Source organism: Deinococcus betulae (genome assembly GCF_020166395.1).
In the GTDB taxonomy this organism is placed as follows: Bacteria; Deinococcota; Deinococci; order Deinococcales; family Deinococcaceae; genus Deinococcus; species Deinococcus betulae.
This window is the reverse complement of record NZ_JAIQXU010000007.1, coordinates 1-111535: the sequence shown is the minus strand read 5'-3', so window position 1 is coordinate 111535 and position 111535 is coordinate 1. Positions and strand designations below refer to the sequence as shown.

The following is a 111535-nucleotide window of genomic DNA, read 5'->3' as shown; positions in this document are numbered from 1 at the left end:
GTCAGCTGGGGGCGTGGTACAGGCGCTCAACTCAGCCCAGCGGGGCTCAGTGCTCGCTCACTACAAAGACACTCTGCTTTATGGAGGCATGATCGCCGCAGAGGTGCACCGAATCGAGCCGCGCCCCGTGCCTGCGTTCTGCGTGGTTAGCGTGTGGGCGGCAGAGTTCAGGCGTGAAGTTCTGCAGGCCACTACCGCTGAGGTTCTCGACGCTCTCGACGGTGACCCTCAGGCTGCCGTGCATATCTTGCAGCAACTCGACGCCCGCGAGCGCGGGGCTGTCATAGGGGCTTGCACTGGCCTACAGGGGGCAAGCTGGGCCGTCAGTGACGCTGCCGCCACCTTTGAGGGCCTGACTCTGCACTTCATGAGCCGCCCAGATGCTCGCACATCTCGACACCTCCGGCCCCCCCAGCGCAGCCCAGGCGTAAAGACAATGAACAGCGGTGCGCTTTGAATATAGGCGCACCGCTGTTCATTTGATAGGATGCGTGTGTCAAAATTCAATAATGATCAAACTCTCTATTAAACTCTCAGGGATACACCATGTTTAACTTTGATATCAGCAAATTTCGCGGCAGGCGCACCAAGCGAAATAGCTTTACGAGCATTGACTGCTTTCGCTCCATTAATCTCGTCTTTCATAAGTGAGATCATGATCAAATTTAAACTATGAATGGTCAAACGCTCTCTTGTGCTCCATCGCCCCAAATCCGCGACGTCAGGTTTCCAGAATTGAGGTATTGCTGCCGCACCAGTCATACGAAATGAAATAGCAGATCCATGAACTGCTTTAGATAAAGTTGCGTATTCCGATTTTATAGTCGGAATACCAACGAGAGAATCATCAATCCCCCGAATTAAAGGATGTGCTTCAAAATACACCATCATCTCAGAAAAACCAATTTTATGTTTATCAATATGTGACAGCTCGAGTTCTACTGGATGATCTTTATAATATAAGCACTTCAGCGTATTCTCCATCAAACTGCGTAATGACTTTAAAGCAAGACGCCAGGATCCAACTCGAGCCAGCACATGAGACATCAAGGCATCATTATGGGCTTCGACGAAATACGCGAAGCTGCCTGAAGAGATTTTACTCTCAAGGACAGTTTGCCATCCCTGTAACGATGTTATTCTTTTATAGCTCTCTAAATAAATTGGAGATTGCGCCGAAAGTGCGCCAAATGAAATAGGCAAATCATTAAACCAAGTAGCATCAAAAGCAAGAAAATTTGCTTCCACCTCTGCTGCAAAGATCGTCATCTATTCTTCTCAGGCAACAGTAGCCGTAACGCTCTATCAAGTGCTTCGGAAGTCCGTGACCCTTTTTGGTCAATGTTCACTCTTAGCTTTTCTATTGCATCCGGGTTTTCATCCAAATATCGTAACAGTTTACCGAGTATATCTCTTGAGGCGTCACGTGGACGGACCTCTATGGGATATTTGTTTTCACTTATTAGCTGAATCCACTGTTTCTTGTCAACTTTAGATAGCATAGCCAGAGAATGAAGATTGATAGACAAATCAGGAGCAACATATTGTTCCTGACGAGTCAATTCAATTGGCATAGTGTCAGAAACCTCAACGCTAGGTGAGGACTTAAGAATCCGAGCCAAAATCATCAACGAATCTGCTAACTCGTGAGTTTTCATATTCCCAGCTTTCCTCTTAATTCAAGAGAAACAGCTTCGAATTCAGCTATGGCAGTTGCATCACTCGAATCATAGATTGATCTACTTTTAGATGCCGACTCACTAACCGCAACTCTTTCGGATATTTGATTAGTTAATATATCACCACCAAAAGTAGCCCTCAGAGAAGCCACGGTTTCTTCACGATGTTGAGCAGGGCGACCAACCCTAGATATGACTATTCCTGCTAAATCTATATTTAACTGAGCATCGTCTTTGAACTCTGCTATACGACCCAGAAGCAATCCCACTCCAAGTCCTGACAGGTAGTCAGGCGACACTGGAACCACATACTTGGAACACAGAACTAGAGCATTTTGAGTAGGTATAGTAAGGTTTGGTGGACAATCACAAACAATTACATCGTAATTATCCTCTATTTCTCTTACGGCTTTCTGTATTTTAAATTCCCTTGCCGTAGCGCCAGACATTTCTAAATCCATTGTAAACAGGTCAAGGTGCGATGGGATCAAATCAACAAGTGGAAACACGGACTTCATAACTACTTCAGAAGCAATCTTGCTTCTACCCTGTGCCGAGGCGAGCTTTCGAAGTCCAAATAGGTCAGCTACCGTTCCTTTGTTGGTGGCATGATTCTGCCAAGTCGCTACATCTATGCACGAAAGAGTGGCATTAGTTTGAGGATCAAGATCTATTAGCAGAGTCCGCAAACCATTTATTCCGCAATATGCAGCAAAATTCACAGAAATCGCCGTCTTTCCTACCCCACCCTTTAAGTTGACTACCGCTACAGCTACCGCCATTCTTACCTCCTAAAACAAGCTCAACAATAAAACGTAACAACATTCCCAGCAAGCCAATTCTTCGATACTCTTAAAATTTCTTGTAACTCTCGATTGATATTAGCCGCCATACAGGCTGCCGCGGTTGAGAGGGCTATCAGGCTTGCTATCTCGTCAAACTCGCCAGAGGCTGTTCAGCGGCGTGTGAGACGCCGAAAAGTGAAAACATGCTAAACAGCAAAATCCAACAATGGACCCTCGTACTCAGCACGATCTTACACGCAGACAGGATCCCCGCGGTCATGTACCAGTCGAACCTAGGACGTTCTCAATAGATTGCTTTCATGCCGAACACCACTGGGCCGAGTTTCTCAAAGAACCCCGGCAGTGCCCGCGTACAGCTGGCCCTCTGTTCAGCGGCTCGAGAGAAGGGCACGCGTCACCCAGTTACCGCGCGTGCCCAGCAACTCGCCTAGTGTCACCCCGCCATGGGGCTGTCCGTAAGCGTCCAACAGGTGCCGCCGTGAGCGCAGACACCACACCTTGAACCCGCCCAGGTCAGCCCCCAGGCAGCACACCACCCCCTCAGCGTGCAGCACCCTCAAGGCTCGCCGCACGCTCGACAGGTGCGCGGCAGTGCCGCCATGCGGAAAGACGGCCCCGCAGATTTCCGGGGTACTCAGCTTCACCGGGCCGCCCAGCGCCCCCAGTACACCCCGCATGACTCGCCCGCGTCCTCTGCTCATCCCTCTAAGTGTGCCGCTAAACGTTCTGCATGGTGGCGAGCTGCACAACACTTAGCCCCCCAGCGCGGCCTACGCTTCACCGCTGGGACTTCTCAAAAAACCCTGGCAGGGCCCGTGCACAGCTCGCCCGGAATACGTAGGCTGCCCGCGCCACGGTGTAGGGGGAGCGGGGCCGGTACCACCCCAGTCGGTCGGGGGCGTACTTGCGCGAGCCGTCCACCGCGCCCGCCCAGTCGAGGCACTTATGCCTCTGCTGTGACTCATCCGTGAGGCCTAGGCACGCCCGGCAACCGGTCACATGCTGCTCCGCATCTAGGCGGCCCGCTGCCCCCCAGGTGCTCGCGTACACCGCCCCGCATGGCCGCGAGCACCTGGGGCACACCACCCAGAACCGCACCCCCACCCCGCCGCGCCCGGTGCGCGAGGTGCTCAGGGTCAGGCGCACCGTACCCGGCCTCGGCAGGGCGGTACTCGATGGCAGCACCCGCACACGGGCCGCGCTGGGAGTCCAGTCGAATACCAGCACCCCCGCGAGTTGCTCAGGGTTCACCGGCTGGGGGTGCAGCTCGCCCGCGCGGGCCGTGTGCTCACGCACCGCCTGGGCCAGCATCTCGACGCGCACCACACTGCAACGGTGAACCGGCACGCGCGTAAAGTACACCCGCCCAGTGCCCTGCCGCTCCCAGCGCTGCACACACGGAGGCCCCTCGCCCCGCTGCACCTTGAGAGTGAACGGGTCGCCTTTTCTCTGGTAGTTTCTGCCCGCTGCCATGCCTCAGGGTACGGCCCCGCAGAACGCCTGGACGATGCTACTCACACCCAGCGCAACACCCGCGCCCCGTTTGGGATCTATCACCGCCCCCAAGTCGCGCGGGGCCTGCAGGGGTGCCGGGTCAAACATACCCAGCGAGGCCTAGGCTCAGACCAGAGCGAGACCCCCACCACCTGCCGCACGCGGGGCAGCAAACGAGGAACGTTTGCCCCCGTTCTGGGGGAAACCTGGGCACCCTGCAGGCCAGCACCGCCCCACCTGCCCTCCAGCGCAGCCCCAAACTGCAGGAAACGCCCCCCAGAACGGCGGCAAACGTTCCCGGTCCCGCATGAAACACGCCCCCGTGAATCACGCCCGCCCTGCACCCGCTGGGCACCGGCCAGCACGGCAGAAACCTGCCGCGAGGGTGGGGCCCACCTGTTGACACTGGCGGATTCTCCCGGCCCTCAGTGTTCACCGCCGCGCCGGTCGCGTTTCAAACGCGCTCGCGGTTTCCCAGGTTTGAAACCCAGAAAATACCCCCCAGCAGTGACGCCAGGGGGCTGCATGGGCCGCGCTGGGCGTCAGAGCTCGCCCTGGGCGTCGAGCACACCCCGCAGCGGGCCGGGTGAATCCTTCCCCTCTGCCTCGCGCCGCAGCGCTTCCAGGTCATGCAGGGCCCGGTAGAGCACGCGCTCGAGGTGTGCCTCATACCGCGTGACCTTCTCGAGCACCTGGGTGGGCGGCACCTCTGCGAGTGCGAGCGCGTCACCTGCAGCCGCCAGGGCTTCACGCTGGGCGGCCCTGATCGCCTCTGCTTTCATCCGCTCGCGCTGGGCGAGACTGCCCAGAATGCGCGGGGCCATATCCCTCCACCGCTCACAGGCAAACTGTAAGAGGCCCGGCACCTCATCCGGTTCATACACCCACTCGCCCCCCTCGACACTGAGGGCCTCGCCGCGTTTGGGTGGGCGGCCCATCATGGCCCGCACCATGTCCCCCGCGCGGGCCCCGCTGCTCTGCAACAGTTCCGCGAGTGCCGCGCCCAGATGGTCGGCAGTGTTCACGTCGAGCCCCTCAGCGCGGCCCCCTGCCCCCCAGCCGTCGAGCGTCAGGGCGTAGGCGTCATGCCGGGCCGCGCCGCGTTCCGCGAGGTCTGGGGCCGCCCGGTGGGCCGCTGGGGTTTCGTGGGTCAGCCTTGAGAGAGCGTCATACGCCCGCGTGACCTGGGCGGCTGGGCCGTACTCATCCCCCGTGTGAATGTCCTGCAGGGCTTTGCGCCGCTGAGCGCTTACCTGGGCCGCCTCATACCGCGCCACCCGCTCGAGCCGCCACAGTGCCAGCGCGGCCCTATCCGATAGGCATTCCTGTAGGTACCCCCGCGCCCCGCTCGATGAGCGCACCGCCTGAACGTGCCCCAGGTAAGCGGCCCGCTCATGGGGCGGCACCTGCTCAGAGGTCATGCCGTGCGTCTGGGCGTTCAGGGCCCGCGCGTCCCCCTCTGGAGGCAGCACCTCGCCCACCTGGGCCGGGGTTTGTTCTGTACTTTCACCCTTCATGCTCGCCCCCTGACGCGGGCCCTTCCAGAATGGCGAGGGCACGCCGTAACTGCTGTTCTGAGTGACTGAGGGCTGCCCGCTGTAGGGCCTCACGCCGCGCTGAGGTGCGGGCGTAGTGGGGGGCAAGGGCGAGCCGCGCCCCGCGCGGCAGGCGTTTCCAGATCAACGGGTCTACTGCTGCAGGCTGCCGCACCCTCACGGCTGCCCCCAGTGCGGCCCCGCCCTCAGGCGATTTACAGCGGCCCGCGCTGCCGTGAGCCCCTGGGGCGTCAGGGTGCCGCGTTCGTCGAGTGCGCCCAGGCCCGCCGCCGTCACCCGCGCCGTGTTCTGCTGGCGTTTCAATGGGGCGGCCCGCCTGAGGTGCTTGCGCAGGCCCTCAACACTCTGCCCTTCTAAGGTCTGGGCGTACACGTCGAGCACAGCCCAGGTGACGCCGTTCATTCGTCCGGTCATTTGGTAGACTCCCTGTGATTTTGGGGAAACCCACTGAGCCCCCCGCCCTCAACGGCGGGGGGTGACGATTTCAGAATTGCCAGAACGCCCGCAGGGAGGCCCGCACCGCGTTTACCTGGGCCGCGCTCAGCGTCACCATGCGGTTACTGAGCCGCGTAGCGCTCACGAAACGCATTTGATTCAGCATCACCCACCGCGGCCCCTGTCCCCAGTTGAGCGGGTGAAACCAGTCCCCTTCACGGGGCCGCGTGGTGAGGGGTGCCACGATGCACCCGGCGGGGCCCAGCTTGCGGAGCACGATGACGGGCCGCCTGAACTGTGCGCCTTTGCCGGTGATCTCGACGCCCACTCCCACGCCCAGCGAGCACCACCAGACTTCACCGGCCCGGAATAGGGGCAGGCCCTCACGTTCACTGAGCCGTTTCTTTTCTGCGTTCCAGGCGTCGAGGTCAGGGCCCGTCATGCGCCTCCCCCGCGCGGCATGTCCGTATCAGGGTGAGCCGTGACCCCGGAGCGCAGCGCCCAGCGCGGAAACGGCTCTGTCATGCACCGGGCCGCCTCATGTATTACCACTGGCGGCCCCGAGTGCCGCGCCCAGGCGTCAAACGCGCCGCGTCCGTGCGAGCACACGCCCATAAAGCGGCCCTCACTTGGGGCGAGGGTGAACGCCCTGCAGGTGCCGCAGTGCCCCGCCATGTGAGCCCTCGCCTCGATGCTGGGCCGCCCAGGGGGGCGGGGCGTGGGGGCCTGAGGCGGTGCCGGGGGGCAAGAGGTAGGGCGGTGCCGCACTGGGGGCACACTGGGCAGCGGCGCAGCCGTGAGCGGCGCAGGCGGCACCGCTGGGGCCGCGCCGGGGGTGGGCTGGGGTGCCGCTGGGGCCTGAGCCTCCTGCAGGGCCCGCAGCCGGTCGAGGGCCGGTGAACTGAAGGTCACGCCTCACCCCCCGCCCCGCTCACGTCGAGGGCCTGCAGCGCGTCCGGGTGTATCCGCAGGGTTTCCAGGGGCCGCCCACCTTTGGGCCCCGGCTCGCCCCGCTCGACACGCACCGCGCCGCAGGCCTGCAGCACCCCCAGCGCGGCCCGCAGCCGTTCACCAGTAAGGGCAGCGCGACTGTCGGCCAGCACGCGCCGCACCTCGCCCAGCTTTTGACCGTCGAGCACCCGGCCCCGCTCGATGAGCTGCAGCACCTCGCGGGCGTCAAGCACGTCACGCCGCCGCCCTTCACCCCAGAGCTTTTCAATGTGGGCCGCGAGGTACTCACACCACGCCTGAGCCTGCAGCGCGGCCACCTCACCCACCTGGGCCGGGTGGGGGTGTGTCTGGGGCCCGCCTGCCGCTGCCACGCCCAGCGCATGAAACACCGCAGCGAGCTGGGCAAACGTGCGCGGCTGTTTCCCCAGGTGCGCACGGTACGCCTCGCCCCGGTTCAGGTCGCGGGCCTGGGCCGCGTTCTGCACTTCCCAGGCGTCGTACACCGCCTGGGCCTCTGGGGTGTAAGTCAGAGGTGCGCCCTCAGTGCCGAGCACGTCGAGGGTGAGCCCCGGCAGAGCGTCAAGTACCGCCGCCGCCTCATCCCGCACCGCTTGAGGAATAGTTTCCCGCTGGGCTGCCTGATTGAACGGGGGAAACGTATCCGGCCAGATGAACACCTGAAACCGCTGCAGCAAGCCGTCCCCCGCGCCCTGCAGCTCGCCCAGCATGACCGCGAGCGGGCCCGGTTGAATGGTGCCGATGACGCCCGCGCACGCCCTAGGGATGTACAGCGTCCCCCGGCTCATGCGGTCTACCGTCACTGACCCGGTGCCGTTCCAAAACTCAAGCCACGCGGCCCGGTCAGCCTCGCGGCCCGCCTTGTCAAACGTTCTGAGCCAGCCGGTGAGTTCATCCTTGACCAGCGTGACCCCGTCCGGGTTCTGGGCCATGATCTCGCCCAGCTTTTCAACCGTCGAGTCGTTCACCACGTACCGCGCTGGAATGAGGGCCACCTCTGCCGCCTGCACCGCTTCACGGGCCGCGCTGAGTTCCTCATCCGTGGGCATGGTGGGGGCGTTCTGCCCGCCTTTGCCCTGGGCGGCATGTTTCACCCTGAGGGCGAGGGCGTCACGGTGGGCCGTGACTTTCTCGCGGTGGGCGTCCAGTTCGCCCCGCTGGGCGTCGAGCGCCTCAAACGCGAAGCGCTGCAGACGGTTCAGGGCCGCCGCCCCCAGGTTCAGGGCGTGGCTTTTCTTGATGCTGGGCGGCCCACAGATCGCCCCCCAGAGGTTCGCGGGCACCGCTGGGGCGTTGCGGGCGTTCCTGAGGGTGAGCCGGTGCCCGATGAGCCCACCGGCCCCCACGATGACGGGGGCGGCCACCATCTCGAGCGGCAGACCTGCCGCCCGCGCTTCAGCCTGTATCCACCGGGCGAGCGGGGCGGGCAACAGTTCCGGGGGCAGGCAGGGCACCGGGGCCGCGAGGTCAGGCAGGGGCCCCACCTCGCCCCAGTCAAGCGCGGGCAGGTCCAGGGCTGGGGTGCCAGGTCTGACCCCGGCAGCGCGGCCCCGTTCCGGTTCCGGCAAGCCTAGGTGCCGCGCGGCAGCCTTCACCACCTCGCGCACCTGCTCAGGGGGGGCCGCGTACAGGTTCACGCCATGCTCTAAGAGCCCCCACACGCTAAAGGCGTCACGCGGCAGGCCGTCCCCCAACGGGTCAGCCGCGTGCCAGCTCATCACCACCTCAGCGCCGCGCGGGGTGCGTTCTGGGCGCAGCCTGACGCCTGCTTGCCCCGTCGAGCTGCCGGGGTATACCCAGGGGCCGCGCTGGGGGCCTGTATACCCTGCAGCGCCCAGAACCTCGGCAAGTGAGCGCGAGGCGTTGAACGTGTCTACCACCCCGCCGCCGTGCTCGCCCGCCGCGCTACCCAGGCGGGCGAGGTCACGCGCTGCCGGTTCTGAGGCCTGGGCAGGGGCCCAGGGGCAGGCGGCGCGCATGACGGGCTCAAGGGCCGCCCAGCGTTCCCAGAGGCTCAGCAGTACGTCCGGTAGGGCGGGCAGGTCATCGAGGGACGCAGGCACTGGGCCCACCCAGGCGTAAGGCTCGCCCGTTTCTGGGTGAATACTGGGCGGCATCACGTCCTGACACCCCGGCCCGCCCCTCAGTTCAAAGATGGTCACGGGCCGCACCCGACCCCCAGGGCCTTTCTTGCCGCTGGGGTCAGGCCAGCTCAGCGCCCGCCGTTTCAGGCTCAGGCCGTCCGGCACGCGGTACACGGGTTTCTCGCCTTTCTTACCCCGCACCCGGTACGGGTTGCCGTTCAGGAGCGCCTGCAGGTCAGCGCCCACCGCCGCGAGGGCGAGCACGGCCCCGTCATGGTCAATGTCGAGGGTTGCCGTCTGCGCCTCACTGTGCAGGAGTCCGACACCCGCCCCAGGGTGCCGCGTGAGGTACGCGCGGGCCTGTTCCGGGGTAGTAATCCACTGGGCGGGGTCCTTATCCCAGCCTTCCGCGCGGGGGCCTTTCGTGCCTGCAGGAACGGGCACGAGCACCGCCCAGCGGGCGAGCGCCTCACCCTGGGCAACGCGGGCCGCCGTGGGGGCCGCCATGACGTGAGCGCCGGTCATGAGCGCCCCCCGCTGGGGGTGGTGGTGTGCCGGGAGTAGAACACCCGCCCCCCGGAAACTCCCCGGCCTACTCCGCACGCACCCAGCGCGGCCCGCGTGAGGTTTTCACGACTGAGCGCGCCTTTCTGCGCGTGGAGCGCCTGGGTGGGCGAGTGGTGGCGAGTAGCGGGATAGGTTTCGGGGGGAAACTGGGGGGGTTTTGAAAATCCAAAACCTCTACTGTTTTTTGCCGTCCCAGCCGAATAGGAGAGTAGACGGTGGGGTTTCAGGGGTTTCTGAGGGTTGTTTTTAACGGGTGCACGTTGCGACGCACCCCCCGTCAACCGTTCCGTTATGCTACCGGTGTAGTGCCCGCCCGCCTGCAGCCCCGCCGCCCAGCGGGGCACTTTCATTTGCGCCCCTGAGTGTCGGGGGTCACGGTGCGCGAGTCGCGCCAGCGCTGCAGGGCCTCGCGGGGGATGCGGTACACGGGCCGGGTGCCGCTGCCGTAATTCTCTGCCTGCAGGCTTCCGGCCTTGATCTCGCGCCGCACGGTGTCCGGGGTAATCCTGAGAAGCTGGGCCACCTCTGCCACGTCAAGCACGGGCAGGGTGTCGAGTTCTTGCAGGGTGTAGGTCTGTTTCAGTTTCCGGGCAGTGCTGGGGGTGCGGGGGATGTGCCCGCTGGGGGTGTTGCTCAAGGTCATATGTGCGCCTCGCGGTGTACCGCAGGCGTGCCCGGTGTCATGGTGCGTGTTCGGGCCGCGCTGGGCGTGTTGCTGGGCAGGTGCGTGGCACGGCTGGGCGTGCGCGTCGAAACCCTGCCCCGGTGCTCAGCGCCTCACGGTGTACGCGAGGGCGAGCGCTGGGCAGCAACTACAGCGCGGGAGGTGCGAGGGGGGCGGCTGGGGGTTTTGGCCTTGCAAGTGAACGGCACGGGCGCGGGGCTCGACGGGGACGGTGACTGCGCCCCAGCTTGCATGCCTCGCGGTACGCAGCCCGTGCCATACAGAGGAACAGCGCCAGCGCGTGCCCGACGGTCTGCCCGCGTAGTTTCCTGAACGCCGCGAGTATCTGGGCGAGGGTTTCACGGTAGTACACCGCGAGCGAGCGAAGGCGTTTGTTCACATCCCGCCGCATGGCTGGGGCATTGCCGCTCGCGTCAAGCAATCGCACCATGTTCCCCGCCCAGACGCGCGGGCCCCCTGCCCGCATTACTTCACGGTGGTACTTATCTGCAAAGCCCTTGAGCTTGGGGTACTTCCAGCCGTGCTTATTACTCCAGTTCCAACCCTCGCCACGCAAGGCAAGCAAGGCAAGCATGCGAGTCTCGCGCTTGTGATTCGCCGTACCGCGCCACCTGGGGGAACTGGCCCGCACACGGCTCACGGTGTATGGCCCGAGCTGCTCGACGTAGCCGCCCATAGCGTTCAGGGCGGGGGGAAAGTCAACCGGTGCGGGCAACTTAGCCAAGTCTGCGGCAGAGCCCCATATGCCCCGTGCGTGCATCAGGCGGGAACGGAACGCCACAGGCTCAACAACCCATGTACTTAGACCCTGACGCGCCCAGGGGCTTGCCTTCCACATGCCCCATTTCAGCGGAACCGGGCGCGGCTTCCCTACCCGCCTGTATTCCCAGCCTTGAACGTATACCCGGTGGAACTTCTGTGATCTGCTCCCCCAGTCGTGAAAGGCGGGCGCTCTATTGACGCTCTCCCGCTGCACAAGTAGGGGCTTAGATGGGTGAGCCCGCTGAGCGCTGCCCAGGAACGCCCAGAGGCCTGCCTGATATACCCCAGCCCCCTTCATCACTGCGTTGGCGTGCGCGAGGGTGCGCCACTCGCTCACGCTGAGGGTCAGACCGCCTTCATGGACGGTGCCCTCGTCCAAGGTGCAGAACTTCATGGGCTCTATGGTGATGGTTCTAGGCACGCCGCCCCAGCCGCCCCGCTCTACACGGGTGGGAATGTCAGCAAAGCCGCGCACCTGTACCCAGTGGGGCTGGGGGCTCGTCCCAGGCTCAGGGGCCGTGAACTGCAGGCCCCGCCGTGCGGCCAGGAACGCCCAGAGGCCCAGGCGGTACACCCCAGCCCCGCACATGACAGCCCGCCTGTAATGACGGGCTCGCCACGCCTCGGGGTGCAGGGTCAGCGAGCCGTCAGGGGCCACTGTGCCGTCTAATGCGGGCGGCCATACACAAACCACTGCCAGAGTTTGCCTAAGGCGCAACGCCTCGGCCCTATGTACTTGTCCTAAATAATGCTCACCCCAAAAAGCTAGCCCACTACCGCGCACCGCCACCCGGTACCCGCCCACGTTCATACGTGAGGGGCTCGATAGGAGGCGGGGTGCGCTCATGCCCTAAATGGTACGCCATGCGCGGGCCGGGTGAGGTGAAGTAGGGTGGAGCTGTCAAACGCTTTGCAAACGCCCCCCACAGAATCACCCCTACCCCACCTGCCCCAGCCAGAATGCATAGAGGCCAGAAATCCGCGCTCAGCGCAGCCCCAGCTCCGCACTACTCAGAACCGCCTCCCCCGTCGAACACCCGCGCATTGTGCTTTTAATCAGCGGGTTGTAGGTTCAAGTCCTACACGTCCCACCAGGAAAGACCTCGCCCCAGGCGGGGTTTTCTTCTTTTTCCTTCACTGCTGATTGCTCCAGTCACACCCCTAGGACCACCCCAATAGCGTTTTTCCAGGCTGAGCTGACTTCTCTTCTGACAACGGACTGCTTTCCACTCTGGGCAACAAGATCAGGTAAGAGCAGACGGCCAAAGACTAGAAAGATGGACAGGCATTTCTCCCTGTCCAGATGCTTTGAACTGCTGATGGTGTCACGCCTATGGCGTTGGTCTTCCCCATTGCACTTGCAGAAGACTTTTCATCTCACCACTCAGGCCAGCGCCGCCTGATTGATGGGGGTGGCGGCTGCGGTCAGGGTCAGGTCCGCATCCTTTTCTTCCTGTTCGCTGGTGCGGAGTACCTCAGCGTGATGGGGAAGCTGCAGGACTTCCGCATACCGCACCACCGTGCCGTAGCCGGCGATTTCATAATGTTCAACCCGCTGCGCACAAGCAATCAGACCGGCATCCTTGACGGCAGGGATCGCGTCTTGTTTGATCATCTCATCGCCTTCAGCAATCAAACCCTGCATGGCCTTGCAGGTGTGGCCCCCAGGATCAAGGTTCAGCTCCTTGAAGAGCCCCTCCAGCCGCTGAGCCTGCACGCGCGTCTGGTCCAGGTGCCGTTCAAAGCCTGTTTGAAGCTGAATGTCCGTGGCTGCCGCCGCCATCTTGGGCAGCGCCGCCAGGAGCTGGGTCTCGGCAGAGTACAGGTCGCGGAGCTGCTCAACGTACAGGTCTTTCAGCGTCTTTAGCGTTGTCATGTCATGCACTGTGGGTGAGCGGCATCGCCCATGCCCGCCAGTCGAGTGAACCGGTCTTCATCTGGTCTGTGTATAGGGCAGAAAGACTCTCTAGCACCCATTCACCGTTTCGGTATGCCTCAGGATTTCTTCTTGCTGCCGTCCATAGCCGCGCCTATGCCAGCTCCTAGCGCCGTACCAAGCGCGACACCAATCCCAATATTGCCGAGTGCCGTCCCGACCGCCACGCCCAGAGCCACGCCGATGCCAAGACTCAACGGGAGCTTCGTTTTTGGTCTCATGCCACGAGATACGACAGCAGCTGAAGGACCGTTCCCCAGTGACCCACACAGCCGCGGGAGGCTCACCTGCCATGACCAAGTGTCGTCTCTGAATCTGCTGGGCGTCTACGGGGCCTGGACCCTCCCTTGCCTCGCACCACTCCCACCTCAACTCAGGGCCGAGCCATGCCCAGCCGTGCTGAACGTGGGAGCCGGAACCGGAGCGTATACTCCCGCGCATGACGGGTGCCCCTGCTCCACTAAACGCCCGCGCCCTGCTCCTGGCGCTGCTTATCACAGGCATCTGGGGCGTGAACTTCATCGTGATCAAGTGGAGCGTCGCCGATGCCCCGCCTCTATTGGTGGCGGCCCTGCGGTTTCTGGTGGCGGCGCTGCCTGCGGTGTTCTTTGTGCCGAGGCCGCGCCTGCCCGCCCGCCTGCTGTGGGGCTACGGGCTGGCCGTGGGTGTGGTGCAGTTCGGCCTGCTGTACCTGGCCATTCAGCTGGGCATGAGCGCTGGACTTGGTTCTCTGCTGATGCAGATGCAGGCCTTCTTCACTGCGCTTCTGGCCGCGCGCTTGCTGGGCGAACGCGTGCAGCCGTGGCAGGTGCTGGGCATCACCCTGGCGTTCAGCGGTATGGGCGTTATCGGGGCGCTGTCCGGCGGGGACCTCACAGCGCTCAGCCTGCTGCTCACCCTGCTGGCCGCGCTCGGGTGGGCGGTGAGCAACCTGCTGGTCCGGGCCTCGGGCGGCGCGAACATGTTCTCGCTTGTGGTCTGGAGCGCCCTGATTCCGCCGGTACCGCTGGCCCTGCTGGCCGGGCTCACGAACGGCTGGGACGCCGTGGCACGCACCCTCACCCACAGCAGCGCCGGGTTCTGGGCCGCTGTGCTGTTTATGGGCCTGGGCAACACCGTCCTGGGCTTTGGGGTGTGGGCCGCGCTCATCCAGCAGCACGGCGCGGCCCGCGTGGCTCCCCTGTCACTCCTGGTGCCAGTGTTTGGTCTTCTCGCCAGCGCCCTGGCGTACCACGAGGCCTTTCCGCCCGGCAAAGTCCTGGGGGCCGCGCTGGTCTTTGCGGGCCTGGTCCTGCATGTGTTTGGCGGACAATGGTGGCGGCGCGCATAGGCTCTCCAGGCCCATATCCAGCGTCAGCCGCAGCCACAGAGCGCCGGGCGCGCACAGGCGCTGCCCTGGAAGAGCCAGCAATCTGTGAGCAAAGGCAGATACGACTGACCGTTCCCTACCCATAGCCGAAATCTGAGGGCCTTCCTGCCTGCACGATTGGCTTACGCTGCCTGGCCGACGCCGAAGGCGAGGGTCCTCAGGCATTCTTCTGTCGGTGGCTGTAGTTCAGCCGGAAGAACGCTCGCTTGTAGAGCGAGAGGTCACGGGTTCAATCCCCGTCGGTCACCCCAATTCATAGCGCCTTAGCTCAATTGGGAGAGCACCAGATTTTGGATATGTTGGTTCCACGTTTGAATCGTGGAGGCGCTGCTTCTATCTCAGGATGTCGTACAGCCTGGAAGCAGGCTTGCCTTGAGAGCAAACGGTTGCATCCCTCAAATCCTGCCACAACCCTTTATGTCATGCCGCTGTGATAGGGCCTTCCCCATACTCAGACCATCCAAATCAGCAGTGCCCGCCCGAGTGAAGGCGGTTCCTTGCCCCGCCCCCGTGCGGGGCTTTTTGTGTCTAGTGCCGCTCATGTGTGCGGTGACTCGCATGGACACCATGGGCAGCGCTTGAGGAGGCGCCCGTGACACCCGCCCTGCCACCACTTCACGCAACACTGGTGTCACCCTCAAATCGGGTCCTGGAGACTTTACGCGGCTGTCATGTCCCCTCTGCACCCAGTCAGGAGACTCAATCATGATCCGTGGTTGGTGGTTGGCACCGCTCCTCTGGGGTGCGTTCAGAACGAAGATCCTCCGGTTTCCAACAGCCGGCTGGACCCCAACCGATGAGCGTGACGGTGTCGGCCCCCTAACGCGCCGGGAGTACTGGATTGATCTGGCTGCGCCGCAGCGCTCTGGCCCAGAGGTCCTTCAACTCATGCTCCAGCAGTTGCCGTCCCTGACACCGCCGGCGCTGGCGTGGTTCCGCCGGGTGCGCCGCACAGAGGGACCGACCGAAGTGGGCGACCAATTCAAGATTTTGATGCTGGGCAGCCGGCGCGCACGGGTGGAGGTGGCCTTTCTTGGGCCGGACCACTTTCGTCTGCGCACTCTTAAACAGCATTCGGAATCCGGCTGGACAGAGTTTCGCTGCTCGGCACTGTCCACGGAGGGCTACCGGCTGAGCATCCTGTCCCAGGTGAGGGCCAGCAGTTGGTTGGACCGGCTCGGTTACCTCTTGGGCATCGGCATCCTTCAGCGCCTGACATGGGAGGCGGCCCTGCGGCGTGCCGTACAACTGAGTGGAGGGCGCAAAGTGGGACATGGCACCACAACCTTAGAATGGGGCCGTAGGCGGCCACTGTCCTGCCCAGCCGGTCACTCCACCAATGGGTTGACGCCCTTTGAACACCCACCCTCTACGCTATAGGCACCCGAACAACACACCCCGCCCGAGTGAAGGCGGAGAGGGCCGCCCCATCGCTGTGTGGGGCTTTTTTATGGCCCTCTCCTAAAGCGGAGCCCAATGTGGCCAAAGATCGTCACTTTCAACAGCTCTGGGACGAAACAAACAAGACGGAGGCAGCATTGAGGGCTGCCGCTGTACAGCTCAACTTGCACACAGAGAAGAGCGCGGCGAAGTCATCATTTGCTCGCGCAGCACATTCAACTCGGGGGTAAAGAACGTGAGGTTATACCCCGTTGTGTCGAGCAGTTCAGCCAAGCGTTCGGTCACCGCGTCCCAGGCGGCGCCGGGCGTTTCGCCGTTTTGACACCGCATTCGGAAATCAAGTTCGGCCAGGTATTTGGCCATGGCCCAGAGGGTGCTTTCGTGCAGATACATGCCACGACACTATCCAGGGGTGGATGACGGCAGAATGACGCGCTCAGCGCTCACCCCAGGCAAGAAACACCTGCAGGACAGACGTTGCCGCCCCCCTTAAGCGTGGGGCGTCCTGCCCCTGTGCTGGACTTGCTCAACCCCCTGCTCGAAGGCCTCAGCCCAGGGGCCGGGATACGGCACAGGGTCGGAGTCTTCCCTTGCCTGGTCGTCCATCCTGCCCCAGTGGAAGACCAGCGTCATAGGCCGCTCGTGCGTGATGACCTCCAGCCAGACTTCCCAACCATCCTGCTTGAGCTGTTGCAGGGCCTGACGCTGCTCGGTGGTCAGTTCGTCTTCCCAGGTGTCCTGAAGGGCCAGCGCCTCGGACATGACTCTGAGTTCCTCAATCATTCCTCACCCTACCCCAGGCGGTGGATGCTGTCCCAGGTAATGCAGTTCCAGAGCGCCTGTTGCTCTCACAGCTTTGGTCTGCAAGGGTGACCCACGCTGCTACTCAGTTTCGCAAGTTCGCCCGCCTCAGGCGGCTTGCGGAGCCTTAAAACTCACTGCGATGACCTTTTGCGCTGTCAGAGAGACATGAGGGCTTCACAAATGCAGCATTGGCACCTCTAAAGAGCAATGAAAGCCCCCGCCTAATGTAAGACGGGGGGCTTTGTCTGGCTCGGCAGGTTGGGGTCGAACCAACGACCGTCCGATTAACAGTCGGATGCTCTGCCACTGAGCTACTGCCGAATATTTGGCCGTTTCTGGCGCGAGAGGGATAGTAGCACGCACCCTGCAGGGGTGCAAGCCCCGCCCTGCACGCACCCTCAGGCCTGCGCCCCGCCCGGCATGATGGTCTCGGGCGTGACCCCCAGCCGGGCCAGCGCGGCCGGCCAGCGGCCACTCGCTGGCACGTCCCACAGCAGGTCCGGCGAGTCCTGTTCCACCCAGACCCAGGCGCCTTCGCGCGCCTCCTGGGCAAGCTGGCCAGGTGACCAGCCGGCGTAGCCCAGCACCAGCATGTAGCGCTGCCCCGCCGCCATTACCGCCTGCAAGACCTCCAGGCTGCTCGACACGTTGAGGCCCGGCAACAGCCGCATCTCGCCGTCTATGCCCACGGCTTCCGGGTATAAACACCAACCCAGTGTCGGGTCCACCGGGCCGCCCAGCCAGGCGGGATCATCCTGGCCCGGCGTCTCTGTCAGCAGCTCAGACACACTCTGAGACATGGGCTGATTGACAATCAGGCCCATTGCGCCCTTCTGGTCGTGCTCTAGCAGCAGGATAACGGTGCCCTCGAACACCCCACCGCGCAGGTGGGGGCTGGCCACAAGAAACATAACGGGGCTGCTCATGGGCCTACAGGATAAGGCGCGCCGCCAGCGGGAACAGGGCAAGGGCTTACGGGAGACGGTTAGTAGGTGATGGTCCGGGTCGTGGTGACGGTTTTCCCAGCGGAACGAGTCACCCGCTTCACCCAGTTGCCTTTTGCATCGTAACTAAATTCTGCAACCCTAACCTCAGCGCCCGCCTCGCTGTCTAAGCGCACAACGTTGCCCCGGCTATCCAGAGAAACCTTCACTTCTGACTCAGGCGGCCCGCTCTCAATCAGCCGCCCAGCCGAGTCTCGCTGGATGGGGATGCCTACTCTGGCTGCTGTCAGCTGGCCCGAAGCCCTGTAAACAAACTGGGTAAGTTGAGTCTTCACGGTCTTGCCCAGAGCAGGCTGAAACGTCTCAAAGTCCACCGGCCCGTCGTACATCTGAACAGTAGACTCAATGGACCGAATTTCTTTCTTGTCGCCAAACTGCACCGTTGCCACCGTGCGGTGCGCGCCCGGCATGTTCATGGTTTCCACCACCCCACGCTGGGAATAGGCGCAAGTCACTGACAGCTGCCTAGCAGCCAGCAAGCCGTCCACAATCAGAAGCCCGGAATAGCTGCTCAGGCGACCCTGAGAATCAAAGGCAAGAGAAACGGCTGTCGGCCCTTTTTTTTCCTGGGCGTTAGCACGGGCCTGGGCCATCTCGCCGGCAAGAGGAAGAGAAACCGGTCCTGAATCCGCGAAACCGACCCAACCTCGACTTTGTGTTGCACTGACCGGGAAAAACGCCAAGAGGTTAAAGAAACGGTCTTTATCCGGATAAGCCGTCAAATAGACCAGTTCAGAGAGGCGCCCCTTTTGCAAGGCGGCCTGAACCACAGTGTTGTCTTTCGCGCCGCTAACCAGAAAGCGTTGATTGACCTGCTTAGGAGCGCCGCGTAGAAATTGAAAAAGGCTGTCTTGAGACAGAGGATTATCGTAACAATACGCCGCCTGTGCGCCCGAAAGCAGGCTCAAGAGTGTCACGGATAAGAGACGTTTCATCACGCTTACAGCATAGAGAAACCCACTACTCCAGAACACGAAAAACCCCCGCCAGCACGGGCGGGGGTCAGAACTTCATTGTGCTTAGGCGCGGGCTTCGGTGCGGCGGCTCTTGCGCTTGGGGGCCGCGTCGGGCACCGGCAGAGCCTGGCCATCACGCGGGGTCTCCAGGGCCTTCAGGCCGCCCACCAGGGCCACGTCCAGCACCTGATCCACGGTGTCGCAGGGGTGGAAGCTCATCGAACTGCGCAGGTGCAGCGGGATATCGCGCAGATCGCCTTCGTTCGCCTTGGGCAGGATGATGTGCTTGATGCCAGCGCGGCGGGCACCCAGCACCTTTTCCTTCAGGCCGCCGATGGGCAGGTAACGGCCGGTCAGGGTCATCTCGCCGGTCATGGCCACATCGTGGCGGGCGGAAATACCGGTAATGGCGCTGATCAGGCTGACGGCCATCGCGCCGCCTGCACTGGGGCCTTCCTTGGGAATGGCGCCGGCTGGCACGTGAACGTGAATCTCGCTGTCGTCAATGCGCGCCTTGTCAATGTGGAAGCGTTCGGCGTTCGCCTTGATGTAGGTCAGGGCCGCGCGGGCACTTTCCTTCATCACATCGCCCAGCTGGCCGGTCAGGACCAAGCCCTTGCCGGGGCTGGTGCTGGTTTCCACGAACAGGATGTCGCCGCCCACCGGGGTGTAGAACATGCCGGTGCTCACGCCCACCATGTCTTCCTTGCCTTCAGTTTCGGGGATGTGCCGGGCCTGGCCCAGGTAACGGTCCAGTTCCTTGTCGGTCACCTTGACGCGCTTGACCTCGCCAGTAGCGATGCGGCGAGCGACCTTGCGGGCCACCGTGCCAATCTCGCGTTCCAAGTTGCGCACGCCGGCCTCGCGGGTGTAATGCGAGATCAGCTTTTCCAGGGCGCTGTCGGTGAAGGCAATCTGGTTGGCTTTCAGGCCGTTGGCGATGAGCTGACGCGGCAGCAGGTAGCGCTTGGCGATTTCCAGCTTTTCCTGCTCGATGTAGCTGGAGAAGTCGATGACTTCCATGCGGTCCATCAGGGCCGGGGGAATCTGCTCGGGGTAGTTGGCCGTGGCAATGAACATGGCCTCGCTCAGATCAAACGGCACGCCCAGGTAGTGGTCGGTAAAGTGCTGGTTCTGCGCGGGGTCCAGCACTTCCAGTAGCGCCGCCGAGGGGTCGCCCTGATAGCTGCTGCCCAGCTTGTCCACCTCGTCCAGCAGAATCACGGGGTTCTTGGTGCCTGCGCTGCGGATGCCCTGAATCAGGCGGCCGGGCATGGCGCCGATATAGGTGCGGCGGTGACCGCGAATGTCCGACTCGTCGCGCGCGCCGCCCAGGGCAATGCGCACGTACTTACGGCCCAGCGCCTTGGCGATGCTCTGCGCAATACTGGTCTTCCCAACGCCGGGAGGGCCCGTAAAGACCAGAATCGGTCCCTTGTTCACGTCTTCGGCGCTCAGTTCACCGCGCTCGGCGCGTTCCTTGCGCAGGCGGCGCACGGCCAGGAACTCCAGCACGCGGTCCTTGACCTTTTCCAGGCCGTAGTGGTCGTCATCCAGAATCTGCGAGGCCTGGCCCACATCCAACTGGTCATCGCTGCGGGTGTTCCAAGGCAGCTCGGTCACCCAGGTCAGGTAGGTGCGGATAACGCTGGCTTCGGCGGCGTCGGGGTGCATGCGGGCCAGGCGGTTGACCTCGCGGTCCAGGTCCTTGCGCACCTCGGGCTTCAGCTCCAGGGCGTCCAGCTTGACGCGGAAGGCTTCAGCTTCGTCGCCTTCTTCGCCGTCCTCACCGCCCTGTAATTCCTTCTGAATAACCTTCATCTGCTCGCGCAGGTAGTATTCGCGCTGGTTCTTGTCGATCTCTTCTTTGACCTGCGCGCGAATCTTGGCCTGCACCGCCTGCACTTCCTGCTCGGTGTCCAGCAGCGTCAGCAGCTTGCGCACGCGGCCCGTCAGGCCGGCCTGTTCCAGCAGCGCCTGCTTGTCTTCCAGCTTGAAGTCGAGGTTGAAAGCGATGTGATCGGCCATCTCGCCGATGTCGTCCTTGGCCTGGATGGTCTGCACATTCTCGGCGCTGATCTTGCCGTTCTGGGCGATGGTGTCAAAGCGCTCGCGCAGTTCGCGGCTCAGGGCCTGCAACTCGACGGGGTTGTCGGTTTCGGCATTCAGGGGGGTGATGTCAGCCGTCAGGTAATCGCCGCGCCGGTAGTTGCTGGCCTGCACGCGGGCCACCGCCGACACCAGCATCTGCACCGTGCCATCGGGGTTCTTGCGCACGCGCAGCACGTTGCAGGCGGTGCCCACGTCGTAGAGGTCGGCGCCCTTGGGATCATCCACATCCTTGTCCTTCTGGGACACGATCAGGATCACCTTTTCGCCGGCCATGGCGGCCTCAATGGCGCCAATAGACAGCGAACGGCTGGCGTCAATGTGTTGCACCATGGTCGGGTAAATCACGCTGCCGCGAACCGGGCAGACGGGGACATTCTGGGGAAGGGGGGTGGGCATGGTCGGAACTCCTTTGGCCCGGGTGGGTCGTGACGAGAGCGGGTTCCTGAAAATTCAAGACCAGGAAACTTGAGTGCAAGTATATCAAGTTTAACGGGTGGGGACAAGTGCGGCGGCGCCTGGGCGCGGACCTAACAAAACTCGTTCTCCACGACAAAAGCCTATCGCTCAGCACCTGACATAACCCTCACGCGAAGCTGACGCAGCCTTGAACAATTGCTGGGCAGACCTGCCAGACTGGGCGGCATGCCCCGCATGGTGTTTCGTCTCCGCCTTCCCCATGGCTCGCCACCGGCCCAGACGCTGTTTCTGACTGGTGACCACCGGGGCTGGAGCAGTGACCCCGAAGGCTGGACATTTACTGCGGCGGGCGAGCTTGCCGCCGACCTGCCTATGGGGGCGCTGACCGGCGTAAAGGTGCGCGCCCGGCACTCTGACGGAACAGTGACAGAAGAGGGAGACGCCTGGGGAGGCCGCGCTCCGGCGCACAAGGTCGTGGTCAGCGGCGAGACCGTGATCCAGCTGGAGGTCGCGGGCTGGCAGGATGCGCGCGCTGGTCAGGGCCGCCCCGCCCGCAGTGCCCCACCGCGCGAGGCCATCACGCTGGCGGCCCCCTGGGGCGACCAGGCCGTGCGGCTGTGGTGGCCAGCCGGGCATGACACTGGCCCCTTACCGCTGCTGATTCTGCATGACGGTCAGAACGTCTTTGACGAGGGGCCGACTTTTGCAGGCGAGAGCTGGGACGCGGCGGGCGCGGCTCAGACCCTCGCCGACGCAGGTCTCCCCTGCCGCGTCGCTGCCTTACCTGTGGGGGATGACCGCAGCCGCCGCTACGTGCCTTCTCCTTTTGAACTGAACGGTTTCGTGTCGGGGGCCGACGAGTACGCCGACTGGCTCAAAGACTTCCTGCTGCCGCAGCTGCTGGTGCGCTTTGGCAGCGTGCCGGCCTCACAGGTGGCTCTGGCCGGCTCTTCTTTTGGGGGGCTGATCACCGCCTACTGCGGGCTGCGCGACCCCAGCACCTACGGCACGCTGGGGGTGTTCAGCCCGGCTGTGTGGCCCGCCGACTTTGCCTTTCTGCGCTGGCAGCAGGGCCACCGCGCCCCCCAGGCCCGCGTGTGGCTGGACATGGGCGACCATGAGGGCAGCAGTCTGGCCAGCGCCGCCGAGACCGTTGCCCTAGCCCAGACGCTGGCCGAGACCCTACGGCCCCAAGTGCAGGAGGTTCAGTTTGTAGTAGGCGGGGGCCACTGGCACGACGAAGCGGCGTGGCGCGCCCGCCTGCCGGGTTTTCTGCACTGGTGGCTGGGCGGCCTTACCCCCGTGAGCCCTTGAACGCCCGCAGCAACGCACCCCGTTCGGCCAGCGCCTGCTGAAACAGGGCCTGCTGAAAGGCTTTGGCGTCGTTCACGCTGCGTCCTCCGGCGACCTCGGGGCGGGCCGGTTTGACGGCCGGCGCCAGACCTCCAAACCGCCGCGCCCGGAACATGCCGGGATGTTCCTCGAACACGGCGGTTACGTTCGCTGGGAGCCGGGCCAGGTGGGCGGCAAACACCTGCTCCTGCGCAAGTTCGACGTGGGCGGCGGCTGGGCCCAGTTCACTCAGCAGCCGGTCCATCAGGGCAAACACAGCCGCGGCATAGGCATCGACCTCGGCGCGGGTAGGCAGGGCGCCCCGGTGAATCACGCGGTTACGAAAGTCGGTGCCCAGCCCGGCTGGCGTCAGGAAATCTGGCTCGCGGCCCTGACGCAGCAGGTAGGACAGGGCGAACATGCCCAGTTGCCGCTCGGACTGGCTGGCCACATGCCGCCAGGTGCCGTCCAGCGCCCCTTGAACGAGGCTGAAGTCGCGGTCGGTGTTCGCCGCCTGTTCCAGTGCGAAAGCCCGGACATAAAACTCGAAAAATCGTTCCAGCGCCGCCGCAAAACTGGCCACGGCCTCGCGGGCGTACCCGTCCATCAGGGCGCGGGTCCCCAGGTCAAACAGCACCTCAAAGCGCTGCTTGCGCAGAAACACACAGGACCGCGCCCCGCACTGCGCGCAGGTCACGTCATGGACGCCGCTTTCCGTAAAGGCCACGCGGTTGGCGTGTCCGCAGGCCGGGCAGGGGGTGGGAAAGTCCATGCGGGGGAGTTTAAGGCGAGAAGGGGGCAGAAAAGGTCAGAGACGAACGTAGACAGTCACGTCGAGGCCTGCTTGCCATCACGAAAACTATGGCCTGTGAAAGAACATCTGGCGGCGCGAATCTCTGGCTTGCCCGCTCTACTCATGCCGCCCAGAGGTGCCGACGCCAACCTGGACCAGTCTGCGTGATTGAGAATGACGACGCAGCCTGGTCACTTGAACGTCTCTGGCTCTTGGGTCCAGCCACCAGCTGTTGTCGCTGCCGATCCTCAGTCTGAAAGGCCAGGCACACAAAAAGACTGATCAGCCAGCGGCCCCATCCCCAGTGCGGACAGCTCGCTGGCATTGAACCATTTGAAGGTTGTGTCCTTGTCACGCGCCAAGACAGGGGCCGTTTAACAATCCAGTACCCCCGGCCCTACCCCGACACCAGCAGCAGTAAATCCATGCCGAGCGCAAAACCAAGCTCAGTCAATCCTCTACAACCCGTGCCCCCCGACAGCACTAGGGTTTCGGCGGCAGGGACAGGTTCAGACATAGGAATTAAGCAGTCAGGGAGGCCTGTCCTCTCCTGCGCGGAAAGACCCATTTTCTGTTCGCCGGGCTACGCTGCCCATCCCTACGGCAACGCCACACCCTTAGGCGTCACCACATACGCCAGGCCGCCACTGTGGGTCAGCCACAGTTTTTCAAAGGCAGCGCGGGGGTAGGTGCGGCGCACACCCGCATCGGTGGGGGCGGCGGGGTCATTCAGCACCGGGTTGCCCTGGGCGTCAAACCCCACGAGCACCATCAGGTGCCCGCTGCTGGTGGGCAGGGCGGCGCCGGGCAACTTGCCGGCGCCCCAGCCCAGGCTGACGGCCAGCGGCACCCCCATCGCCACGAAGCGCTCGGCCTGGGCCAGGTTGGGCAGACGTGTGACGAACGCGCGCAGGCCAAAGCTGCCGGCGTAGGCGGTGTTAAAGGGCCAGTTGCCGGTGCCGTCGTAGGCGCGGTCAAAGGTGGCCGCCGCCGCCTGGGGGACCGTGACCTGAATGCCGTGGTGCGCCAGAAGCATGCTGACGCTGGTAGGGCTGCACCAGACCTCGCCGCCATTTGGGTACAGCATCTGCGAGCGCGCCGGCACGTTCAGCACCTTGCCCCAGAGGGCGCGGTCGCCGGGCGTCCCCAGCCCCGAGGCCCGCCGCGCCCGGTCCGAGGTGTTGAAGGCCAGGAGGCTGACCCCAGTGCCCGCACCCCGCAGGGTCACCCGGTACTGAAAAGCGGCCGCCTTGCCCCTGAGCCGCAGAGTATCGGTCAGCATCTGGCCAGCGGCGTCCTGCTGGCCGCCTAGGCTACTGCGGTCGCCCGCGCTGCTCCAGGTGCCAAAGCTAAAGTAGCGCGTCCAGGTGTTCCCCATCCGCGCCCGCACCTCCAAGCTGACGCTGCCGCGCCCAGGGGTTACGGCGTTCCATGAGGGCACGAGTTCGTCAAAGGCAGGAGCAGGCAGCGGCGCCGACGTATACGTGCCACTGGTGGCCCCAGGGCTGACCTGAAGGCCGCCTGGACTGAGCGTGACCCCGCGCGCCTCACCGGCGGCCCAGTCGGCGGGGCGTTCGTGAATCAGGGTGGTGGACGCAGGATAGGTCATGGTCAGGGCCTCCGCGCTGCCCAGGCACAGCAGAGGCGCTGCCAGAAACAGGGTTAGAAATGGTCGCATGGTGCTGCGCGCATGATGCCGCGCCGGGTGAGGCGGGAGATGAGGGCGGACAGCCCGACCACAGCGTCTGGCCAACGGCGCTTGGGCCAGACTCCAGAGGCACCTGCGGTGATGGCGCAGCGTGACTCTGAACTGGGCGAAACAGGTCGTGGTGTCCAGAGCACAGTAAAGCTGATGTGGAAGGCACCCTGAACTCCTCCCAACGCCCTCACCGCAGAACCCAGAGCGGTTAAGGGAAGAAACCTCAACTACTCTGGGGCGAACGAAGTGGGTCTCTGCACAACAGCGGCAAAAATGGGGGTATTAAAAACGCCCCTCAAGGGAGCTGACCGCCCCAGTCACGCCAGAGACAGCGCCACGTCGTCCAGCCAGGCCAGGGTCTTTTGCATGCCCGTTTCCATGCCGGAATGCAGGTGGGCGTCGCGGTCCGCTTGCGCCGCGTGCTGCACGAGGATGGTCAGGCGGGTGCCGTTGCCATGCGGCGCAAAAGTCACGGTGTTCAGCGCCCCTTCACTGTCCGGCATCCCCTCGTAGATCTCGGTAGCCACCAACCGGGTTTCCGGCACAATTTCGCGGTAGACGCCATGAAAGCCAACCTCCTGGCCACCCGCCGTCACCATCACGTAGCGCCAGCGGCCACCCACCCGCAGGTCAATCTCGGCGTGGGTGGTCTGGCCCATGTCGGCACTCCACCAGCGGCGCACCAGGTCTGGCGTCGTCCAGGCGCGGTAGACCAGGGCCGGTGGGGCCGCAAAGTCGCGGGTGATGAGAATGTCAGTGGTTGAAGGCATGGTGACTTCGGCACGGGTCTCGGGGGCGCGGCGTTCAGGCAGGGTCGTCATGGTCTTCTTCCTCCGTCAGAGTGGCAAGAACGGCGTCCAGACGGTCCAGGCGCTCAGACCACAGCGCGGCGTAAGCCTGCACCCAGTCGTGCAGGGGGCGCAGCGCCGGGCCATGCACGCGGTAGAGCCGCCGCACGCCGTCGTCCCGGACGCGAACGGCGTCCACGTCCCGCAGCACCTTCAGGTGCTTGGAGACCAGCGGTTGCGACAGCCCCAGCGCCTGCGCCAGCTCACCCACAGAGCGCTCGCCGCTGGCCAGCAGGTCCAGCAGCTGCCGCCGCCGGGGTTCAGCCACGGCACTGAACACATCGCTGTCAGCAGTAGCTCGGGGCATAGGCCATTATATAACTATATAGTTATATAAGCAAGCACCCGAGAAGAGGGTGAGCTGGACCCTCCTTACCCGCTGCCCTGGAGAAACAGCAGCGCCTCGGGCAGCGCCTCGCGCCAGGTCACCCAGTTGTGACCGCTGGGGTATTCGCGGTACTGGTGGGCCACCCCGTCCTCGGCCAGCAGGGCGGCCATGCGGCGGTTGGGCCCGGTCAGCCACTCCAGCACCCCGGTGTCCAGGCTGACGCTGAGGTGGGTGGGCGGCGCCCCCCGCAGGATGTCCAGCAACCACTCGCCCGCGCCCACCGTGTCAATCACGCCTTCCCGCATGGCCCCTGGCCGGGCGATGAACGCCCCGCTGTGACTGGACACCCGCGAAAACAGCTCCGGGTGCTGCGCGCCCAGAAACAGGCTGGTCAGCCCGCCTAGGCTGGCGCCCCACAGCCCGCGCACCGAGGGGGTCAGCAGCTTTCCCTCTACGCGCGGCATGACCTCTTCGGTCAGGAAATCCAGGTAGCGGGCGTTGACGTAATACTCCTCGTTGCGGTCGCCCGGTTCTACGAACACGAAGGCAGCCGGCGCGGTCAGCCCTGCTTCCAGGGCGCGGTCGGCCACGTCGCCTAGCTTGCCGGTGCGGTAAAACGCCACCCCGTCCTGCACGTAATACACCGGCAGCGCGGTACCAGGCTGGTGCCCATGTGGGGTGTATACGATGGCCCGGCGGGTGCCGGGAAACACCTCCCCTTCCCAGGTCAGGCGGTGGGCGGTGCCCCTGAGGCGCGCTTCGGGGGCCAGCCACAGTGGATGCCGCGCGTAAGCGCCCACCACCGCCGCGCGCGGGTAGGGCCACCAGGGGTTCAGGGACTTTTGAGGGTTATCGGGGTCGGCAAAAGCCTCGCCCGCCGCATTGACCCAGGCATATTCCACCCAGGCCCCGCGCGGGAGCCGCAGCGTTACGGGCTGCCCGCCCACCACGGGCAGCGGGTCGCGCTTGCGCCAGTCGGTCATGTCACCAATCAGGCCCACCGCACCTTCTGGGGGCGTAAACGTTACATTCTGTCCCTGCACCGAAACCGCCATAGGGGCGATTGTAGGGGCCAGCGGGGCTGCCCGGCAGTCTCTACCAGAGTGCCGACTCAAAACTCCAGGGCCATCAGCCTGGCGCAGCGATGACCCACTCTGTTCCTCTGGTCTTCAACCTGTGCTCTGGCGGCGCCTCTCCAACTTGCCTTGAACGCCAAGGCGGCCCGGAGCACGAGATCTGGGGTTCACTATCATGACTGTCAGACACAAGGGCTTTCTTGCCCTCCTGCCTCCCCTCCACGCCTGGATTAAAGAGAGGTTCAGGGCCAGCCCTACGGGCGCAGGCGCACAATACCCGCTGGAGGCAAGACACCATGACCAAGAATCTGACCGCCGCTCACAGCGGCACTTTCAAGATTGGCGGCGACCTGAGCGTCAACCGACTGGGCTTTGGGGCGATGCGCGTCACGGGCGAAGGCATCTGGGGCGACCCCAGCGACCTGCAGGGCGCGCTGGAAACCCTGCGCCTGCTGCCCGAACTGGGCGTGAACTTTATTGACACCGCCGACAGTTACGGCCCAGCGGTCAGTGAGGAACTGCTGCGCCAGGCCCTGCACCCCTACGACGAAGTGGTCATTGCTACCAAGGGGGGCCTGACCCGCACTGGACCCAACGCCTGGCACGCGGTGGGCCGCCCCGAGTACCTCAAGCAGCAGGCGCACCTGAGCCGCCGCCGCCTGGGCGTGGAGCGCATTGACCTGTGGCAACTGCACCGCATAGACCCGAAAGTGCCGCGCGACGAGCAGTTTGGCGCCATTCGGGAGCTGATGGACGAGGGCGTCATTCGGCACGCAGGCCTGTCTGAGGTGAGTGTGGAAGAGATTCAGGCGGCGCAGCAGGTCTTTCCGGTGGCCACCGTGCAGAACCTCTACAACCTCGTCAACCGTAAGAGCGAGGACGTGGTGACCTACTGCGCCGCAGAAGGCATCGGCTTTATTCCCTGGTATCCGCTGGCGGCCGGCGGCCTGGCGCGGCCCGGTAGTGTGCTGGCCGAGGTGGCGACGCGCCTCAGCGCCTCCCCCTCGCAGGTGGCGCTGGCCTGGGTGCTGCGCCGCAGTCCCGTGATGCTGCCCATTCCCGGCACCGGCAAAGCCAAGCACCTGCGCGAGAACGTGTCCGCCGCCGAACTGACGCTCTCGGATGAGGATTTTCAGGCGCTGGACGAGGTGGGCCGCCAGGAGTGGGCGAAAGAGGCCTAAGCCAGCAATCACTGAAAGGGCCGCACATAGAGGTGCGGCCCTTTTTCTGGTGAGCGATGCAGTAGACGTAATCAGGGGAAGGAGGCGAGACGCAAGACCCCAGAGCCTCAGCCAGCAGGATTTCTGGCTCCCGTTAGGGCATCATTCTCCAAGTTCATCTTCCTCCTGGCTCCTCTGTGGCAGCAGATCGCTTGTTGAGGACAGCTGAAGCCAAGTGAATGACACGCACCAGGACGACAAATTCAGGCCAAGCCAGGACGACAGAATCAGCAACTTTGTCAGGCATGGCCTTTTTTACGTCTGCCGCCCCACTTGACTGTCGGAAAGAGCCAGAACAGAGCGGTCTGCCCCTTCTTGGCCGATTCTTCTGTCCTCTCGCCTGGACTCCCAGGATTTGCTGAAGGCCGGTAGGGACTTGCTGCACCATCGGCCATAGCCCAGAGGCGCCAGAATGCCCGGCATGATGGCTCCTGTTTTTCTGCGCGCGCTGACCACAGGCACGCCTCCGCATCAGGTGCCCCAGACCCAGGTACAAGCAGCGGCCCGCAGCCTCTTTCCTCGCATGGCGGCACGCCCCGGGCTGCTGGACGTATTCACCAACGCCCAGATCCAGACCCGCAGCCTGGCCCGGCCCCTGGACTGGTATCTGCAGCCCCGCAGTTTTCAGGAGCGCAACGCCGCGTTTGTACAGGAAGCCCGTGCCCTGAGCGTGCGGCTGGCCGGGCAGGCGCTCACAGAAGCCGGGCTGGCCCCAACCGATATAGACGCCGTGGTGTTTGTCAACACCAGCGGGATCAGTGCGCCCAGCCTGGACGCCCACCTGATCGAAGCGCTGGGCCTGAGCCGGCACACCGTTCGGTTACCGGTCTGGGGCCTGGGGTGCGCGGGCGGCGCGGCGGGGCTGGCGCGGGCGGCCGATCTCGTCAGAGCCGGCCACCGGCGTGTCCTGCTGGTCGCAGCCGAGCTGTGCAGCCTGACCCTCCTTCACGGCGATGAATCCAAGAGCAACTTTGTGGGCACGGCGCTATTCTCGGATGGCGCCGCTGCCGCCGTATTGACGGCTGCCGACGTTCCTGGTCCGGCCCCCCTGGCCGAGATATGCGGCGCCTATTCCACCTTGATCGAAGACAGCGAAGACATCATGGGCTGGGATGTGGTGGACGAGGGACTGAAAGTGCGTTTCAGCCGCGATATTCCCACGCTGGTGCGCGGCATGATGCGGGACAATGTTCAGGAGGCGCTCGCGGCCCACGGCTGGACACGGGATGAGGTCGGCACTTTTGTGGTTCACCCTGGCGGCGTCAAGGTCTTGACAGCCTTTGAGGAGGCTTTGGACCTGACCCCTGGCACTCTGGACGACAGCCGTACCGTCCTGCGCGACCACGGCAATATGAGCGGCGCCACCGTACTGTTCGTGCTGGCTGAAACGCTCAAGCGGCGCCCGTCCGGCTCGGCCCTCCTGACTGCGATGGGACCAGGCTTCAGCGCCGAGCATGTGCTGTTGCGCTTTTCAGAGACGTAAAAGGGGGACGACGCCGTTCAGGAGGGGCAAGCTATCTGACTGGCACGCCTCTCTACGGTTCTTGAGCATTGCTCTGAGCAGAAAGAGTCCATCCTCTGCCTCGAACTCTGCTTGCTGTCTCAGGACGGGTAGCTCAATTCGGAAACACCTGAAGCGACCCATGATTTCACTCCATCTGACAAAAAAGGGCCGCTGGCGTCATACCAGCGGCCCTCCTGCTGTCCCGTCTTACATCTGGTCGTCTGGCCTGGCCTTGTCCGGCGTGGTGCCGTCTGAGCTGAGGCCCTCTGTGGCGTCGTCAAACGCCTCCGGGGTGACATCAGTGCCGCCCTGAGCTTCTGGCCGTGGATCGGTGGTGTTGCTCAGCTGCTCGCCCTGCGACACGCCAGCATTCGAGTCTGCGCTGCTGCCTGGTCTGCCTTCGCCCATAGTCCCTTCCCCCTTAACGCCTGATGGTCTGAGGCTGCGCGCCATCCATCTCGCCCGTCACTTCTTTGGGCGTCTGGTCAACCTGCTGAGCGTGGTCTTTCATGCCCTGGTCCTGAATGCCCTTGATGTCGCTCAGGTCATTGGTGTCTTTACTGCCGCCCTCGGGATGGCTGGGGTGAGCCTTATCATCGTGCTGGGTCATAAACACCTCCGGTGAAAGGGTTGGATGTCGCTGGAGCCCCAGCCTAAGACGGGTCCATGAACCGCTGGCCTGGGTCAGCTTCATGCAGGGTTGGCGTTTGCAGGGGCGCTACCCCTTGACCTCTTCAACAAGCCCCAGCACCGCTTTCTTGAGGGTGGCCGCGCTCCGCCCCTCGGCCAGGACCTCGCCCGTTGCGCCGTCCATCACGCGGGCCTGGACGCGAGGGGCCTCTCCACCCGGCTCCAAGACCAGTTCCAGCCGCTGCCCTGGCCCCAGCACCTGCGCGGCATAGGTCAGGCACCACTCGGCCCAGTTGACGGCTTCTGGCTTGGGCGCGCTGGCTTTGGCCTCCTGCTTCTCGCGGTAAGCCTGGGTCTTTTGTTCGGCGTGGGTGCGGGCCACTTCAAAGCGCTGCGGCACACTCAGAGAGTCAAACGGTACCTCGTCGCCGCTGTCGGGGTGATGGACGGTGGTGTCCGGCGCCAGCTTTTTCACCACGCCTGCCATGATGCGCAGTTCGGCGGCAGGCGGGGCGTCCTCCCAGGGAGTCGTTTCGGCGGCGTCCTCGACCAACCGGGCCACCACACGCTGCTGCTCGGGCTCCAGTTCAGTGATGACCCGCGCGGCGGCCTTCATGGCGCGCGCCTGCCGCTCGGTTTGAGGTTGCACACCGATGGGCGCCAGGACGTTGGCGACTTCGGCCGCTTCGATCAGGCGGCCCGCCTGAGGGAGCGAGAAGCCCCAGCGCTCTTGCAGATAGGTTTCAAAGGAATCGTGCGTGGCGCGGTAAAAGGAATTGGCGCGGATGTCAGAAAGAGCCTGGCCCGTGCGCTGAAAGTCACGCAGGCCGTCCCGCACCGTCTGTTCTAGGGCCTTCAGACGGGCTGATTCGTGGGGTTCAAGGGAAAGCGTCATGGCCTCCTAGGGTAGGACACAAGGATATAGTGTTGTCTCTAGAGTAGTGACATGCGGAGGGTGACCGTGCCTGGCCGGGTAACGCCCGCCCACACGCGCGGGACGTATGATGGAGACACCGCCCCGCAGTGGGCAAGGAGGAAACACACTCATGGCGATGAATCTCTTTGGAACGCGCGACGTTCTGACCACGCAAAGCGGCCGGACGCTGTACTTTTACAACCTCAACAAGCTTCAGGAACAAGGTCACGACATCAGCAAGCTGCCGGTGTCCATCAAGGTGCTGCTCGAAAGCGTGCTGCGCGAAGCCAACGACTACGACGTGCGCCGCGAGGACGTGGCGACCGTAGCCGGCTGGAAGCCCGTGAACGAGGAAGTCGAGATTCCCTTTAAGCCGGCCCGCGTCATCCTGCAGGACTTTACCGGCGTGCCCGCCGTGGTGGATCTGGCCGCCATGCGCAGCGCCATGGTCAAGCTGGGCGGCGACCCCAAGAAAATTAACCCCCTAATTCCCGTGGACCTCGTCATTGACCACTCGGTGCAGGTGGACGAGTTCGGCACGGACTTTGCGCTGGCCAACAACATGGCCCTGGAATTCGAGCGTAACCGTGAGCGCTACGAGTTCCTGCGCTGGGGCCAGCAGGCCTTCGACAACTTTGGTGTGGTGCCCCCCGCCAGCGGCATCGTTCACCAGGTCAACCTGGAATACCTGGCCAAGGGCGTGCAGAGCCGCCCCGAATCGGTGGACGGCGACGACGGCGTAGTCGTCTACCCCGACAGCTTGGTGGGCACGGACAGCCACACCACCATGATCAACGGCCTCGGCATCGTGGGCTGGGGTGTGGGCGGCATTGAGGCCGAGGCCGTCATGCTGGGTCAGCCGATCTACATGCTGATGCCCGAAGTCATCGGCTTTAAGATCACGGGCGCTATGCCCGAAGGCGCCACCGCCACCGACCTGGCCCTGCGCGTGACCGAAATGCTGCGCGCCAAGGGTGTGGTGGGCAAGTTCGTGGAGTTCTACGGCGCCGGCCTGAGCAACATGACCCTGCCTGACCGCGCGACCATTGCCAACATGGCCCCCGAATACGGCGCCACCATGGGCTTTTTCCCGGTGGACGACGAGGCGCTGCGCTACCTGCGTCGCACCGGCCGCCTGGAAACGGAAGTCGAACTGGTCGAGCAGTACTACAAGGCCCAGGGCATGTACCGCACCGACGAGACGCCCGACCCCGTCTTCACCGACAACATTGAACTGGACCTGAGCACCATCGTGCCCAGCCTGGCCGGCCCCAAGCGTCCACAGGACCGCGTCAACCTGTCCGACATGCACACCGTCTTTGCCGAGGCGCTGACCGCCCCCGTCAAGGCGCGCGGCTTTGAACTGGGCGACAGCAAACTGGCGGCCCAGGGCACGATTGGCGGCACCGACATCCAGATTGGACACGGCGCGGTGACGCTGGCCTCCATCACCTCCTGCACCAACACCAGCAACCCCAGCGTGCTGATAGCCGCCGGTCTGGTCGCCAAGAAGGCCGTCGAACTGGGCCTGAAGAGCAAGCCCTGGGTCAAGACCAGCCTCGCCCCCGGCAGCCGCGTGGTCACGGAATATCTGGAAGCGGCCGGGCTGCAAAGTTACCTGGACCAGATTGGCTTTAACACCGTGGGGTACGGCTGCATGACCTGCATCGGCAACTCGGGGCCCCTGCCCGAGCCCGTCGTGGAGGCCATCACCGAGGGCGATCTGGTGGTCGCCAGCGTGCTGTCGGGCAACCGCAACTTTGAAGGCCGCGTCAACCCGCACATTAAGGCGAACTACCTCGCCAGCCCTCCCCTGGTCGTGGCCTACGCGCTGGCTGGCACAGTCGTGAACGACATCGTGAATGACCAGATTGGCACGGATCAGAATGGCCAGGCCGTCTACCTGAAAGACATCTGGCCCACCGCCGCCGAGATTCAGACCGTCATGGACAGCGCCATCAACGCCGAGATGTTCAAGAAGGTCTACGACGGTATTGAGAAGAGCAACCAGGACTGGAACGCCATTCCCGTGTCGGAAGGCGCGCTGTACAACTGGAACGCCGACAGCACGTATATCCAGAACCCGCCTTTCTTTGACAACCTGGCAGGTGGCCCCAGCGACATCGTGAGTATTGAAGGCGCCCGCGCGCTGGTGAAGGTGGGCGACAGTGTCACCACCGACCACATCAGCCCCGCCGGGTCCTTTAAGGCCGATACCCCCGCTGGCCGCTTCCTGACCGAGCGCGGCATTGCGCCCAAGGATTTCAACTCCTACGGCAGCCGGCGCGGCAACGACCGCATCATGACGCGCGGCACCTTTGCCAACATTCGCCTGAAGAACCAGCTGGCCCCCGGCACCGAAGGCGGCTTTACTACCGACTACACCACCGGCACCGTCAGCAGCATCTATGACGCCAGTGTCAACTACAAGGCGAGCAACATTCCGCTGGTGATCTTCGCAGGCAAGGACTACGGCATGGGCTCCAGCCGCGACTGGGCCGCCAAGGGCACCTTCCTGCTGGGCGTCAAGGCTGTCATCGCCGAGAGCTTTGAGCGCATCCACCGCTCTAACCTGGTGGGCATGGGCGTGCTGCCCCTGCAGTACAAGAATGGCGAGAGCGCCGAGTCCCTGGGCATCGTGGGCGACGAAACCTTCGATGTGCTGCTGCCCGGCGATCTGAAGCCCCGTCAGGACGTAAGCCTGCGCATTACCAAGGACGGCCAAAGCCGCATCGTCACCGTCCAGTGCCGCATTGACACTCCTGTCGAGATTGACTACTACAAGAACGGCGGCATCCTGCAAACGGTGCTGCGCAGCATCCTGGAACGGAGCAAGAACGAAGTCCAGGCGTAAACGAACAGGTCAAAGGCCCCCTCCTAAGCCAGGAGGGGGTTTTCTATTGGGCATTTGGTGCTGCTCAAGCTTGATAAGAGTTTTGCTGCTCTGGAAACCCAATTCATTCCTTGGGCCGATTCTGAACAGGTAGACGTGAACTTCGAGCTGGACCTTCAGAGTCTGGCGCCGTCATAAATCTCGTCCAGTGAGAGGGTCAGGTCCACGCAAGGGAGCGTGACTTGGCCTCCTCCTTCGGCATATTCCTCGCGCCAGCCCTCAGCCTCTCGCCGGTACAGCCGAACGGCGCGGGCGGCGGTGTCCACCAGCAGGTAGCCCTGCAAGCTGGACAGACTTTGATACGCCCACACCTTTTCCCGCCGGTCAGTGTCTTGCGTGCTTCGGCTGAGCACTTCTGCAATCAGGCAGGGGGCCTGGGCGTACCGGGCATCGCCTGGCAGGTCTTCACAGGTCAGAACGATATCGGGGTAATAATATCGCGTCCCTGACAGGTCGCCCCGCACCCTCATGTCACTGGCATACACCTGGCAGCCTCGCTGGCGGGCCGGACGGTGGAGCGCCACAATGAGGTTGGTGCAAATCAAGCTGTGGTTGCTGGTGGCTCCTGTCTGCGCCGTCTGCGCCGTCAGCCCGTCCTCGCTGTGCAGGGCATAGAGAAATCCATCAACATACTCCCGCTTGAACGGACTGGCCTCCTCCGTTCGCAGATACTCGGCCTCGCTGATTTTTTTCAGGGGCGAATCCGTCACAGGCCCAGTGTACCCAGGGCCGCCCGCGCTATGGTACCGAGATGGGTCGGAAAGAACGGGCGCAGGCAAGCTGGGTTGAGGACGAGCAGACAGAGCCGCAGGACACCTGCGTGCTGTGTGGCCGCGAGGGCGAGATGACCGACCACCACCTGATTCCCAAGTCTCAGGGGCGGCGGCAAGGTGTAAGACTGGGTGAAATCCCTACGGTCAAGATGTGTGCGGCCTGCCAGGGCTTTCTGAGCAAGACTTTCAGCAATGCGGAGCTGGCGAACGAACTGAATACCGTTGAGGCCATCCTGGCGCGCGAGGAAGTGCAGAAGTTTGTCAAATGGGTGCAGAAGCAGCCGCTCAGCCGAGGCGTGCGGGTCCACTAACCACAGGACTCGCGCCCACTACTCACTTGAGTCGTGACGGCCGGCCTGGGGCAGCACGCCCGGCACCCCCCGCACCACGTTTTGCCGCTTGCGAATCACATCCACCAATTCGTAAATCGCAGCGTTGGTCTGATCCTGCTGCTGGGTGGTGGCGGCCAGGCTGGCGAGCAAGGAGGCAAGAGCCGCCGGTAAGGGCACTTCTTCAGAGGGCGCCGGAGCAGACGGCACACCCTCGGGCCGGGCCCGAAGCTCCCGCAACAACTCCTCTAACAAAGGGGCCAGGCCATCACGCAGGGCCTCAGACAGCCCGTCAGAGAGTGAGACGGCGGGCGCCTGCAGGGTCCCCAGCCCCTGCACCCCCTGGGCAATGTCGGCCAATTGCGCCACCAGGCGGGCTCCGGTGTCGGCGTCCTCGCCACCCATCGCCTTGTTCCGCAGAAAGTCAGCCCTGATCTGATCCCAGCGCGCGGCCTGATCGGGGGTCAGGGTGCCGCGCAACTCGGCCAGCTTCAGCAAATTTTCTTCAGCGCCAGTGGTCAGCAGCTGCGCTTCGCCCTGGTAGTGGTCGCTGACCGTCTGGGCCACCTCGGCGTCTGTCATCACGGCGCGCACCTTTTCTGCCAGCTTGTTCATGTTGCGGTAGCTGCCCTGCAACTTGAAAGGCGGCTCGGTACGGTAACGGTCATCCTGCGCGGCGCTGGCGATGTAAGCAGCGTTCACCCGCGCCAGCACGTCCCGCACCGTGATGAGGTGGCGCAGCGTCCCCACCAGCTCCTGCACTTCGGCGGCGCTGTAGGCGTGCGAGAGGTTGTTGGTGCTGACCTCCTTGCCCTGCGCGCGGTCCGCCAGCAGGTACAGGTCGGCCAGGTCGCGGGTGGCGAGGGGCGCCAGCACCGGGTTGCTGGTCAGGCTGTTTTCCAGGTACGACAGGGCAAAAGCGTCCTCCATGCCGCCCAGCACGTCACCCAGGTTGTAGATGTCAGCGCGGTTGGCCAGCATATCGGGGATCTTGAAGACCTCACCGGATTCGGTGTAGGGATTACCGGCCATCACGACGGCAAACTTGCGGCCACGCAGGTCATAGGTTTTCGTCTCGCCCCGCCACACGCCCTCTATGCGGCGGGTGCCATCGGTCAGCGAGATGAACTTTTGCAAAAACTCAGGATGGGTGTGCTGAATGTCGTCCACGTACAGCATGACGTTGCTGCCCATTTCCAGTGCCAGATTCAGCCGCTCCAGTTCCTGCCGACTGCCTGCATCGGGCGCCTGGGCCGGGTCCAATGAACGCACCTCATGGCCCAGGCTGGGGCCATTGACCCGCACGAACACCAGCCCCAGGCGGTGGGCCACGTATTCCATCAGGGTGGTTTTTCCATAGCCAGGCGGCGAAATCAGCATCAGCAGGCCCATCAGGTCGCTGCGTTTGCCCTCGCCCGCCGTGCCCATCTGCTTGGCGAGGTTGTCCCCGATCAGGGGCAGATAGACCTCCTGAATCAGGCGGTTGCGCACGAACGAGGTCAGGGGCCGGGCCTGAAATTCGCTGAGGCGCAGGCGCGCCCGCTCCTGGGCGGCGACCTCCTGCCGCACCGCCCGATACCGCTGAAAACCCGGAACAAATTCGTGACGGTGGGCGTGCAGCCGCGCCAGAAAGTCGTCTGCCGCCAGGGTCAGGGTGCCGGCCTTGATGCGGGGATGCTCGCTCAGGAGGCCCTGCACCTCGGCGGTCAGGGCCACGTCGCGCACCACGGCGGGCAGCGCCTCGCCAAACAGGCGCAGCGCCGCCGCTTCGGGAACAGTGCGGGCGTGGCTTGTCCACCCGGGCGCAGCGGTCAGGGCGCCCAGCCAGTGATTGACCAGCGCCCAGCGGCCGGCCAGGTCAGCCGCCAGTCGGTCCAGCGAGGCCTGAAAGGTGCCGTCCAAGTCAGCTGCGCGCAGGCGGTCGTCGAGGGCAGCGTTCAGGTCGGCGGCGGCGCGGGAAAAGCCCAGGGCCGGCTCAGACTGCGCCAGTTCGTCGCGGAGGTAGTCGGCCGCCTGGGCCACCTGCGCCGGGGTGTGAGGCAGACCGGCCCCGGTCAAGTAGGCATCCACCTCGGCGCCCAGTGTGAGGGCCGCGTCATCCAGCGCCGTGCGGCTGGCCAGCAGGCGGTGCAGGGCGTGGGCATTGGCGAAGCGGGCCTGCCAGTCGGCGTGGCGCTCCGGGACCGCCGCCCAGTAGGCCGCCGCCAGGGCGCGGGCGTGGGGCGGGTGAATCAGCGGGCCGGCCGCCGCCAGCAGTGGCAACAGCGCCCCCAGAATCCGGGCCGCGTCGTGGTCGTGAATGCCCTTCTCGTAGCCCTCGCGGTAGCGCGGCGCCGCAAAGGCAGCCACCGTGCGCGCCCGGTCCTCGGGGCTCTGGGCGCGCAACTGCTCCAGACTCAGCCCTTCCTGGCCTGCCTGCGCCGCCAGCAGCACCTCGCCCGCCAGATATTCGGCCCGGCTGAAGGCGGGCGATTCCGAGGCCAGCGTGACCGGCCAGAACGCGCGGAGTTCGTCCAGCGCCGCACTGCGCAGCGGCTGCAGGTAGTTAGTGCCCGTCAGGTGAACCGCCAGGCCGTCTCCCCGCGGCAGCAGGGTCAGGTCCAGGGGCTGGGTATTCACGCTAAAGCGGTGGCGGCCCAGGCGAATAACGCTCCCACCCGCCTCGAACAGCTCGGTTCGGTCGCGCAGAGCCCGCACCGCCTGGTCACGGGCTGCTTTCAGGCGGGCGTCCAGATCGTCGGCTTTGACGGTGTCTTTCAGGTCGCGCAGGCGGCCGGCCAGGTCGCGCACCTTCAGAATCAGGGGGTCGCCCGCAAAAAAGGCGTTCAGGTCTTCAGGGGTGCCCAGGCGGGCGGTGCGCCCTTCCAGACCCGCCAGAATGCGGCTGGCGGCGTCATGCACACTCTGAGCCCGGCGCTGGCGCTCGTCCAGCAGGGCCTGACGGTGGGTGTCAAAGGCCGACTGCGTGTCCTCGCGCTTACTCAGAATGTCGGGCAGGAAGTCCTCGAACTCGCCAAACTGGCCTTCCAATTCTTCCAGGCTGACAAGCAGGCGGGCCAGCCCTTCTTCAGCCTTTTCGGGCGTGGTGGCCAGGCTCAGGGCGCTGGCGACCGCCTGCCCATACAGGCTGAGCTGCGCGGCAAACTGCGCTGTCCGCTCACCAGCACCCAGGGCCCGGCGCTTGTGCTCGGCCCGTACGCGGGTCTGGTTGACGCGGGCGTACAGGCCAGATATCGCCTCCACCACCCGCGTGCGCTCGGCGGTGTCCTCGACCCTCAGGGTCGTCAGCAGCTCGGAGAGGAGGTCTAGGTCGGCCGCGAGGGTACTCAGGCCGCTCAGGGCACCCGCCAGCGCGCTGGTGGTCTCGGCCGCGTCTGCCTGGGCCACCAGCGTGTCCAGCGCGGCGCCCAGCGGCACCAGCGCCGTCTCGCCGGCCAGGAACGTGCCCGTCGCCTGCCCGGTGCGGGCGTGGGCCTCCTGCACCTCGGCGGCCATCCTGTCCAGGACCGCCGGATCGGCGTAGCGGCGTTCGCGCACAGTCAGCAGGCGCCCGCGCAGGGCCGTCAGGGCGTTCAAAGCGTCCACGTACTCGGCAATCTGGGTCCAGGCGCTGGGGTCCAGGCGGCCCAGCAGGGCGCGGTGCTCGGCCTGTACCTCGGCCAACGCCGCTTCGGTGGCCGCGCGCAGACTCTGCACCTTCTCGAACTCGTCCAGCACCGCCTCGGCCGTGCCCACGATCTCGTGCAGCAGCGTGTGGAGGCCGCCCGTGTGGGCGTCGTTAATCCAGTGATGCCCATCGAAGAGGCGCCGGGTGTCCTGAGTCAGGCGCTCGTAACGCGTGGCGCTGACATTGGGATAATCCAGCTCCTTGACCAGTTCGTACAGATCCGAGATGGCCCGGACCAGTTCAGCGTTGCCCAGCCGGCCCAGAAAGCTGGTGCCCGGTGGGCGGCTGGCCGCGAACACGTCACTGACAAAGGGGGTCTGCCACACCTGCATGGGATGAATGCGGGTGGCCTCGTTCGTTTCGGCGTGAAACAGCACCATGCGCCCGTCGGGCAGCCGCGCCCAGCCGTGCGCGAAGATGGGGGGCTGCACCTCCCGGCGAATCAGGTTGTACACCAGCAGCGCCGACAGGCCACTGTCCTGATCGGTGAAGACATACAGCACGTCCTCGCCGTTGGGCGAACGGACCACGCGGCTCAGGCTCATGCCGGCCATGCCCGCGTCAAAGGCGCGGTGGTCGCCCCCTTGTAGGACGTACCCGCCGGGGAAAATCAGGCCGTGATCTTCGGGCAAACTGACGCAGGCCTGGGCCACCGCGTCGCGGCGCGTGACCTGGCGAGTCAGGGGGTTGTAGATCAGGCCGCGCCAGACCTGTTCGCGGTAAGGCAGCACCCGCAGCAGAATGAGGGACCCCACCTGCGCAAACTCGAAGGTCGCGTCGTCCAGGGACTGGGTGGCGTCCTCGACAGGTTCGCTGTAGATGCCCTGGCCGGTTTCGGTGTTGTTTTCCACCTTGACTGTCAGGTCGCCGCCACTGGTCTCCACAAACAGCGTGTCCAGAATGTTCAGGTGCGGGTGGCGCCCACTAACTTCTAGATCGCGTCCGGCGCGGGTCCAGGCAAAGTCGAAGGGGGCGGGCAGCGTCAGGTCGCGCTCGCCGCGCGCGTCCAGATAAGTGGCACCGCCGCCTGCCTCCAGCGCCCAGCGAAAGACCCGGCGGTCGGTCGCGCGCTCCCCCATCTGAAAGGCCGCCAGCAGCTTGTCGTCCTGCACGGCCAGGGCCAGCAGGCGCGCGTTCTTGTAGTAGGCGTACAGTTCCTCGAAATCACGCACGAAGGCCGGGTCATCTAAAAAGGTGCCAGCCAGGGCCACCGGCTCCACGTCGTACCCGCCGCCCACCTCGACCAGGCGGTACAGACCGAACACGTCGGCCACGCGCGTCTGGGCTTTGAGGCCCAAAAACACGTTGAAGCCGAACAGCAGCCACTCTCCCACCTGCACAATGTCCCGCCCCACACTGTTGTGTTCGGTCTGCACCCGCACGCGCCCCAGCAGGGCCAGGCGACTGTCGCCAAACTCCGCCAGGCGACTGGCATTGAGGGCGTCTGTCAGGGCGCGCAGCCCACTGCTCTGGGTCTGAAGGCGCCGGCGCAGCACCTCGTAAGCGCCGCCCTCGGCAACGGCCTGGTCAATGGTGGGCTGAGCCGAAGGGGCCAGGTCGGTGGGAATGGTGGGCACAGGGGCGCTGGCATCGGTCATGGCAAGAACCTCAAAAGGCAGGGCGGGGAACAGTCCGTCAAGGGGCCAGACCGCTGGGCGGCTGCCTGGCCCTGGGCGGTAAAGGCTTACGCCTGGCTGCTGGAGCGTGATGGTCCGTTCGCGCCGCTGCTGGCGGCCGGCACGTTGACCCCGAAGCGGTTCAGGACACTCTGGACCAGCGGGCTTTTCTGGGTAAAGCCTTCCACCGCCTTGCCCAGCGACAGGGCCTTACTCAGCGCTTCAAACATGCCGCCCTCGCCGCCCACCAGGTCGATCTTGGCGCCGCGCAGGGCGCTGGCGATGACTTCGGCGTTTTCCTTGCTGATGGCCTTGCCAGCTTCAATAGACGCCAGGGCCTGCTGCAGGCTGGTGTCCAGGGCCATGCGGTATTCCTCGTGGCTGCGGGCCTCGGGGCTCATCTGACCCATGGCGCCAAACTTGCCAGTCAGGCCCTCGGCCTCAGCGGTCATCTTCTTGAGGGTGGCGGCGGCTTCGGCCAGGCCCAAGGCTTCGGTGGCGCTGGCCCGCGCCTGACCCATCCGAGTTTCGCCCTCGGCCTGGGCGCTCAGGCGCTCGGAGAGCACGCGGGCGTCGGCGCTGCCCTGCTTGTACTGGGCTTCGGCCTTGGCCTCCATGACGCGGGCTTCGGCGGCGCCCACCTTCTCAATGGCGGCGGCGCTGGCTTCCTGCACGCGGGCCTGGGCCAGCCCCGGCGCGGCCTGCTCGGCCTGAGTGGCCTCGGCCAGCAGCTTCTTGGCGTCGGCCTGACGGCTGGCGGCGTCAAATTCAGCCTGGGCCCGCGTGGTCAGTTCCGCCGCGCGGGACCGGGCCGCAGTTTCGGCGGCCTCGGCGGCCTTGATTTCCTTGACCAGCGTTTCCTGGGCGCTGGCCTCGGCCGCCAGCACGCGCACCTGCTTGGCGCGGTCAGCGGCGCTGACTTCGCGCACCTCGTTGATCCGCTCCTCTTCCTGGGCCACTGTTTTGTCAATGGCGATGCGCTCACGGGTGATGTTGGCCACGTCCATGACGCCCTGCTCCACGGCCTTGTCGCGCTCGACTTCTTGCAGCTTGACCTCGCGGTCGGTGGTGACGGCTTCCATCTTGGCGGCGCGGGCCACGCGCTCGGCTTCAATCGAGACGGCGCGCCGGCGGTTTTGCTCGGCGACTTCCACCTGCCGCTGGCGTTCCTGCTCGCGGATTTCCACCTGTTCGGTGGTCTGGATCCGGGCCTGCTCGGCGATGAGGCGCTGCTCCTCTTTCACCTTCTCGGTCTCGGCACGCTCGCGGGCCTGAATGGTCTCGATTTCGCGCTGCTGACGGGCCACCGCCTCGGCCTGCTGACGTTCCAGGGCCAGGGTGGCTTCGCGGGTCTCCACATTTTTCTTGGTGACGGCCAGGCGCTCGTTCTGTTCCAGCTCGTTGGTCACGACGTTTTGCGCGGCCGTCAGCTGGGTGATCTTGCGAATGCCCTCGGCGTCCATGATGTTGTTCTGGTCCAGCATGGCTTTGGGCGTCTGCTCTAGGTAGTCAATCGCCACGTCTTCCAGCACGTAGCCGTTGAGGTCGCGGCCAATCACGTTGACCACGGCGTCGCGGAATTCCTCGCGCTTTTCAAACAGCTCGATAAAGTCAAACTTCTTGCCCACCGTTTTCAACGCTTCACTGAATTTGGCGTTGAACAGCTCGTCCACGGCCTTGTGGTCGCTGGCCCGGCCCGCGCCAATCGCCTTGGCCACCTTCAGCACGTCTTCGGGGGTTTCGTTGACCCGCAGGTAGTAGGCCACCGTGATGTCGGCGCGAATGTTGTCCTTGCAGATCAGGCCCTCTTTGCCCCGGCGGTCCACCTGCAGGGTAATCAGGCTGATGCGCATGCTCTCGGCTTTGTACAGCACGGGCACGACCAGCGCGCCGGTAAAGCGCACCTTGGGCCGCGCCGAGAGGTCGTTCACAATCAGGGCCGTGCCCTGCTCCACCTTGACGTAAAAAGCGCGGACCATCCCCACCAGCACCAACAGGACGACAAAGAAGATCCCGAGGCCGATGAGGAAAGGAAGAATGAGGGACAGGTCAGGCATGGTCAGACTCCTTGAGAGTGAGGGGACAGGGCGACTTGGTAGGTATGGGCGGCCGGGTCGTAGGCCAGCAGCACAACGCGCTGACCTCGCAGCGGCTGATCTGGAGGCAGAGCGCGGGCTTCCAGAATCAGGCCCGCGCCGCCGTCGTCCAGCTGAATGCGGCCCGAGACCTCGTCCACGAAGGCCGAGGCCACCGTGCCCACCCGGCCCACAAAGTCGGCCGAGGCCAGAGGCGCGGCCTGCGCGGTCAGGCGGCGCAGGGGCCGCAGCAGCACGGAGGTCAGCCCAGTGGCCAGCACCAGCGACGCCGCCAGCATGAAAACGCCCGCGCCGTAACGCCAGGCAGCAATTCGGACAGCACCAGCAGGTGCGCGAGGTAGGTGCCCAACCAGCCGGTCACCGCCAGCACGGTGAACACCAGCAGGCCCGGCACGCCGCCCAGACCCAGCCGGGCCAGAAGCCCTGCGCCAGCCTCTCCGCCGCCCAGGCTGCCTTCATCCAGTGTCCCCAGCGCCACCAGACCCCAGGTCAAGAGGCAGGCAACCAGCGCGGCGCTCCACAGCACTGTGGGGAAGGTCAGCGCCGTGGTCAGGAAGGCACTCAAAGGCAACTCCGCAGGGCCTGACGGGCAGGCATGTCGCGCAGGCAAGCAGCAGAGGGACAATCGACAGCCCGCATCTGCCCGGAGAAGAGGAGGCACAGGGGACTCATGTCTCTCACTACGACTTCACTCCGCCTAAAGTTGCGGGGCGCGGCAACCTTCAGGCGTCTTACGCCCATTCAGAAGCAGGTCAGGTGGTGGGGCTATAGCCTGAGGCTATGTCCCTGCCCCGCCGCGCCCTGCTTTACGCTGCTCTGCCCCTGTCACTAAGTCTGATCCTCACCGCTTGCCCGGCGCCCGTGACCCCCACGCCGCCACCTGCGGCGGTCTGTCCACAGAGCACTGGCACGACCTTGATGACGCAGGCTGTCCAGACCCCCATCACTGCTGCGCGCGTGACCCCAGACTGGACTGCGCCGCGCGTCGTCGGCCGGGTGCTGGTGACTGGCGCGGCCATGCAGACCCAGGGGCTGTCGGCCTTGGCTGGTGTGCAGACGCTGGCCCTGGCCGAGGGCCTGACGCTGGCCGTCACCCCCGCTGGCCAAAGCGACGAGGCCTTTGCCGCCCGGCTGAGCGCGGCTGGCCTGACCGTGCAGCCCGACTTTCTGTATCAGGCGCTGGCCAACCCCAACGACCCCGGTGTGCCGGGCAACGGTGGGGTGGCCGTCACGGGCGCGGGAACGCAGACCCAGACGTACCTCAACCGCATTCAGGCCCCCGCCGCCTGGACCTTTTTGCAGGGCTGCGGCAAGACGCCGGCAGCCGCCACCACCGCCATTCTGGATTCGCGGGTCGAGAATCACGCTGACCTGGCCGGCCGCATTACGGCCCGCGCGTCCTTCCTGACCCCAGACGCTGGCGGTTCGGACAGCACCACTGGCCACGGCACCGCCGCGTCCGGGCTGGTGGGCGCCGCCACAAACAACCGCCTGGGGCTGGCCGGCGTGACCTGGACTGGGCCTCTCTTGGCCTACGAGGTACTGGGCTCTCAGGGTGGCAGCACCAGTTCGCTGACCCAGGCGCTGAATGAAGCGGTGCGGCAGGGGGCCAAGGTGGTCAACATGAGCCTGGGCCGCATCCTGAGCCCGAATGAACCAGCGACCTCCAGCGATCAGGCGCTTGGCACGGCCCTGACTAATGCCGCCAAGTCGGCGGTGCTGGTGGCTGCCGCCGGTAACACGGCGGGCGACGGGGTGTACTTCCCGGCCAGTCACCCAGACGTGATTGCCGTGGGCGCACTGGGCGCCAGCGATACCGCGCTGGCCTGCTACAGTGCCCGGCCCAGTACCGCCCGGCCCCGGCCCGTGAACATCTCAGCACCGGGCGGCGCTGGGCCCTGCACCGGGGCCACCAACGCCACCCAGATGCTGATTCTGGGCACAGGCAACACCTACACCCTGCAGGCGGGCACCAGCTTCTCGGCGCCGCTGGTCAGTGGCGCGGCGGCCCTGATGCGCGCGGCCAACCCGGCCCTCAGCGCCGCCGAGACGAAGGCGCGGTTACTGGGCAGCGCCAACCAGACGACCGCCGGTCTGCCCACTTTGGACGTGAATGCGGCGGTGCGTGCGGCCACCCGTTAAGGTGGAAACCGTTCAATCTTAAAAAATTCTGCTTGCCCTCTGGCCGCTCATGAGCGAACATGAGGGCAAGCACGTTCCGCTTTGTTGTCGGCGCGCGTGAGACCGCACTGCCCAGCTCACATGCCGAAATCCACCACCAGCCTCGACACCTTTGACTTTCTGGAACTGCTGTACATGCTCTCCGAGCAGGTACGCACTGGCTTGTTGCAGGTTGACCGCCCCGACGGGCAGTTTCAAGCGTGGCTGGAACAGGGGCGGGTCAGGCACCTCCAGTTTGGCGATGACCTGGGCGTGCCGGCGCTGGTCCGGCTGCTCCAAGAGCCGCAGGGCCGCTTTCACTTTGATGAGGGCCTGTCCCATCCCCAGCCGCGCATGGACGCCTCGCTTGATGAGGTAAGCCTCGAAGCGCTGGAGGCGCTGCCGGTGCAGGACCTGCCGTTTGACGGCCCGGCCCGCATCACATCGCCGCAGCGCGTGGAACGGATGCGCTGGGGCCTGAAGGAACTGGACATCTTGCAGCAGCTCGAAGCCCAGCAACCAGTGGGGGACCTGATCCGTGACCCGGACGCCAAGCGGCTCCTGCTCAAGCTCTACCGCATCGGCCTGATCGTGCCGCGCAAGTCACGGGTGGCCCGCCTGACTGTCACAGTGACCCGGCAGGTGCGCGACGTCGCCCTGGTGGACGAACTGATTTTTCGCCGCTGGAAGGAAGACATCGTGCGCCACCCTCAAAGCGTGGCGATCCGCACCGAGGCGGGTCAGGTGTACACGCTGCCGGTGCGCATGGCCTCCAATCTGACGACGCAGCTGATGGTTCCCCCCGAACTGCTGATGAGGACGGGCCTACGGGCGGGGGACAGCGTGCTCGTCAAGCCGGTGTGAGCAGGACTCTTTACTTTCCCGTGAACCTCTTGAGACAGGGTCTCGCCGAGACTTCGCCGTTCGCGTTGCCATTTTGCAGTCTGTCCGCACGCTTTTCTGTTGGCCACTGCGGTAGGCTCACCGCATGCCGTCACGCCGCCTCGTCACTGTGGACGTGTTCACGGACACGCCGTTTCTGGGCAACCCCGTTGCCGTTGTGCTCGACGCAGAAGGCCTGTCCACGGTGCAGATGCAGCAGATCGCCCGCTGGACCAATCTCTCTGAAACCACCTTTCTCCTGCCGCCTACCACGCCAGCAGCGGACTACCGCCTGCGCATCTTCACCCCCGGCTCGGAGCTGCCCTTTGCGGGCCACCCGACACTGGGCAGTGCGCACGCCGTTGTGTCAGCTGGTCGGGTGAGGCCGCGTGACGGGCGGCTGGTGCAAGAATGCGCCGCTGGCCTCATTCCGCTGGAGCAGCGGGCCCCAGGCCGCTTCGCCCTGACCATGCCCGCCGCACAGGTTGAATCACTGAGCCCGGCCGATACGCAGGAACTCGCAGCCCTGCTCGGTCCTGGTGGTGAGACAGAGTGGCCAGCTGTCCTGGTGGATGTTGGCGCGCGCTGGATCGTGACCCGGCTGAGTGATCCCGCCACCGTCCTGTCCCTCCAACCTGACTTTGCTCGCAGTGCGGTCCTTGAACGGAAGCTCCGGGCCACCGGGGTTTGTGCCTTCGCCACAGATCCTCAGAGCGGTGTGGTGGAAATCCGGTCATTCGCGCCGTCGTGCGGGGTCAACGAAGACCCAGTGTGTGGCAGCGGCAACGGTGCGGCGGCGTACTACCAGCAGCATCTGGGTTTATTGGCTGCCGGCAGCACCTACGCCGCTCGGCAGGGTCGGTGTGTGGGGCGGGACGGGCACTTGACCCTGACGTTGACAGAGAGCGGCAAGGTGGAACTGGAAGGGGCCTGCGTGAGGTGCCTTGAGGGTGAGCTGACAGCGCCGTAAGACGGTCCCCTTATGCAATGCAAACGGCGAAGTCCCGGTCTTGCCCTATCGGAGTCCTACCGCCTGCCCGACGTTCCCTTTGAGCGATCCCCGACGACGCCGCCTCTGGACTGTCCTACACCTATTGGAATTGAGGCCTGCAAGAGAATCCAGCAGTCAGGGAAAGTGACTTGGCTGGCCAAATCTCTTCTTAGCCCCTCGTTTTCTGGACTGTTGAGCCAGAGACGCCTCTGCCCCGTCCATGCCATTCCCCTCTCCTCCACCCAGCCCCCCGGTACACTGGCGCGGTATGCCCGTGCCCCCCACCGCCGCCGACCTGGCCCGCCGCGTGCAGAGCGGCGACACCACTGCTTCAGCCCTGCTGGACGCCACCCTGAACCGCATTGAAGCCGCCCGCAATCTGAATGCCGTGGTCAGTCTGAACGCAGGGGCCAGTGAGCAGGCCGGGCAGATTCACAGTTGCCTGGCCGCTGGTGAGCACCTCCCGCTGGCGGGCGTGCCTATCCTGGTCAAAGACAACATCAGCGTGGATGGCACCCTCACCTCCTGCGGGAGCAAGATTCTGGCCAGCTACGTCAGCCCTTACACCGCGACAGCAGTGGCGCGGCTCCAGGCAGCGGGCGCCGTGATCGTGGGCAAGGCCAACATGGACGAGTTTGCCATGGGCTCCAGCACCGAAAGCAGCGCCTACGGCCCCACCCTGAACCCCTGGGACACGGGCCGAGTGCCGGGCGGCAGCTCGGGAGGCAGTGCGGCGGCAGTGGCCGCAGGTCTAACCCCGGTGGCGCTGGGCAGCGACACGGGCGGCAGCGTGCGCCAGCCGGCCAGCCTTTGCGGCGTGTACGGTCTGAAACCCACTTACGGGCGCATCAGCCGGTACGGCCTGGTGGCCTACGCCAGCAGCCTGGACCAGATTGGCCCCTTTGCCCATACCGCTGAAGACCTGGCCCTGCTGATGAATGTGCTGGCGGGGCAAGACCCCCTGGACGCCACCAGTCTGGACGCGCCGCCCGCTTTTGCCCCTGGCACCCCTGACGACCTGCGGGGGCTACGGGTGGGCGTGGTGAAAGAAAGTCTGGCCGGCAATACGGCCGGGGTGGACGCGACCCTGCAGACCACCCTGGACGCCCTGCGCGGGGCTGGGGCCACGATAGCCGAGGTCAGCCTGCCGGAACTGAAGTACGCGATTGCCGCTTATTACCTGATTGCTATGCCCGAGGCCAGCAGCAACCTCGCCCGCTACGACGGCATGGTGTACGGCGCGCGGGTATCCGGGAGCGACGTGACCGAGGCCATGACCTTGACCCGCGAACAGGGCTTTGGTCCGGAAGTCCAGCGGCGCATCATGATTGGCACCTACGCCCTGAGCAGCGGCTATTACGACGCCTACTACAGCAAGGCTATGAAGGTCCGGCGCCTGATCGCCAACCGCTTTGCTGAAGCGTTCGGGCAGTTTGACGTGCTGGTCACGCCCACCAGCCCTTTCCCTGCTTTCCGGCGTGGAGAGAAAAGCAGCGACCCCCTGGCCATGTACGCCGCCGATGTGGATACGGTGGCGATTAACCTGGCGGGGCTGCCGGCCCTGAGTGTGCCCGCCGGGTTTGAGACGGTTGACGGCGTGACCTTGCCGGTAGGGATTCAGTTCATCGCGCCGGCGCTTCAGGACGAGCGGCTGGTGCGGCTGGCCGGCGGGCTGGAAGGGCTTGGCTTTGTAAAGGCGGGGGTGGCCCCTGGGTATGAAGCCTGAGGCCCGGACGTATCTGCAAGAGGCGCTGGCGCTCATCCAGCAGGAGGCCCTCTTCGCTGACCGGGTCGATTGGCCAGCCGTCACCCACGCCTGTGAAGTGCTGGCCGCAGGCGCTGTGGAGCCGGCTGAGACCTACCCTGCCCTGCGGCACGCCCTGGCAGCCCTCACCGACCGACACAGTTTTCTGCGTCTCCCGCAGGCAGATACCGTCTAGAGCGGCATCTTCGGCATGTATTTCACAGGCGGCACGCTGGGGGTGGTGGTGCCCGGCAGTCCTGCCGAGCAGGCGGGGCTCCGGCGCGGCGACCGCCTGCTCACACTTGACGGTCAGGCCCCCGGCCCTGGTGTCAATGATGGTCTGCCCACGGGTCCACAGGTCCATCTGGAAGTGCAGCGTGGTGCGGCCCGCTGGTCCCTGTCCCTGAACCGTGCGGATACCCCGGTCTTCCAGACATGGCCAACCGGCCAACTCCTGCCTGGTGGTGTGGGGCTGGTGACGCTTCCCGACTGTCATTTGGAAGGCATCTGTGCCGGTGGAGAACCCTACCAGGACGTCCTCGCAGCCCTGCTCAGAGAGCTGGCGGAGCAGGGCGCACAGCGCTGGGTGATTGACCTGCGCCTCAATCTGGGCGGCAACATGTGGCCTATGGTGGCCGGCCTGGGGCCGCTGCTGGGCGACGGCCTCCTGGGCGCATTTGTCAGGGGCGAAGAGCGCTGGTGCTGGTGGCACCGTGACGGTCAGGCTGGGATGGACGCCGAGCCGATCTGTCAAGTGAGTGGCCTGCCCATAGGCACGCTGGCACCCGAAAGCCCTGTGGCCGTGTTGAACTCGCCTCTGACCGCCAGCAGTGGTGAAATTGTCACGGTGTCCTGCCTGGGGCGAAGTGGAACGCGCCTCTTTGGGGAAGCCACGCGCGGCCTGACCACATGCAACAGCATGTATCCGCTGCCGGACGGCGCCACCTTGTTTATTACGACAGCCCTAGACGCTGACCGAACAGGCACCGTCTACGACACGGCCCTCCTCCCCGATGAGCCTGTACAGATCGACTGGGCCGCGTTTCAGACTCCAAACGACCCAGTGCTGAACGCCGCTCTACACTGGTTGACCACCAACTGTTAGCAGAACCCCAGGAAGCCCCGCAATGCTTGAGAAATCACCGTAGGGAACCTCTACCAAAGACGGCAGTCAAAGTGGAGTTGATAGCAAAACAGCCCTGCCGTTCAGCAGCCTGCCGCTGCGAGGGCCAACATTATGCCCAGGCGCGCACCACTTTCAGTTTTTCGCCGTCGCCGTCTACCACTGCCACCAGAGCACCGTCCAGCGTCACCACAAAGCGGCCCGCACCCTCATGGGTAGGCCGTTTGCCTTGCCGCAGCTCCCGGGCCAGGCGCTCATCGGCTTCAATGACAGGGAAGTCCAGGGCCGCCAGATCAGGGAGGCCTTCGGCTCCGGCCAAGTCGTCCAGCGGCACGGCGTCCTTCAGGTCGTAGCGGCCCACGCGGGTCCGGACCAGGCCGGCCAGATGTGCCGGCACGCCCAGCGCCGCGCCCACGTCACGCGCCAGAGACCGCAGGTAGGTGCCGCTGCCCACCCGCGCCCACACCAGCAGGGTCGGGAACTCGCCCAGCGCGTCTGGCAGGGTGACCGTGTGCCCAGCCTGGGCAGAGCGCCAAGTTTGCGGGTCAAAGGTGTGGGGCGCGGCCTGCACGCTGGGAAAGATGCCTAGCAACTCCAGCTCGTGAATCACGATAGACCGGGCCGGCAGGTCCAGTGCGCCGCCGGCACGGGCCACCGCGTAGGCCCGCTGCCCGCCCACCTGAATCGCGCTGTACTGCGGAGGCACCTGCGCCTGAGGGCCAACAAACCCGGCCAGGACGGCTTTCACCTCAGCTTCGGTCAGCGGCGGAACGGGGGCGGTCTCCTCCACGGGCCCCTCAGCATCCAGGGTGGGCGTGCTGGCGCCCAGGCTGATCCAGGCCAGATAGTCCTTGCTATCGGCTTCCATGAACTGCACAACTTTGGTGCTGTCATCCACGCACAGGACGAGCACACCGGTCGCCAGCGGGTCGAGGGTGCCGGTATGGCCCACCCGCCGCGTCCCGCGCGCACGCCGGGCCCGGTTCACCACATCGTGCGAGGTCAAGGTCAGCGGTTTGTCCACGGCAATCACGGGCATGGGGGGCAGGGTAGCAGGAAGCGGGTCAGGCTGTTTTCCGGCGAACGCAGTCCATTGGGGCCGCACACAACAGACTGGAGTGCGGCCTCAAAGCGGCTTTTCTTTTGGCAGATACCGTAGACTGGCCCGTGTGTTGCGCGCCGCGTTCTGGCTGACCGCCCTGCTGTTTATTCCGCTGGGACTGTACCTGTATTTTCTGCCGTCTGGCGTCGCCTCGCTGCTGGGGGTCGCGCCGCTGTGGCTGGCACGCGGCGCCGGCGCGGTGGTGCTGGCCTGGGGCGCCTTTCAGCTGGCGGCCAGCTTTGCGCCCGACCCCGTGAAGGTGGGAGGGCTGGTAGGCGGCAACCTGCTGCTGGTCGCGGCCCTGGTGCCGCCGGTGCTGCGCGGCACCGAGACCCTGCCTGGAGCACTACGGACTACCCTGCTGGTGATTGCGGGAGGCCTGACCCTGCTGGCGGTGCTGGCCCTGCTGGGGACGCCGTCACGCCGGGGGCGCCTGTAATGGAGCGGCTGCACAAGCGACTGGCCCGCGCCGGGGTGGCCTCGCGCCGCGCCGCCGAGGCCATGATTAGCGCCGGGCGCGTGACGGTTAACGGCGAGGTGGCGGGCCTGGGCCGCACGGTCACCGACGCCGACGACGTGCGTGTGGACGGCACGCTGGTCCTGCTGGACGCCGCCCCGAAAGTCACCTATATGCTCTACAAGCCGCGCGGCTACGTAACCACCGCCCGCGACGAGTACGGCCGCAAGAATGTGCTGGACGCCATGCCAGCGGTGCCGGGCCTGCACCCCGTGGGGCGCCTAGACCGCGACTCGGAAGGCCTGCTGATTCTGACCACCGACGGCGACCTAACCCTGACCCTGACCCACCCGCGCTACGGCCATGAAAAGGCCTACCGCGCCTGGACTGAAGGCCCGCACGACCCCACCCAGGACGACCTCGACCAGTTGCTGGACGGCTCGCTGACCCTGGAGGACGGCCCGGCGACGGCGCGGCATGCTCGCCCCGCGCGCGGCGGCGCTTTTGTGGTCCTGGGGGAAGGCCGCAACCGGCAGGTGCGCCGGATGCTGGAGGGCATCGGCCACCCGGTCACGCGCCTGCTGCGCTACCGCGTGGGCGGCCTGTGGCTGGGCAACCTGGAGGTCGGCGAATACCGCCAGCTGGAGGCGCGCGACCTGGACGACCTGCTGCACCCTGACCGCACGCCCGAACAGGTCTGGGAGCGGCAGTGGGAACGGATTTCTAAACGCTGGGGGTAAGAGGACTGGCGGCGACCCGGACTGGCCTCCGGCACGCTGCCGTTCCTTGCCCCCTCTTGCTTCAGGCCACCGCCGCGTCAGCCGGACTGCCTGGGCTGCCCGCGCCCGCACATGGGCGTTACCTGGCTTGCGGGAGAGGTGGCGGGATGCGGGGGCAGCCCCTACACTGGCGCATGTTGGCGCAGAGGGCAGGCAGTGAGGAGAGGCGGCGGCTGGTGCGGGTCGCGCGCGGCGAGGAGCAGGGCGACCTTCTGATTCGCGGCGCGCAGGTGGTGCAGCCCGCCACGCGCGAGGTGTTTGAAGCCGACGTGCTGGTGGCCGGGGGCCGGGTGGCGGCGCTGGGCAGCGGCTTTCAGGCGGCGCGGGTGGTTGAGGCGCACGGGGCGTATCTGGCGCCAGGCTTTCTGGACGGCCACGTTCATATCGAGTCCAGTCTGCTGACCCCGGCGGGGTTTGCGGCGGCCACCCTGCCGCGCGGCACCACTGGCGTGGTGGCTGAGCCGCACGAGGTCGTCAACGTGCTGGGCCCGGATGGGCTGGCCTGGATGCTGGAGGCCGGCCGGACCTCGGGCCAGCGGGTGTGGGCCAGCGCGCCGTCGTGCGTGCCGGCCAGCGCCTTCGAGACGGGCGGCGCGCGCATTGACGCCGGGGACACGGCGCGTCTGCTGGCCCTGCCCGGCGTTCTGGGCCTGGCCGAGATGATGAATTACCCTGGTGTCCTGGGCGGCGACCCCGAGGTCTGGGCGGTGCTGGACGCGGGCCGCGCCTCGGGCCGGCGGCTGGACGGCCACGCGGCGGGCGTGCGGGGGCGCGACCTTCAGGCGTACGCGGCGGCGGGTCTGCACTCGGACCACGAGGCCACCACTCCGGAAGAGGCCCGCGAGCGCCTGCGCGCCGGCCTGTGGCTGATGGTGCGCGAGGGCTCGGCCGCCCGCAACCTTCAGGCGCTGCTGCCGGTGCTGCGTGAGCGCCCCCGCAGGGCCATGCTGGTCAGCGACGACGTGAGCGTAGACGAACTGCTGGAACTGGGCCACCTGGACCGGCTGCTGCGCGCCAGCGTGGCGGGCGGCCTGCACCCGGCCGACGCCGTGGCCCTGGTCACCTGTAACCCCGCCGAGTACTGGGGCCTGCACGACCTGGGGCTGGTGGCGCCGGGTTACCACGCCGACTTCGTGCTGCTGCGCGACCTGCACGGGTTTGAGGTGCTGGAGACCTTCGTGGGCGGCCAGGAGGCCCGCCCCGGCACCCACACGCCCCCGCTGGCCGGCGGTCAGGTGAATCTGGGGCCCGGCTGGGGGACGGCCACATTCGAGGTCCCGCCCCACTGGCCGGTGATGGTGGTCAGCCCTGACCAGATCACGACCGGTGTAGGCACGCCCGGCAGCGGCGACGCGCGGCTGGTGGTGGCCGACCGCTACGGACGCGGCGAATGGGCCGCGTGCTGGACAAACGGCAGCGGCCTGCGGGGCGCTACCCTGGGCCTGAGCGTGCTGCATGACGCCCACCACGCCGCGTTTCTGGGCGGCACCGATGAGGACGTGCGCGCCGCAGGCCGGGCCCTGGAAGCCCTGGGCGGCGGCGCGGTGGTGGTCGCGGGCGGCCAGGTGCGCGCGCAGGTGCCTCTGCCCTACGCCGGCCTGATGACTGACCTGCCCCCGGCCCAGGCGGCGGCGGCTCTGACCGAACTGACCGCCGTGTGCCGCGCCCACGGCTGCACCCTGCCCTACCCGGTGACCACCCTGAGCTTTCTGGGCTTAACCGTCATTCCGGCCCTGAAGCTGACGCCGCGCGGCCTGCTGGACGTGGCGGCGTGGCGCTACGTCCCCTGACGGCGAGGGCCAGAACTGAACACCAGCCAGCACCCCCGCAAGCGTCTGGACAGGTGCGGGTGGCAGTCCCCCTGGGGGCTAGGTGAACGTCAGGTCAGGCTCTAGACTGCGCCGAGGCCATGTCTGCTCCGCCCTCTTCTGTGTCCCAGTGGCGCACCCGAACTGCTGCCCAGGCGCTGCGAGCCTTTTCGGCCTCGCGCGCGCTGGTGCTGGCGGCGCTGCTGCTGACCCAGGCGCTGACCCTGGCTGCCGCCCTGTGGACCGAGCGTCAGGCCCAGGAGCGGGGGCGGCGCGCACAGACCCAGGCCAACCTGACCCAGCTGACCCGCGTGACCGCCGAGAGCGTGCGCGCCCACCTGCACACCGCTGAACAGACGGTGCGCCTCAGCAGCGCCAACCTGCGCTCCGAGCTGCTGCCTGCCGATAACCCGGCGCGGCTGCTGGTGGGGTTCGGGGCGCTGCTGGACAACGTGCCGCAGCTGAGCAGCGTCATGGTGGGCCACCGGGACGGCCGCTTCGTCTTTGCGCAGCGCCACGGCCCGGCCAACAAGGGCCGGTTTACGCGCGTGATTGAGGTTCGGCCGGCGCGCCAGATGATTGACCGCACCTACAGCGCGCGCGGCAGCCTGCTGAACACCTCGCGCGCCGACGACGGCTACGACCCGCGCACCCGTCCCTGGTACAGCCTGGCGCAGGCCCGCGCCGGGCAGGTGGTCTGGACGCCCCCCTACGAGTTTGCGACCTCTCACCAGCCCGGCATCACGGTGGCCGAGGCCACGGTGACCCCCAGCGGCCCTCTGGTGGTGGCGGCCGACGTGCAGACGCAGCAGCTGGCCAGCCTGCTCTCGGCGCTGCCGCTGGGGGCCCAGAGCCGCGCCTTCCTGACTGATGCCAGCGGGCATGCCATCGCCACCTCGCGGCCCTGGCCACAGACGACGGGCGACGCCCCGCTGCTGGCCGAGGTGGCCGACAAGCCGCTGCGGGCGCTGCTGGACCCCCAGGGTCGCCTTCAGCTGTACCCCAGAGCCCAGTGGCTGCGGGTGGCGGGGCAGACCTATGTGGCCGTGGTGCAGCCGGTCCAGATGCAAAGCGGCGAGCCGTGGCTGGTGGGGGTCTACGGCCCGGCCACCGACTTTACGGGCAGCGGTGGGCGGCGCGGCATGTGGCCCCTGGTGCTGCTGGCCAGTCTGCTCAGTGGCCTGCTGGCCTGGCCCCTGGTGCGCCGCGCCACGCACCCCATCGCCGAATTGCAGCGCCAGGCCACCACCGACGCCCTGACCGGGCTGCCCAACCGCGCCAGCTTTCTGGCCCAGCTGGACGAGCAGTTGCGGACCCCTGGCCCCGGCGCCCTGGGCGTGGCCATTTTTGACCTGGACGGCTTTAAGGGGGTCAACGATACCTTTGGGCATCCGGTGGGCGACGAGGTGCTGCACGCGGTGGGCGCGCGAATGCTGGCAGCGGCGCAGATTGGCGACACCCTGGGCCGCCTGGGCGGAGACGAATTTGCCCTGCTGGTGCAGGCGGCCACCCCCGAAGAAATCCGGCTGCGCGTGGAAGGGGTGCTGGACGCTGTGGGCCGGCGGCCCATTGCCGCAGCAGGCCTGACGCACGCCCTGACCAGCACGGCGGGGCTGGCCTTCTTGCCACCCGGCGTGCTGACCACGCCGGGGGTGATGCTGGCCCGCGCCGACACCGCCCTGATTCGCGGCAAACGGCGCGAGAAGGGCCGGGTGTGGGTGGACGGCGAAGTCACCATGCCCACGCTGTTCCGCTGACCGCCGCGTGGCATGCTGGGGCCATGACTCAAGTGATCAGCATTCAGGTAAGTGGCCACGGCGAGATTCAGGCGCAGGCCGGCGAACGACTGGTCCTGGCCCTGGAGCGGGGCGGCGTGGACATCCTGCACCGCTGCGGCGGCGTGGCGCGCTGCACCACCTGCCGCGTGACTTTCGAGGCCGGGGAACCCGACGCCATGACGGCCGCCGAATACGACAAATTGCAGGAAAAGAACCTGCTGGACAGTGCCCGGCTGTCCTGCCAGATCGAGTGCGCCGCTGGCATGAGCGTCACGCCCCTGCAAACCGCCCGCAGCAGCGGCCTGGAACCGGGCAAGGCCCCCGCCGAACAGATGGAGCCCGAGCCGGTGTGGACCACCCGCCCCGGCGCCTCTACTGAAGGCTAAGACGGCTTTCAGACCAGGGAAGAGCCAGACCCCAGCGCACGCCCGGAACTCTCTCTTCGGCAGCGCCGCTCTGAAAAACGGCGCTGCTTGAAGCGTTTGTGCCGCTGGCAGGGTCAGAGGCCGTATTAGGCGGCCTATCAGGTGACACTCGCGTCATTCCACTGGCACGGCCCCTTGCCGAAACTGCTCGCGTGAAATCAGTCTTGCCAGAGACGCTCCCGCTGTGAGTCTCCGGAGCCGTGGAGGGCGCTCCGTCCAGGCCACCTACACCTGAACGCAGCGTCGCCGCTCAACTGGCCTCAGCCTCACTGACCTGCGCTCCCAGGGGCCCCTGGACCCCGGCCCCCGCCACTGTGGTCATCCGTTACCGCGCCAGCGCCGGTCGGGGCCAGCGGGTCGGTCACCGCTGGCGTCCATTTCTCGTTGCCGCAGCTGCAGACCGGGCGCGGCCCAGGGTGAACCTCGCCGGCACTGCCCTGCCGCACGTCCCCGCAGCCCAGGCAGGCCACTGGCCCCCAGTAGTCCTCTTCTGGCCCCAGCACACGCGGCCATTCCAGGTCCCAGGGCGGCACCACTGGCAGGCCGGGCGGGGCGTCTTTGGCATGCACGAAGACCGTCATGTTGCCGTCCTGTTCAAAATAGGCCCGCTGCACCTCGCCCATCTGCCGCACCCCCTCGGCTCGCAGGCGCTCGAAGACGTCTTCGCGGCTGAGGTTAGCCCGCTCCAGCGCCTGGCCCTTCAGGATGCCGTCCCGAATCAGTTCGACGGGCTCGCCCTCAATAAAGACCTCGACGTGCTCGCTGCGAATCACCAGATGCGACAGCAGACGCTGCAAGCCCACCACCAGCCCCAGCACCAGCATGCCGTGCAGCAGCGGCACCTCTGGATAGAACATCGGGTCACCCGCCGCCGAGCCCAGCCCAATCACGATGGCCACTTCCAGGGGACTGAGCTGCGCCAGGCCGCGCTTGCCGGTGACGCGCAGCAAGAAGACCAACCACAGAAACATCAGGGCGGTGCGGAAAACGATTTCCAGCAGGAACAGCGGGGGCAGGTCGCCCAGGAACATGCGGGCCAGGTCAAACGGCACCATCTGGGCGGCTTCAGCGCTCATGGGACTCCTCGGTGGGGTAACCCAGGCCCGCCAGAATGCGCGCCCGGTCCCAGCCGGTCAGGGCGGCCAGCGCCGAGAGCGTGGTCTCGAACGCCGGGCCAGGAGGCAGGCCGCGCAGCTGCCGCCACAGGCCGTTGCGCCGCCGCAAGAAGTCGGTCGTGGGCATAGAGCTAGAGTGTAGGCCTGACTACAGGTTCGGGGCCTTGAGAAAGGTTTTAAGCGTCAGGACAATAAATGTCCGGGCCGCGCAGGGACACGCCCGAGCGGTGGCAGAAGCGGGGCCTGACGCCACACACCACCGGCACCACGCCTCAGCTTGAAGGTAGAATGGTGCAGCCGACACCCTGACCCTGCTCTGCACTTGTGCTGGACACACGGGCTCTTATGCCGCTGGCTAGTGAAGACCGAGCGTCTGGGCTGCTCTTCCTGGCACCTTAGGGTGGAAGCTCACCCCAGAAGAAGTGCCCCACCCCCGCGCAGCGGGTGCACTTACGCCAGCACGCCCGGCACCTTGAGGCAACTGACCCAGAACGTGGCTCCCTGGTTCACCTTGCCTTCTCCCCAGGCGCGGCCTCCCATGCGTTCGGCCAGGCGCCGCACCACCGCAAGGCCCAGCCCGGTGCCCTCGCAGGCGGCGGTGGGATGTAGGCGGCCAAACAGGTCGAAGGCCTTGTCCTTCTGCCGCATGTTGAACCCCAGTCCGTTGTCGGTCACGCCCAACAGGTACGCGCCGTCTACTTCCTCAATTCGCAGCTGAAGGCGCGTCACGTCGCGCGTGCGGGTGAACTTCAGGGCGTTGAGCAGGTATTCCTGCAAGATGATTTGCAGAGCCTTGCTGTCGCCCAGCACGGTGGGCAGGTGGGGGGCAGACAGCTGCACCTCCCGGCCTGACAGAGCGCCCCGCAGGTCCTTGCGCACTTCGGCCAGTACCCGGTTCAGGTCTACAGGACTCAGCCGCAGCCGCAACTGCCGGGCCTGCACGTACTGGTCCAGGGCTTCAAGCAGGCCAAATGTGGTCCCGAGGACCTCTTGCACAGTCTCCAGGTGAGGCGCGGGACGGCCGTTCGGGCGCATCTCTTTCTGGTGCAACTTCAGGTAGCCCTGAAGGCGGGACAGGTGAAGGTGCAGCTGCGTGTGGGTCGCGCTCACCACCCCATGCACTTCCTCGTCCAGCCGCCGATTCCTGACCTCATGCTCCTGAATCTGCCGCTCCAGCCGTTCGGTTTCATTCAGCAGAAACAGGTGGCCTTCTTTCAGCGGCGTGACATTCGTGACGACAAGGTGGCACCAGGGCGTTTCCTCCGACCCGTCTGAGAGGCTTGCGGCCACGAGTACCGACTGGGTGCCGCCGTCCGGCAGCAGCACCAGCAGCTCTTCTTCCACACGTTCCGCCGTGTCAAAAACCCGCTTGAGCAGTGTGGTCAGTGTATGCTGGGACGCCGGAGACAGAAGCGGTCCCAGGCGGCGCCCGGTCAACAGGTGGGCCGGCCGACCAAGCACAACTCCAGCCTGAAGATTGGCCTCCAGAACGCGGCCTTCGGAAGTTAAAAGGAAAGCCCCTTGCGGCGCGTGGATAAAGAGGCGCCGGGCCTGCTGCGCCGTGGCCTCAGCAGCCCGGAGCTGACCCTGGAGACTCTGAAGCTCGGCCTGCAGCTGAGCGGCGGAGGCGACTGACGTGAGCACGTCAGGCCGACTGACATGGTCAGTGTGACTCATGGTGGTCCTGGGGTTGAAGCGGCGCCTTGAGAATGAGTCCGGTGGAGACTTCAAAGCCAGGGGACAAGGCTGAATGTCAGCGGTGCGGCCACCGTACCATGACGGCCAAAGGCGCAGTGTGACCCTGACGGTCACTTGAACTCTATGTTCACCTTCCTGAATGTCAGCAGGCACCGGGTCACCCCAGCGCCTCTGGCGTTTGCCCCAGCCTAGCGGTGCAGGGCGTTGTCGCGGTTGTGTTCCGCGAAAGTGTGGTTCACGTAGATCTTGCGGTCCCGTCCATGCAGGAAATACAGCGCCTGGCGGCCGTCCCCCAGGGTGCGCTGGGGTGAGAGCACCGCCAGCAGAGCGGCCTGGCCGGGATTGTTGATGGGACCGGCGGGCAAGCCGACGCGGGTGTAGGTGGAATACGGCGTGTCGCGGGTAAAGTCCCCGGCGCTGCGGTCCAGCTGGGGCAGGTCCTTGCCCAGCCCATACGCCACGGTGGGATCGCTGCCCAGGGTCATGCCGACCTTGAGACGGTTCAGGAACACCCCAGCGATCAGAGGCATCTCGCCGTTGTTGGCGGCCTCGGCCTGCACCATGCTGGCCAGCACCACCCAGTCGCGCACGCCCAGACCCAGCGCCTGGGCCTTGGACACGTTGGCGGGCGTAAATTCGCTTTCCATGCGCGTGACCAGGGTCTGCACCATCTTGCGAGGCGTCTCGGCTGGCCGGAAGTCGTAGGTCGCCGGAAACACGAAGCCTTCGAGGTTGGGCTGCTGCCCGGCGTGGCGGCTGAGCCCCGTGTCTTTCAGCGCCGCCGCGATGGCCGCGCCGTCAAAGCCCGCCTTCTGGAAGATGGCCGGCAGGTCCTTGATGCGGCGGCCTTCCGGAATCGTGACGCTGACGGTGGGAATGCGCGCCGGGCCCGCCAGTTTGTCAGCCACCTGCGCCAAGGTCAGCTGGCCACTCAGGTCATACAACCCTTCTTTCAGGCCGCCGGCGGTGCCCTCGCGGCGCATGTACAGGCGCAGGGCGTCGGCATTTTTCACGATGCCCTTGCCCTGCAGGGTGGCCGCCACGCGCGCCAGGGTGTCGCCGGGCTTGACCTCCAGCGTGTAGGGGGCGCCGCCCGCCGGTTGCAACAGGCTGCGGACATACAGCGCCCCGCCGCCTGCCCCCAGCAGCACCAGCAGCACCAGGCCCAAGAGCAGCTTGACCCACAGGGGCGCGCCGGGTTTCCGCAGGCGGGTCATGCGGTCACCGCTTGCAGGGGGGCGGCGGCCAGCCGGGCGCGCAGGTCATCGTCGGCGGGGGGCCGCGCCCCAAAGCGCGACACCACCCAGCCGCCCACCTGCACGGCCAGCTGCGCGGCGCGCACAGCGTCGCCGTGGGTCAGCCAGCCCGCCAGAAAGGCCCCCCCGAACGAGTCGCCCGCGCCGGTGGCGTCCACGGCGCGGTCGGCGGTGGCCGGCACCTGCACCCGCGCCTGCGCCGGGCCCTCGATCAGCACGCCTTCATCGTCCAGCTTCATGACAATCAGGGCGTCTGGAAAATGGGTGCGAAACCAGGTCATCGCCTCGTTGCGGGTGGCGTACCCACTCATGGCGCGGGCCTCGTCGTCGTTGGGAAACAGCACGTCAAAGGGCACCTCGTCCAGCACCGCCAGGAAGGTCTCGCGGCCCATGCCCTGAATCATCTGAAAGCTGCCGGGGTCCAGGCTCAGGGTCGCGCCCCCGGCGCGCGCCAGGCGGGCCGCGTGCAGGGCGGCGGCGCGCGGCGGGTCACGGAAGAGGCTCCAGGCGGTCAGGTGCAGGTGGCCCGCGCCGTTCAGGGCGCGGGCCGGCACTTCTTCGGGCAGCAGTTCCCAGTCGGCGCCCTGGCCCGTCAGCATGGCCCGCTGGCCCCGGCGGTCAATCAAGCCCAGAATGACGCTGGTGGGGTGAACATCACTCAGGATCAGGTGGCCCTCCACGCCCTCGGCGGTCAGTTCGGCGGTGGCCAGTTCGCCAAAGCGGTCGCGGCCAATCTTGCCCACGAAACGCGCGGGATACCCGGCGCGGGCGGCCCAGACGGCCAGGTTGGCCGCGCTGCCCCCGCCGAACAGCTCGATTCGGCCGGTGGTGTCCCCGCCCGGCAGCAGAAGGGTATCGGGTTTCGCCAGCACGTCCCAGGTCAGGTCACCCAGCGAAACAAGTGCAGAAACATCGGTCATGGTTGCCCGGCAGCATACCGTCCCCGAGGTGGGCGTCCGGCGGGGGTCACCTGACCTTGAGGGCGCGGCGCCGCCCCGTTACCATCGGCGCCGTGCCGTCTGCGCCCCTCTCCCCTGTTTCCCTGGCCGCCCGGCTCCGGGGGACCAGGCGGTGTAGTGGGCAGGCATGGTGTGGTGGGCAGACATGAGGCGTCCCGGCTTTGCGGTCCTGGGCCGGGGCGACCTGCTGCGGGCGGCGCTGCCAGCCCTATTGTCGGGGGCGCTGCTGCTGGCGGCCTTTCAGCCGGCCCACCGCGCCCTGACCCAGCCGGACAGCGTGTGGCACGGCGACAGCGCCCAGACCCTGCTGCCCGACGTGCAGACCTACGCCCTGACCCTGCGGGACCCGGCCGCTTCGCCCCAGGACGTGCAGGCCAGCCGCGCCCGCGCCCTGGCCAGTCTGGGCCGCGCCGAGACCGACCCGGCGTTTGCGGGCGCCGCCCCCCGACTGACCCAGCTGCGCCGCCTGCTACGCAGCACGCAGCCGCAGGACACGGCCCAGGCGCTGCGGCTGGCCCAGACCTGGACCCTGGCCGCGCAGCGCCAGCTCAGAGCGCGCCGGGCCGAGGTGCGGCAGGTGCTGCGGCGCATGGAATGGATGGTGACCCTCAGCGCCCTGCTGACCGGCCTGCTGGGCACCGCCCTGATCGGGCGCGCGCTCGGTCATGCCCGCCAGGCGCAGCAGGGGCGCCTGGCGCGCGAAACCCAGCACCGCCAGGCCCTGGGCATGGCCGCCCACGAACTGCGCCGCCCGCTGCAGGCCCTGCTGCTGGCCACCGACGCCCTGCGCGCCACGACCAACCTGCGCGCCCGTGAAAAGCTGCTGGGCGTCATAGAGGAGCAGGCGGCGCACCTGGCCGCCCGCACCGAACTGGAACGGCTGGACGGCATGTACGTCAACGTGGTGGCCGCTCCGCAGCCCACCGACCTGGCGACCCTGGTGGCAGAGGTCGAAAGCGCGCGGGTGCGGGTGCGGCGGCCCAAGGGCGAGGTGATGTGGCCAGTCGACAGCGCGCAGCTGCGCCAGGTGCTCGAAAATCTGGTCGAAAACGCTCTGCGGTACTCGGCTGGGCCGGTCCTGGTGACGTTAGAGGCTGCCAGTCCCACGCAGGGGCCGCAGCTGCGGGTGACCGACCGGGGGCCAGGGCTGACCCCGGCCCAGCGGGCCACCGTGCTGACCGCCCCTCACCCTCTGCCCCGGGCGGCCGGGGGGCGCGGGCTGGGGTTGCCGCTGGCGTACCGGCTGGCGCTGGCCAACGGCGCCCAGCTGACCCTGCACGAAGCGCCCGGCGGAGGGCTGGAGGCTCGGGTCACGTTTGCCGGCCCCTGAGCGCCGCCCTGAGCCGTGGCCTGTCATGCTGAGGAATGCCGTCAAGACCGTGGCACCCTGCCGTCCGCCTGACCCCTCTCCTTTTGGCTGTTCTGTGGCTGTCAGCCACCGCGCTGGCAGGAACGCACAGCGCCGCCGGTGCTGAACCCCACAGTGGCCCCCCCGCCTTCCTAACGCAGCTGACCCTCCTTCTGGGCGTCTCGGCGCTGGCGGCCTACGCCTCTTTTCGGCTGCGGCTGATGCCCATCATCGGGTTTCTGGTGGCGGGCGTGCTGGTGGGACCCGGCGCCCTGGGCCTGATCCGGGAACCGGAACTGATCGCCGCCGCGTCCGAAATCGGCGTGATGCTGCTGCTGTTTACCATCGGGGTGGAATTCAGCCTGGAGCGCCTGGCCCGCATCACCCGCCTGATTTTTCTGGGCGGCGGCCTGCAAGTGGGCCTGACCCTGCTGGTCACCCTGGGACTGGGCCTGGCGCTGGGGGTGGGGGCCCCGGACGCCGTCTTTACCGGCTGCCTGATCGCCCTGTCCAGCACCGCCATCGTGATGAAACTGCTGGGCGAGCGCGGCGAGACGAACGCCCGCACCGGGCAGGTGACGCTGGGCATCCTGATTTTTCAGGATCTGGCGGTGGTACTGATGGTGCTGCTGGTGCCCATGCTCGCCGGGCAGGGCGGCGGGATCAGCGGTATGGCGCTGGCGCTGGCCAAGGCGGCGGGCATCATCGCGCTGGTGCTGGTCGCGGCGCGCCGGGTGGTGCCGCGCGTCATGGAGGTGGTGGCGCGCACCTGCTCCTCGGAAATCTTTCTGCTGACGGTGGTGGCGCTGTGCTTTGGCACCGCCAGTCTGACGGCCGCCGCCGGGGTCAGCCTGGCGCTGGGGGCCTTTCTGGCCGGACTGCTGGTGAGCGAGAGCCGCTACGGCGCACAGGCGCTGGGCGAGATTCTGCCGCTTCAGATTCTGTTCAGCGCGGCGTTTTTCCTGTCGGTGGGCTTGCAGCTGAACCTAGGCTTTCTGGTCGGCAACCTGGGGCTGGTGCTGGGCGCGGCGGCGGCTATCGCCCTGCTGAAGGTGCTGGTCACGGGCCTGAGCGTACGCCTCCTGGGTGAGGACGGGCGCGTGGCCCTGCCCGTGGCGCTGCTGACCGCCCAGGTGGGCGAGTTCTCGTTTGTGCTGGCAGCGACGGGCACCGCCCTGGGCCTCAGCTTTGCGGGCCTGGGCGAGCAGGGGGGCGGGGTCTTTATCGCCGCCACGGTGTTGCTGATGACCCTGACCCCGGCACTGGCTGGGCTGGCCGGACCGATTCTCGCCCGCCAGGCGCCAGCAGCCACAACACCAGCCGCAGAGGCGCCCCTGCCCGACGCCGCGCCCCACGGCCTGCCCATCGCCGGGCGGGTGGTGTTTTTCGGCTATGGCCCCCACGCCCGCCTGGCTGCCCGCGCCCTGAGCCGCGCCGCGCAGCCTTACAGCGTGGTCACCCGCAGCCCCGACGGCGCCAGCGAACTGGAAGGCCGGGGCGCCAGTGTCCTGATCGCCGACTACACCCGCGCCGGGCTGCTGCGTGAACTCGACATTGCCGCCGCCCGCGCCGTGGTGATTGCCGACGACGACCACGACACCACTGAACGGGCCATCGGCGTGCTGCGCACCGTGTCGCCGGACGTGACGGTCATCACCCAGGCCACCTCCCCCGAGGGCTACCAGAGTCTTCAGGCGCTGGGCGCGCAGCATGTGCTGCTGCCCAAACGAGAGGTGGCCGCCGGCATCCTCGACCTGCTGACCCCACCCGAAGTCCCGCGCGCCAAGCTGGCCCAGCACCTCGCTGAGCGGCCCCCCGTCACCCTGAGTCCCGAGCAGCAGGCGCAGTGCGACCACGCCGCCGCCAACGCTGGCCCCACCACCCCCGAGGCCGACGTGTGCCTGGCGTGTGTGGCCCAGGGCGACACCTGGGTTCACCTGCGGGTGTGCATGACCTGCGGGCACGTGGGCTGCTGCGACTCGTCCAAAAACAAGCACGCCACCCGCCACGCCCGCGCCCAGGGGCATCCGGTGATTCACTCGGCCGAGCCCGGCGAGACGTGGGCCTACTGCTACGACCACGGCTGGACGAAATAGGAAGCACACCGGATGTCCGCGTCTGCATTCACAAAGACAATTTGACGGTGCAGGGACAGGTGAGCCACAGCCTAGAAGTTGTGGAAGGTCGGCTGGCTCGCCGCCCACGTCAATAGGCCTGAGAAATCATCTGTTTTCAGAAACTCGGCTGCGTGCGCCCACAGTGCGGCGCCCACCGCATCAACAGCCTGCACACAGGCCAGAACGTCACTTGCTACCTGCTGTGCTGGAGTCGCCAATAGAACCTGGTAAGGGGCATCCATCAGACGGATCGTCACCCGGCCATGGATGAACCACGAGTCGCTCCAGGTCAGTGCCAGGCTCCAGGTCAGGCCCCCACCATTTCGGAAGTCGAGGCCAAAGCTTGCCCAGTACTCCACTTGAGTCTCGTGAACAGCCAACCGGCGGAAGTCGGTGTGGTGATGCACGGAGGCGACCTGAGAGGCGTGGGCCAGCCGCAGCAAACGTTCCAGCTCAGGCCCCTGCAAGACAAAGCGGGCCAGCGCGTCAAGCAGCCCCATAGCCTGCTGGCTTTCCTCACCCTGCTCAGGAGAGCTGCCCCGGACCATGAATGCTTCACTCCACCCCTGGCGCCGTCTGTACCGCCCGGAGGGCCAGCAGCGAGGCCGCCACGTCCAGCGCCGCGTGCAGCCCGTACACCCACAGGTCAGCCGCCGGACGCTCTCCACTCAGGCCCGCCACCGGCACCAGGTTGACCACCCCGATGGCTAGGCTCAGGGCCGCTGCGGCATTCAGCCACGACCCCAGGCGAGCGCGGCCCGCCACCTCCAATGGGGCCGCTGCAAAGCGCACCAGCGTGCCGTACACAGCGTTTTTGGCCAGAATGAAGCCCAGTTCCACTGTGGCCAGCGCGGTCAGGGCCACCGGATTGGCCTCGGGCAGAAAGCCGGCCAGGTACACGAAGAGACTCAGGCCCCACAGGGCCAGCCGCAGCGAAGTCAGCCAGGGAAACAGGGCGCGCAACGAGCGCCACACGCCGTCTTCCTCGGGGGTGGGGGCAGGCCGGGTGTAGCGGGCAAACACCTGCGTCCACCACACCAGCACCACCGCCGCCAGAAACGTGCGCGCCGTCCCCAGCGCGCCCAGGTCGTTGGGCGGCCACCCCGAGGCCAGGCTATAGGCGCACAGGCCAAAGGTGGCCGCGACCAGCCCCCAGAGGGCCACGAGTGCGGCCTGGCGCCAGCGAGTCGCGGTCATGGTGTGGCCTGGACGGGGCGTTCAGCAATCGGGAGGCGCCAGGGTAGAGGCGCCCCACACCCTCGGCCCAGAGGTGCTTGCCCCTCAGGCGACGTCATAGCCCCAGCTTGGCCTGAAGGCGCTCACGCACCACCTCAGGCCGGGCCTGACCACCGGTCGCCTTCATCACCGGGCCAAACAGCGCGTTCATGGCCTTGGCGTTGCCGGCCCGGACCTTGTCCACCGTGGCGGGGTCGGCCTGCATGGCGGCGTCAATGGCAGCGTCAATGGCGGCGGTGTCGGTCACCACGGCCAGCCCACGCGCCTGCACCAGTTCGGCCGGGTCGTGGCCGGCCAGCACCTCGGGCAACAGGTCTTTGGCCACGCGCCCACTGATGGCGCCCTCATCAATCAGGCGCACCAGGGCCGCCAGATGGGCCGGGCGCAGCGCCGACGCCTCCAGCCGCTGCCCCTGGGTGGCCAGCAGCCCCGACACGTCGCCCAGCAGCCAGTTGGCGAGTTTCTGCGGGTCGGCGCCCAGCGGCAGCGCCGCGTCGTAAAAGCGCGACAGGTCCACGCTGTGGCTCAGGGTATGGGCGTCACCCGGACGCACGCCTGCGGCCAGGTAGCGCGCCTGCTTCTGGGCGGGCAGTTCAGGCATGCGGGCCTGCACGCGCGCTCTCCACTCGGGGGTGATGTCCAGGGGCGGCAGGTCGGGTTCGGGAAAATAACGGTAGTCGGCCTCGCCCTCCTTGGTCCGCATGACAAAGGTTTTCTGGCCGCCCTCATCCCAGCCCAGCGTGTCCTGGGTGATACGCCCGCCGGCTGACAGCACCCGCGTCTGCCGGGCGGTCTCGTACTCGATGGCGCGGGCCACCGAGCGGAACGAGTTAAGGTTCTTGACCTCCACCTTCGTGCCCCAGGGCTCGCCGGGCCGGTGCAGACTGAGGTTCACGTCACAGCGCATCTTGCCTTCTTCAGGGGCGGCGTCGCTGACGCCCAGGGCCTGCGCGATGGCCTGCACCGCTTCCAGAAAGGCGCGGGCCTGCTCGGCGCCCGTGATGTCGGCCTCGGTGACCATTTCGAGCAGCGAGGACCCCGCGCGGTTGAGGTCTAGCAGCGAGTACGGCGCGTAGGTGGGGTGGGTCAGTTTGCCCGCGTCGTCTTCCAGGTGGGCGCGCTTGATGCGGATGCGGCTGACCTCGCCGCCCTCCAGCGTCACGTCCAGGTGGCCGTCACGCGCAACGGGGCGGTCGTACTGCGACAGCTGAAAATTCTTTGGAGCGTCCGGGTAAAAATAGTTCTTGCGGTGAAACTGGGTGGGCCCAGACACGTCGCAGTTCAGGCCCAGGCCAAACATCATGGCCAGTTCTACGGCTTCACGGTTCAGGGTCGGCAGGGTGCCAGGGAGCCCCAGTGTAAAGGGGTCTGTCAGGGTGTTCGGCTCTGCGCCGTGATAGTCCTGTGGGCAGGCACTGAAGATCTTGCTGCGTGTCTTCAGTTGCAGGTGAACCTCAAGGCCAATAACCGCCTGGTACGACATAAGGGCAGCATAGCGCCGCGCCCGGACCAGCACAGGCGAGGACTGCTTTTGGTTGTCTCCACAGCACAGCGGGCTTCCATACCTGTAGCAACCCACTACAGGTTAGGGGCTGTTACACACGGCGGCGAGTCTCAAAACAGCCCTGAAAGTTGGAAAACACCCTAGGATGTCAGCCTCCCAGGGGAAGACGCTGGTGGCGTCCTGAGTGCCAGCCGACCTCACCAAAGCTTGCTTCATTCCTGGTCAGTGCTTCATCTGTGAGGTATTTGGCATTTTCCTTCATAAGACTGGCAGGGAACAAGTCTAGATGTGGCGCACACTTGCCTCTGTTTGGGTGGCTCAACCCCCCATCTTATAAAGGAGATTTCAGATGGCGAGATTGATTCCCATTTCAGAGCTGGTGCGCGACCACAACATTGACCTCGGTGATACCTACAACATTGTCGGTCGCCCTGCCTACGCCATGAACGGCGACAAGGTCGGCACCGTCAAGGAAGCCCTCACCGATGATGGTGGCCGCATCCGCTACCTCGTCATTGACGCAGGCGGCTGGTTCTCCATGAAAGATGTGCTGGTCCCGGTTGGCTCCGCCCGCATCGAGGACGACGGTGTCTACTTCGACCAGCTCACCAAAGACCAGGTCAAAGGTATGTCCGCTTATAGCGCTGGACAGGAGTACACCTACGACGCCCAGGTGGCCGATGAGCGCATTCTGCGTGGCGTAGACCAGAGCCAGCACCAGACCAAAGCTGGCGAGTTCATCTACCGCGATGAAGACACTGCCTACACCGCGCCGCAGCGCCTTCAACTCCTGGAAGAGCGCCTCCAGGTCAACAAGGACCGCTACGTCGCTGGACAGGTGCAAGTTGGCAAGCGCGTCGAAACGCGCACCGAAAATGTCACCGTGGGCCTGGAGCGCGAGGAGATTGTCATCGAGCGCCACGCTGTGACGGACCCCCGTCCTGTCGACGGCAATGTGACCCTGGGCGCTGGCACCGAGACCATCCGGGTGGACCTCGAAGCCGAGCGCGCCGACGTGAGCAAGCAGGCCTATGTCACCGAGGAAGTGGAGATCGGCAAGCGGACCGTGACTGAGCAGCAGACCATGACCGAAACGGTGGGCCGCGAAGTGCTGGACGTCAACCAGACCGGGCAAGTGGCGGTGCAGGGTGACGCGACTGCAACTGGCCAGGTCGTTGGCCGGGATAACCGCAACGTGGCTGAACGCGCCGTCGATGCCGTGAAAGATGCCGCCGACCCCCTCGATGGCAAGATCGACCGCCGCTGAGCTGCCGGGAGAGGCCAGAAACCTCCCCTTTCCTGCTATGGACAACGAACCGCTGCTGACCAGGGTGCCCGTGGGCACCCTTGAACTCCGTGAAGAGCGCGCCCTGATCACCACACAGCGCGTGCAAGCCGGCCGAGTCGAAGTGCGCCGGGAACGCCGCACCCGCACAGAAACAGTGGAAGTGGAGTTGACCGAAGAGGTGCTGGTCATTGAGACCACTGCTGGTGGCCCTCAAGTGCAGGTCAACGGTCTGTTGCTGGACCCCGGTACGGTGCAGGAAGTGCTGCTGTACCAAGAACGGGCTGAAGTGGTCAAGCAGGTCTACGCCGTTCAGAACGTGCAGGTCTCCAAACTGACCCGCACTGTCCCCTTTACCGCGCAAGTCGACCTCGCTTACGAAGAGCTGGTCGTAGACCAGCAGAACGGAGTGGAGGAGCTGGTCATCACAGAAGGTCCACTTCACCCCATAGGAGGGTCATCATGAACCTACAGAACCTCGCTGAGGAAGCGGGCAAAGTCCTGCACCGCACCGAATCCCAGACCGGTGGACTGAGTCACAAGGCCCTCAAGACCTTGGTCAAAGAGCAAGCCGCCCTGGGTGTGCTGCTGCATAAACAGAGCCAGGAGATTTCCGCGCTCCGTCAAGATGTGCAGCACGCCCGTCACCGGGGCGGCGGCTTCCCCTGGGGTCTGGTCCTCCTGGCAGGCGGCGCGTATGCAGCGTACCGTTTGAGCCCCGCCGTACAGGACCAGGTGAAGAGCCTGCTGGGCCGACTGGACCCTGGCGCCGAAAGCAACCTCCACCGGGCGGGCGACGCCGCCAAAGACGCCGTTCATGACGTGACTCAAGGCCGTAATCCCAGTGACGCCCTGCATCAGGCCGGCGGGGAACTGCACCGGGCGGGCGAGAAGTCCGCTGAGGCCCGCCGCAACCCAGCCGATGACCTGAAAGACGACGTCCTGCGGAACATTAAAAGGAGCGACGTATGACCCTGGTGGATCACGGCACCATCCTGACCCGCATCAACTGGACGGGCGTCATTGCCGGTCTGGCGGTCGGCGTCGTCACCCAGCTGTCACTCAGTGCGCTGGGTGTGGCTTTTGGAGCGGCGTATGCGAACTCGGCAGGCAACTTGGCCATGGGGACCATCATCTGGATGGCGATTTCACTGGTCATCTCATCTTGGCTGGCGGGGCTGACCGCTGCGCGGGCGGCCGGGTATCTCACCCCAGCCCAGGGGCGTTTTAACGGCTTGATTACGGGTGCGCTGCTGGCCATCTTGACAACGTTGTTCCTGAGTAATGCGCTGACAGCGGGCTTCCGGGCAGCCAGTAACATCGTGGGCAGTGCGGCGACTGCTGTGGGGAATGCGGGCAGTGCGGCCGCCAACAACAATCTGGGCCAAACCGACCAAGTGCAGAGTGTCCTGAATGGACTGGACGAGCAGGAAATTGGCCAGATCATTGGCGACAGTGCGCCCGAACTGAGTCAGGAGCAGGCTACGGCCGCCACGCGCGTGGTCAGCGGCATCGTGCAGCGCGCCAGCCGGGACCTGGGTACCAATCTGAACGACATCAGCAATCTAGGTGATTTCGTCAAGAACCGTCTGGACAACATCAGCAGCGCGCTGCAGGGCCAGGACTTCGTGAACCGCCTGCAGCGTCAGGGCCTGAGCCAACCTGAGGCCCAGGCGACCGCAACCGCGATCAGTAAGCGCGCGACCGAAGTGCGCCAGCAAGCAGAGCAAACTGCTGCGGCGACCGAGCGCATTGCCCGCAAGACGGCCAACACGGCGGCCTGGGGCTTCCTGCTGGCTCTGGGCGTGATTCTGGGCTTCGCCACGCTGGGCGGCGGCATGGGCTCGGATGTGCCCAAGGGCGGCACACTGGTCACGGGCCGTGAGCCTGAAGTGCGCAGCTAAACACGCTAACGTTCCACAGGGGGCCTGTGCCGTGCACAGGCCCTTGATCTATGCCAGGGGGGTGAGCAGCGTATACCAACGCAGGACAAAGTTGCGCGTATGGTCTGAGCTCCTCAACCAGGTGAGCAAGCCCCGTGGGGAGCCATAAACAGCCTCGAGCAGATTAATCAGCAGAAGAACGGTGCAGAGCGGTGAGGCCTCTGCCCTACAAGTGCATAGCTTGACTCATCCAGCGAGAGATCACAGCCGTAGTCGTTTGGATCAGCTTCCCTGTAGATAATTCTTAGACAGTAGGCGGAGAAGGCGCTTTAGCCGCACAGCTCCAGCAACGCTGCTGACACGGACTCCAAGCTCACAGTGGGCAAAAACGGTTTATTCCAAGAGGGCTTGGACAGCAAGGGATAGATTCGTGCAGGAGCAGGGAGAGGTCTGGATGTAACTTGGACTTGCCGTTTCTTGCCTGAATTGTGGAGGCAACAGATAGATTCTGCTGCTCGTCATCTACGTCAGAGGGCGGGGTAATGCCACCGGCCCGTATGTTCTCTGTCTCACTTTGCCTGTCTGTGGTCTCCCTTAGCTCCTGCCTGCCCTTCCAAGAGGCCCAACTGCCCGGTCAAGAACAGGCAGTGCCCTTTGACCAGTCAAGGGTCAGAGCTGCGCGGTAGCCGGTGATGGCCGGTGGTCGGCCCGCCTCAGTGTAATCGGCCCGGACCGGTACGGTCGCTTCTAGGGTGATGCACACTGGACCAGAAGTGGTCTGCCAGACGGCCCGCTGCCCAGGACGCAGGGGGCGAACCGCCTGCCCTGAGGCTCCTCCCTGAGCGGACGCCACCGTTACCACTTGGGCCTCAACACTTCTCAGGACCAGCGGCGTGCCAGGCAGGTCGTCAAGCGCCGCCACGCCAGTGAGTAGGGTCAGGACTGGAGAGGCCGCTCCAGACCGGCGAAAAGTCAGCTGGGTCAGCACGCTGTCTGGACGCGGTTCCATCTTCACCTCCACCAGCAGGCCTTGCAGGGCCGCCGCCGACAGGTGGGCCGGCCAGTGCTGCACCCGCAGGGGCACCCCCAGCCCGGCCAGCACAAACCGAGTTTCCTCGGCCTGGCGCGTCACGCGGACCACCCGCCGGGCCACCGTGCCAGCGACGATGGGATTCAGGACCGCTGGGCTGGGCGCGGCGGTGACCGGCGCAGACACGGCTGGAGGCACGCGGGCCGGCCCGCCTCCCTGGGCCTGCACCAGCCCCAGCACAAGTGGCAACGTGAGCAGCAGGCGGTGCGCGGTGGTCATGGACATAGCATTCCTCCTTTGCCTGAACGGCAGCTGACAGCGGCGGCCCCGGCGCCCAGGCCAGAGCCGCCGCTACGCCGGGCTTCAGCGCAGGTCGCGCAGGTCAGCCAGCAGTTCGGGGGTGGGGCGGGGCTCCACCGACGCCTGCTGACGGTCGCTCTGGAAGGCGTCGAACAGCGGCACGGCGTCGTCATGGTCGTCGTGGGCGTGTTCTTCCTGGCTGGGCGCATTCAGGCGGGTCACGCCGGGGTTGTTGCCGCCCCAGTAGCGGGTGAAGCTCAGGTTCAGGTTGCCCCAGTCGTCGTGGTCGCGCAGGTAGGTGGTGTAGGCGGGGGCCGGGCGGCCCGCATTGTCGGTGTCGAAGGTCACATCGGCTTTCACGGGCGCGTCGTCAATCACGCCGTTCAGGTTCCAATCGATATTGAAGTTGCCCCGGCCCAGACCGGCCCGCTCGTTCAGGGCGTTTTCGTTGAACACAGCCCCCGACCCGTCCGAGTAGTCCAAGCGGAAGGCCGACGAGCAGGGTCCATTGTCAATATCGCAGCGGCCAAACAGCCCGAACCGCTGGCGGGCGTCGCGGCTGAGGTTGTATTGCCAGTGCTGCTCGGCGCCCTGCGCGGCAGGATTCAGCGGCAGGCCGTTTAACTGGTAGGCGTAATTCATGATGCTGAGGTAATTGGGCTTGAAGTTGGGGCCGTCTTCAAAGCCGCCGTGGCGCAGGCCCAGGTTATGGCCCAGTTCGTGCATCAGGGTGCTGGCCTGAATGTTGACCAGGGCGTTGCGGCGGTTGCTGGTCAGGTCGTCCAGACCCCAGCCGCCCAGGCTGACCACCAGGTCGTTGCCACTGATTTCGGCCACGCCGCTGCTGCCGGCCAGCCCATCGGCCTGACGGCTGCTGGCAAACAGCAGGTAATGAAAGACGTTGCGGCGCAGCGGACTCTGGGCCGTGGCCTTGAGTGTGTAGAGGTCGGCGCACCCGCCCGCCACCTGGGCCTCGCTGGGAAACAGGTCCACGCAGGCCTTGAACGGCACCGCGTTGCCGCCGCCCAGGTTGTACTTGGCCCCGAACAGCGACCCCGTATCGAAATGCACCGCGATGCCGCGCGCCGCGAAAGCCGCCACCACCTTGTCCAGCGCTTCCTGCCGGGGCGTGGTGGCCGCGTCCTGGGAGGGCATGTGGTCCAGTTCGATAAACAGGTCGCGCACACCGGCCCGCGCCCCCAGGGCGTACACGTCCAGGGCGCCGTAGCGGGCGCCGTCGGCCTCGGCGGTGTCAGGAAGACCGTCCAGGTCCAGGTCGGCGGCGTACTGAGGCACATTGTTTGGGCCAAAAGGCGTCAGCCACAGGTTAGGGGTCCAGTCGGCGGCCGAGTTGGTGTCGGCCAGGGTCAGGTTGCGGCTCAGGGCGCGCCCGTGGCGCTCCTCGCCCGCAGGCATGGCCTCGGCATTGGGGCCGGTCCAGGCCGCCGCAGTCAGAGGCTCAGCGTCCGCCTCTCCAAAGCGGATGAAATCCACGGTGGCGCCTGCACGGGTCAGTTCAGCAAAACCGCTCTGGTACCAGTTAGGAATCCAGTCGCCGTCGTGAACATAAATCTGCTTGGCCTCTGGCCGGATGTTGTTCTGAAACGAGGGCAGGCCCTGACCACCAATCATCAGGTACTCGCCGGGCGCCACTGTGACGTCTGGCAGCGGGTAACTGCGGGGCGTGAATTCGTCGTTGTAGGGGGCCACGCGCTGACTGCTGTAGGCCCGCAGGGCGTAGTCCTTGAGGCTAATCGGCTGCGCCGTGCCGTTGTAAACCTCGACCCAGGCGGCCGAATCGCTGAACCAACTGGTGCTGAGTTCGCTGATGCGCAGGTCAGAGGTCCGCACGCTGGGGCCGGAAGGCACTGGGGGATTAGAAGGCACCGGGGGCGGCGTGGGCACCGGCTCGGGTGGGGTCACAGGGGTCGGCTGGCAAGCGGCCAGCAGCAGGATCAGGGTCAGGGGCAACAGGGTGCGGCGAGCAGACATAAGACTCCTTGAAACAGGGCAAGGCGTGACACGCAGAAGTGGCGTGCTGGATGGGCTGAAAGGACTGTGGATTCAGACTACGAAGCGGGGCCGCGCGGCGGGTCAGGGCGTCCAAAGGGCTTGGACGCCGGAAGGAGAAGACAGCATCAGCCAGAGCGGGTGGCCTCTGGCCCTGAGGGCTGTGCGCTGGACGACCTGCCTACGGAATGGCCATGCTCCAGCGGCAGACGGCCACAGGCTCTGAAAGACCTTGTAGAGCGGCAAAGCCGAGCGGACAGCCCCAAGGGCGGCCGGAGAAGAACACTGGTCTGCCCTGCTACCAGGGAGTCTCTTAACAGCCCTTCAGCGGCATTACCAGCGCCAAGCTGCCCTTACAGACCTGCCCCTGAACACCAAGGCCGAACCACTCAGGAACAGGCCCGCAGCGAGTCTCAGGGCAACCCCGAGCACTCGTGAGACTGGACCCCGTCAAAACTCCCAGGCGAAGGACGCGGGGCTTTGCGACAGGCCGGTGGTATGAACAGTGAGTTTCAGAAGGTTGGCCCTAACGGTCATGCTGCGCCACCTTTCAGAGAAGTCCCCTGGCGCGGCGCCGAAGCTCCTGCTCAAGTCACGCGCCAGACGGGCTGCATGGTTTCCAGGGGACGGTCAAACAGCCCAGGCTGCGCGGCGGGGCCAAAGACCTGCCGGAAATCCTCGGGCCGCAGGCCCTTGCGCAGGCGCGAGGCATAGCCAGTGACCAGCGCCGCCGCGTAGTGCTTCGCGTCGTAGTCCTGGCCGTCTGGGTTGACATCCAGAGGCGTCAGGCCACCCCCCGCGCGGTAATAGAGGGCCGTGCGTTCGCCCGGTTGCCAGGTGCGGCCCAGGGCGTGCAGCGCCTCGTAGGCGGCTTCCTTGCGCGCCGCGCGGGTGGCCGCATAGTCGTGCGGCGCCTTGGTCAGGCGCACCCGGCTGGCCACATCGGCGTTGGTCCACTGCCGGGTGTCCAGGGCGTGAATGGCCTGGAGATACGCAGCCCGAACCCCTGGCACGTCGCCAGAGAGCAGGCAGCGCAGCGCCTGACGCAAAAAGGCCCGGCCGTACCCCTCCGTGCGGCTGGACTCGAAGGCGGCGCCGCAGAGGGTGAGGGTGCCGTCATAGCGCAGCAGGGCGTAATTCTTGATTTCGTGGCTGAGCATGGCCTGCGACCGGCCGTCAAATTCCAGCGAGATGCCGCCGGGCAGCAGGGCGTCCACCTCGGCAATCAGGCGGCGTTCCTGGGCCTCGGTCCAGGCCGCGGGGGCAGCGAAAAAGACGCCGTCTGTATCGGCCTCGATCAGGGTGACGCCCCGGGCCTCCAGGGCCTGCACCACCCCTTCGAGCAAAGCGCGCCCTCTGGCCGTAATGCGGTCGGCGGCTGCCTGGTCGCCAAACAGGGCCAGGCGCCCGGCCCCCAGATAGCCGTAGCCGGAATTGACGACCAGTTTCATGGCGGTCTGAATGGCCTCGTGTTCGCCGGTTTCGCCGCGCTGCGCCGCCGCCTTGTGGTGCAGCCGCCGGTCGGTCAGGTGGTCCATGAGGTGCAGGAAAGCGCCCAGCGGGTCACACGCCGGGCCAATGCGGTCATGGCGGATGATGCTGGGGTACATGCTCGCCACGTCGGCCTTGACCACGTGCCTCAGGACCCCCTCGGCATACAGCCGGACGGTGCCGCCCTGGTGCGGCGAGGCGGCCCGCATGGGTTCGGCGGGCAGGGCGCGGCCCGCCTGAAGGTAGGCGCGAATCAGCATAGGTTCCAGCATCCCGGTGGCGGTGCCCGCATACGGCAGGCGGTGGTAGGGCCGGGGCGCCATCTGGGCCAGGGCAAAGGAGGGGGCCAGCACCCGGCGGGCCAGGGCGGCGACCTCCTCAACGTCTTGCAGGGCGTAGCGGCGCACCCGCTCGGGGTCGGTCTGGTACGTCTGGGCAATCTGGGCGCCCTCCAGATACACCCGGTCAGGCGGGGCAATGCCCAGGTGCTGCGCCACCGCCTTGAGGCCCATGCTGGGCAGGTCCAGGCGGCGAACGGCGTCTAGGGTATCCACGAGTTCCCGGCCCGCGCAGGCCCAGTGGGGCGAGGTGCGGCCGTCCGCCACCCGCCACAGGCCAGCAGGGCCGCCCGCCCGGCTGAAGTTGACGCGCAGGCCATGAACCTCGGCGCGCCCCAGCAGGTAGGGCAGGTCAAAGCGCATGAGGTTGTGGTTCTCGATCACATCCGGGTCACGGGTCTGAATGGTCGCCACGAGAGCCTGAATCAGAGCGGCCTCGTCGTCGGGCCGGGGCGCTTCAAGCACCTGCTGAAAGCCCCGGTTGTCCCGCACCGCCACCATGAAGATTCGGCCCGTCTCGGGGCGCAGGCTGGTGGTTTCCAGGTCCAGTTGCAGGCGGTGCAGGTCGTCAAAGACCAGCCCCTTGAAAAAGGTGCGCCCGGAGGCCATCAGGTACTGCTCGGCCGGCTGGGCGCTGACATAGCCAGAGAGGTCGTGCAGGCTGGTGACCCGCCGTCCCAGCCGGCGCCCGGCCCCGGCCAGCACCGCCTGGCGCAGCGCCCGTCCGTCGGTGGCGGTCAGCAGATACCGCAGGCTGCCGGCTGGCCCCGGCAGTGGCCGCACGCTGAAGGGCGCCGCCTCGTCCCCCTCCACCAGCCGGGCCCCGAGATGGGCCACATCCTCAAGGTCCCGCGCGTACAGCCACGGGCGAAAGCGGGCGCGTTCCAGCGTGACCTGCCCCTGCTGGCCACCTTCACGGCGCCAGACCAGCGCCCGCCCGGACAGGTCGGCGTGAACCGACACGATGCCTGGCGTCGGGTCAGTGCCAAACACCAGGGGGTCAGCGGCGGGGGCGGCACACATGCCCCTGATGATGCGCGCCCCAGGCGGCCTGTGACCAGATGCGGCGGCCTGCCCACCCCCTGACGCTTGCTCAGTGTGCTATGCGTGAGGACGGGGCCCGGCCAGCGTACGCCGCCCTTGCACCCCAAGCGTTCATCTGCTACATTTACGCTCTAAACGTAATTGATAAGGAGTTTACGCATGTCTTCCCCCCTTGAACACCTGACGACCCCGGACGTACTGGCGCTGGCCCCCGACAGCAGCAGCGCCAGCGCGGCCCAGAAGCTCGCCCGACCCGCCGGGTGGCCCACGCTGGCCCGCGACGGGGGCGTGCTGTGGGGCGAATGCCAGGGCAGCGGCGCTCACCCCTACCGCGTAGGCGTGGACGCCCGCAGCGCCGACATCGTGAGCAAATGCAGCTGCCCCAGCCGCAAGTTTCCCTGCAAGCACGCCCTGGGGCTGCTGCTGCTGCACGCGGCCGGCACCGGCACCTGGACCAGTGCCCCGGCGCCGGCTGACCTGGCCCGGTGGCTGGAAGGCCGCGTGGCGCGCGCCGAGAAGGCAGAGGCGGCCCCTGATGAGGCGCCCGCCGACCCGGCCGCGCAGGCCAAGGCCCGCGCCAAAGCTCAGGCGGCCCGGGACCGCAAACGCTCGGCTGGCCTGGAAGACCTGGAACTGTGGCTGGGTGACCTGGTGCGCGAGGGCCTTCAGGCCGCCCGCGCCCGGCCTTACAGCGACTGGGACCGCCAGGCGGCGCGGCTGGTGGACGCCCAGCTGGCCGGCGCCGCCCGGCTGATCCGGCAGATCCCTGACCTGCTGCACGACGAGACCGCCGCCGCCCTGACCGCCCAACTGGGCAAAGTGTGGCTGCTCACGCAGGGCTGGCGCGTGCGCGACACCCTGCCGCCCACGGAATGCGCCGACCTGCTGACGGCGCTGGGCACGCCGCTGGACCGCGCCGGCCTGCCGCCGGCCGCGCCGCAGCGCTGGCAGGCGCTGGGGGCCGTGCAGGAGGAAGAAGGCAAACTGACGGTGCGCCGCACCTGGCTGCTGGGCGCAGGGCGGGAACTGGCCCTGCTGCTGGATTTTGCCCCCACAGGACAGGCGCTGCCCGCACCGCTGCTGCCGGGGCAGGCCTTTACGGCGGCGGTGGCCTACGCACCCTCGGCCCACGCCCAGCGCGCGGTGCTTCAGGGCGACACGGTGATTCAGGGTGCTGCAGAGCCAGGCAGCGCGCCGCTGCCCCTGCCAGGCCGCTCGCTGGCCGACATGCAGGCCGACTACGCGGCGGCCCTGGCCCTGAACCCGTGGCTGGAGCGCACCGGCGCGGTGGTCGGGCCGGCGTACCTCACCCTTGATCCGCCGCAGCTGTGTGACGCGGCGGGCCACGCGGTGCCCCTGAGTGCGCGGCTGGACACAGACGACCTCTGGACCCTGCTGGCCCAGGCCGAGACGCAGCTCCAGACGTATTTTGGCGAGTGGGACGGGCAGACCTTCCTGCCGGTGGGCCGCGCCGCGCCCGCAAGCGGGGTGACCGCATGACCCTGCCTGACCTGGCCGCCGTCGCCGCACGCGGCACCAGCCGGGCCGAACTGCCGGCCCCCACCGGCGCGCTGGCCCCTGCCCTGAGCCGCGTGCCCGGTGACACCCCCGAAGCCCAGCTGCTGGGGCGCGCGGCCCTGCTGGGCCTGCATGCCCGCGCCGGGGCGCCCCTGCTGGCGGCCGCCGCGCCGCCGCCCACCGCCCTGCCGGCCCCAGCGCGGCCACTGACCCCCGCCCTGGCGGCCCTGCTGCCGGGGCTGGTGAGCGCCGACACGGCGCTGGCGGTGCAAGCGCTGGGAGACGTGGCGGCGCGCGGCTGGACCCTGAATGCCGTGCAGGTGCTGACCCTGCACCGCCAGGAGGCCGACCTGACCCCCGCCCTGTGGCGACTGGCCGACGCGCGGGCGCAGGCCACCCTGGACGCCCACCCCCTGCACAGAGCGGCGCAAAAGGCCGAGGAGGCCGCCGCCTGGACCGCGCAGCTGGACGCCCTGACCGGGGAACGTCAGCGCGACTCCGTGCAGGCGGCGGCCTCCCTGCAGACCCTCTGGGCCGAGCAAGCCGCTGACCGCCGCAAGGAGCTGCTGGCGCTGGTTCGCCGCGACCTGCGCCCCGAGGACCGCCTGCTGCTCGACACGGCGGCGCGTGACCGCTCGCCGGAGATTCAGAAAGGGGCGCGGCAACTGCTGGGCCACCTGCCGGGGCCACTTCAGGACGAGGTGCTGGCCCTGCTGCCGCAGGCGGTCAAGGTGAGCGGCCTGCTGAAAAAGAAGATCACCTTCGCGGCCTTTGACCTTCCGGCCGCGCTGGGAAAACCGCGCGCCGGCCAGTACGACGACAGCGACCTGCACCGCTTGCTGGGCGCGCTGCCCACACCCCTGATCCTGAAGACGCTGCGGGTGAGCTGGGAAGAGCTGCAAAAGGCTGTGAAAGCCGCCCACTGGTCGCTGCTTCAGGAACTGGAGGAACCGCCCCAGCCCATCCCTACGCTCCCCAACCCCGACGTGGCCCGCGCCCGGCTGCGGGACCTGGCCGGACAGCCAAAAGTGTCGGCGGACAAGCTGTTGGAAGCCGTGCAGGCGCTGGGCACCAGCCTGGAGACCGAAGCCCCCGCCCTGCAAACCGCCCTGGCCAGCCGCACGCTGGACCTGCTGGGCCGGGAGGGCGTGACCTGGCAGGCGCGGGACCTGGCCACCCGCCTGCGCCGCACCCTCTCACCCGACCTGACGGTGCCCCCGCCTGAGCCGCTGCCCTTTCAGTTGCCGCCCATGCCCAAGAAGCTCCCCAGCTGGCAGACCCCCGCCGACTGGGAAGACAGCCAGCGCCAGACCCACGCCCACCAGCAGCAGGGCGCCCTGCAGACCTGGCGTGAATTGATGGGCGCCCTGCGCCTGCGCCGCGAGTGGCAGGGCGCCCTGGCCCTCTCCCCCACCCTCTGAGCCCCCAAGGAGTTTCTATGACCAGCACCCCCGAAGTCCTGCGCCAGCACGCCGAACACGCCTACGCCCATGAACTCGCCGCCCTGGCGCAGCACGACCGCTTTCCGCGCCCTCCGAAATGGAACCTCAGCCCGCGCGCCGTGCTGACCTACCTGATGGGCGGCCGGGCCGGCGACACCGAGATCACGCCGAAGTATGTGGGCGAGGCGCGGCTGATGGAAATCGCCGTGGCAACCCTGGCCACCGACCGCGCCCTGCTGCTTATCGGGGTGCCGGGCACCGCCAAAAGCTGGGTCAGTGAACACCTGGCCGCCGCCATCTCAGGGGACAGCACCCTGCTCGTGCAGGGCACGGCGGGCACCGACGAGAACGCCATCCGCTACGGCTGGAACTACGCCCGCCTGCTGGCCGAGGGTCCCAGCGAGGCCGCTCTGGTGGAAAGCCCTGTGATGCACGCCATGCGCCAGGGCAAGATTGCCCGCTTAGAAGAGCTGACCCGCGTGCAAAGTGACGTGCAGGACACCTTAATAACGGTGCTGTCCGAGAAGACGCTGCCAGTGCCCGAACTGAACACCGAGGTTCAGGCGGTGCGCGGCTTTAACCTGATTGCCACCGCCAACAACCGCGACAAGGGCGTAAATGACCTGTCCAGCGCCCTGAAGCGCCGCTTTAACACCGTCATTCTGCCGGTGCCCGACAGCCTGGAAGATGAGCTGAGCATCGTGACCCAGCGCGTGGAGTCGCTGGGCCGCAGCCTGGGCCTGCCCACGGACCTGATGGGCGCCGCGCCCCCAGCCCTGGACGAAATTCGCCGTGTGGTCACGGTGTTCCGCGAGTTGCGCGCAGGCGTGACTGAGGACGGCAAGACCCGCCTCAAGTCGCCCAGCGGCAGCCTCAGCGTGGCCGAGGCGATCAGCGTGGTCACCAACGGCCTGACCCTGGCCGCCCACTTTGGCGACGGCGAACTGAGCAGCCGCGACGTGGCCGCCAGCGTCATCGGGGCGGTCGTCAAAGACCCGGTGCAGGACCAGGCGGTGTGGAACGAATACCTGGAAACGGCGATTAAAAAGCGGGCCGGCTGGAAAGAGTTTTACAACGCCTGCCGGGAAGTGAGCTGAGTGGGGGCGGCCGACTTCTGGTCTAAAGACAGCCTGGACTACCAGCAGAAGAACTACATCAGTCCTCCTTTTACGCCGGACCTGCTGGCGTCCATCGAAGCAGAACTGGGCCACCGCCTGCCCGCCAGTTTCGTGACCCTGATGCGGTCTCAGAACGGCGGCATTCCGGAGCGCACGGCGTTTCCGACTGGGCAGGCCACGTCCCGGGCCGAGGATCATATCGCCATCAGTGGCCTGTTCGGCATCGGTCGGGACAAGCCCTACAGCCTGTGCGGGCCGCTGGGCAGCCTGTTCATGATGGAAGAGTGGGACTATCCGGCCATTGGGGTCTATATCGCGGACTGCCCTTCGGCGGGGCATGACATGGTGGCGCTGGATTACCGCGCCTGCGGTCCACAGGGCGAGCCGGCCGTGGTGCACGTGGATCAGGAAGCGGCCTACCACATCACCCCGCTGGCCCCGGACTTCGCCACCTTTATCGCCGGTCTGCAGGATGAGGCGCGCTTTGAAGACGACCCGGAGGACAGCGAGGCCGAAGACCTGACGCGCGTGCGGACCGGAGCCTTTAGCCCGGAATTGCAGGCCCTGCTCGCAGCATTTCCCGACCCGGCCCTGCCGGAACGCCTGAGGGCGCTGGCCGCGGTCATCGTGCAGGACAAGGGGTTTTTCGCACTGCACGCCGACCCGCACTCGCAGCTGATGTATGACCTGCTGTTCCTGCTCTATAGCCACAGCCACGTGGTCCGGGACGAACAGAGGTACCTGGAAGAAGCCTATCCGCCGCTGATCGCCCTGGCCGACAGCCGGGGGGTCGCCACCGGGGGCTACGCGCCAGGTTTCTTGGAGGACTGGCTGCGGGAAGCGAAGGCGCAGGGCCGCGTCGTGACCACCGCCCAAGGCCTGCAGTTCACCCCAGAGGCGACGCAGGCCGTGCTGACTGCGCTGGCAGCGGTGCCCACCACACCATGACCCTCACCATCCTCCCCATCCGCCACCACGGCCCCGGCTCGGCGCGCAGCGTGGCGCGGGCGCTGGAGGCCCACCCACCCGCCACCCTGCTGATCGAAGGCCCGGTGGACGCTGACGCCCTGCTGCCCTTCCTGAATGACCCGGCGATGACGCCTCCCGTGGCCGTCATGGCGCATGTGCAGGGTCACCCCGAGCGTTCGGTGTTCTACCCGCTGGCCGAGTTCAGCCCGGAATACGTGGCGATTCGCTGGGCGCTTTCTCGCGGTGTCCCGGTGGCCTTCATGGACCTGCCTGCCAGCGTGACCCTGGCCCACAAGGAGGAGGCCGCAGAGGCCGCTGAAGCTGAGCCGGAGGCTGAACCAGACACCACTGACGCCACCCCCACTCCTCCAGAGGACGCCGTGCGCGCCGATCCCCTCGCGCTGCTGGCCCAGGCGGCTGGCTACAGCGACTTTGAGCGCTGGTGGGACGCCCTGGTCGAGTCGCGCGGCGACGGGGAAGCCGTGTTCGCCGCCATTGCCGAAGTGATGGCCGCCGTGCGTGAGGCCGAGGACGGGCACACCTCTGCCCGTGACCTGATCCGCGAGGCGCAGATGCGCCAGACCATCCGCGCGGCGCTAAAGGGGGGCAGCGTCGCCGTGGTGTGCGGCGCGTGGCACGCCCCAGCGCTGACCCCCGAGGTCCTGGCGCGCGAGGCCAAAGCCGACCCGGCGCGCGTCAAGGGCCTACCCAAGACCAAAGTCGCCCTGACCATCACGCCCTGGACCCACGGCCGATTGACCCAGGCCAGTGGCTACGGCGCGGGGGTCGCGTCGCCGGGTTGGTACGCCCACCTGTACGCCACGCCGTCGCAGGTGTCCGAGCGCTGGCTGACCCGCTCGGCGCGGCTGCTGCGGGCGCGCGGCCTGGACGCCTCCAGCGCGCAGGTGATTGACGCGGTGCGGCTCGCGGACGCCCTGGCGACCCTGCGCGGGCGCCACCTGGCCGGGCTGGACGAACTGACCGACGCCACGCGGGCGGTCTTTGCCTGGGATTCGGACACGCCGCTGCGCCTGCTCTCAGAGGAACTGTTCGTAGGCGAGGCGCTGGGCAGCGTGCCTGCCGGTGTGCCCGCCGTGCCGCTGGAACAGGACCTGGCGGCCACACTGGCCCGGTTGCGGCTGAAGCGCGAGGCGGTTACCCGCGACCTGACCCTCGACCTGCGTGAAGACGCGGGCCTGAGCCGCTCTCAGCTCTTTCACCGGCTGACCCTGCTGGGCGTGCCCTGGGCCAAGGAGGCCGCCAGCCGGGGCACCGGCACCTTTAAGGAAGCCTGGACGCTGCGCTGGGAACCTGAATTCAGTGTGCGCGTGGTGGAGGCGAGCCGGCACGGCAACACGCTGGTGCGCGCGGCGAATGCGGCGGCAGTCTCGGCGGCGCGGCGGGCCGCTGACCTGGGCGCGCTGTCAGACCTGCTGGAAGTCACGCGCCTGAGTGGACTCCCTGGGGCCGCCGCCTTTACCCTGGCCCGTCTGGACGAACGCGCCGCCGACGCCGACACCGCCGCGCTGCTGCTGGCGCTGCCGCCACTGGCCCGCCTGGCCCGTTACGGCGACGTGAGGGCGCGGGGGGGCGACGACCTGCGGCCCGTCTTCCGCACGCTGGTGGCCCGCGCCGCCGCCGGGCTGCCCAACGCGGCGCACGGTCTGGGTGAGGAAGCGGCGCAGACTCTGCACCGCCAGCTGGCCGGGGCCGACGCGGCGGTGCGCCTGCTGGACGACCCCGAGGCCAGTGGCCAGTGGGTCGTGGCCCTGCACGCCCTGGACGCCCAGGGCACGGCGCCCCTGCTGCGCGGCGACGCCGTGAACCGCCTGCGCGACCGTGGCCTGCTGGACGCCGCCCAGGTGCAGGCCCGGCTGGCGGTTGCCCTGGCCCCCGGCGCCCCGCCCCTGGACGTGGCCGCGTGGCTGGGCGGGTTTATCGGTGAAGACGGCCAGACCCTGCGTCACGACCCGGCCGCCCTGGCCCTGCTGGACACCTGGGTCGTGGGCCTGGACCCCGACGCCTACAGCGAGGTGCTGCCGCCTCTGCGCCGTGCCCTGTCACGCCTGGACCCGCACGCGCGTAGGCGCCTGGGCGAGGAGCTGCGCGGCCTGGAGCGCACCGAGCAGGCCGCGCAGGTCAACGGCGAATTGGGCGCGGGGGTGGTGCCGGTCGTGCTGCGCCTGCTGGGCGTGACCCTGCCTGCTGGAGACCCCTTATGACCCCTGAAACTGACCCCGCACCCCAGAGCCTGACCCCCGACCTGGAGCGCCTGCGCCGCTGGCGGCTGCTGCTGGGCGGCGAGACCGCCACCGGCGAGAGCGCCGACGGCATCGGCCAGCCGCTGGGCGAACACGACCGCCGCCTGGACGCCGCCCTGGCCTCGCTGTATGACGGCGCGCCTTTTACCCTTCAAACGGAAAAACCCCAGAAGGGCCGCAAATCAGGCCGGAACGTGGGCTTTGGCAAAAGCGCCCCGGCCGTGGCCGCGTGGCTGGGCGAGGTCCGCGACCTCTTTCCGCAGTCGGCCGTGCAGGTCATGCAGGGCGACGCGGTCGAGCGGCTGAACTTAAAGACCCTGCTGCTGGAACCCGAACTGCTGGAGCACCTCCAGCCCAACGTCCACATGGCGGCCACCCTGATCAGCCTGAAAGACGCCATGCCGGCCCAGGCCAAGGCGCTGGCGCGGCAGGTGGTGGCGCGGGTGGTGGACGACCTTCAGGCCCGGCTGGCCGAGCCGCTGCGCAGCGCGGTCACGGGGAGCCTCAACCGCTCGCAGCGCAACCTCCGCCCCCGCCAGAACGAGGTGGACTGGGGCCGCACCCTCCTGAAGAACCTGCACACCTACGACCCCGAGCGCAAAAGCGTGATCCCCGAGCGCCTGGTGGGCTACGGGCGTGCGCGGCGGCAACTCAAGGCCGTGACCCTGTGTGTGGACCAGTCGGGCAGCATGGCGTCCAGCGTGGTCTACGCCGGTATCTTTGGCGCCGTCCTGGCCAGCCTGCCGGCCCTGAAAACCAACGTGGTGGTCTATGACACTACGGTGGTGGACCTGACCGACCACCTGGCCGACCCGGTGGACGTGCTGTTCGGCGTGCAGCTGGGCGGCGGCAACGACACCCCGCTGGCCCTGCGCTACTGCCAGGGGCTCCTGACCAACCCCGAGGAACACACCTTTGTCCTGATTTCCGACCTGTATGAGGGGTCCGGCAGCGCCGAGATGATCCGCCGCCTGAACGAGTTCCGCGAGCTGGGCGTGCGCGTCATCGTGCTGCTGGCGCTGGACGACGACGGCACGCCCAGTTACGACCACGACAACGCCGCGAGGCTGGCGGCCCTGGGCATTCCCGTCTTTGCCTGCACCCCGGACTTTTTTCCCGATCTGATGGCCACTGCCCTGCAAGGGGCCGACATCGGCGCCTGGGCCGCCTCACGCAGCATCGTGACCGCCCGCGCGGGGGCCGAGCCGACGAGTTCTTGAAGCGGCGGGCAGGCGGCCGGGTGACTGGCCTCAACCGTTCAGTCTGAGCTGGACGTGCACCTCCGCCTCTGGGCACGCATGGCTTGGCCCATAGTGCCGAGGCCTGTCACTCAGCGAGGCGGAGGCGCCGGGAGGTGGGCGGTCATCTCAGTTCCGCTGGCCGCGAAGCCCAGCGCCTCGTACAGCGCGCGGCCCTGCGGGGTGGTGCCCAGCGCAAACCGGGTGACGCCGCGCGCCTGACCCGCCGTCAGACAAGCCCGGACCAACTCGCGGGCGTGCCCCTGGCGGCGCCAGTCCGGGTGGGTCCAGACATTGACGACCCTCGCCCGCAGCGGCTGGGGGTCGTCCCGACTGGGGCCCCAGTCGAGCAGGGTCAGGCCTGCCCCGGCGACGATCTCGCCGCCCACCTACGTCACGAAGCCCAGGTAGGTGCCGCGCGCTATGGCCCCCGCGACCCAGGCCGCGTAGGCCGGACGATCAGGAGCGTCGGCTGGGTTAGGCAAGCGGTGACGGGCAATCACCGCCCCATCGGCGGAGGTCACCGGGCGCCGGTCAATCAAGGCCCTGCGCCTCGGCATGGGCGATGAGTTTTCGCAGCAGCCCTTCAAACTGCTGTATCTCTTCTGAACTGAGGGCCGCCAGCAACTGGGCCTCGAATGCCAGGTGAACAGGGAGGTGCGCCTGCACCAGCGCGCGGCCCTGGTCGGTCAGGGCCAGGCGCCACGACCGCCGGTCCTGCGGGTCCAGGCGGCGCGTGAGCAGCCCGCGCGCTTCCAGCCGGTCCGTGTTGCCCGTCACCGTCGCGGGCGAGACCGCCAGGAGCGCGGCGACCTCGCTGGCGGGCAAACCCTCAGGCGGAGCCGAGCGGTACAGCGTCAGCAGCAGGTCGCGGGTGGCCGAGGTCAGGTCCGCCTGCGCGGCTGTGGCCCGCACGGCGTCGCCCAGCAGGGCGTGGGCACGGCTGAACGTGATGAAGGTCAGCATGGGGGCGCTGTCCAGCTCTGGTTCGGCAGCCTGCCAGTCGTGCCGAATGCGGTCCAGCGCCTTCAGGATAGTCATGGGCAGAGTATAGAAAATAGCCTATCTATTTTATAGACAAACAGTTTGGTACTAAAATAAATCTATGAAAGCTTCTTCGGCCCTGTGGTTGGCCGCTCTGGCACCTCTGAGCTGGGGCACGAGTTATGTGGTGCTTGAGCAGCTTCAGCCCATGCCGCCTCTGACGGTGGCGGCGCTTCGGGCGCTGGGGGCCGGGGTGCTGCTCCTGCTGGTGGTGCGCCAGTGGCCCAGGGGGGCCTGGTGGTGGAAAAGCCTGCTGCTGGGGGCGCTGAATTTCGGGCTGTTCTTCGGCACGCTGTTTCTGGGTGCCAGTCGGCTGGGCGGGGGGGTGACCGCCACTCTGGGCGCGCTGGGGCCACTGCTAATTCTGGCGTTTAACCTCCTGGCCCTGCGACAGCCGCCCACCCGGCAGGCACTCTCTGCCGCGCTGCTGGGCCTGGTGGGGGTGGCGCTGCTGGTGCTGGGGCCGGGGGCCCATCTGGACGCAGTGGGCCTGGCAGCTGGCCTGCTCAGCGTGGTGGCCGCGTCGGGTGGGTACCTCCTGGCCGGCGCCTGGGGAACGCCCTCAGGCACTGGGCTACTGGCAGTGACGGCCTGGCAGCTGTGCTGGGGCGGCCTGCTGCTGCTGCCCGTGGCCCTGCTGCTGGACGGCCTGCCCGCTCTGCCCACCCCGGCGCAGTGGGCGCCGCTGGCCTACCTGATCGTGGTGGGCACTGCCGCCGCCTACGCGCTGTGGTTCCGCGGTATTCAGTCCACCTCGGCCCTTCAGGTCTCGCTGCTGACGCGCCTCAGCCCGGCCACGGCCCTGGCCCTGGACTTCTGGCAGGGCCGCTCTCTGAATGCAGCGCAGTGGCTGGGCCTGGGCCTGATTGCCCTGAGCTTTCTGCCCCCGCGCCAGAAGACTACGGCTCAGGCGCAATCGACCCCCTGAGGCTAGGCCTGAGCGTGCTTGAGAAGCTCGTTTATCTTGGTCAGCGCGATTGGATGGAGCAGGAATATACATTCATCTGAGCAGGTCTGATTGACGTACTCAGGAGCCATACGTCATTTGCACGTATACATACCAGAACAGCCCTGGGGACAACGCCCATCATTAAAATTCCCCTCTGTGCTGATTCAGTCGTTATTTCAGATGCTTCAATCCGAGTTCATAGCCACCCTTCACTGGTAGTGCTCTTGCGCCGCCATCCACTGGGCCCAGGTGCGCCCTACAGGCTGAGCACCGCGCGGGACCGCAGCACCGCCCTGCCACGCCCGGAACAGCGGCACCGGCAGCGGCAGGCTCAGCACCCGGCCAGGCCCGCGCTGCCGGGCCAGCTCCGCAAAGGTCAGCGCCTGTGGGCCGCACAGCTCGGGGGCATGGCCCACAGGCGAGCCCAGACTCAGGTCAGCCAGCGCACGCGCGGCAGCCTGGGCTTCCAGCGGCTGCAGAGTCACGCCTGCCGGCAGCAGGGTGAGCGGGCCGGGCAGGGTCAGGCGCGTCAGCAACTCGGCCACAAATTCATGAAACTGGGTCGTGCGCAGGATGGTGAAGGGCATGCCGCTCTGCGCTACCAGCCCTTCAGCAGCCAGCTTGTCGCGGTAATACGGCGCCGCCTGCAGCCGCTCCAGGCCAGCAATGCCCATGAACAGCAGGTGACTGGCTTTGGCATTCTGCGCAGCCTGGACTACTGCCCTCGCCAAGTTCAGGTCAGCGCCTGCCCGAAGCGGTTGGGTCGCCAGATGCACCAGCACGTCGCCGGGGCGCAGCGCTGCGCGTAGAGGTTCAGGCTGGCTCAGGTCACCAGTCACCCAGGTGAGACCCGGCTGGGCCGGCCGGGGGCGGCGGCTGAGGGCCACCACCTCGGCGCCACCGGCCCGCAGCAGCGGCACCACTTCCCGGCCCAGGTGCCCACTGGCGCCCGTGACCACCACGCGCGTCATGCCGCCCACCGCCAATGGTGTGGCGGGGGCGGGGTCAGCCCCGCCGCCAGTGCCCTGTTCAAAACCAGGGACAGGCTGAGCAGCGCCGTAACGTTCAGATCTTCTCCAGCTCGAACACGCACGTCCAGCAGGACCAAGGCCTGCGCCGGCCGATTCAGGGCCGCCTGAGCCACTTCCCGCATTTCTGCGGCCAGAGCAGGAAGCAGCGGCCCACCCGCATTCCTCAGGTGTCGGACGTTGTCGCCAGAGCCTCTCGTCATACCACTGAGCTTACTAAGCACAGAACTCAAAACCTTCAGAGACACGCAGAGGGCTGCGGCGTGCACAACTCGCTCTCATCCACCGCAACCAGTGAACTGGTGACTCTGTGTCTTGCCGTCTGTGATGAACTGAAAACAAGCGCCTCAGTCGCCTCTTTGCTCCTCATAGGAAAGCCACCAAGTGATGTTCCGCGCCCAGTGCCCAACGCGCTGGAGGGAATCAGGATCCGTTGCGCAGTTGAGGTGAATTGGGCAGAGTGGGGCATGCTTCAGGTGCCGCGCCTGGTCCAGCGTCCCCGGTCCTTCGAGTCGCTTTGCGGCCTGAACCCCACCGAATTCATGCTCCTCGCTGAACAGCTGGAGCCCCTATGGACCCACGCGCACCGCACGTCCCTCCTGCGGGAGGGACGGCAACGCCGCATCGGAGCCGGACGACAGTTCAAACTCGACGTTCCCCACCGTCTCCTGCTCACTTTGATGTACCTCCGGCATTACCTCCCCATGCATCTATTGGGCGTGCTGTTCGAGATGGACGCCGCCAATGTCTGCCGGAACATCCACGCACTGTTGCCCCTCCTGGAGCAGGCGTTGCCTGCTCCCCTCCGCGCCCGAACGCTCAACAGCCGCAAGGTCATGCCTGACGACGCCCCGCGTCGTCGGCTGCGCACTCTGGAGGATGTGCTCGAGGCGTTCCCGGAGATCGCCGACCTCATTATTGACGGCACGGAGCAGCCCGGAGGGCAACCCAAAAAGAAGAAAGGCAGTGGTCCCGGAAAGAAAGCCGTCGGGCGACCCAAGGACCAGAAGAAATTCTTCAGCGTCAAGAAGGGCACCCATACGCTGAAAACGCAGGTAGCGGTGACCCCGGACGGCCTAGTGGTGCACCTCAGTGCGCCCGCGGGCGGGCGCACGCATGACATGAAGGTCCTGAAACAGTCCAGACTCCTGGGTCGACTGCCCCGGAGCAGTCGTGTCTGGGGCGACCGGGGGTACACGGGACTGGAGAAGCTGTGCCCGGAGCATACGGTGATTGTTCCCCGCATGCGGCTCCGAGGGGACGTGCTGAGCGAGGAGGATCGGGAGCTGAACCACCAGATCTCCAAGGTGCGGATCACGGTGGAGAACGTGGTGTGCAAACTGAAGAAGTTCCGTGTGTGCCGGGAGTTCTACCGGAACAACATTGGCCGGCACGGCCTGTTCTGGGGCTGTGTGGCCGGCCTGGTCAATCTGCGCACCATGAGCCGCGCACCACAGTTCGCCTGAATGATCGGAATACAGGTTGGGGGAGGCACTACCTCCCCCGATCTACTAGCTTTATAACTGCGCAATCGGTCTTCAGACATATCTGAGGAGCATTCAACTTCTGAGTTTTCCCACACCACGGTGATTGTTGATATACTTTGTAAACTAAAGTGCTCTGAGGTGATGTCCACCTCAGGGACCAAGGAGTCTTATGAACCGCGTTACCTCAACTTTGCTGCTGGCCATCAGTGCCAGCCTGACCACCGCCCACGCCGCTGCCCCCAGCACCCTGACCAAAGGCGTGCTGAAAATCGGCATGGAGGGCACCTACGCCCCCTTCACCTACAAAGATGACAAGGGCCAGCTCACAGGCTTCGACGTGGATATCGCCAAGGCCGTCGCTGCCAAGCTGGGCCTGAAGCCTGAATTTGTATTAACAGAATGGAGCGGCATCCTGGCGGGCCTGCAGGCCAACAAGTACGACGTCATCGTCAATCAGGTCGGCATTACGGCCGAGCGGCAGAAAACCATTGGCTTCAGTGCGCCCTACGCTTACTCCAGCCCGCAGATCATCGTGAAGCGCGCGGGCAGCTTCAGCCCCAAGACGCTGACCGACCTGAAGGGCAAGCGCGTGGGGGTGGGGCTGGGCAGCAACTTTGAGAAGACGCTGCGGGACGCGGGCGGCATCAACGTCGTGACCTACCCCGGCGCGCCTGAATACCTGGCGGATCTGGCCGCAGGCCGCCTGGACGCCGCTTTCAACGACCGCCTGCTGGTGGGGTACCTCATTCAGTCGCAGAATCTGCCGGTGCGCGGCGCCGGGGTGATTGGCGCCCCCGAACCGGTCGGCGTGGCGCTGAAAAAGAGCAACACGGGACTGAAGGCGGCCGTGGACCGGGCGCTGCTTCAGCTGAAGGCCGACGGCACCTACGCCAAAATCAGCCGCAAGTGGTTCGGCCAGGACGTCAGCAAACCCTGAACGCCAGTTGGCCCGCGTCCTGGCTCCTTCCCTTCATCCTGGGGAGGGAGCCAGGACCGCTTCTGGAGGAGGCGCCGTGAACACCGAACAACTTCTTCTCGTCCTGCAAAGCGCGTGGCAGGCTCTGCCCACCCTGCTGGCTGCCACGCCCGTGACCCTGGCCTACGCCCTGGCGGCCATGCTGCTGGGGCTGCCGCTGGGCTTTCTGGTGGCCCTGGCCCGGCTATCACGCTGGAGCGGACTGCGCGGCCTGAGCAGCGTCTTTGTGTCGTTTATCCGCGGCACGCCGCTGCTGGTGCAGATTTTCGTCATCTACTACGGCCTGCCCAGCCTGGGCATCACCCTCAATCCCCTGGCGGGCGGCGTCATCGCGCTGACCCTAAATGCGGCGGCGTACCTCTCGGAAACCATTCGGGCGGCCATCCTGAGCATTCCGCGCGGCCAGCGTGAAGCGGCCATCAGCCTGGGCCTGAGTCCCTCACAGACCATACGGCTCGTGGTGCTGCCGCAGGCGGCGCGCGTGGCTTTGCCCAGCCTGAGTAATACCCTGATTGGCCTAGTCAAGGACACCTCGCTGGTGTCGGTCATTACAGTGGTCGAACTCCTGCGCTCGGCGCAGCTGGTCATTGCCCGCACCTTTGAACCGTTCGGGCCTTATCTGGCCGCAGCCCTGATCTACTGGGCCGTCAGCAGTCTGCTGGAGCTGGTGCAGCGGCTTCTGGAACGGCGCTTTGCACGGGGAGGCTGACTCAGGGGCCGCCTCTCAGGCGCAGGGACACGACATTGCCAGAAAGGCGCACATTCCACGCCGGGCGCGCGTGATACGTTTGCGCGCATCATGACGGTGACTGCCAGAGCAAGGACATTAGGGGAACTGCTGGACACGCCGGAGTACGCCGGGCGCCAGCCGTTCGATGGAAAAATCAGACTGGTGCAGGACGAGGTGCGGGACAACCTCACACGCAAACTCCGCGCGGGCGAGACCCTGTTTCCCGGCGTGGTGGGCTACGACGACACCGTGATTCCGCAGCTGGTGAACGCCCTGCTGGCGCGGCAGAACTTTATCCTGCTGGGGCTGCGCGGCCAGGCCAAGAGCCGCATCCTGCGCGCCATCACGGACCTCCTTGACGAAGACGTGCCCGTCATTGACGGCGCCGACATGCCCGACGACCCCCTGAACCCGGTGGGCGCCGAGGGCCGGCACCTGCTGGAGGCACATGGCCTGAGCCTGCCCATCCGCTGGCTGCCGCGCGCCGACCGCTATGTCGAGAAGCTGGCCACCCCCGACGTGACCGTGGCTGACCTGGTGGGCGACGTGGACCCCATCAAGGCCGCGCGCCTGGGCACGAGCCTGGGCGACGTGCGCTCCATGCACTTTGGCCTGCTGCCGCGCGCCAACCGGGGCATCTTCGCGGTGAACGAGCTGGCCGACCTGGCCCCTAAGGTGCAGGTGGCGCTGTTTAACATCCTGCAAGAAGGCGACGTGCAGATTAAGGGCTACCCCATTCGTCTGGAACTGGACGTGATGCTGGTCTTCTCGGCCAACCCCGAGGACTACACGGCGCGCGGCAAGATTGTCACGCCCCTCAAAGACCGCATCGGCAGCGAGATTCGCACCCACTACCCCACCGACGTGCGCCTGGGCATGGACATCACGGCGCAGGAAGCGGTGCGCGCGCCCTCCGTGGTGGTGCCGCCCTTCATGGCTGAACTGATTGAGGAAATCGCCTTTCAGGCCCGTGAGGACGGGCGCGTGGACAAGCTCAGCGGCGTCTCGCAGCGCCTGCCGATTTCCCTGATGGAAGTGGCCGCCGCCAACGCCGAGCGCCGCAGCCTGCTGGGTGACGGCGCCCCGGTGGTGCGGGTCAGCGACGTGTACGCGGGCCTGCCGGCCATCACCGGCAAGATGGAACTGGAATACGAGGGCGAACTGAAGGGCGCCGACAGCGTGGCCCGCGACGTGATTCGCAAGGCGGCTGGTGCAGCCTACGCCCGCCTGTACGGCAGCGCAAACACCCGCGACCTGGAAAAGTGGTTTGAGAACGGCAACGTCTTCCGCTTTCCCCAGGGGGGAGACGCGGCCGAGGCCCTGAAAGCCACGCGCGAGGTGCCGGGCCTGACCGACCTGGCCGCCGAGGTGGCCAATAGCGCCGACGACGCCGTGCGCGTCAGCGCCGCCGAGTTTGTGCTTGAGGGCCTGTATGGCCGCAAGAAGCTCTCGCGCGCCGAGGAACTCTATGCCGCCCCCGAACCCGAAACCCGCCAGCAGCGCGGCGGCCGCTGGAATTAAGCCCCTGCCACATCAAAGGGCCCCTGACTATTCGCGTCAGGGGCCCTTTGATGTTGGCCAGTGAATCGGCCGAGCGCCGCCTTATACGGATTCCAGTTGACAAATCGGGAGAGAGTCGATTGGCCAACTCCACGTCCGGCACCCGTGGTTCTCCTTCTCCCTCTGCTGCGCAGCTTTGCAAGTCCGCTCGAATTGAATTGCTTGTGTGGGCGGTTCAACCGGGGTCCGCCTCAGCAGCCGGTCAAGCGCCGCCGTTCAGCCGCTCGCGCTCCCTGTCTCCTTCGACCGCCCGGTACACCAGGCCGGCGGCCAGGCCCCCCAGCGCGTACCACACCACGGTCAGCAGCAGTGTCTGCGGGCGCTCGTCTGGTTGGTGACCCAGGCCCACATGGGGCGGCAGGGCCGCGCCGCCCACCCCTGACACCAGCCCCAGGGCAGTGCCCACACCGGGCGCCCGCGCCGCACCCCCTAGGCCAGCCAGAGCGTAGAAGATGGTGTTGGATGCCAGGTCGGCGGCCAGGGTCGCTGCATACAGGGCGCCGCCCTGGGGCGGCCGGGTGCCGGCGGCTTCCAGACCCGCCGTCAGCGCGCGCTCGCCCAGCACGTCCATGCGCGGGGCGTGAGGCAACACGCGGCGCACGCCTTCATTGAGGAGCGTCACGGTCAGGGCGCCGGCCAGGCCGCTCAGGGCCAGCGCGGCCCAGCGGGGCGGCGCCGGGGCAGGATGATGGAGAGACGGATGGGTGGACATAACAACCTCCTGTGGTCTGCATGGCAGCACGCCGCGCCGCGCCAAAGATGTGGCGCCGCCCTGCATGGGCTTGAGACTCGGCCTGCCTGCCGGCGCCCATGCTCTAGCCTCGGGCCATGCTGCCGCCCGCTCTGGCCAGTCTGCTGGCGTTTCACGCGCCCCTCTCGACCCTCCAGCGCGAGCAGGGCGGCGCCACCACACTGCTGACCCCCGGCGTGAACGTGCTGGCCCTGAACGCCACCTACCTTCCTGAAAACAGGAGCGGGGTGGACCTTGAAACGGTGCGCGACTGGCACGAGGGGCAAGGGCAGCCGGTGCTGGTGGTGGGCGCGGCGCCGGTCCCGAACAGTCAGCCTGTCGCCCGCCTGCGGCTGGGCCTCTGGCACCCAGGAGACGGGACCGGGAATGAGGTGGTCGTTGAGCAGCTGTCACGCCTCCATCTGGGCACGTGGGCCGGGGTGCTGGCGGGCGTGTACGACACGCCCGAGTGGGCGCCAGCCCTGGGCCGCCACCTGGCCGCGCGGCTTGAAGACGAGCGGTCTTATCTGCCCCTCCTGGCCTACCGCAGCAGCGTTCCGGTGGGCGCTCTGCTGTGGCAGGCCCGGCCAGAAGGCGGCGCCGCCCTCCTCTGGGGCGCCCCTGACGATGAGGTGGGATCGGCATTGCTGGACAGTGCGGCTGGCCTGGGTGGTGAAGTCCAGGTGGCTCTGCCCAATCACTCAGGTCTGAGCCTCCGTGAAAGCCAGGAACTTCACTTTAGCCTGCTTGAAGTGTGAGGTTTTTCGCCTCATTAAGTCTATTGCATTTGTAAATGGTGAGAAAAACACGGTGTGAAGATTTCTGCAAAGAGAGGCTTTTCCTGCGCGACCACGGTAAGCAATCAGCGGTGAGAAATGAGTGATTTCATCTCACGTTAGGCTAGGCTTCATGCCGGTTTAATGACAGCATGACCAAAGCGTTGCTGTGCGGGGCCAGCCTGGGCCTGCTGTTGACCCTCGCTGCCTGCGGCAGTACGCCCAGCAGTCCAGTCGTCGAAACCCCGGCTGCTCCCGTCACAGGCACGCCGGGCGCAGACCCCGAGACCCTGGCTGCGCAGGCCGTCGCTACACCCATCACGCTGAGTGCTGGGCAAACCCTGCAACTGCGCGTGACCGTAGGCGGGCAGGCGCCGCAACCTGGGCAGCTGACCTGGACCACCCGGAACGCCGCCGTGGCCACGGTCAGCCCCAGCGGCTTGGTCACCGCCACTGGGGCTGGCAGCACCACGGTGCGCGCCGCCCTGACCCGGAGCCCCGGCTCCTTTCTGGACTTTCCGGTGACGGTGACGGCCCCCACAGCCCCAGCGCCCACGCCCACCCCTCCCCAGGCGCCTGGCTTTGCCCAGCGGGTGCTAGACCTGACCAACGCGGCGCGTTCCACAGGCGCGACCTGCGGCGCCACCGCTTACGCCGCCGCGCCGGCACTGACCCTGAATGCCCAGCTCAGCCAGGCGGCCCAGGGCCACGCCAGTGACATGGCGGCCCAGAACTACTTCAGCCACACCAGCAAGGATGGCCGCACCTTCTCGCAGCGCATCACGGCGGCGGGCTATGCGTGGCGCACGGTGGCCGAGAACATCGCCGCTGGCCAGGCCACGCCCGAAAGCGTGGTGGCTGGCTGGCTCAAGAGCGAGGGCCACTGCAAGAACATCATGAGCGCCAGTTACAAGGAACTGGGGGTCGGCTACGCGCAGGGCGGCAGCTACGGCCACTACTGGGTCCAGGATTTCGGCACCGCCCGGTAAAGACAGCCACAAGCGAGAGGGAGGCGACGTGCGCGCCTCCCTCTCCTCTTTGGTCTTTTACAGCTTCCAAACGCCAGCAACTCGGGACAGAGCCTCCCCTGCAACCTTCAAGCCTGTCAGCCCGCTTCTGCTCGGCGGCGCAGGTCTGCGAGTCCCGTCTGTTGGATTGAATCGTTTCGGTCAATGATTCAATCCGAGTGCGTTTTACTGCCCAAACAGGGGGCGGTATTCCCCATACCCCTGGGTCTCCAATTCCGAGACTGATACAAAGCGCAGCGACGCTGAATTGATGCAGTAGCGTAGGCCCCCGTGTTGCTGCGGGCCGTCGGGGAACACGTGCCCCAGGTGCGAGTCTGCCCCCTTCGAACGGACCTCGGTACGGGCGTAACCAATCTTATAATCGGTGTTTTCGGTCAGGGCCACGCTGGGAATGGGGCGGGTGAAGCTGGGCCAGCCGCACCCAGCGTCGTATTTGTCCATGCTCGAAAACAGCGGTTCTCCACTGACCACGTCCACGTAGATGCCCTCTTCGGTATGGTCCCAGAACTCGCCCGTAAAGGCCCGCTCGGTGCCCTCATGCTGCGTGACCTGGTACTGGGTGGGCGTCAGCCGCTCGCGCAGTTCGGTGTCGGTGGGTTTGGCATATTTGCTGGTCATGGCTGCCAGTCTGCCGCGCGCACATGCGCGGAGGGTAAGTGGGACGTGGAGAGTGGTTAGTGGACTGAGGCTGCGCCCGTTCCCACTTCCTATTCACCGCGAATAGGGGTTGACCCGTAGGGCAAAAAATGCGAAAGGGGCGGTGCTTATGAGCCGTCCCGACCTCACTTTGCTGCCGCTTTCCACCGCTGTTACCATCCTTAGTCGCTGGATCTCGCCGCATGTTCCACCGAAACTGCTCCATTCACACGAGAAAATCATGGACGCGGAGTTGCTGGCAGTCGCGCTTCTCCAAAAGCTGCACAAAGTGCTCTATTTCAGCCGCTGGTGGCGCTTTCTCAAACTCAACCACTTTCCGCAGTACCCGTCTGAGTCCCAGGCCCGCATCCGACTCGCCCGGCTGACCCCGGTGATCGAGCAACTGTCCACCGAAGTCCAGGAGCTGGCCTTCGTCGCCGTCGCTTCAGAACCCCTTCCCGTTTCGACCTTTAAACGTGCGCCACGGTGCAAATTCCGTGGCGCCAGACACGGGTTCAGCACCGCTGGGCCGGTTTACGGCTTCAAGCTGCATGTCTGGTGCACCCTGAACGGAAAGATCGCCAGATACGAGATTCGTCCAGCCAATGAGCACGATTTCGCCGTGTTATGCGAGATGAATCGAGAATGGTCCTCCTATGGAGGACCAAAGCAAATTGGGGGTAAGGGCTATCAGTCGGCAACATGCCTGACGCCACCGAAGGTTGAGGCCAGACGGGTCGATCCGCGTTGGAGAGCCGAATACGGCGCTGCCAGGAAATGTGTAGAGTCCGCGTTCTCTGTGCTGGTCGGGGCTGGTCTGCGCTGGGGGCAGGTCAAGACATATCTCAGCCTGCGGCTCAAGGTGGCGCTCAATGTTCTGGCGCACAACCTGAAATTCATAGACGTCAGCGGATGAATCCTGATCTCGCCGTTCGCTTCGTCAGGGGTTATCACAGGATGTTGTGCTTCACCAATTTGCCTTGTAGCGAGTGACTGGCCGCCTCCCGAATATCCTCCCGTGCACTCGTGGCCAGTGTCTTCAGGAAGACGTGCGCTGAAAGTAACTTCCACCGCCACGCCGCAGTTGCAGCCCAGAACATGATGGGGTGATCGCTTTCGTAACCTTCCAGCACGGTCACAATTGCGGTAATGGTGTCGTCGCGCAAAGAAACGTCTGCCATGTGGGTTGCCCTGAGAGCACCGGCGAGAACATGATCATTACGCTGTTGCAGGAGGGTGTGCCACATCTGGTCGGCTTGCTCGTGCAGCGCCGCAAGCCGAATCAATGCATCACCGGTGGCGACAAACACCATCGTTGCTTCCCTGGGTGCGCTCGCGATGGTGTTGAGGAGGGGAACGGCCGCCGTGACGCCACATTCACCGAGAGCCATGACCATCTGGTACTGCGTTTCCCAAGTGCGTGGGTCTCGAAGTTCTCGATTTAGCGCCTCAAGAAGGGCTGCACCTGCTGCTGGATCTCGCCGTTTGCGAAGGTTTCCGGCAGCTGAGCGGCGCTGAGCCGATTTCGAGTTCATGAGCGCAAGCACCAGATCCGGGGTGGATTCAGGGGGCACCATTCACCAACATTACTGCGGAGCATGCGTCGCCTGACCACGCTTTGGACTGGCTCCCGCACCCTACTTATCAACCCCTATTCGCGGTTACTCACCACTCTCCACAACCCCAATTACAACGGTATATTCCCGTGCTTCTTGTAGGGCCTCGCCTCTTCCTTGTCTCGCAGCATCTCAAAGGTCTGAATGAGGACGCGGCGCGTGTCTTCCATCGGAATGACATCGTCAATGTAGCCCTTACTGGCCGCCACATAGGGGTTATCAAAGGCGTCTTTGTAGTCGGCAATCTTCTGGGCGCGGGTGGCCTCGGGGTTCTCGCTGGCGGCAATCTCACGGCGGTAGACGATGTTGGCGGCTCCCTCGGCCCCCATCACGGCCACTGCCGCTGTGGGCCAGGCGTACACCACGTCGGCGCCCATGTCCCGGCTGTTCATGGCGAGATACGCGCCGCCGTAACTCTTGCGGGTAATCAGGGTGATTTTGGGGACAGTGGCCTCGGCGTAGGCGTAGAGCATCTTGGCGCCGTGGCGGATGATGCCCGCGTGTTCCTGGGCCACGCCGGGCAGGAAGCCGGTCACGTCCACCAGCGTCAGGATGGGGATGTTGTAGCAGTCGCAGGTGCGGATAAAGCGCGCCGCCTTGTCGCTGGCGTCAATGTTCAGGGTACCGGCCATGACGCGGGGGTTGTTCGCCACGATGCCCACCGACTCGCCGCCCAGGCGCGCGAACCCCACCACGATGTTTTTGGCCCAGCCCGGCTGGATTTCCAGAAAGGTGCCGTCATCCACGAGTTCGTGAATCACGTCGTGCATGGGATAGGGCTTGCGCTGATCGGGCACGACGATGTCCAGCAGCTTTTCGGTGGTGCGGGTCACCGGGTCACTGGTAGGGTGAGCCGGCGCCTTCTCGTGCGCGTTTTGCGGCAAGTAGCCCAGCAGGTCCCGCACGCCCCTCAGCACCGCCTCGTCGCCGTCGTATTCCAGATGCGCCACGCCGCTCTTGCGGGTATGAACATCCGCGCCGCCCAGCTGGTCAAAGGTCACGTCCTCGCGCGTGACGGACTTGATGACTTCCGGCCCCGTGATGAACATGTAGCTGCTGCCCTCGCTCATCAGGATGAAGTCGGTCAGGGCCGGGGAATATACAGCGCCCCCCGCGCACGGCCCCAGAATCGCGCTGATTTGCGGAATGGCGCCGGAGTATATGGCGTTGCGGTAAAAAATCTCGCCGTAGCCCGACAGGCTGTCCACTCCTTCCTGAATGCGGGCGCCCGCGCTGTCGTTCAGGCCGATGACAGGGCAGCCCGTCTTGGCGGCCAGGTCCATCACCTTCGTGACCTTCGCAGCGTTCATCTTGCCCAGGGACCCGCCCAGCACCGTAAAGTCCTGAGAAAAGACAAACACCTGCCGGCCGTCAACCGTGCCCCGGCCTGTCACCACCCCTTCGCCGGGGGCTTCAACGCCCTGCATCAGCCGCCCGCCCCGGTGTTCCACGAAGGTGCCCATTTCCAGAAAGCTGCCGGGGTCCAGCAGGGCGTCAATGCGCTCACGGGCGGTCAACTTGCCGCCCTGCTTCTGTTTTTTCAGGCGTTCGGGGCCGCCGCCCTGCTCGACTTTCGTGCGGCGCTGCTCCATCGCCGCGATGAGTTCCTGAAGTTCGGTGCCGGGCTGTGTCATGCGGCCCATGGTATCCAAACGGGCGTTAGGTGGGGCGGGTGGGCTGTGAGAAGTGGGCCTCCTCTGCGCGGTCACCATGTCGTGTCAGGCCTCTGCCTTCTTTACAGGTCATATTCTCTGGCCGCCACTCCCTACTTTCCACTCACCACTTCCAGTCCTCTGTCCATCTGCACAATGTTTGCCAGCGTATGAATGGGTACACCCAGGTCAGCCAGCTTCTCACGGCCGCCCTCAAACTGTTTTTCCACGACGCAGCCGATACCCAGCAGCTGCGCCCCGCTCTGGGCCAGCATGCCCACCAGGGCGCGCAGCGTGCCCCCCGAGGCCAGAAAATCGTCAATGACCACCACGCGGTCGGCAGGGCCCAGAAACTCGCTGCTGACAAAGAGGTCCACGACTCCGCCTTTGGTGCGGCTGACCGACTGGGCCGTGAAAATCGGCTCTTTCATGGTCACCGGCTTCTTCTTGCGGGCGTACACCAGTGGCACGCCCAGCGTCATGGCGGTGGCGATGGCCGGAGCAATCCCGCTGACCTCGATGGTCACAATCTTGTTGGGGCGCAGCGGGGCGAAGTGACGGGCAAAGGTCTCGCCCATCTCGCGCGTCAGCCCAGGAAGCAGCTGGTGGTTCACCAGCCCGTCTACCTTCAGAATGCCGCCGGGCAGCACCTCGCCCTGCTGCCGAATCGCGTCTACCAGAGCCTGCATAAGGCGCAGTGTATCCGCCATCTGGCGCAGGCCCTGGCCCCCCTGTCCACCAGACACTGATGGGATGCCGGCCCTGCCTGACCTCAGCGCGACCGAACTGCAGGCTTTCGCCGAGCGGTACGGCCTGGACAGTCCCCTGACCCGCCTGCCCAGCAGGGGGATCGTCAACCGGGTCTATCTCGGCCGGCGGGCGGGGCAACCCGTGGTGCTGCGGGTGCCCATGCCCGGCGACGACGAGGACACCCTGACCGAAAGCGTGGCCGTCCCGGCGGCAGTCCGCGCCGGCGTCAACACGCCTGACCTCCTGATCTTCTACAACAGCCGCGCCGTGCTGGACGCCCCGGTCACGGTGTATGCCCTTGCGCCGGGGCAGAGTCTGGACTCTTGCGGCTGGGCCCACGGCGACCCTCGCCTGCGCTGGGCGTGGCAAGCGGCGGGCCGGGCACTGGCGCGGCTGCATGGGGGGGTGAGCAGCGTGGATGACCCTCAGGGCTTGCTGGAGGTCATCACTCCGCCGGATACGGCGCAAGTGCTGGTCCGGGTGCTGGACGGCGGACACCTGAGCCGCACCGAAGCCAAGTGGACCGCCGATACTGTGGACCGTCTGCTGCGGGAGTTCCCGCCGCCCCTCCAGCCGGCTTTTTTACACAATGACCTGCATCCGGGCAACCTGATGGTGACAGAGGGCGGCGCCGTCACTGCCCTGATTGACTGGGGGGACGCCGGATGGGGCGACCCGGCGCTGGACCTGTGTTACGGCGGTCCCCTGGCGGCCCCAGACCTGTGGCGCGGTTATGAAGACGAGGCGCCGGGCGTGCTGGGCGAGGCGGCGCCTCTGCGCCTGCTGGCGTATCTCTTGCACGACGCCACGCGGCGCCTGGCCCGGGCCCCAGACGCCCACGGGCACGGTGACCTCTGGTACACCCACCCCGGCACGGCACTGATGCAGCTGCTGCGGGTCAGTCCGCAGTTTCCCGACTCGGCCGAGGTGTTCTGCCGGTAAAGAAGGACTCTGGCTGCACACAGGTCTGGGCCGACACACTGGACTCTAGACTGGGCCCATGCGCTGCGTCCTGCCTGCTCTGCTGCTGACTGTCCTGTCTGTGTCAGCCCACGCCGCGCCCGTGACCGTACCGGGCACGAATGTCCAGTTCACTGTGCCCGCCGGCTTTGTCAAGATGCCGCCGGACATTCTGAAACTCAAATACTCGCGCGGCACGCCGCCCGCTGCCGTGTATTCCACGCCCGGCCCACACTGGGACGTAAACATTGCTTTTGCGGTGCGCCGCGCCCAGGTGCCTGCCGACCTGGGAGAACTGCAAAGCGTCCTGGAACGCTCGGTGCAGGGCGCGCCGGGCTTCCGCTGGGAAAGTCACAGCATTCAGAAACTGGGCGGGCGGTCATGGGTGGTGCTGCGGTTCTGGGTAAGCGGCCTGGACACACCCATTTACAACGACCTGCGCGCTGCGCCAGTGCCCGGCGGCCTGCTGATCGTGACGGCCAATGTCACGAAGGCCCAGTACCCGAAGTACCTCAAACCTCTCACGGCCGCGCTGGACAGCCTGCGCTGAGAGCGGAGCCCTCAACCACTCCGGGAAGAATGAAGTGAGTGACCGAGAGAGTCAGCGGCACCAACGGAATTGAGGGGTGTGTGGAACTGGTCTGCTCTGCCAGAGCCGCCGCCTTATACGAACTGCGATTGAATTGAGCAGAATGCTCAATGAAATCCGGGCGGAGAAAGAACAGATGCGGATTTCGCGATATGGAAGCGCAGACGGTGCCTTTCTTTGCTGTGCTGCAATTCAGCGGAATTCGTATTACAGCTCGTTGACTTCTGGCTTGAAGCCCACCTGCCGGATGTAGTCCAGATAGGCTGGCCCGCTCAGGGCGGCCCGCTGCCCACTCAGGGCGACGAACATGGCTTCCAGGACGTTGGTGGCGAAGTTGCGCTGGCCCATGCGCGGCGTGGTGGTGACCAGGCGCCGCACGCCGCGCGCCTTCATCCATTCGCGGTCAGCGGCGGTAATCGTCTGGGTCAGGATCGTCTTGCCACTCAGGTTCTGGGGGGCGTAGCGCTTGGCGTAGTGCGTATCCCCAGCAATCACATCGGCCCAGGCGTAGTATTTCGTGCCCTTGCCTTCCACGCTCTGTTCCTGTTTCTTGCCTGTGGGATAAAACCAGTCCTGCGGCAACTTGGTCAGCACCGGCAGCACCAGGCCGGCCACCCGGCGAAGCGCCCCGATAGACCGCAGGGGCCGGTCCACGTTCAGCCCGAACACGAGGTCGCCGTACACCACATCTGCGCCGTGGTCGGCCAGCGCCTCGGCCATGCCGAAGCGGTCCACCGCCGACACCATCAGCACCTTCTGCATGCGCCAGCCCAGCAGACCGTCCAGCTGGGCAATGGCGTCGCGTTCCAGGGTGTTTTTCAGGCCGCTGCCGTCCAGCACAGGGGTCTGCCGGGCGTTGGCCACCAGCTTACGCACATTGTTAAAGACGTATTTCTTGTCGCCCGCAATCACGTACAGGTCAGCCCCGCCCAGCCCAAAGGCGTCCACCCGGCCGTCCAGCGCCTGATAGAGCGCGGCCATCTTGCGGGCGTCTCCATCGGTGCCGATGCGCTCCACGACAAAGGGCTGCCCCAGCACCGTGACGGTCTCGCGGGCGTTGCGGGCGCTGCTGCCCAGGCTGATGCTGACCACATGCTTGTGTCCAGCCGGCGCAGGCTGCCAGCCCGCCAAATGGTCTGTCATGCGGGGCATTCTAGAGGCTGGGTAAGGCCACCCGCTGCCCGGTGCGCGCCGCCGCATACAGCGCGTCCAGCACGCGGGCGTGGGCCACCGCGTCGCTGGGCGGATAGAGGGGCGCCTCCTCGCCGCGCGCCGCACGCTGAAGGTGCGCCACCATATGGGCGTAGCCGTTGCTGGGGCCAAAGGTCTCCTCTCTGGCCTGTCCGTCCACTTCAATGTTCAGGGTGACTGGCGCCTGCGTGTGGCTGTCAAAGCCGCCCTGCACGTTCAGGGTGCCGCGTGTGCCGATGACGCTCAGGCGCTGCGGAGCGGTGCCCGACCAGTCGAAGGCGCAGTCAATGCTGGCCAGGGCCGAGCCGTACTCCAGCACGCCACTCAGGGCCAGGTCTACCCCCTGTTCGGGGCCGCCTGCCGTCCAGCGCGCCGAGGCCACCACCCCCACCGGTTCACCCAGCAGCAGCCGGGTCAGATTGACCGGATAGGTGCCCACGTCGTACAGCGCGCCGCCGCCCTGCGCCGCATGCCACCGGAAATCGCCGGGGTTGGTCAGGTGAAACCCGAAGGCGCCGCGCACCGCCCGCACCTCACCCAGTTCGGTGGCGACGACCTCGCGGATGCGCGTGATATGGGGCTGAAAGCGGTAAGCAAACGCTTCGAGCAGGATGCGGCCGGACGCGGCGGCCACCTCAGCCAATGCCCCGGCCTCAGTGGCACTAAGGGTCAGCGGTTTCTCGGTCAGGGCGTGCTTGCCCGCTTGCAGCGCGGCCTGGGTCCAGGGGTGGTGGGCATCATTGGGCAGGGGGTTGTAAATGGCGTCCACATCGGCCGCCACCACCTCGGCGTAGCCGCCGACCAGCGGCACGTTCCACTCCTGGGCAAAAGCCTGTGCGTAGGCGCTCTGAGGGTCACGCACGCCCAGCGCCGTGACCTCGCCCCCCGCCGCCCGAATGGCCGGAATCAGCGCCCGCGCAATCCGCGCCGCCCCCAGAATGCCCCAGCGAAATGGTGTGGTCATGGGGGCAGTGTGGCATGGGGGCTATGGCGTATGAACCGCCCCTGTCTTCCTCTCCGGTCTGGGCTTCATGTCCTTTTGACTGCCTTCTCCTCTACCCCAGAGCCCACGCCCTACGGCCCGCTCACCACGTCCGCAGCGGCGTCGGCCAGCGCCTCCAACGTGGCTTCGCGGGCCACAGTCACCTGGGCAAATCCCGCGTCGCGCGCGGCGTCGGCGGTCTGGGGACCCATCGCCGCCACCCGGAAATCGGGGCCGGCCAGGGCCGCCAGGTGCCGGGCCGCGCTGCCCGAGGCCAGGGTGACCACATCGGCGGCGCGCAGGCGGGCCAGGGTGCCGCCGTCCAGAGGGGCCGGTTCGGTGCGGTACAGTTCGGCGCGCTGATACTGGACGCCGCGCACACTGAGGCCACGTTCCAGGTCATCCTCGGCCAGCTGGCTGGTCAGGTGCAGGGCCGCCTCACCGGGCTGGACCGGGAGTTCGGCGGCCAGGTGGCGCGCGCCAGGGGTAGACGGCACAAAGTCCGCCCGCAGGCCCCGTTCGGCCAGTGAGCGGGCAGTGCTGGGGCCCAGCGCCGCCAGCTTTGCGCCGGCCAGGGCGCGGGCGTCCAGACCCTGCGCCTCAAGCAGCTCAAACAGGGCGCGCACCGCCTGATTGCTGGTCAGCAGCAGCCAGCCCGAAAAGCCGTTCAGCAAGGCCCCGACCTGTTCGGGCGCGGTGCCCGGCGCAAAGCGGATGAGCGGCACTTCCAGCACTGCCGCGCCGCGCGCACGCAGCACGTCTCCCAGGGCGCTGGCGCCTTCGCGGGTGCGGGTCACGGCCACGGTCTTGCCGGTCAGGGGACCGCCAAAGCCGGGCGTCTGGTCAAACCAGCGCAGGGTCTCACGCAGGCGCACGACTTCACCCACCACCGTGACGGCCGGGGCTTCTAGACCAGCCTCTCTCACCACGTCGGCAATAGTGGCCAGGGTGCCCGTCACTGCCCGCTGCTGCGGCGTGGTGCCCCACTGCACGGTGGCGGCCGGCGTCTGGGGGTCTCTTCCTGCCGCGATCAGGTCGGCGGCAATCTGGTCGAGGTTCCGCACGCCCATCAGCAGAATCAGGGTGTCTACCCCGGAGAGGCGTTCGTAATGGGCGCCCCCCTCTTTGGTGTTGCCAGTCAGCACTGCGAAGGAACGCGCCGCCTCCCGGTGGGTGACGGGAATCCCTGCGTAGGCCGGCGCAGCAATCGCGCTGCTGACACCCGGCACAACCTCAAAGGGCACCCCAGCCGCTACACAGGCTTCGGCTTCCTCGCCGCCGCGCCCAAAGACAAACACGTCGCCGCCCTTAAGGCGGGCCACACGCTGACCACCACCCTCCTGCGCTTTGGCCACGAGCAGCGCACTGATCTGCTCCTGGCTGATGTACTCGGAAAAACCTTTCTTGCCCACATAGATGGTCTCGGCCTGGGGGCACCAGCGCAGCAGGTCAGGATTGGCCAGATAGTCGAACAGCACGACGTCGGCCTGGGCCAGCGCCTGCTGGCCGCGCAACGTCAGCAGCCCCGGATCACCTGGCCCTGCACCGATCAGGGACACGAATGCGCGGGACGGAGGAGCGGCAGGCAACTGGGTCATGGGCCCCAGGCTACCGGGACGAGGGCGGGACAGCAGCCCCCAGTCCTTCTTTGCCGGCTCCTGCCGCTGCCGTCCGTTACTCTCACACATCGGGAAGTCACCGATCTGCCTATTTCCCGCCTAGAACCTGTTGTGCTCTTTCCCGCCCTTCGGCGAAGCTCTTCAATTCTGCTGCACAGCTCTCTGAGGCCGCGCCGGTTTCACCGTTTCCACTCCAATTCAATCAGAGTCCAGATCAGTCAGCGGCTGACGCATGTTCCGACGGCCAGTCCAGATGATGCGCGGCCGTGTCGTGCAGGCCCGCAAACCGCAGGTGACGCTGGCAGATAAACCACATCTCGTCGCGGTCGTTGGCCAGGATAAAGTAGGCGTCCGAGGACTCCGAGGGGTTGTAGACACCCAGTACCCGGTACGCGCGGTGGGGGTTAAACCCGCTGGACAGCGGCTTGGGCATGGGGGCGCGCGGGCCGTCCAGTTCGACGATACGCACGAACAGGTGAGGATGAAAAGCGAGCATGACGTCATCCTCCACGGGCAGCGCACACCCAAAGGCGAGAAGCCACACAAGCTCAGCGCCCGCTTAAACCTGCCTGAAGCTTGTCCCAGGGCCAGATGAGCGGGCGCCTCTGTCCTTCTGACGCCGGCGACTCTCGGGCCCCTGGCGCAGGCTCCAGCCGGTCACACTATCTTGGCACCATGGCGCTGCCCCCCGACGCCCTGGCCCGACTGGCCCGCGCCGAAGCCCAGGCGCACCAGGCAGACATCCAGGCTGCTTTTGGGCCGCTCAGGGCCGCTTACGCCGGTCCAGGGCTGCCTCTGAATTCCGCCTGGCACGGCGGCGGCCTGGCCCTCACCGCTGACGACCTGGCCGCGTTCGAGGCCTTTTGCGCCAGGCATGACCAGCTCCCGCTGATTCATCTGCTGTCGCCCGAGGTGGCGCCGTCGCTGCCTCTCCTGCGGGCGCGGGGCTACCAGTGCTCGGGACTACTGCACGCCTACTTGCACGACCTGACCGACTTGCCCCCACAGCCCACCTACACGCAGGAAACAGCCGACAGGCTGGGCTGGGCCGCTCTGTCGGCGCAGGGCTTTGGCGAGGGCAGCGCCGCCGTCATGACTGTGGTGGCCCAGAATGCGCAGACCCGCCTGTTTGTGGCCACGCGCGGTGGACAGCCGGCCGGCAGCGCCGCTCTGAAGATCACAGACAATGTCGCCGCGCTTTTTGGCATGTCCACCCGGCCAGAAGCGCGGGGCCAGGGCGTGCAAACCGAACTGCTCTCGGCGCGGCTCAACGCAGCGGCGCAGGCTGAGGCGACCCTGGCCAGCGTGTTCGTTACGCCCGGCACCCCCAGCGAACGCAATATTGGGCGTGCTGGTTTTCAGCTGGCCGGGGCACGGCTAAGCTTCACCCAATTTAGGGAGGCGTAAGTTCTGGGCCACACGGCCCAGGGGCCAGGCACTGCGGCCTCAGGTCGCCAGTTATTTGTGCAGTGAGCCCTGTTTTCCTTCTGTCTTCACCTGGAGGCCCGCGCTTGCAAACGGTGAAAGGGGATGCTGGCGCCACCACCTGCCTCAAGAAGTCCATCGGACCACCGCAGGCGAGGACGTTCCGCAGCACAGAGAGCAGACGGACGAGCATGACGCGGGCCACCCAGTTTCGTTCCCAGAACCGCACGACGCAGCCAGAATCGGTCTGGGCCGCGAGCTAGAGAGCAGCTACTCGCATCATCCGACTGCTTACCTAGGGCGCTCCTCGGCCCTCAAGCTGTGCCTGCCCCCGACATCCGCACGGCGTCGCGGACCGCCGCACACACCGCCTCCTGCACCAGGGCGCCCAGCAACAGCGGGTCAGCCGGAGGCAAGGCGCAGCTACTCATCATGAAGACGCTGTCCCCATCCCAGAACGTATGGCTGGGATGAATCACGCGCGCCAGGGCAGCCTGCGCGGCGTCGGCCAGGCGGCGGCAGTCGGCTTTGGTCAGGGTGTGTTCGGTGACAACCGCCACCAGGGTGGTGCTCTCGACCTCGCCAGGGGTAAAGGCCACGGCGCCTGGCCCCACCCCAGGGCCCGCCAGCACCCGGCCCTGTTCATCCAGCACGTCGCCGATGGGATTCACGACCGCCAGGGCACCCACGCGCACGCCATGCCGCTCCAGCAACACGCTGCCCAGGCCGCCCGGCACCGCTCCAGTGCCCAGATACTTGCCGGCGGTGGCCCCGGTCCCGGCCCCTACCAGGCCACGCCGCACCGGTCCACTGTGGGCGGCTCGCGCGGCCAGTTCGCCTTCCCGCTCGCCGGGGCGCACATCGGCGCGGCCCACCCCCAGGTCGTAAATCACAGCGGCCGGAACGATGGGCACCCGCGCCCAGGGAGTTTCGTGGCCGATGCCGCGTTCTTCCAGGAACCGCACCACGCCAGCTGCCGCTGCTAGGCCATAAGCACTGCCCCCAGTCAGCAGCAGGGCATGAATGCGCTCCACCTTTTTTTCGGGAGCCAACAAGATGCCCTCGCGGGTGCCGGGGCTAGGGCCTAGAAAAGACGCCGAAGCCACAGCCCCGCCTGGCGGGCACAGCAGGACGGTGCAGCCGGTGCGAGCCTGGACATCGGTCCAGTGGCCCACCTGAAAACCGGGAATACCCGTCAAGGTGAGGTTGGGTGCCGTCACAGCCGTGAGGCGCCCCACCGCCAACCCGGAGCGCCTCCCTTGCCCTGCGGTTCTACTTTCAGGGCGTCTTCAGGGCGTAGCCGATGCCGCGCACCGTCCGAATGATGCCGTAGCCGTCCAGGTCACGCAGCTTGGCGCGCATGTTGGCCATATGCACGTCCACCACGTTGGAATTGCTGGGCAGTTCGCCGTTCCAGACCTCGCGCTCGATTTCCTGACGGGAATACACTCGCCCTGGCTGACGGGCCAGGAACGTCAGGAGGTCAAATTCCTTGGGCGAGAGGCGCACCTCATGGCCGTTGTAGTGGCACAGGCGCTTTTGCGGGTGGATTTCCAGCGGGCCAATCGAAATCACCTCGCCGTGCTGCTGGTGACGCAGCTGCACCTTGACGCGGGCCACCAGTTCCTCGGGGTGAAAGGGCTTGGTCATGTAGTCGTCGGCGCCGGCTTCCAGCAGGTTGACCTTGCGGTCCACGGCGTCCATGGCGGTCAGAATAATGATCGGTACACTGCTGGTCTTGCGCAGGCGCCGGGCAATCTCAGCGCCGTCAAAGTCGGGGAGGCCCAGGTCCAGAATCACAAGGTCGGGGCTGCTCTCGCGGGCGCTGGTGAGACCAGTCACGCCGTCAGGGGCGGCCAGCACACGGTAGCCGGCTTGCTCCAGCTCGTACTGCACGACGCGGGTGATATCTGGATTGTCTTCAATAAGAAGGATGCGTTGCTCCATAGCTGCTGTCTTGTCTCCTGGGGTATCGGGGCCGGTAAGGGGGCTGAGGCCAGACCGCAGCCAACGGCCGGGGCGGGCGCAGCGAAGATGCGTGGCGACACCTGTTTCCGGGACATGGTAGGCGCCGCGCGCCCCCAGTGGGACGCAGACGCGGTTTATAGACTCTTAACAGCTGAAAAGGAGCGGGGCCGCTAGCGCGGGGGCACCGACACGCTGTCCACCTGCACGCCGTAGCGCAGCAGCACTGTTTTCAGGCGCTGCATGGCGTTCAGGCCCCGCTCCCGCTCGCTGGGGTCAAACACCAGGGTCAGGCGGCCGGGCACGCCCGCGCGGGGTTCCTGGGCCTGCACCTGCAGGGGCCGGGCAAATGTGGGGTCGTGCAGCAGGTCGCGCAGCACCCGCGTAAAGCCCAGGTCGTCCAGGCCTTCCAGCACAAACGTGATGCCCAGCGGCTCGCCTTCCATACCCGGCAGGCTAGCGCACCCGTTCCGCATAGCCTCCGGGGGCAAAGCCCACACCTCGGCCCTCCCCCACCGCCCATGACCTCCAATCAGAGGGGCACTCTGGCCGGCCCTGCGGTCCGCTTACCCAGCCCCGCGCAGCCTGGCCGCCTACAATGGCGCGCATGACCGGTTCTCACGACGACACCCCCCAGAGCGCCGGCTCTGACGGGTGGGCCGAAAGCTCTCTGGAGCACCTGAACGGCGCTGACCTGTATTTCGAGGTGGTGGGCGACCCCACCGGGCCCGACCCCACGGTGGTTTTTCTGCACGGCGGCCCTGGCTACAACAGCTACTCGTTTCAGGCGCTGTTTGGCGAGCGCCTGCGCGGCCCCGCTGTGTTTCTGGACCAGCGGGGCTGTGGGCGCAGCGGCCCACTGGCCGACACCGAGCAGGGTGACGAGACCCTGACGCTGGACACGCTGGTAGGTGACCTTGAAGCCCTGCGCGACCACCTGGGCGCCGAGCGGCTGGTGCCGCTGGGCCACGGCTTTGGCGCCCTGATTGCGCTGGAATACGCCCGGCGCTACCCCACCCGGACCGAGCGGGCGGTTGTGGTCAACCCCTGGGTGCAGTTTCCAGAGCTGGCCCTGACCCTGCTGGCCGAGGCCAGCGCCCGCCAGAGCGTCTCCCTGGATGATCCGGCCGAGAAGGCGCGCGCCCAGACCCCCGAGGGCTTTCACCCGGCGGTGGGCGGCGCGCGGGTGGAGGCGGCCTTTGCACTGCTGAACGCGCGCGACCTGCTGAACGCCCTGCAATTCAAGGACAGCGCCAGCCGCATGCACCTGGAATTCGCGGACGCCGAGAGCCAGCTGATGGGCGGCGGCGAGGTCGGGGACGCCCTGGTGGCGCAGGGCCTCTGGGAGTTTGAATACCCGCCCTTCTTGCAAGAGATTCGCCGCCCGGTCTTCGTGATTGCTGGCGCGCACGACCGCACGAGCTACCCCGAGCAGGTGGCCTGGGTCAGCGACCTGACCGGCGGCGACGTGACCGTGCTGGACGCTGGCCATTATCCCTGGCTGGACGACGAGGACGCCTTTGCCGACGCGCTGGACGACGCGCTGCGCCGCTGAGCGCCGCACAGGGACGCTTTGCAATGGTTCTCACCGCCCGGCCCGTATACTCCAGCGTGATGTCATGAAAGGGCTTATTCTCGCCGCTGGGCGCGGCAGTCGTCTTCTTCCCATCAGCGCCACCCGCGCCAAGCATGCCGTTCCGGTGGCGGGCACCCCCATCATTGCCCGCGCCGTCCAGGCGCTGCGGGATGCCGGGGTGGACGACATCGGCATCGTCACCAGCCCCAGCAGCGAGACCGACCTGCGCGACGCGACCGCCAACAGCGGGCACCTGACCTTCATTCGCCAGAGTGAGGCGCTGGGCACCGGACACGCCGTTCTGGCCGCACACGCCTTTTTAGAACATCAGCCGACCCTGCTGTATCTGGGGGACAATCTCTTTCAGGACAACCTGACGCCCCTCATCACGACCCTGCGCGACGCTGACGCCGTCCTGGGGGTCAAGGAGGTGCCCAATCCGCAGGCCTATGGCGTGGCCGTGGTCAAGGGCGGACGCCTCTTGCGCTTGGTCGAAAAGCCCCGGACGCCAGAAAGCAACCTGGCGGCCTGCGGGGTGTTTGCCTTCCGCCCCGAGCTGCTGGAGCATGTGGCCGAATTGCCGCCCAGTGACCGGGGAGAAATCGAGTTTCCCCAGGCCCTGACCCGCCTGATGGCGGCGGGCGGCACCGTGCGCGCTGTGGAACTGGGCGGTTTCTGGTCGGACGCCGGCACACCCGACGATCTGCTGGCGGCCAATACGCACTTTCTGAGCCAGCAGCGCCCGCGCCTGGACGGCCGCGCCGAGCGGAGCGTCCTGACCGGCAACGTGGTGATCGAAGCCGGCGCTGTGGTCGAGGACAGCGTGATTACGGGCCCCGTGTGGATAGGCCCACACGCCCTGGTGCGCGGCGCCACCCTGGGCCCGTTCGTCAGTGTGGGCGCACATGCCCGCGTAGACACAGCGCGGCTCCACGGCGCCCTGATCGATGAATTTGCCCGCGTGCTGCACCCCAGCCGTCCGCTCAGCCGGGTTCTGATTGGCCGTCACGCGCTGGTGACGGCCCCCAGCGAATCGGGCCTGCAAGTGGTAATGGGCGACCGCAGCATTGTGCGGGTGTAAGCCCAGCTGAGGAACCACTG

Annotated in this window: 101 protein-coding genes and 3 tRNA genes; 44 read left to right on the top strand and 60 right to left on the bottom strand. The window is 66.3% G+C overall.

All coding sequences use genetic code 11. From position 1 onward, the window contains the following. Positions 1–525: 525 nt before the first annotated feature. The 12 genes from K7W42_RS07595 to K7W42_RS07540 all read right to left on the bottom strand — a co-directional run bounded on the left by K7W42_RS07595 (position 526) and on the right by K7W42_RS07540 (position 12913). Complete coding sequence (locus K7W42_RS07595) at positions 526–1269, bottom strand: hypothetical protein (RefSeq protein ID WP_224573592.1); 744 nt, start codon at positions 1267–1269, stop codon at positions 526–528. After that, positions 1266–1658, bottom strand: a complete 393-nt coding sequence (locus K7W42_RS07590; protein ID WP_224573591.1) for a hypothetical protein — start codon at positions 1656–1658, stop codon at positions 1266–1268. The genes K7W42_RS07595 and K7W42_RS07590 overlap by 4 nt, the downstream gene beginning before the upstream one ends. Further along, a complete protein-coding gene (locus K7W42_RS07585) occupies positions 1655–2461 on the bottom strand; it encodes a ParA family protein (RefSeq protein WP_224573590.1) in 807 nt (268 codons plus the stop codon). Before K7W42_RS07585 ends, K7W42_RS07590 begins: the two co-directional genes overlap by 4 nt. A gap of 392 nt (positions 2462–2853) precedes the next feature. Beyond that, positions 2854–3186 carry a hypothetical protein gene (locus tag K7W42_RS07580; protein WP_224573589.1) on the bottom strand — a complete coding sequence of 111 codons (333 nt, stop codon included), beginning with the start codon at positions 3184–3186 and terminating at the stop codon, positions 2854–2856. Between the two features lie 76 nt (positions 3187–3262). Then, positions 3263–3958 (bottom strand): hypothetical protein, encoded by a 696-nt coding sequence (locus tag K7W42_RS07575; protein ID WP_224573588.1) that lies wholly within the window; start codon positions 3956–3958, stop codon positions 3263–3265. A gap of 563 nt (positions 3959–4521) precedes the next feature. Continuing rightward, the gene (locus K7W42_RS07570; RefSeq protein ID WP_224573587.1) at positions 4522–5496 is read right to left on the bottom strand and encodes a hypothetical protein; all 975 of its coding nucleotides are present in this window, start codon (positions 5494–5496) and stop codon (positions 4522–4524) included. A gap of 195 nt (positions 5497–5691) precedes the next feature. After that, positions 5692–5949, bottom strand: a complete 258-nt coding sequence (locus tag K7W42_RS07565; protein WP_224573586.1) for a hypothetical protein — start codon at positions 5947–5949, stop codon at positions 5692–5694. A 70-nt stretch (positions 5950–6019) separates the two neighbouring features. After that, positions 6020–6412, bottom strand: coding sequence for a type II toxin-antitoxin system PemK/MazF family toxin (locus tag K7W42_RS07560; protein ID WP_224573584.1), 393 nt, complete (start codon positions 6410–6412; stop codon positions 6020–6022). After that, positions 6409–6882, bottom strand: a complete 474-nt coding sequence (locus K7W42_RS07555; protein WP_224573582.1) for a hypothetical protein — start codon at positions 6880–6882, stop codon at positions 6409–6411. The genes K7W42_RS07560 and K7W42_RS07555 overlap by 4 nt, the downstream gene beginning before the upstream one ends. Continuing rightward, a complete protein-coding gene (locus K7W42_RS07550) occupies positions 6879–9548 on the bottom strand; it encodes a DUF3987 domain-containing protein (RefSeq protein ID WP_224573580.1) in 2670 nt (889 codons plus the stop codon). Before K7W42_RS07550 ends, K7W42_RS07555 begins: the two co-directional genes overlap by 4 nt. Positions 9549–9936: 388 nt before the next feature. After that, the gene (locus K7W42_RS07545) at positions 9937–10233 is read right to left on the bottom strand and encodes a helix-turn-helix domain-containing protein (RefSeq protein WP_224573579.1); all 297 of its coding nucleotides are present in this window, start codon (positions 10231–10233) and stop codon (positions 9937–9939) included. 2188 nt (positions 10234–12421) lie between these two features. Further along, complete coding sequence (locus K7W42_RS07540) at positions 12422–12913, bottom strand: YciE/YciF ferroxidase family protein (RefSeq protein WP_224573577.1); 492 nt, start codon at positions 12911–12913, stop codon at positions 12422–12424. Positions 12914–13412: 499 nt separating this feature from the next. Between K7W42_RS07540 and K7W42_RS07535 the strand changes: the two genes are divergently transcribed. From K7W42_RS07535 to K7W42_RS07525, 3 genes are all read left to right on the top strand, one after another. After that, entirely contained in the window at positions 13413–14303 is an 891-nt protein-coding gene (locus K7W42_RS07535; protein WP_224573575.1) for an EamA family transporter, read from the top strand. A gap of 214 nt (positions 14304–14517) precedes the next feature. Continuing rightward, positions 14518–14593: transfer RNA gene (locus K7W42_RS07530), tRNA-Tyr, on the top strand. Positions 14594–14599: 6 nt separating this feature from the next. Next, positions 14600–14672 (top strand) — tRNA-Gln (locus K7W42_RS07525). A gap of 1230 nt (positions 14673–15902) precedes the next feature. On the opposite strand, the gene K7W42_RS07520 is transcribed toward K7W42_RS07525, so the two are convergent. From K7W42_RS07520 to lon, 6 genes are all read right to left on the bottom strand, one after another. Then, positions 15903–16106 carry a hypothetical protein gene (locus tag K7W42_RS07520; protein ID WP_224573573.1) on the bottom strand — a complete coding sequence of 68 codons (204 nt, stop codon included), beginning with the start codon at positions 16104–16106 and terminating at the stop codon, positions 15903–15905. A gap of 126 nt (positions 16107–16232) precedes the next feature. After that, positions 16233–16526 (bottom strand): hypothetical protein, encoded by a 294-nt coding sequence (locus K7W42_RS07515; protein ID WP_224573571.1) that lies wholly within the window; start codon positions 16524–16526, stop codon positions 16233–16235. A 267-nt stretch (positions 16527–16793) separates the two neighbouring features. Beyond that, positions 16794–16868: transfer RNA gene (locus K7W42_RS07510), tRNA-Asn, on the bottom strand. Positions 16869–16945: 77 nt separating this feature from the next. Then, positions 16946–17473: a YqgE/AlgH family protein gene (locus tag K7W42_RS07505; protein WP_224573569.1), complete on the bottom strand. Its 528-nt coding sequence runs from the start codon at positions 17471–17473 to the stop codon at positions 16946–16948. A 59-nt stretch (positions 17474–17532) separates the two neighbouring features. Further along, complete coding sequence (locus tag K7W42_RS07500; protein ID WP_224573567.1) at positions 17533–18489, bottom strand: hypothetical protein; 957 nt, start codon at positions 18487–18489, stop codon at positions 17533–17535. Positions 18490–18570: 81 nt separating this feature from the next. Further along, positions 18571–21015, bottom strand: coding sequence for an endopeptidase La (gene lon, locus K7W42_RS07495; protein WP_224573565.1), 2445 nt, complete (start codon positions 21013–21015; stop codon positions 18571–18573). A 246-nt stretch (positions 21016–21261) separates the two neighbouring features. Here lon and K7W42_RS07490 point away from each other — a divergent pair, with 246 nt between their 5' ends. Next, the gene (locus K7W42_RS07490; RefSeq protein WP_224573563.1) at positions 21262–22350 is read left to right on the top strand and encodes an alpha/beta hydrolase; all 1089 of its coding nucleotides are present in this window, start codon (positions 21262–21264) and stop codon (positions 22348–22350) included. Here K7W42_RS07490 and K7W42_RS07485 read toward each other — a convergent pair. From K7W42_RS07485 to K7W42_RS07465, 5 genes are all read right to left on the bottom strand, one after another. Next, positions 22331–23140 carry a Lar family restriction alleviation protein gene (locus K7W42_RS07485; RefSeq protein WP_224573561.1) on the bottom strand — a complete coding sequence of 270 codons (810 nt, stop codon included), beginning with the start codon at positions 23138–23140 and terminating at the stop codon, positions 22331–22333. The two genes, K7W42_RS07490 and K7W42_RS07485, sit on opposite strands and share 20 nt — an antisense overlap. 619 nt (positions 23141–23759) lie before the next feature. After that, positions 23760–24839, bottom strand: a complete 1080-nt coding sequence (locus K7W42_RS07480; RefSeq protein WP_224573559.1) for a C39 family peptidase — start codon at positions 24837–24839, stop codon at positions 23760–23762. A 338-nt stretch (positions 24840–25177) separates the two neighbouring features. After that, entirely contained in the window at positions 25178–25681 is a 504-nt protein-coding gene (locus K7W42_RS07475; protein ID WP_224573557.1) for an SRPBCC family protein, read from the bottom strand. After that, positions 25665–26015 carry an ArsR/SmtB family transcription factor gene (locus K7W42_RS07470; RefSeq protein ID WP_224573556.1) on the bottom strand — a complete coding sequence of 117 codons (351 nt, stop codon included), beginning with the start codon at positions 26013–26015 and terminating at the stop codon, positions 25665–25667. The genes K7W42_RS07475 and K7W42_RS07470 overlap by 17 nt, the downstream gene beginning before the upstream one ends. Before the next feature lie 65 nt (positions 26016–26080). Beyond that, positions 26081–27091 carry an alpha/beta hydrolase gene (locus tag K7W42_RS07465; protein WP_224573554.1) on the bottom strand — a complete coding sequence of 337 codons (1011 nt, stop codon included), beginning with the start codon at positions 27089–27091 and terminating at the stop codon, positions 26081–26083. Positions 27092–27408: 317 nt separating this feature from the next. Between K7W42_RS07465 and K7W42_RS07460 the strand changes: the two genes are divergently transcribed. Further along, entirely contained in the window at positions 27409–28293 is an 885-nt protein-coding gene (locus tag K7W42_RS07460; protein ID WP_224573552.1) for an aldo/keto reductase, read from the top strand. 451 nt (positions 28294–28744) lie between these two features. Beyond that, the gene (locus tag K7W42_RS07455; protein ID WP_439648855.1) at positions 28745–29815 is read left to right on the top strand and encodes a type III polyketide synthase; all 1071 of its coding nucleotides are present in this window, start codon (positions 28745–28747) and stop codon (positions 29813–29815) included. Between the two features lie 228 nt (positions 29816–30043). Here K7W42_RS07455 and K7W42_RS07450 read toward each other — a convergent pair whose 3' ends face one another. The 3 genes from K7W42_RS07450 to K7W42_RS07440 all read right to left on the bottom strand — a co-directional run bounded on the left by K7W42_RS07450 (position 30044) and on the right by K7W42_RS07440 (position 31361). Continuing rightward, the gene (locus K7W42_RS07450) at positions 30044–30244 is read right to left on the bottom strand and encodes a hypothetical protein (protein WP_224573550.1); all 201 of its coding nucleotides are present in this window, start codon (positions 30242–30244) and stop codon (positions 30044–30046) included. Between the two features lie 13 nt (positions 30245–30257). Further along, complete coding sequence (locus K7W42_RS07445) at positions 30258–30446, bottom strand: hypothetical protein (RefSeq protein WP_157457225.1); 189 nt, start codon at positions 30444–30446, stop codon at positions 30258–30260. 108 nt (positions 30447–30554) lie between these two features. After that, a complete protein-coding gene (locus tag K7W42_RS07440) occupies positions 30555–31361 on the bottom strand; it encodes a hypothetical protein (protein ID WP_224573548.1) in 807 nt (268 codons plus the stop codon). A gap of 151 nt (positions 31362–31512) precedes the next feature. On the opposite strand from K7W42_RS07440, the gene acnA reads away from it, so the two are divergent. Continuing rightward, a complete protein-coding gene (gene acnA, locus K7W42_RS07435) occupies positions 31513–34236 on the top strand; it encodes an aconitate hydratase AcnA (RefSeq protein WP_224573546.1) in 2724 nt (907 codons plus the stop codon). A gap of 155 nt (positions 34237–34391) precedes the next feature. Here acnA and K7W42_RS07430 read toward each other — a convergent pair whose 3' ends face one another. After that, positions 34392–34985, bottom strand: a complete 594-nt coding sequence (locus K7W42_RS07430) for a Uma2 family endonuclease (RefSeq protein ID WP_224573544.1) — start codon at positions 34983–34985, stop codon at positions 34392–34394. Between the two features lie 41 nt (positions 34986–35026). Between K7W42_RS07430 and K7W42_RS07425 the strand changes: the two genes are divergently transcribed. Next, positions 35027–35359, top strand: coding sequence for an HNH endonuclease (locus K7W42_RS07425; protein WP_157457229.1), 333 nt, complete (start codon positions 35027–35029; stop codon positions 35357–35359). 18 nt (positions 35360–35377) lie between these two features. Here the strand turns inward: K7W42_RS07425 and K7W42_RS07420 are convergent, their stop codons facing one another. The 4 genes from K7W42_RS07420 to K7W42_RS07405 form a co-directional block, all read right to left on the bottom strand. After that, positions 35378–40642, bottom strand: coding sequence for a DNA repair ATPase (locus tag K7W42_RS07420; RefSeq protein ID WP_224573542.1), 5265 nt, complete (start codon positions 40640–40642; stop codon positions 35378–35380). 86 nt (positions 40643–40728) lie between these two features. Continuing rightward, positions 40729–42717, bottom strand: coding sequence for a hypothetical protein (locus K7W42_RS07415; protein ID WP_224573540.1), 1989 nt, complete (start codon positions 42715–42717; stop codon positions 40729–40731). A 2-nt stretch (positions 42718–42719) separates the two neighbouring features. Further along, complete coding sequence (locus K7W42_RS07410; RefSeq protein ID WP_224573539.1) at positions 42720–43034, bottom strand: hypothetical protein; 315 nt, start codon at positions 43032–43034, stop codon at positions 42720–42722. Further along, positions 42998–43321 carry a hypothetical protein gene (locus K7W42_RS07405; protein ID WP_224573536.1) on the bottom strand — a complete coding sequence of 108 codons (324 nt, stop codon included), beginning with the start codon at positions 43319–43321 and terminating at the stop codon, positions 42998–43000. Before K7W42_RS07405 ends, K7W42_RS07410 begins: the two co-directional genes overlap by 37 nt. Before the next feature lie 215 nt (positions 43322–43536). On the opposite strand from K7W42_RS07405, the gene K7W42_RS07400 reads away from it, so the two are divergent. The 6 genes from K7W42_RS07400 (at position 43537) to K7W42_RS07375 (ending at position 49638) form a co-directional block, all read left to right on the top strand. Continuing rightward, positions 43537–44898, top strand: coding sequence for a S8 family peptidase (locus tag K7W42_RS07400; protein ID WP_224573534.1), 1362 nt, complete (start codon positions 43537–43539; stop codon positions 44896–44898). 120 nt (positions 44899–45018) lie between these two features. Next, positions 45019–45780 carry a DUF4388 domain-containing protein gene (locus K7W42_RS07395; RefSeq protein WP_224573533.1) on the top strand — a complete coding sequence of 254 codons (762 nt, stop codon included), beginning with the start codon at positions 45019–45021 and terminating at the stop codon, positions 45778–45780. 124 nt (positions 45781–45904) lie between these two features. Further along, a complete protein-coding gene (locus tag K7W42_RS07390) occupies positions 45905–46768 on the top strand; it encodes a PhzF family phenazine biosynthesis protein (protein WP_224573531.1) in 864 nt (287 codons plus the stop codon). A 289-nt stretch (positions 46769–47057) separates the two neighbouring features. Continuing rightward, the gene (gene gatA / locus K7W42_RS07385; RefSeq protein WP_224573529.1) at positions 47058–48515 is read left to right on the top strand and encodes an Asp-tRNA(Asn)/Glu-tRNA(Gln) amidotransferase subunit GatA; all 1458 of its coding nucleotides are present in this window, start codon (positions 47058–47060) and stop codon (positions 48513–48515) included. After that, positions 48505–48729: a hypothetical protein gene (locus K7W42_RS07380; protein ID WP_224573527.1), complete on the top strand. Its 225-nt coding sequence runs from the start codon at positions 48505–48507 to the stop codon at positions 48727–48729. Before gatA ends, K7W42_RS07380 begins: the two co-directional genes overlap by 11 nt. Before the next feature lie 15 nt (positions 48730–48744). Next, on the top strand, positions 48745–49638 hold the full coding sequence (locus K7W42_RS07375; RefSeq protein WP_224573525.1) for a S41 family peptidase: 894 nt from the start codon (positions 48745–48747) through the stop codon (positions 49636–49638). Positions 49639–49768: 130 nt separating this feature from the next. On the opposite strand, the gene truB is transcribed toward K7W42_RS07375, so the two are convergent. Then, on the bottom strand, positions 49769–50695 hold the full coding sequence (gene truB / locus K7W42_RS07370) for a tRNA pseudouridine(55) synthase TruB (protein WP_224573524.1): 927 nt from the start codon (positions 50693–50695) through the stop codon (positions 49769–49771). A gap of 130 nt (positions 50696–50825) precedes the next feature. Between truB and K7W42_RS07365 the strand changes: the two genes are divergently transcribed. The 5 genes from K7W42_RS07365 (at position 50826) to K7W42_RS07345 (ending at position 55966) form a co-directional block, all read left to right on the top strand. Continuing rightward, a complete protein-coding gene (locus tag K7W42_RS07365; protein ID WP_224573523.1) occupies positions 50826–51197 on the top strand; it encodes a hypothetical protein in 372 nt (123 codons plus the stop codon). Continuing rightward, positions 51197–51955: a pseudouridine synthase gene (locus K7W42_RS07360; RefSeq protein WP_157457239.1), complete on the top strand. Its 759-nt coding sequence runs from the start codon at positions 51197–51199 to the stop codon at positions 51953–51955. The genes K7W42_RS07365 and K7W42_RS07360 overlap by 1 nt, the downstream gene beginning before the upstream one ends. 173 nt (positions 51956–52128) lie before the next feature. After that, on the top strand, positions 52129–53784 hold the full coding sequence (locus K7W42_RS07355; RefSeq protein WP_224573522.1) for an adenine deaminase: 1656 nt from the start codon (positions 52129–52131) through the stop codon (positions 53782–53784). Between the two features lie 119 nt (positions 53785–53903). After that, entirely contained in the window at positions 53904–55559 is a 1656-nt protein-coding gene (locus K7W42_RS07350) for a sensor domain-containing diguanylate cyclase (RefSeq protein WP_224573521.1), read from the top strand. A gap of 23 nt (positions 55560–55582) precedes the next feature. Further along, positions 55583–55966, top strand: a complete 384-nt coding sequence (locus K7W42_RS07345) for a 2Fe-2S iron-sulfur cluster-binding protein (RefSeq protein WP_224573520.1) — start codon at positions 55583–55585, stop codon at positions 55964–55966. Positions 55967–56271: 305 nt separating this feature from the next. Here the strand turns inward: K7W42_RS07345 and K7W42_RS07340 are convergent, their stop codons facing one another. From K7W42_RS07340 to K7W42_RS07320, 5 genes are all read right to left on the bottom strand, one after another. After that, positions 56272–57081, bottom strand: a complete 810-nt coding sequence (locus K7W42_RS07340) for a DUF421 domain-containing protein (RefSeq protein ID WP_224573519.1) — start codon at positions 57079–57081, stop codon at positions 56272–56274. Further along, entirely contained in the window at positions 57071–57247 is a 177-nt protein-coding gene (locus K7W42_RS07335) for a hypothetical protein (RefSeq protein WP_224573518.1), read from the bottom strand. The genes K7W42_RS07340 and K7W42_RS07335 overlap by 11 nt, the downstream gene beginning before the upstream one ends. A gap of 323 nt (positions 57248–57570) precedes the next feature. Next, positions 57571–58797: a sensor histidine kinase gene (locus K7W42_RS07330; RefSeq protein ID WP_224573517.1), complete on the bottom strand. Its 1227-nt coding sequence runs from the start codon at positions 58795–58797 to the stop codon at positions 57571–57573. A 209-nt stretch (positions 58798–59006) separates the two neighbouring features. Then, positions 59007–60035, bottom strand: a complete 1029-nt coding sequence (gene mltG, locus K7W42_RS07325; protein ID WP_224573516.1) for an endolytic transglycosylase MltG — start codon at positions 60033–60035, stop codon at positions 59007–59009. Then, positions 60032–60994 (bottom strand): carbohydrate kinase family protein, encoded by a 963-nt coding sequence (locus K7W42_RS07320; protein ID WP_224573515.1) that lies wholly within the window; start codon positions 60992–60994, stop codon positions 60032–60034. The genes mltG and K7W42_RS07320 overlap by 4 nt, the downstream gene beginning before the upstream one ends. Positions 60995–61178: 184 nt before the next feature. On the opposite strand from K7W42_RS07320, the gene K7W42_RS07315 reads away from it, so the two are divergent. Continuing rightward, the gene (locus K7W42_RS07315; protein ID WP_224573513.1) at positions 61179–62363 is read left to right on the top strand and encodes a sensor histidine kinase; all 1185 of its coding nucleotides are present in this window, start codon (positions 61179–61181) and stop codon (positions 62361–62363) included. A gap of 83 nt (positions 62364–62446) precedes the next feature. Next, positions 62447–64477 carry a cation:proton antiporter domain-containing protein gene (locus K7W42_RS07310; RefSeq protein ID WP_224573512.1) on the top strand — a complete coding sequence of 677 codons (2031 nt, stop codon included), beginning with the start codon at positions 62447–62449 and terminating at the stop codon, positions 64475–64477. 71 nt (positions 64478–64548) lie between these two features. Here K7W42_RS07310 and K7W42_RS07305 read toward each other — a convergent pair whose 3' ends face one another. From K7W42_RS07305 to gatB, 3 genes are all read right to left on the bottom strand, one after another. Beyond that, positions 64549–64998 carry a hypothetical protein gene (locus tag K7W42_RS07305; RefSeq protein WP_224573510.1) on the bottom strand — a complete coding sequence of 150 codons (450 nt, stop codon included), beginning with the start codon at positions 64996–64998 and terminating at the stop codon, positions 64549–64551. A gap of 55 nt (positions 64999–65053) precedes the next feature. Further along, the gene (locus tag K7W42_RS07300; protein ID WP_224573508.1) at positions 65054–65695 is read right to left on the bottom strand and encodes a hypothetical protein; all 642 of its coding nucleotides are present in this window, start codon (positions 65693–65695) and stop codon (positions 65054–65056) included. Between the two features lie 94 nt (positions 65696–65789). After that, entirely contained in the window at positions 65790–67217 is a 1428-nt protein-coding gene (gatB, locus tag K7W42_RS07295; RefSeq protein ID WP_224573506.1) for an Asp-tRNA(Asn)/Glu-tRNA(Gln) amidotransferase subunit GatB, read from the bottom strand. A 370-nt stretch (positions 67218–67587) separates the two neighbouring features. On the opposite strand from gatB, the gene K7W42_RS07290 reads away from it, so the two are divergent. The 4 genes from K7W42_RS07290 to K7W42_RS07275 are packed head-to-tail and all read left to right on the top strand — an operon-like array spanning position 67588 to position 70427. Continuing rightward, positions 67588–68505, top strand: coding sequence for a PRC and DUF2382 domain-containing protein (locus K7W42_RS07290; protein ID WP_224573504.1), 918 nt, complete (start codon positions 67588–67590; stop codon positions 68503–68505). A 37-nt stretch (positions 68506–68542) separates the two neighbouring features. Then, positions 68543–68989: a DUF2382 domain-containing protein gene (locus K7W42_RS07285; RefSeq protein WP_224573502.1), complete on the top strand. Its 447-nt coding sequence runs from the start codon at positions 68543–68545 to the stop codon at positions 68987–68989. After that, the gene (locus tag K7W42_RS07280) at positions 68986–69495 is read left to right on the top strand and encodes a hypothetical protein (protein WP_224573501.1); all 510 of its coding nucleotides are present in this window, start codon (positions 68986–68988) and stop codon (positions 69493–69495) included. Before K7W42_RS07285 ends, K7W42_RS07280 begins: the two co-directional genes overlap by 4 nt. Further along, positions 69492–70427 carry a hypothetical protein gene (locus K7W42_RS07275; RefSeq protein WP_224573499.1) on the top strand — a complete coding sequence of 312 codons (936 nt, stop codon included), beginning with the start codon at positions 69492–69494 and terminating at the stop codon, positions 70425–70427. The genes K7W42_RS07280 and K7W42_RS07275 overlap by 4 nt, the downstream gene beginning before the upstream one ends. Positions 70428–71040: 613 nt before the next feature. Here the strand turns inward: K7W42_RS07275 and K7W42_RS07270 are convergent. The 3 genes from K7W42_RS07270 to K7W42_RS07260 all read right to left on the bottom strand — a co-directional run bounded on the left by K7W42_RS07270 (position 71041) and on the right by K7W42_RS07260 (position 76598). Next, positions 71041–71721, bottom strand: coding sequence for a hypothetical protein (locus K7W42_RS07270; protein WP_224573498.1), 681 nt, complete (start codon positions 71719–71721; stop codon positions 71041–71043). A gap of 78 nt (positions 71722–71799) precedes the next feature. Next, the gene (locus K7W42_RS07265; protein ID WP_224573496.1) at positions 71800–73728 is read right to left on the bottom strand and encodes a hypothetical protein; all 1929 of its coding nucleotides are present in this window, start codon (positions 73726–73728) and stop codon (positions 71800–71802) included. Positions 73729–74333: 605 nt separating this feature from the next. Further along, positions 74334–76598 (bottom strand): 3'-5' exonuclease, encoded by a 2265-nt coding sequence (locus K7W42_RS07260; protein WP_224573495.1) that lies wholly within the window; start codon positions 76596–76598, stop codon positions 74334–74336. Positions 76599–76778: 180 nt separating this feature from the next. Between K7W42_RS07260 and K7W42_RS07255 the strand changes: the two genes are divergently transcribed. The 6 genes from K7W42_RS07255 to K7W42_RS07230 are packed head-to-tail and all read left to right on the top strand — an operon-like array spanning position 76779 to position 85147. After that, positions 76779–78119, top strand: coding sequence for an SWIM zinc finger family protein (locus tag K7W42_RS07255; protein ID WP_224573493.1), 1341 nt, complete (start codon positions 76779–76781; stop codon positions 78117–78119). Further along, entirely contained in the window at positions 78116–79558 is a 1443-nt protein-coding gene (locus tag K7W42_RS07250) for a DUF5691 domain-containing protein (RefSeq protein WP_224573491.1), read from the top strand. The genes K7W42_RS07255 and K7W42_RS07250 overlap by 4 nt, the downstream gene beginning before the upstream one ends. Before the next feature lie 17 nt (positions 79559–79575). Continuing rightward, positions 79576–80676 carry an ATP-binding protein gene (locus K7W42_RS07245; RefSeq protein WP_224573490.1) on the top strand — a complete coding sequence of 367 codons (1101 nt, stop codon included), beginning with the start codon at positions 79576–79578 and terminating at the stop codon, positions 80674–80676. Further along, the gene (locus tag K7W42_RS07240) at positions 80677–81645 is read left to right on the top strand and encodes an SMI1/KNR4 family protein (RefSeq protein ID WP_224573489.1); all 969 of its coding nucleotides are present in this window, start codon (positions 80677–80679) and stop codon (positions 81643–81645) included. Continuing rightward, positions 81642–83888, top strand: coding sequence for a DUF5682 family protein (locus K7W42_RS07235; protein ID WP_224573488.1), 2247 nt, complete (start codon positions 81642–81644; stop codon positions 83886–83888). Before K7W42_RS07240 ends, K7W42_RS07235 begins: the two co-directional genes overlap by 4 nt. Then, on the top strand, positions 83885–85147 hold the full coding sequence (locus K7W42_RS07230; RefSeq protein ID WP_224573487.1) for a VWA domain-containing protein: 1263 nt from the start codon (positions 83885–83887) through the stop codon (positions 85145–85147). Before K7W42_RS07235 ends, K7W42_RS07230 begins: the two co-directional genes overlap by 4 nt. A gap of 110 nt (positions 85148–85257) precedes the next feature. Here the strand turns inward: K7W42_RS07230 and K7W42_RS07225 are convergent, their stop codons facing one another. Genes K7W42_RS07225 through K7W42_RS07215 form a run of 3 tightly spaced genes read right to left on the bottom strand, consistent with a single transcriptional unit; the run spans position 85258 to position 86206 of the window. Beyond that, positions 85258–85554 carry a GNAT family N-acetyltransferase gene (locus K7W42_RS07225; RefSeq protein WP_224573486.1) on the bottom strand — a complete coding sequence of 99 codons (297 nt, stop codon included), beginning with the start codon at positions 85552–85554 and terminating at the stop codon, positions 85258–85260. Beyond that, positions 85555–85707, bottom strand: a complete 153-nt coding sequence (locus tag K7W42_RS07220; RefSeq protein ID WP_224573485.1) for a hypothetical protein — start codon at positions 85705–85707, stop codon at positions 85555–85557. It lies immediately after the preceding gene. Continuing rightward, positions 85700–86206 carry a MarR family winged helix-turn-helix transcriptional regulator gene (locus K7W42_RS07215; RefSeq protein ID WP_224573484.1) on the bottom strand — a complete coding sequence of 169 codons (507 nt, stop codon included), beginning with the start codon at positions 86204–86206 and terminating at the stop codon, positions 85700–85702. The genes K7W42_RS07220 and K7W42_RS07215 overlap by 8 nt, the downstream gene beginning before the upstream one ends. Before the next feature lie 64 nt (positions 86207–86270). On the opposite strand from K7W42_RS07215, the gene K7W42_RS07210 reads away from it, so the two are divergent. Then, a complete protein-coding gene (locus tag K7W42_RS07210; protein WP_224573483.1) occupies positions 86271–87137 on the top strand; it encodes an EamA family transporter in 867 nt (288 codons plus the stop codon). A gap of 230 nt (positions 87138–87367) precedes the next feature. On the opposite strand, the gene K7W42_RS07205 is transcribed toward K7W42_RS07210, so the two are convergent. Beyond that, positions 87368–88129, bottom strand: a complete 762-nt coding sequence (locus tag K7W42_RS07205) for an SDR family oxidoreductase (RefSeq protein ID WP_224573482.1) — start codon at positions 88127–88129, stop codon at positions 87368–87370. Further along, a complete protein-coding gene (locus K7W42_RS07200; protein ID WP_224573481.1) occupies positions 88126–88389 on the bottom strand; it encodes a hypothetical protein in 264 nt (87 codons plus the stop codon). Before K7W42_RS07200 ends, K7W42_RS07205 begins: the two co-directional genes overlap by 4 nt. A 264-nt stretch (positions 88390–88653) precedes the next feature. Here K7W42_RS07200 and K7W42_RS07195 point away from each other — a divergent pair, with 264 nt between their 5' ends. The 4 genes from K7W42_RS07195 to K7W42_RS07180 all read left to right on the top strand — a co-directional run bounded on the left by K7W42_RS07195 (position 88654) and on the right by K7W42_RS07180 (position 92900). Further along, positions 88654–89652 (top strand): transposase family protein, encoded by a 999-nt coding sequence (locus K7W42_RS07195; protein WP_224573479.1) that lies wholly within the window; start codon positions 88654–88656, stop codon positions 89650–89652. Positions 89653–89842: 190 nt separating this feature from the next. After that, positions 89843–90610, top strand: coding sequence for a transporter substrate-binding domain-containing protein (locus K7W42_RS07190; RefSeq protein ID WP_224573477.1), 768 nt, complete (start codon positions 89843–89845; stop codon positions 90608–90610). 76 nt (positions 90611–90686) lie between these two features. Next, positions 90687–91358: an amino acid ABC transporter permease gene (locus K7W42_RS07185; RefSeq protein WP_224573475.1), complete on the top strand. Its 672-nt coding sequence runs from the start codon at positions 90687–90689 to the stop codon at positions 91356–91358. Positions 91359–91448: 90 nt separating this feature from the next. Beyond that, positions 91449–92900, top strand: coding sequence for a sigma 54-interacting transcriptional regulator (locus K7W42_RS07180; RefSeq protein ID WP_224573473.1), 1452 nt, complete (start codon positions 91449–91451; stop codon positions 92898–92900). Between the two features lie 241 nt (positions 92901–93141). On the opposite strand, the gene K7W42_RS07175 is transcribed toward K7W42_RS07180, so the two are convergent. Continuing rightward, positions 93142–93651 (bottom strand): hypothetical protein, encoded by a 510-nt coding sequence (locus tag K7W42_RS07175; RefSeq protein WP_224573471.1) that lies wholly within the window; start codon positions 93649–93651, stop codon positions 93142–93144. Between the two features lie 116 nt (positions 93652–93767). On the opposite strand from K7W42_RS07175, the gene K7W42_RS07170 reads away from it, so the two are divergent. Next, positions 93768–94427 (top strand): hypothetical protein, encoded by a 660-nt coding sequence (locus tag K7W42_RS07170; protein WP_224573469.1) that lies wholly within the window; start codon positions 93768–93770, stop codon positions 94425–94427. A 170-nt stretch (positions 94428–94597) separates the two neighbouring features. After that, positions 94598–95434, top strand: a complete 837-nt coding sequence (locus tag K7W42_RS07165; protein ID WP_224573467.1) for a CAP domain-containing protein — start codon at positions 94598–94600, stop codon at positions 95432–95434. 204 nt (positions 95435–95638) lie between these two features. Here K7W42_RS07165 and msrB read toward each other — a convergent pair whose 3' ends face one another. Then, complete coding sequence (gene msrB, locus K7W42_RS07160) at positions 95639–96091, bottom strand: peptide-methionine (R)-S-oxide reductase MsrB (protein WP_224573465.1); 453 nt, start codon at positions 96089–96091, stop codon at positions 95639–95641. Between the two features lie 148 nt (positions 96092–96239). Here msrB and K7W42_RS07155 point away from each other — a divergent pair, with 148 nt between their 5' ends. After that, complete coding sequence (locus K7W42_RS07155; protein ID WP_224573463.1) at positions 96240–97025, top strand: IS982 family transposase; 786 nt, start codon at positions 96240–96242, stop codon at positions 97023–97025. A 34-nt stretch (positions 97026–97059) separates the two neighbouring features. Here K7W42_RS07155 and K7W42_RS07150 read toward each other — a convergent pair whose 3' ends face one another. From K7W42_RS07150 to xpt, 3 genes are all read right to left on the bottom strand, one after another. After that, a complete protein-coding gene (locus K7W42_RS07150; RefSeq protein ID WP_224573461.1) occupies positions 97060–97686 on the bottom strand; it encodes a hypothetical protein in 627 nt (208 codons plus the stop codon). Positions 97687–97796: 110 nt separating this feature from the next. Beyond that, positions 97797–99359 carry an acyl-CoA carboxylase subunit beta gene (locus tag K7W42_RS07145; RefSeq protein ID WP_224573459.1) on the bottom strand — a complete coding sequence of 521 codons (1563 nt, stop codon included), beginning with the start codon at positions 99357–99359 and terminating at the stop codon, positions 97797–97799. A gap of 131 nt (positions 99360–99490) precedes the next feature. Continuing rightward, positions 99491–100066: a xanthine phosphoribosyltransferase gene (gene xpt / locus K7W42_RS07140; protein ID WP_157457276.1), complete on the bottom strand. Its 576-nt coding sequence runs from the start codon at positions 100064–100066 to the stop codon at positions 99491–99493. A 64-nt stretch (positions 100067–100130) separates the two neighbouring features. Here xpt and K7W42_RS07135 point away from each other — a divergent pair, with 64 nt between their 5' ends. Together K7W42_RS07135 and K7W42_RS07130 are read left to right on the top strand one after the other, a co-directional pair. Further along, positions 100131–101069 carry a phosphotransferase family protein gene (locus K7W42_RS07135; RefSeq protein ID WP_224573457.1) on the top strand — a complete coding sequence of 313 codons (939 nt, stop codon included), beginning with the start codon at positions 100131–100133 and terminating at the stop codon, positions 101067–101069. A gap of 58 nt (positions 101070–101127) precedes the next feature. Further along, positions 101128–101637 (top strand): hypothetical protein, encoded by a 510-nt coding sequence (locus K7W42_RS07130; RefSeq protein WP_224573455.1) that lies wholly within the window; start codon positions 101128–101130, stop codon positions 101635–101637. Between the two features lie 246 nt (positions 101638–101883). Here the strand turns inward: K7W42_RS07130 and K7W42_RS07125 are convergent, their stop codons facing one another. From K7W42_RS07125 to K7W42_RS07110, 4 genes are all read right to left on the bottom strand, one after another. Further along, positions 101884–102819: a DUF8754 domain-containing protein gene (locus tag K7W42_RS07125; protein WP_224573453.1), complete on the bottom strand. Its 936-nt coding sequence runs from the start codon at positions 102817–102819 to the stop codon at positions 101884–101886. 10 nt (positions 102820–102829) lie between these two features. Beyond that, the gene (locus tag K7W42_RS07120) at positions 102830–103831 is read right to left on the bottom strand and encodes a Gfo/Idh/MocA family protein (RefSeq protein WP_224573451.1); all 1002 of its coding nucleotides are present in this window, start codon (positions 103829–103831) and stop codon (positions 102830–102832) included. Between the two features lie 110 nt (positions 103832–103941). Beyond that, positions 103942–105447, bottom strand: a complete 1506-nt coding sequence (gene cobA / locus K7W42_RS07115) for a uroporphyrinogen-III C-methyltransferase (protein WP_224573450.1) — start codon at positions 105445–105447, stop codon at positions 103942–103944. A 235-nt stretch (positions 105448–105682) separates the two neighbouring features. Continuing rightward, the gene (locus tag K7W42_RS07110) at positions 105683–105964 is read right to left on the bottom strand and encodes a hypothetical protein (RefSeq protein ID WP_157457281.1); all 282 of its coding nucleotides are present in this window, start codon (positions 105962–105964) and stop codon (positions 105683–105685) included. A 179-nt stretch (positions 105965–106143) separates the two neighbouring features. Between K7W42_RS07110 and K7W42_RS07105 the strand changes: the two genes are divergently transcribed. Further along, positions 106144–106875: a GNAT family N-acetyltransferase gene (locus K7W42_RS07105; protein ID WP_224573449.1), complete on the top strand. Its 732-nt coding sequence runs from the start codon at positions 106144–106146 to the stop codon at positions 106873–106875. A 332-nt stretch (positions 106876–107207) separates the two neighbouring features. Here the strand turns inward: K7W42_RS07105 and K7W42_RS07100 are convergent, their stop codons facing one another. The 3 genes from K7W42_RS07100 to K7W42_RS07090 form a co-directional block, all read right to left on the bottom strand. Next, on the bottom strand, positions 107208–108113 hold the full coding sequence (locus K7W42_RS07100) for a P1 family peptidase (RefSeq protein WP_224573448.1): 906 nt from the start codon (positions 108111–108113) through the stop codon (positions 107208–107210). Positions 108114–108171: 58 nt separating this feature from the next. Then, the gene (locus tag K7W42_RS07095; RefSeq protein WP_157457284.1) at positions 108172–108840 is read right to left on the bottom strand and encodes a response regulator transcription factor; all 669 of its coding nucleotides are present in this window, start codon (positions 108838–108840) and stop codon (positions 108172–108174) included. 191 nt (positions 108841–109031) lie between these two features. After that, the gene (locus K7W42_RS07090) at positions 109032–109304 is read right to left on the bottom strand and encodes a hypothetical protein (RefSeq protein WP_224573447.1); all 273 of its coding nucleotides are present in this window, start codon (positions 109302–109304) and stop codon (positions 109032–109034) included. A gap of 161 nt (positions 109305–109465) precedes the next feature. Here K7W42_RS07090 and K7W42_RS07085 point away from each other — a divergent pair, with 161 nt between their 5' ends. After that, positions 109466–110413, top strand: coding sequence for an alpha/beta fold hydrolase (locus K7W42_RS07085; protein WP_224573446.1), 948 nt, complete (start codon positions 109466–109468; stop codon positions 110411–110413). 64 nt (positions 110414–110477) lie between these two features. Then, on the top strand, positions 110478–111515 hold the full coding sequence (locus K7W42_RS07080; RefSeq protein WP_157457287.1) for a sugar phosphate nucleotidyltransferase: 1038 nt from the start codon (positions 110478–110480) through the stop codon (positions 111513–111515). Positions 111516–111535: the final 20 nt, after the last annotated feature.

Excerpts from the sequence above, each read along its gene's own strand:
- K7W42_RS07535 (WP_224573575.1), top strand. The coding sequence starts at position 13,413 with ATGACGGGTGCCCCTGCTCCACTAAACGCCCGCGCCCTGCTCCTGGCG.
- K7W42_RS07130 (WP_224573455.1), top strand. The coding sequence starts at position 101,128 with ATGCGCTGCGTCCTGCCTGCTCTGCTGCTGACTGTCCTGTCTGTGTCA.
- K7W42_RS07460 (WP_224573552.1), top strand. The coding sequence starts at position 27,409 with ATGACCAAGAATCTGACCGCCGCTCACAGCGGCACTTTCAAGATTGGC.
- K7W42_RS07205 (WP_224573482.1), bottom strand. The coding sequence starts at position 88,129 with ATGACGCGCGTGGTGGTCACGGGCGCCAGTGGGCACCTGGGCCGGGAA.
- K7W42_RS07470 (WP_224573556.1), bottom strand. The coding sequence starts at position 26,015 with ATGCCCCGAGCTACTGCTGACAGCGATGTGTTCAGTGCCGTGGCTGAA.
- K7W42_RS07415 (WP_224573540.1), bottom strand. The coding sequence starts at position 42,717 with ATGCCTGACCTGTCCCTCATTCTTCCTTTCCTCATCGGCCTCGGGATC.
- K7W42_RS07360 (WP_157457239.1), top strand. The coding sequence starts at position 51,197 with ATGGAGCGGCTGCACAAGCGACTGGCCCGCGCCGGGGTGGCCTCGCGC.
- K7W42_RS07195 (WP_224573479.1), top strand. The coding sequence starts at position 88,654 with ATGCTTCAGGTGCCGCGCCTGGTCCAGCGTCCCCGGTCCTTCGAGTCG.
- truB (WP_224573524.1), bottom strand. The coding sequence starts at position 50,695 with ATGCCCGTGATTGCCGTGGACAAACCGCTGACCTTGACCTCGCACGAT.
- K7W42_RS07330 (WP_224573517.1), bottom strand. The coding sequence starts at position 58,797 with ATGAGTCACACTGACCATGTCAGTCGGCCTGACGTGCTCACGTCAGTC.
- cobA (WP_224573450.1), bottom strand. The coding sequence starts at position 105,447 with ATGACCCAGTTGCCTGCCGCTCCTCCGTCCCGCGCATTCGTGTCCCTG.
- mltG (WP_224573516.1), bottom strand. The coding sequence starts at position 60,035 with ATGACCCGCCTGCGGAAACCCGGCGCGCCCCTGTGGGTCAAGCTGCTC.
- K7W42_RS07445 (WP_157457225.1), bottom strand. The coding sequence starts at position 30,446 with ATGACCCAGCACGATGATAAGGCTCACCCCAGCCATCCCGAGGGCGGC.
- K7W42_RS07110 (WP_157457281.1), bottom strand. The coding sequence starts at position 105,964 with ATGCTCGCTTTTCATCCTCACCTGTTCGTGCGTATCGTCGAACTGGAC.
- K7W42_RS07380 (WP_224573527.1), top strand. The coding sequence starts at position 48,505 with ATGAAGCCTGAGGCCCGGACGTATCTGCAAGAGGCGCTGGCGCTCATC.
- K7W42_RS07105 (WP_224573449.1), top strand. The coding sequence starts at position 106,144 with ATGGCGCTGCCCCCCGACGCCCTGGCCCGACTGGCCCGCGCCGAAGCC.
- K7W42_RS07425 (WP_157457229.1), top strand. The coding sequence starts at position 35,027 with ATGGGTCGGAAAGAACGGGCGCAGGCAAGCTGGGTTGAGGACGAGCAG.
- K7W42_RS07395 (WP_224573533.1), top strand. The coding sequence starts at position 45,019 with ATGCCGAAATCCACCACCAGCCTCGACACCTTTGACTTTCTGGAACTG.
- xpt (WP_157457276.1), bottom strand. The coding sequence starts at position 100,066 with ATGCAGGCTCTGGTAGACGCGATTCGGCAGCAGGGCGAGGTGCTGCCC.
- K7W42_RS07085 (WP_224573446.1), top strand. The coding sequence starts at position 109,466 with ATGACCGGTTCTCACGACGACACCCCCCAGAGCGCCGGCTCTGACGGG.
- K7W42_RS07315 (WP_224573513.1), top strand. The coding sequence starts at position 61,179 with ATGAGGCGTCCCGGCTTTGCGGTCCTGGGCCGGGGCGACCTGCTGCGG.
- K7W42_RS07200 (WP_224573481.1), bottom strand. The coding sequence starts at position 88,389 with ATGACGAGAGGCTCTGGCGACAACGTCCGACACCTGAGGAATGCGGGT.
- K7W42_RS07255 (WP_224573493.1), top strand. The coding sequence starts at position 76,779 with ATGTCTTCCCCCCTTGAACACCTGACGACCCCGGACGTACTGGCGCTG.
- K7W42_RS07355 (WP_224573522.1), top strand. The coding sequence starts at position 52,129 with ATGTTGGCGCAGAGGGCAGGCAGTGAGGAGAGGCGGCGGCTGGTGCGG.
- K7W42_RS07180 (WP_224573473.1), top strand. The coding sequence starts at position 91,449 with ATGACGGTGACTGCCAGAGCAAGGACATTAGGGGAACTGCTGGACACG.
- gatA (WP_224573529.1), top strand. The coding sequence starts at position 47,058 with ATGCCCGTGCCCCCCACCGCCGCCGACCTGGCCCGCCGCGTGCAGAGC.
- K7W42_RS07390 (WP_224573531.1), top strand. The coding sequence starts at position 45,905 with ATGCCGTCACGCCGCCTCGTCACTGTGGACGTGTTCACGGACACGCCG.
- K7W42_RS07490 (WP_224573563.1), top strand. The coding sequence starts at position 21,262 with ATGCCCCGCATGGTGTTTCGTCTCCGCCTTCCCCATGGCTCGCCACCG.
- lon (WP_224573565.1), bottom strand. The coding sequence starts at position 21,015 with ATGCCCACCCCCCTTCCCCAGAATGTCCCCGTCTGCCCGGTTCGCGGC.
- K7W42_RS07175 (WP_224573471.1), bottom strand. The coding sequence starts at position 93,651 with ATGTCCACCCATCCGTCTCTCCATCATCCTGCCCCGGCGCCGCCCCGC.
- K7W42_RS07245 (WP_224573490.1), top strand. The coding sequence starts at position 79,576 with ATGACCAGCACCCCCGAAGTCCTGCGCCAGCACGCCGAACACGCCTAC.
- K7W42_RS07150 (WP_224573461.1), bottom strand. The coding sequence starts at position 97,686 with ATGGTGCCCCCTGAATCCACCCCGGATCTGGTGCTTGCGCTCATGAAC.
- K7W42_RS07190 (WP_224573477.1), top strand. The coding sequence starts at position 89,843 with ATGAACCGCGTTACCTCAACTTTGCTGCTGGCCATCAGTGCCAGCCTG.
- K7W42_RS07410 (WP_224573539.1), bottom strand. The coding sequence starts at position 43,034 with ATGCTGGCGGCGTCGCTGGTGCTGGCCACTGGGCTGACCTCCGTGCTG.
- K7W42_RS07540 (WP_224573577.1), bottom strand. The coding sequence starts at position 12,913 with ATGACAACGCTAAAGACGCTGAAAGACCTGTACGTTGAGCAGCTCCGC.
- K7W42_RS07090 (WP_224573447.1), bottom strand. The coding sequence starts at position 109,304 with ATGGAAGGCGAGCCGCTGGGCATCACGTTTGTGCTGGAAGGCCTGGAC.
- K7W42_RS07550 (WP_224573580.1), bottom strand. The coding sequence starts at position 9,548 with ATGACCGGCGCTCACGTCATGGCGGCCCCCACGGCGGCCCGCGTTGCC.
- K7W42_RS07320 (WP_224573515.1), bottom strand. The coding sequence starts at position 60,994 with ATGACCGATGTTTCTGCACTTGTTTCGCTGGGTGACCTGACCTGGGAC.
- K7W42_RS07580 (WP_224573589.1), bottom strand. The coding sequence starts at position 3,186 with ATGAGCAGAGGACGCGGGCGAGTCATGCGGGGTGTACTGGGGGCGCTG.
- K7W42_RS07305 (WP_224573510.1), bottom strand. The coding sequence starts at position 64,998 with ATGGGGCTGCTTGACGCGCTGGCCCGCTTTGTCTTGCAGGGGCCTGAG.
- K7W42_RS07235 (WP_224573488.1), top strand. The coding sequence starts at position 81,642 with ATGACCCTCACCATCCTCCCCATCCGCCACCACGGCCCCGGCTCGGCG.
- K7W42_RS07485 (WP_224573561.1), bottom strand. The coding sequence starts at position 23,140 with ATGGACTTTCCCACCCCCTGCCCGGCCTGCGGACACGCCAACCGCGTG.
- K7W42_RS07475 (WP_224573557.1), bottom strand. The coding sequence starts at position 25,681 with ATGACGACCCTGCCTGAACGCCGCGCCCCCGAGACCCGTGCCGAAGTC.
- K7W42_RS07270 (WP_224573498.1), bottom strand. The coding sequence starts at position 71,721 with ATGTCCATGACCACCGCGCACCGCCTGCTGCTCACGTTGCCACTTGTG.
- K7W42_RS07080 (WP_157457287.1), top strand. The coding sequence starts at position 110,478 with ATGAAAGGGCTTATTCTCGCCGCTGGGCGCGGCAGTCGTCTTCTTCCC.
- K7W42_RS07585 (WP_224573590.1), bottom strand. The coding sequence starts at position 2,461 with ATGGCGGTAGCTGTAGCGGTAGTCAACTTAAAGGGTGGGGTAGGAAAG.
- K7W42_RS07210 (WP_224573483.1), top strand. The coding sequence starts at position 86,271 with ATGAAAGCTTCTTCGGCCCTGTGGTTGGCCGCTCTGGCACCTCTGAGC.
- K7W42_RS07250 (WP_224573491.1), top strand. The coding sequence starts at position 78,116 with ATGACCCTGCCTGACCTGGCCGCCGTCGCCGCACGCGGCACCAGCCGG.
- K7W42_RS07340 (WP_224573519.1), bottom strand. The coding sequence starts at position 57,081 with ATGAGCGCTGAAGCCGCCCAGATGGTGCCGTTTGACCTGGCCCGCATG.
- K7W42_RS07280 (WP_224573501.1), top strand. The coding sequence starts at position 68,986 with ATGAACCTACAGAACCTCGCTGAGGAAGCGGGCAAAGTCCTGCACCGC.
- K7W42_RS07575 (WP_224573588.1), bottom strand. The coding sequence starts at position 3,958 with ATGGCAGCGGGCAGAAACTACCAGAGAAAAGGCGACCCGTTCACTCTC.
- K7W42_RS07565 (WP_224573586.1), bottom strand. The coding sequence starts at position 5,949 with ATGACCGGACGAATGAACGGCGTCACCTGGGCTGTGCTCGACGTGTAC.
- K7W42_RS07095 (WP_157457284.1), bottom strand. The coding sequence starts at position 108,840 with ATGGAGCAACGCATCCTTCTTATTGAAGACAATCCAGATATCACCCGC.
- K7W42_RS07275 (WP_224573499.1), top strand. The coding sequence starts at position 69,492 with ATGACCCTGGTGGATCACGGCACCATCCTGACCCGCATCAACTGGACG.
- K7W42_RS07135 (WP_224573457.1), top strand. The coding sequence starts at position 100,131 with ATGCCGGCCCTGCCTGACCTCAGCGCGACCGAACTGCAGGCTTTCGCC.
- K7W42_RS07420 (WP_224573542.1), bottom strand. The coding sequence starts at position 40,642 with ATGACCGATGCCAGCGCCCCTGTGCCCACCATTCCCACCGACCTGGCC.
- K7W42_RS07335 (WP_224573518.1), bottom strand. The coding sequence starts at position 57,247 with ATGCCCACGACCGACTTCTTGCGGCGGCGCAACGGCCTGTGGCGGCAG.
- K7W42_RS07520 (WP_224573573.1), bottom strand. The coding sequence starts at position 16,106 with ATGGCCAAATACCTGGCCGAACTTGATTTCCGAATGCGGTGTCAAAAC.
- K7W42_RS07230 (WP_224573487.1), top strand. The coding sequence starts at position 83,885 with ATGACCCCTGAAACTGACCCCGCACCCCAGAGCCTGACCCCCGACCTG.
- K7W42_RS07595 (WP_224573592.1), bottom strand. The coding sequence starts at position 1,269 with ATGACGATCTTTGCAGCAGAGGTGGAAGCAAATTTTCTTGCTTTTGAT.
- K7W42_RS07125 (WP_224573453.1), bottom strand. The coding sequence starts at position 102,819 with ATGACAGACCATTTGGCGGGCTGGCAGCCTGCGCCGGCTGGACACAAG.
- K7W42_RS07120 (WP_224573451.1), bottom strand. The coding sequence starts at position 103,831 with ATGACCACACCATTTCGCTGGGGCATTCTGGGGGCGGCGCGGATTGCG.
- acnA (WP_224573546.1), top strand. The coding sequence starts at position 31,513 with ATGGCGATGAATCTCTTTGGAACGCGCGACGTTCTGACCACGCAAAGC.
- K7W42_RS07450 (WP_224573550.1), bottom strand. The coding sequence starts at position 30,244 with ATGGGCGAAGGCAGACCAGGCAGCAGCGCAGACTCGAATGCTGGCGTG.
- K7W42_RS07400 (WP_224573534.1), top strand. The coding sequence starts at position 43,537 with ATGTCCCTGCCCCGCCGCGCCCTGCTTTACGCTGCTCTGCCCCTGTCA.
- K7W42_RS07165 (WP_224573467.1), top strand. The coding sequence starts at position 94,598 with ATGACCAAAGCGTTGCTGTGCGGGGCCAGCCTGGGCCTGCTGTTGACC.
- K7W42_RS07560 (WP_224573584.1), bottom strand. The coding sequence starts at position 6,412 with ATGACGGGCCCTGACCTCGACGCCTGGAACGCAGAAAAGAAACGGCTC.
- K7W42_RS07345 (WP_224573520.1), top strand. The coding sequence starts at position 55,583 with ATGACTCAAGTGATCAGCATTCAGGTAAGTGGCCACGGCGAGATTCAG.
- K7W42_RS07260 (WP_224573495.1), bottom strand. The coding sequence starts at position 76,598 with ATGTGTGCCGCCCCCGCCGCTGACCCCCTGGTGTTTGGCACTGACCCG.
- K7W42_RS07480 (WP_224573559.1), bottom strand. The coding sequence starts at position 24,839 with ATGCGACCATTTCTAACCCTGTTTCTGGCAGCGCCTCTGCTGTGCCTG.
- K7W42_RS07215 (WP_224573484.1), bottom strand. The coding sequence starts at position 86,206 with ATGACTATCCTGAAGGCGCTGGACCGCATTCGGCACGACTGGCAGGCT.
- gatB (WP_224573506.1), bottom strand. The coding sequence starts at position 67,217 with ATGTCGTACCAGGCGGTTATTGGCCTTGAGGTTCACCTGCAACTGAAG.
- K7W42_RS07465 (WP_224573554.1), bottom strand. The coding sequence starts at position 27,091 with ATGGCGGTTTCGGTGCAGGGACAGAATGTAACGTTTACGCCCCCAGAA.
- K7W42_RS07300 (WP_224573508.1), bottom strand. The coding sequence starts at position 65,695 with ATGACCGCGACTCGCTGGCGCCAGGCCGCACTCGTGGCCCTCTGGGGG.
- K7W42_RS07155 (WP_224573463.1), top strand. The coding sequence starts at position 96,240 with ATGAGCCGTCCCGACCTCACTTTGCTGCCGCTTTCCACCGCTGTTACC.
- msrB (WP_224573465.1), bottom strand. The coding sequence starts at position 96,091 with ATGACCAGCAAATATGCCAAACCCACCGACACCGAACTGCGCGAGCGG.
- K7W42_RS07265 (WP_224573496.1), bottom strand. The coding sequence starts at position 73,728 with ATGTCTGCTCGCCGCACCCTGTTGCCCCTGACCCTGATCCTGCTGCTG.
- K7W42_RS07505 (WP_224573569.1), bottom strand. The coding sequence starts at position 17,473 with ATGAGCAGCCCCGTTATGTTTCTTGTGGCCAGCCCCCACCTGCGCGGT.
- K7W42_RS07570 (WP_224573587.1), bottom strand. The coding sequence starts at position 5,496 with ATGAAGGGTGAAAGTACAGAACAAACCCCGGCCCAGGTGGGCGAGGTG.
- K7W42_RS07375 (WP_224573525.1), top strand. The coding sequence starts at position 48,745 with ATGTATTTCACAGGCGGCACGCTGGGGGTGGTGGTGCCCGGCAGTCCT.
- K7W42_RS07545 (WP_224573579.1), bottom strand. The coding sequence starts at position 10,233 with ATGACCTTGAGCAACACCCCCAGCGGGCACATCCCCCGCACCCCCAGC.
- K7W42_RS07170 (WP_224573469.1), top strand. The coding sequence starts at position 93,768 with ATGCTGCCGCCCGCTCTGGCCAGTCTGCTGGCGTTTCACGCGCCCCTC.
- K7W42_RS07350 (WP_224573521.1), top strand. The coding sequence starts at position 53,904 with ATGTCTGCTCCGCCCTCTTCTGTGTCCCAGTGGCGCACCCGAACTGCT.
- K7W42_RS07455 (WP_439648855.1), top strand. The coding sequence starts at position 28,745 with ATGCCCGGCATGATGGCTCCTGTTTTTCTGCGCGCGCTGACCACAGGC.
- K7W42_RS07515 (WP_224573571.1), bottom strand. The coding sequence starts at position 16,526 with ATGATTGAGGAACTCAGAGTCATGTCCGAGGCGCTGGCCCTTCAGGAC.
- K7W42_RS07590 (WP_224573591.1), bottom strand. The coding sequence starts at position 1,658 with ATGAAAACTCACGAGTTAGCAGATTCGTTGATGATTTTGGCTCGGATT.
- K7W42_RS07145 (WP_224573459.1), bottom strand. The coding sequence starts at position 99,359 with ATGACACAGCCCGGCACCGAACTTCAGGAACTCATCGCGGCGATGGAG.
- K7W42_RS07285 (WP_224573502.1), top strand. The coding sequence starts at position 68,543 with ATGGACAACGAACCGCTGCTGACCAGGGTGCCCGTGGGCACCCTTGAA.
- K7W42_RS07440 (WP_224573548.1), bottom strand. The coding sequence starts at position 31,361 with ATGACGCTTTCCCTTGAACCCCACGAATCAGCCCGTCTGAAGGCCCTA.
- K7W42_RS07290 (WP_224573504.1), top strand. The coding sequence starts at position 67,588 with ATGGCGAGATTGATTCCCATTTCAGAGCTGGTGCGCGACCACAACATT.